Here is a 115343-nt window from a genome sequence, read left to right on the forward strand (position 1 = left end):
GGCAGCTCCTCCGCATGGGCAATGCCCCTTGCCTGCAAGCCGTAAATCGGATAATTCATGCCGAGATGCTTCATCAAACCTGCGTAGCACCAGCTTAATCCTCCTGCCGGATGCACGCAGAACAGCGGGGTTTGATCTCCATGCGACCGAAGCGGAAGCACGACCTGCAGCGCGCTGTTCCCGCCGCCCATCTCAAGCTTGTCGACTAGCCCCGCTACCGTCGGTGCTTTGAACAATGCTGCAATGCTCAATTCTTTGCCGAGCGCTTCGCGAACCCGGCTGATGAGCCGGACCGCCAATAAAGAGTGACCGCCGAGCTCGAAAAAGCTGTCATCGATGCCGACCCGCTTGGCGCCGAGGATTTCGGCAAACAGCTCGCATAACACTTCCTCCTGCGGAGTTCGCGGATTGCGCCCATCCGCATCCGGCGACATCTCGGGGGCGGGCAGCGCTTTGCGATCCAGCTTTCCGTTAGGCGTAAGCGGCAGCTTGTCCATCATGACGAAGGCCCATGGAACCATATAATCAGGAAGCAGCGAAGCGGCATAGCGGCGCAGCTCCGTACCCGAAGGCGATTCACCTGTATTGCCGACGACATAAGCCGCAAGCCGCTGGTCTCCGGGCTGATCCTCACGCACGATGACAGCCGCCTGCGAGAGTGCCTCATGACGCACGAGGACCGATTCGATTTCGCCAAGCTCGATCCGGAAGCCGCGTATTTTCACCTGATGGTCGGACCGTCCCAAATAATCCAGCGTGCCGTCGGCAAAACGTCTCGCCAAATCGCCGGTTCGGTACATTCTTGTCCCCGGCGGGCCGTATGGGTCCGCCACGAACCGGTCGGCGGTAAGGTCGGGACGTCCCCAGTACCCGCGCGCCAATCCTGCGCCGGCGACATACATTTCCCCGATGACGCCATACGGAACGGGCTGAAGCCTGTCATCGAGCACGTACACCCGCAGATCCGGGATCGCTTCGCCGATCAGGCTGCCGGCTCCCGGGAGCGCCAGGTTTCGGTTCAGCTCCATGTAGCTGACATGCACGGTTGTTTCCGTTATGCCGTACATGTTGATCAGACGCGGGGCATCGTCGGCATGGCGCCGATACCAATCCGTAAGCCGGCCAAGCTCCAAGGCTTCGCCTCCGAACACAACGTACCTTAGCGACAACTGCCGACCCGTCTCCGGCTGCTCCCGATCCGCCTGAATCAAAGGATAGAACGCCGACGGCGTCTGATTCAGCACGGTCACGCCTTCCCGGACCAGCAAGCCTATCATCTCTTCAGGCGAACGGCTGACCGTATGCGGAACCACGACCAGCCGGCCGCCGTACAAGAGCGGCCCCCATATTTCCCACACCGAGAAATCGAAGGCATACGAATGGAACAAGGTCCATACATCGGTTTCATTAAACTGGAACCAATGCCGGGTGGAATCGAATAGCCGGACGACATTCTGATGCGGCACCAGCACGCCCTTCGGTTTGCCTGTGGAACCGGAGGTATAAATGATATAAGCGGCATTCTGCGGCATAAGCCGTCCAAGACGCTCACGGTCGCTTGGATTCTCCTTGGAATAACCCTGCCATTGCATAGCCTCTTCAGGTCCATCGATGACAACGCGCAGCCATCGTCCGAAACTCGGCAGCTGATCCATCACGTGAACGCTCATCATGATGCATACCGGACAAGCATTCTCCAACATGTAAGCCAATCGATCCTCCGGATACTCCGGATCCAGAGGCAGGTAAGCGGCCCCCGCTTTAAGCACGGCTAGAATGCAGACGACCATATCCACCGAACGCGGCAGCGCGAGAGCTACGATCTGCTCCGTACCGACGCCGGAGGCAATCAAGAAATGGGCAAGCCGGTTGGCTCGCTCGTTCAGCTCCTCATAACTCATAGACTGGCCGTCATGGACAATCGCGACCGATTGAGGCGAGCGGCTGACCTGCGCTTCAAACCGCTCGGACAAAGTTGCCTGCTCGGTGACTGGCAGCGGCGCGCTCCATTGTCGACGAATCTCCTCCTGTTCATCAACGGTTAGAATATCCAGTTTGCTGATGGTTTTACTTGGTTCAACGACAGCACTTTCCAATACGCGCACGTATCGTTCCGCCATCGCTTCCGCCGTCCCGCGCTCAAACAAATCCGAGCTGAATTCAATGAAGCCGTCCACTCCGTCCGGCTCGCCGGTTTGATCCCGCCGCTCGGTCAGTTCGAAGGTTAAGTCGAACTTCGAAGTGCCCACGTTTTGCAGCTGCAGCTTCGAGCTGATTCCCGGAAGCTCAAGCGAAGTTTCCGGCGTGTTCTGCAGCACCAGCATCACTTGGAAGAGTGGATGTCTCGCCCGGGAACGCGGAGGATTCAGCGTCTCGACAAGCCGCTCGAACGGCACGTCCTGATGCTCGAAGGCTGCCAAGCTCTTTTCCCGCACCCGTCGCAGCAGCTCATCGAACGTCGGGTCGTTCGACGTATCCACGCGAAACACAAGGGTATTGATGAAGAAACCGATTAAATGATCCAGATTGTCGTCATTCCGACCCGATACGGGGCTACCGATCGGAATGTCCGTACCTGCACCAAGCTTCGTAAACAGCGCAGCCATCGCGGACTGAAATACCATGAATAAAGTCGCCCTGTTGCTGTGCGCGAGCCCATTCATCTGCTGATGCAGCTCACGGGATATCGAAAACGGCACGCTGCCGCCCTGATAGCTGGCCACGGCGGGCCGTGGAAAGTCGGTAGGCAGCTCCAATTGCTCCGGCAAGCCGGAAAGCGCTTCGGTCCAATATTCCAGCTGGCGGTCAATCAGGCTGTTCTCGTCGCCCGAGCGGCCAAACAGCTTCTGCTGCCACATGGCATAATCCGCATATTGTACCGGTAACGGAGTCCATGTCGGCTCTCTCCCCAGGCACCTTGCCGCATAGGCATCCGCTAGATCCCGCGTCAACGGGGTAAGCGACCAGCCGTCTCCGGCGATATGATGCAGCAGCAACAGCAGGACAAACTCTCGATCGCCCAGCTTGAACAGCTCTGCCCGAAGGGAAGTTTCGGCTGCAAGCTCGAAACGGTACCTGACGGCATCGGCCAATCGATCCGCAAGCTCCGCTTCGCGGATCTCGGTTACCATTAGCTCCGGCCGGGCCCTCTCGGCATCCAAAATGCGCTGAAACGAAGCCCCGTCGTGTTCAGGATACACCGTGCGCAGCGACTCATGCCGAGCCACTACATCCCCCAGTGCCATACGTAGCGATAACAGATCGAGGTCACCAGACAAACGGGCCACAAGAGGAATATTATAGGTCGGGCTCGGACCCTCCAACCGATATAAAAACCATAACCGCTGCTGCGCAAACGACAGCGGCAAGCGCCCGCATCTTGCCGCGGGACGCACGGCCTGTCTGGCTGCTTGCGCATGATCGAGCCGCTTGACGAGACTCGCGGCCGTTGACGCTTCGAACAGGCTGCCAATGCTTAGCTCTGCGCCGAATGCTTCCCGGATACGGACCATGACCCGGCCGGCTAACAGGGAATGACCGCCAAGCTCGAAGAAATCATCGTCGATGGTAACCCTCGGCAAGCCCAGCACCTCGCCAAAAATCGTGCAAAGCATCTCCTCTTGCGGCGTTCGCGGCATACGCCCGGCCGCCAGCCGGACATCAGGCACGGGAAGCGCTTTGCGATCCACCTTCTTGTTCGGCGTGAGCGGCAGCGCTTCAAGGGCTGCGATGACAGACGGCACCATATACTCCGCCAGTTTCTCTGCGGCATAACTCCGTAAATCTGCCGAATCGATGGGATGTGGCCAGTCTGACGACGGAACGATATAAGCCACAAGCCGGCGATCGCCGACCCGATCCTCGCGAACCATGACAAAAGCCTGCTCCACTGCCGGATGAGCCGCAAGCACGGACTCGATCTCGCCGGTCTCGATCCGGAAGCCGCGCAGCTTGATCTGATGGTCGGCGCGTCCCAAATAATCGATCCAGCCGTTCTCCTGCCAGCGGGCAAGGTCGCCTGTTCGATACATCCGGGAGCCCGGGGGGCCGTAAGGATCCGCGACAAACCGATCCGCCGTCAAGTCGGGTCTTCCCAAGTACCCCCGGCCAAGCCCCAAGCCCGCAATGTACAGCTCGCCCGTTACGCCTGGCGGAACCGGTGAGAGCGAAGAATCGAGCACATACAGTCTCGTATTCCACAGCGGTCCTCCGATGGATGGCTTTTCTGGGGCTTGATCGAGTTTTGCCGCCGTCGAATAAATCGTTGTCTCCGTCGGACCATATTGATTGTTCACTTCGCAGTTCAGGTCCTGAAGCGCAAGCTTAAGACCGACCGGCAGCGCCTCGCCCCCGGTAATGACTTTGAGCCGCTCGAATTTCCCTGGGCGGCAAGCGACAATCGACTGCCATAACGTCGGGGTCGCCTGCATGATGGTGGTTCCCGTCTCCCGAATTCGGCGTATGAGCGCCGCTGCGTCGAGAATGGTATCCCGCATCACGATGTCGAGCGTCGAACCGCATGCCAGGGGCAGCAGCATCTCCATGACCGAGATATCGAATGACATCGTGGTGACCGACAGCCAGCGGTCCCGCTCCCCGATGCCCAAACGCTCGCGCATATCCGACAGCAGATTGGCTAGGCCTTCGAACGTGAGCATGACCCCCTTGGGTCGGCCGGTTGATCCGGAAGTATAAATAACGTAGGACGGGTGAAGCGGCAGCAGCGGACGTACGCGATCAGCATCGACAGGATTATGAAAGGCCTGCTGCTCCAATCGCTGAAGGGTAGCCGCGGAATCCAACAGGATTACGTCCTTATCTTCCATGACAGCCGCGAAATGTTCAGACAGCTGCCGCGTCGTTATCAAGCATGCCGGGTTGGCATCGGCAAGCATATAAGCGATCCGATCATCCGGATAGTCCGGATCCAATGGCAAGTATGCCGCCCCGGCCTTATGAACGGCGAGGATGGCAACAAGCATATCCACCGACCGTGGCAGCGACAGGGCAACGATTCGCTCAGGCCCTATTTCCCGGGCAATCAGCAAACGGGCCAGGCGATTCGCCCGCCTGTTCAGCTCCTCGTAACAAAGGGATAACCCTTCGCATATGACCGCTTCCGCCTGCGGCGTACGCGCAGCCTGCTCCTCGAATAATTGCGGCACGCTGATCTGCGGCAAGGCGCGGGTCGTATCGTTCCACTGAACGAGCACCTTCTTGCGTTCATCCGGCAAAATATAGTCCAAGCCCCCGACGGGATCATTCGGCTCCGCTTCGGCAAGGCTGTCCAGCAGATACAAATAGCGTTGTAAATGGGACTCTAACTCATCTGCGCCGTAAATCTGCGGATTGGCATCCATGTCGATTCTCAGCCCGTGCCCGCCCAATCCGCCGTACACGTTCATCGTCAAATCATCCACGGGACCGGACGCAAGATTGCGGACGCTGCCTCGGAAACCGCCAACATTCAATTCTTCCGCAAAAGGCATCACATTCACGAGCGGTCCGAATAACCTGCGGTTGTCCGCAAGCAGCTTGAGATCACGCCGGATGTCTTGATGCCTGTAGCGCTGATGCCGCTTGATTTCGCGATTCTCCCGTGCGACCTGCCGCAGCAGATCGATCAGGGTCATATCGGGCCTGACGCTCACCCGGAGCGGCAGCAAATTCATGACCATGCCCGGAATGCGGATGGATGACGAGCCTAAGCGGCACATCACCGGCAATCCAAGCACAACCTCCTCGGCGCCTGTTATACGATGGACATATAGGGCCGCAGCAGCCGCAATCGCATCCGGCCAGCTTGTCCCTTGCAGCTTGCGCTGCCGCCTGCAAGCGTTGCATTGAAGATGCCGGGAGCTGCGCCGAACGGCGCAGGAAGCTCCGCGCCGAACGCTGCGCCTGTCCCCCTAAGCTGACCACCTCCGGCTCATCGGCAAAGCGCTGCAGCCAGAATTGGCGATCCGAGTCGAGCTGTTGCGACATGCGGTATGACGCATCTTCTTCCAGGATCGTCCGGAACCTGCCGAACGGGCCTATGCCGGATGTGTCCCCGCCCGTTAAGTCCGTGTAGACCTCGGAAACTTTTTGCAGCAGAAGCGATACGCCGAATCCGTCGATCGCGATATGATGGATGCGTTGGTACCAATAGTAGCGATCGGCGGCGAGCTTGAACAGCGCCTCCGTAAACAGCGGTCCTTGGCTTAGATCGATAGCTTGGGCAAGGTCATGCTCCATCCAGCTTTGGGCAGCAAGATGAGGATCCACCTTCCCGCTGACATCCATCACGTGCAGAGGCCAGTCAGGAGACGGATCGATCGACTGCCAAGGACCGTCCGCATCTTCGCCGAAGCGGGCAAACAGGGCATCGGCCTCCCCCACCACCTGGCGCAAGGCCTTCTCGAAGAGAACCGGATCTACAGGTCCTCGAATCTCAATGCATTCCGCCGTGTTGAATATCGGATTGTCGGGGTCCAGCTGCTGGGCATACCATATCCCCAGCTGCGCACCGGAGAGGGACCAGCGCTCCCTCTTTTGCTCAAGCATACGAATTCCCTCCTTTTACACCGTATAGTAATCATAATTGGGCGGTGACACCCGCACGTTCTGCTTGTCCGACAGCAATCCCCACCAGCCCGCCAGTGTCGGCTGCTCGGCCAACTCCACAAAGCTGATATCCAAGCCCTCGCGCCGGAAGCGCTCGGCCAAACTCATGATGCGAATGGAATCCAGTCCCCAGTATTCAATCAAATGGTCATCCTCGCCGATGCTCGACGGCCGTTCCTGCAGCAATTCCGCTACGTTCTCTCGCAGCGTCTGCAGCGTGAGCGGCGATAGCTCCTCCACAGCATCAGCGGGTCTTCCCTCTCCGGTTCGAGCTTCGGAACGACCCGAGACGGGGTGACGCGCCGGAGTCAGCGAAGCGATCAGTCGTTCCGTGGTCAGCGTAACGGCGCAGCGTTCCGCTGCATAAACAAGTGCCAGGCGGTGCTTCTCTAACGAGAAATCCGCAAGGGCATCCGCAATGAAGAACGGCTGTATGTCTTTCATGAAAGCTTCGCCGGCGGTCAACAGACAGCCGATGTGAGCATAGATCCCGCAGATCATCAGCTGGTCGCGGCCGAACCCGCGCATGATTTCATGCAGATCGGTCTTCTGGAAGGCGCTGTACCTCCATTTGGTCAACAGCATATCCCGTTCCGACGGCGCCACCGCATCCACGAACTTTTTCTGGTAGGGACCGTCGTTGATGCCGGATCCCCAGAAATCCTGCAGCAGGCCGCGCTGCTCCGGTGCCTGGCCCCCGGGCTGGGCCGAATAGATCACGGGAATGCCAAGCTCCGCGCAGCAGGAACGCAGCTTCTGAATATGGGCGATCAGTTCCACGACCGGCGATTGATCAGGCGTGAACGCGTCGATGAAATATTGCTGCATATCGTGGATGAGCAGCACGGCACGGTTCGGATCCGCCGTCCATGCTACCTTGTTCTTGGGCAGGTCGGTCTCCCCTGGCATGGGATAAGGTAAAATCTTAGGAAGTGCCATCCATATCTCCTCATTTCGATATTATTTGGAAAGTTTCAGCCGTGCGTCCTGATTCTGAGCCGCGAGCTCCCGCAGCTGCTTTTTGCTTACTTTGCCGACACCCGTGTGGGGGAAGGAATCCATAAATTCCACCCGATCCGGGATTTTGTACGCAGCGAGCCCTCTATTCCTGAGAAACGCCTTCAGCTCATTGCCGCTAACCGCGCCATGATGAACGATAACGAAGGCGCAGGTCCGCTCGCCCAGATACTCGTCCGGCATCGCGACCACGGCAGCATCGTGCACGCTGGGATGGGCAAGCAGATGGTTCTCCACCTCTTCGGCTGCAACCTTGTCCCCCCCTCGGTTAATTTGATCCTTGGAACGGCCTTGGATCACCAGGTAACCTGAAGGCGTCATGCTGGCAAGGTCACCCGTGCGATAGAAGCCGTCCGTGGTAAAAGCCTTTTCGTTATGCTTGTCCGCTTTATAGTAGCCGCGAATCGTATAAGGCCCCCGTGTCAGCAATTCCCCGACTTCGCCGGGGGCTACCTCGACATCATCCTCATCGACCAGCTTCACTTCATCGTAAGGGGACATGGGCCGCCCCTGCGTATGCACCGTTATGTCTTCGGGGTCATCCAGCCGGGTATAGTTCACCAAGCCTTCCGCCATCCCGTACACTTGCTGCAGCTTGCATCCCAGCACCGTTTGCACGCGTTTGGCCGCCTCCGCACTGAATTTGGCCCCGCCTACCTGCAGCACCTGCAGATTGGAGAGGTCTTCGGAACGGGATGGTGCCGCTTCAAGCCAAATCATGGCCAGGGGCGGAACGACCGCCGCTATCGTGACGCCCTCGGAAGCGATCAGCGGAAATGCCGCATCCGGACTCGCTGACCGGGCAAGAACAACCCTGCCTCCGGCATACAGCGTCCCCAGCACGCCCGGCGAGCTGAGCGGGAAATTATGCGCGACGGGAAGTACCGCCAAATAAACGCTATCCTTATCCAGCGAGCAGATTTCGGCGCTCATGCGCAAGCTGTAAATATAGTCGTCATGCGTGCGCGGTATGAGCTTCGGCAGTCCGGTCGTCCCGCCCGACAGCTGGAGAAACGCGACATCGCCGGGATCAGGGCCTTACGCGTCTGATCCGTACAAAGAGCGCTCCGAATCATCGAGGTACAAATCGTCCAGGGATGCGAACGCCCCCGGACCCGGGTCGCCGGCTACGATGACATGGCGGAGGGAAGGGACCGATGCCTGAACCTGAGCCGCCAGGTCGCGATAATCGAAGCCCGTTTCCATATCGGGAATGATATACGCGGCGGCTTCGCTAAAGCCGCACAGATATACGATTTCGTTCCGGCGATGAACGGGCAGAGCGAAGACGGGAAGCGCCCCGATCCGGAACAGCGCGAATATCGTATCGAAAAATGAAGCGATATTCGGCAGTTGAACGATAACCCGCTCCTGTGCCTTAATGCCGAGCTTAAGAAATCCCGCGGCCAATCGATCCACCCGGTTGTCCAGCTCGGCGTAGCTTATGTGCCGGTCGCCGCACACGACCGCAACCCGTTCCCCATGCGCTGCAGCCCGTTTACGCAAGAGCTCTCCAAAGGTTTCGCCCTGCCAGCAGCCTGCCTCCCGGTAGCGGGCGGCAAATTCCTCCGGCCAAGCCTTACAACCTGCCAACATTCCTCATTCCTCCTCCAACATCGTTGTTTGTTGCTCATTCAAACCCATCGCGGCCAGAATCGTGCGGAATTTGGCCGAAGTCTCGGCCAGCTCCGCCTCCGCTATGGAACCGGTCACGATTCCTGCACCTGCGAACACCCGCAATAAGGTTCCTTCCGTTTCTGCGCAGCGAATCGTCACCGCCCACTCGCCATCCCCGTTGGCATCCGACCAACCGACGGCTCCCGAGTAGAAGCCGCGATCGAACGGCTCGATCTCTTGTATGGCATCCCGGGCCGCATCGGTCGGCGTGCCGCAGATTGCCGGCGTCGGATGCATCGCCAGGGCAAGCTCCAATGACGTTACCGATTCCTCCTTCAGGACGCCATTGATTTCGGTGGATAGATGCCACATGGCTTGGGTCTGTACGAGCGAAGGTTCGGCGGGAACCTCCAGCTTGCTGCAATAAGGCTGCAAGGCCGATGCCACGGCATCGATTACGATGGCATGCTCATATCGGTCTTTGGCGGATGACAGCAGGGCTGCCGCCCGCCGCTGATCTTCAGCGGGATCGGCGCTTCGTGCCGCAGAGCCCGCCAATGGATTTCCTTTGATTCGCGAACCCTTCTTCGTAATTAAGAGCTCGGGGCTTGCGCCAAACAGCGTCCGGGTGGATGCAACGGCATCCGGGCTTGAAGTGTGGGACAATTCGGGTGCCAACGGTACGGCAAACGTGTAGCCATGGGAGTGGTGATAAGCTAAATGAGTCAATATCTGTGGAATGGACAGGGCATGAGGAAGCGTGATATCCAGCGTTCGGGAAAGCACCGCTTTATGGAGTTTCTTTTGAGAAATGAGGTCCAGCAGCCGGTTCACGCCTTCCTTGAACGCCGTCGGCTCCGGAACGGAAAGCACCTTGTAACTGGAAATTCGGGGCATTTCCGGATCCTCGCCTTCAGAGAATAGAAGGGAATCGTGCCACTGGGCCGAAAGCGGAATAAACAGACTGGCCGGTTTTTGAATGTCAAAAGGTATGGCGCCAACAACAACGGCATCCCGCCGTCCCGCTTGCTTCGCGAATTCCAGCAATTCACGGACGCGTTCCGGCAGCGTTCTGTGCCCGGTACCCGAGGAAACCTGCAATCTTGAATACTCTCCATGCGTTAACAGCGTCTTGCGAGGGGATGAGAAGAAGAAAGACGAACCGACCTGGTATTGTTCCATAAGTTGCGCAGCCTCCGCTGCGGTTGGAGCATCATAGCGTAACATTTCAGTCTCCTCTCTGCTTATGAGCCTACCTAGTATATTGAATTTAGAAAATCATCAAGCATGAAAACCCGTAAATGCTCAGCATCCCAACGTCGCGCCGCCATCCACGCATACGTCCTGCATCGTCATGTGCCCGGCCCGATCGGATACAAGGAAAATGACCGCATCCGCAATGTCCGAAGGGATTGCGATTTTGCCAAGCGGTATGCCGAGGCGGAAGGAGTCCGGCGCCCCCTCGATAATGGGCCTTGCACCATGTTCATCCTTCCATAACAAGCGCTGCATTTCGGTATCCGTAGAGCCCGGGGAAACCACGTTACAGCGGATATGGTGGCGGGCATATTCGAGCCCCAGGCATTTCGTAAACATCGTGGACGCCGCCTTGGAGGCGGCGTAGGCCGACATTTGGGACCGCGGAACCTTGGACGCATTCGAGCCTACCGTCACGATAGCTCCGGAATGACGGCTCGCCATGCGTCTCACGACGGAGCGCGAGGTGTAGAATACGCCGTGGGTATTGACGTTGAAGTGGGCCTGCCAATCCTCGTCGGTAAGCGACTCGACCCCGCCGACCCGCAGCACTCCCGCAACGTTGACGAGAATCTCGATCGGTCCGAGCTCATCCTCAACCCGTTCGACCATCGCTTCAACCTCGGCACTGCGGCTCACATCCGTCTTGTAAGCCGCGGCATGAACGCCTGATCCGGATAGGTCGGCCGCAAGGCGGAGCAGCTCGGCCTCCTTTCGGTCGCAGGCCGCTACAACGGCTCCTTGCCGGGCAAGGGCCCGTGCCACCGCTTCGCCTATTCCTTGGGCGGCACCGGTCACGAGCGCTACTTTCCCTCTAATGCCTGCGCTCTCCATGGTGATCATCTCCTTCATGTTCAGGGTGAAGGGCAAACCGTAATGCTCTGCTGATGAGGACTGGCAGCACGGATAGATGCCCTTCCCCCTCAAACTCCTTGAATTCGGTATGCATGCCATACTCGGACAGAACAGCCAGACGTTCGGCGAGCTCAGATGCGCGGATGCAATTGCCGGTGACATGGGGCCTTTCGAGCTCTCCTGCGCCAAGCAGCAGCCGGACAGGATAAGGTTGTTCCTTGACCTGATCGGCATAGCGCTGCTCCAGCTCGCATAAATACTCCGAATTCCAGTGAATAGAAGGGCTGCCGGCGATGTAACACGAGAACGCCTGCGGTTTGCTGAACATGGCATAGAGCGTGAACAGCCCGCCGAGGGAATGGCCGAATATCGTCTGGCGATGCCGGTCAATGTTGAACTCGCCCTCGATCTGCGGTTTCAGCTCCTCCTCGATGAACTGCAGAAACTCAGCCGCTCCCCCCTGCTCCGGCACGGAATCCCCGTCCAGCTTGTTCCTGAACTTCGTGTTTGGATAGGGCGTGTAATCATAGAACCGGTCCGAAGCATACTGCCCCTCCGTCTCGTAACCGATGCCTACAACGACAGCCGGCAATATCCCGGTTTTGTCCGGCCTGTGGCACTGCAGGCGCAGCGTCTCGACCATCGTGTGAAACACGCTGTTGCCGTCCAGTAAATAGATGACCGGATATCCGGACGGCGGGGCCGGTCCCGTCGGCTGTGCCGTTATGATTCGATAGTGGCGCCCGCCCCTCGAGCGCATCCCCCAATGCTCCGCACGGGTCAACACCACGCTGCGCCTCATCATGTCTACGGAAGTCGTATGATGGCTCATATGTTCCTCCTATTGACCCGTAATGGAGCGAACGACGTCATCCACGATTTTCTCGTAAGCGATCAGGCCGCTTCCCAGCCAGTATTCGTTATCGGCTTCATAGACCTGACCGTTCTTGACCGCGGGCATGCCTTTCCAGATCGGGCTTTCCGTCATTTCCTTCATGCGTTCCGTTCCTTGATCATAGGCGTTGATGACGAATATATAGTCCGCATCGAGCTGCGGGAGTATTTCCAGGGATAGGTTAGCTGCATTCTCGTTCTCGACCAGCTTGGACTTGCCCAGTCCCAGGTCCTGATGGATGACATATCCGCACAGGTAATTTCCGCCCATCAAACTGACTCCTCTGGGTGCGAAACGGATAATGGCCACGTTCTTGTCCCCCACCACGGAACTCAGCTTCGCCTTCGCTTCGCTTGCTTTTTGCTGATAATTTTTCAAGGCGGTCTCGGCCTCCGGCGCCTTCCCGAGCAGATCGCCCAGGGTGGTCAGCGATTTCTCGACATTCCCGGAAGCATTTTTGAATACGTACGTCGGCGCGATTTTGGCGTATTTTTCATAGGTGCCGTCCGCCGCGTAAGTCTCCGTGTGAAGCACGATAAGATCCGGTTCGTAGGACATCAGGGCCTCCGGCGAAGGCAAGCCTCCCGAAAAATCGATCAGGGGAATGCCGTCCAGCTCCTCCTGCAAATAAGAGTGTCCTTGCTTGCCGTTGGCCCATTGGGCAACGGGCTTCACGCCGAGCTTCAGCAAGGAATCTTCCATGTTCGGCGCAAACACCTTGTTCACCTCAGCCGGAATCCTCACTTCGTGCCCAAGCTCATCCGTTACCGTACGTTCCTCCTTCGTGGACGTCTCCTCACGGTTCGTCCCTGGTTCCTCCGTCGACGCTTGGCTGCTCCCTGCTTTGCCGGACGTCTCCACCGCTGCGGTCTTCACTGCCTCCTGATCGCCACCAGGCGCCTCGGTCTCCGCCTTATCCCCACAGCCTGACAGCAAGCCTATGATGACGGCACAACACGCAAGTGCCGCTATATTGATCCTCCAAATTCTCTTTCCACGATTGAAACGTTTTGCCACAATGTATCTCCTCCTGTGATAATGATTCTCAATTAAGACGAGTATATATTACGTAGCAAACGATTCACCATGGCTTTTATCCAGAACTCCGTTTGGACTATCTCCTGTAAACAGCAGCATCGCCTCGTCCAGCATTCTCGTCACGGCAAGCGCGGAGTATTCGAACCAAGGATCGGACGAGATCGTATAGACCCTTCCTTGAGCGACGGCTCGAAGCCTATGCCACTCGGCGGAATGCTGGAGCGCGAGCCAATAGCGCCGCGATGCGGCTTCCGGGCATACCGCGATCAGAATCCGGTCCGGATCGCACCGCAGCAAATCATCCATCGTTATCTGCTGATTCCGGCTGGCATCAGATCGGCAAGCTCCCTTGAGCTGCAAATCCTGAAACAGCACTTCCTCAAGCCCCCGGTTACCGTAGGAATAGAGATTTTGCCCATATATCCGCAGCGCGGCAACACGATCATTCCCCACCACTTCCTGCATTCGCGAGCGTGCCCGCGCCACTTTCCGCTCATACTGTCCGATCCAGAACTGTGCTTGTTCTTCCTTGTTCAGGAATGCCGCGATCAGCTCCAGCTGCTTCTTCCACCCTGCATGGGACGGAACAATGAAGGTGGGGGCGATAGGCTCCAGCTTGGCGATTTCCTCTTCACCCAGATGATCCATGCCGATAATGACGTCGGGTTTGGCGCGGAACAGCTGCTCGATATTCTCCTCAAAGCGGCTGTCCGGATAAGGGTTCGTCAATTTCAAGCGGGACTTGATCTCCGAATTGTAGGCATTGTAATAAAACGGGGTCCACTTCGCATCAAGCGGCGCGGCGGCTGGAATGACGTTCAGCGCCACCAGCTGCCCGATGATCGCAGAAGAACAGGCCGCGATCAGCTGCCTCGAATTTCGGGCATATTCCGACGGCGACATGCCCACCTTCTTCTTGAATATCCGGCTGAAATAGAACTCGTCCTTATAACCAACCTTCTGTGCGATATCCCGAAGCCGATCGTCCGATTCGGCCAAGTAACGCTTGGCGTGATTCATGCGAACATGCGTCAGGTAATCAATCGTGGTCTGGCCGAATGTCTTCTTGAACAGGTCTACGAAATACTTGGGACAGATATTAGCCATTCCGGCCAGTCTGCCAATGGTTAACGCCTCGTGATAATGGCTGTCGATGTACTCCTTGATCTCCACCAGGCTGGTTTTTCCGCTGCGATCCGAATCCGATGCGTTATCTATGATCTGCTCTTCTTCCGTATGCATGAGCTGCCTCCTTTTTTCGATAAAACGATATGCAGGCGTGGGGTTTCAGATTTTATAACTGATAATGATTATCATTTTCATTGATAAAAATAGCATGACGCTTCTATCGTGTCAATCCAAATCTGGAAGGATATGCTTGTCTTCATCTTCTTAGAGAATGCGGTTAACCGGCTCCCATTCACGCAAAAAAACCCGCCTTCGGGCACTTTTTCAAGTGTCCCATGGCGGGTTCTCGCTTCTGCAGTATTCAATTTTTACGACAAGCAGTATTTCACCAGCGCTTCGTGTACGCCGTCCTCGTTATTCGAAGCCGTTACCGCATTGGCGGCGGCCTTGACCTCTACCGGCGAATTATCCATCGCAATGCCCATGCCCGCGTAAGTGAGCATCGTAATATCGTTGAAGTAATTGCCGATGGCCAGCACTTCGTCCGGCCGATAGCCTCTTTTGGCTGCCAGCTGCTTCAGCGCATTTCCCTTGGATGCTTGGCTGTGCATCAGGTCGATAAAGAACTCGCCGCTTCGCAGCATGTTGAAGGGCAGGGTCCACTTGCTCCAATCCGCATAGACGCGGTCGATATCGGCGGATTCGCCGAATACCGTAAATTTCACGACCGGGTCCGACAGCTCCTCCCATGACGGCAGATTGCTTGGCAGCATCAAATAGTTTTCGTACATCGAACGTACCGGTCCGGCAAGCTCATCCACCTGGTCCACGTACATCTCGAAGGCGGTATTCACGTCAAAATGCACCCCGTGCTCACGGCAATATTTCATGAAGGGTTCCAGCTGACCCGGGTCCATGCCGAACTGATGCACGATGTGATGGGTCTCCACTTCGACCGTTGCCGCGCCGTTATGACTGATGACATAACCGCCGAGACCCATGCTTTTCATGAAAGGAATCGAATTCAGCGGCCCTCTGCCCGTGCACAGTACGATCTCTACCCCTTGTTTTGCGGCTTCCATCACGGTGTTCCTGGTCTTCTCCGTAATTTCGTGATGATCATTCAGCAGCGTTCCGTCTACGTCAAGCGCGACCAATTTGTATCCCATTCTCCATCCATCCTTTAAGTCTCTATTTCTCTATTCTGATCCGGCTCTTCCGATCAAAGCCAGTTCTTGCTCGGTCAGCTCCCGGTAAGTTCCGATCTCGAGATTTTCATCCAATCGAAGTTCGCCCATGCTGATTCTTTTGAGATACACGACTTTTTTGCCTACCGCCTCAAACATCCGCTTGACCTGATGAAATTTGCCTTCATGGATGGTCAGCGAGATGCGCGACAGCGAGACTCCGTCGTCCCGTTCCTCATGGGAATGGATCGCCAGCTCTCCGGGCAAGGTTACGTATCCGTCATCCAATGTGACTCCTGCGGCAAACCGACGCACATCCTCTTCGTCCACGCGGCCCTCTACGGTCGCTTCATAAGTCTTGGGAATATGCTTCCGGGGCGACAGCAGCTCATGGGCCAATTTGCCGTCATTCGTAAGCAGCAGCAGTCCTTCCGTGTCTTTATCCAGCCTGCCCACCGGAAACGGCTCAAAGACCCGATATTCCGCATCCAGCAGATCCAGCACCGTACGATCGCGCAGATCCTCGGTTGCCGAGACGACGCCCGGAGGTTTGTGCAGCATGAGATACACGTACTCCCGGTATTGAATGGTTTCCCCTTCAAACTCAATGATATCCGCGTAGGGATCCACATGTTTTCCCGGATCCTTCGTTACCGTTCCGTTGACGACGATGCTCCCCTGCTTCGCTTTTTTCTTTAATTCGGCCCGCGAGCCGAATCCCAGATTGGACAGCACCTTGTCCAGTCTTTGCGTAGTCCTGCCTTTGCCACTCATACCGATGTCCACCTCCACCCTGCCGGATACTCGTTCTTCAACATGCCTGACTGCCATTTGCCCCAGCCGGCCGAGTATCCGTCTATACACACTAACACATAACCCTTCGCTTCAGCACCCGGCCGGCACGTCACGCGTTCCTTCGGAATCGACAAGGTTTCCCCTTTCAAATACCGGACCGCTTCGCCGTCCTGGGAAGACAGGCTCACATGCCGGGCGGCCTCATCCGCTTGCAGCGCCGTGGCCAAAGGATGCCCCGGCACGAATCGTTCATTCTTCAGCTGTCCCATGTACCATCCGGGACGGATGGCCTTCAGCTGCTTCAGACGCTCCTCCGGCAGTGGCGATACGTACACATGGCTGCCGTAGACAACGGGATATCCCTGCAGCTTTACGTGCAGCTGCTCTTGGATAAAAGCCTGGAACGGGTCGAGCGAAATCGGATTGGACTGACGATCTCCCCCGTTTCGGCGGGATGCCTGCTGACGCGAAGCCCCGTTGCTGCCCCTCCCGGGTTTTCCCGGCCGCTCTTCCCGGAGAGCGGATTTCCCTTTACGCTCTCGGGATGAGTCGGCCCGCGGGGAGACAGCAAGCGAACCGTGGTTCAGGCTGCCTGTCTGGATCCAAGGAGCTTGGTCTTTCTCGGCCTCCCGGAGGCCCAGCTCGCCTTCCCGCTGAAGCACGGCCATGAAATGCCCTTCGCCTCCGACCTTATGCGGCCACAATCGGGCGGTACCGGCAAGCTGCCCCAGCACATCGTCCTTCACGTTCCCTTGGCCCGCCATCCAGTCCGTTTCTCCCGGCGAAAAGAATTCCGAATGATCCACCGGAACCACGCGAAAATCCGGATGTTCGCTCAGAAACTCCGCAATCATCCCTTCATTCTCTTCCGGCGAGAAGGTACAAGTGGAATACACGAGCCGGCCTCCCGGGCAGAGCATGGCTGCCGCCGATTTCAGGATGTCCCGCTGCATCTCCGCAAACTTGAGCGGAGACGATTCCTCCCAGTACTTCAGCATGGATTCGTCTTTGCGAAACATCCCTTCGCCGGAGCATGGAGCATCAATCAATATTTTCGTGAAAAATTCGGGAAAAGCTCCGGCAATCCGCTCCGGCTCCTCATTCAGCACCACGGCATTCCGCACGCCGTACATCTCCAAATTTTTGGCCAGCGCTTTGGTGCGGTCCGGATGCAAATCATTGCTGATCAGCACCCCCCGCCCCTTCAGCTTCGCCGCAATCTGCGTGGATTTGCCACCGGGAGCGGCGCACAAATCCAGTACCCGGTCGCCCGGCGTAACATCAAGCAGCTCGACGGGAGCCATTGCGCTCGGCTCCTGGATATAATAAAGCCCTGCATGATAGTAAGGGTGCCGCCCCGGGCGCTCCCCCTCCTGAATATAGTAACCGGTTGGACACCAGGGGATGGGCGCAAGGGCAAAGGGGGATATTTCCAAGAAATCGGACTTGCCGATCTTCAGCGTGTTCACCCGGATGCCGGCAAACGGGGGTTGTTCATAAGACTTCATAAAATTGTCATAGTTTTCGCCGAGCAGCGATTTCATCTTCGCCAGAAACGGCGAAGGCAGACGTAATGCCATACTAAGTACCTACCTGTTCTGTATCGTATCGGTTTGAAGTGTATGTTCGCACAGCCGAAGCGAACTTTCGCATGTTCCGCTGCGACTTTTAATATTGTATAATAAACTACATTAAAAAGGACAAGTCCTTGTTTATATTACTCATTAGGGGGTGGATCCATGAACCGCAAAAAAAAGAATAAATACACCGCGTTATACGCCTTCGGGGGAGTCTTCGTACTGTTGGTTGCCGCACTCGTTTTCTTGAACGGTCAAGGAGAAGCAAGCGATTTATACGGCGGCAAGAAGGTCTCCAGCCTGAACCCGGCTACACAGGAGCTCCTTAATGATCCGAATTACCAGCAAATCATTTTGCCGGATCAGCTGAAGAGCAAGGTCGACAACAAAGAGAACTTTTTCGTGTACTTCTTTGCTTCCGATTGTCCGCACTGCCGGGCGACGACCCCGGAATTGATGCCATTGGCCGATGACGCCGGCATTACGATGCACCAGTACAATCTCCGCGAGTATCAGGAGGGCTGGAGAGAATACAACATCGAGTTCACCCCGACGCTCGTATACTTCGAGAACGGCATAGAGAAGGAACGCATGGTCGGCGGATTGAAACCGGAAGGTTCCAGCGAAGGCTACTCCATCGACGACTTCAAGCAATTCCTGGATAAATACAAAGGGAGCGTGACGAAATGAACCGCACCCGCGCCATTCTCTTTACCTTCGTCATATCGGGCATGCTGCTGACCGCATGCGGCGGCAAAGAATCCGCTGCAAGCCATCAGCACGGCGCCGCTTCCGAACGATACGAGACCACGGCCAGCCTGACGGTGATGCCGGAGTTTCTGTCCAATTACACCGACAATACGCAAGCAACCTATGCCACGGTCGGAGAACTTGAGGACATTATCAAGGAAATCAAGTGCTACTGCGGCTGCATGGACGAGGAGACCGGCTATCATGATTCCCTTCACCGCTGCTTCATCGCCGAGAGCAAGGACGGCGAAGTCAAATGGACGGACCATGGTGCCCAGTGCGGCATCTGCCTGACCGAGCTGCAGGATGCCAAACGGCTCCATGACGAAGGAAAATCCGTCGAGGAAATCAAACAGTTCATCGATGACAAATATAAAGGCACCGAGTCCTGAGATTGCCCCACAAAGTGGAGCCTATGCTTCGATGCTTATTCCAATTACTTTGCGGGGGGCCCCAAGACATATAAATGCAAATCACAAATAAGAGCTGCCCACACGTAGATCCTTCTACAGACGGGCAGCTCTTTTTTTACTTATTCTCTCGGCGCTACTTGGCATGTGCCCGCTCCGGCTTGCGCCGCTGCGGAATGTTCGGCTTGATCCGCTCCGATGCCAACAAAACCGCCCGCTTCAGCTCCGTATCCCCAATTTCGATCGTCAGATCCCTATAGGGGAACGGATGAACGTCATACGATAACAGCTGCTTGGCGTAGTCCCGCACCTCGCCTACCAGCTTCCCCATCGAGATCCCGAGTTCATCACGGGGATAGCTTTCGAGCCGGGAGGCGGCGCTTGTGAACATCTTGTATGCTCCTCGTACGTTGTTGTTCCGGAAGTGAAAGAGCCCGACGGCCACTTGCAGCAGCCCCTTGTACCTGGGATCGCGATCCCGCTCCAGCCACAACTCCTCTAACACCTCATGGCATTCGAAGTAATCCCGGTCCCGGTTGAAATAGACGAGGTAAGCGACATATAGCGGCTCATAGCTCATCTTCATTTACTTTCTTCTTGGCTGCCGCCAACAGCTCCTTCACTTCGTCCAGAAGCACCTTCATCTCATCCATGTCATGATCCTGCCATATCGCATTAAAGCGGCTCTGGAATGCGATCGCTTCATTGACCAGATGGAAAAAGTACAGCTTGTGTATCGCGTTCAGCACCTGCGTCGTAATATTGGAATCGTCCTCGAACTGCCGCTGCGCCTCCAAAATATCCTCACGGATGCTCGACATTTCCGTATCCAGCGTATTGGCCGCTTCTCCGGCCTTCTTCAGCCGCGCCCGAATGTCATCCGGCAGGCTTTCACGGTACTTGTAGCTAAGGGAATGCTCAATCGTAGCCCAGAAGTTCATGGCCAGCGTGCGGATCTGAATTTCGGCAAGCACCTTCTTTTGCCCCAAAGCCGTTTGCACCGGATATTCAATGATCATATGAAAGCTCCGATAGCCGCTCTCTTTGAAATTGGTAATGTAATCCTTCTCGTATAGCACAGTCAGGTCTTTCCGCGCCCGGATATATTCGGCCACCCGCCGAATATCCTCCACGAATTGACACATAATGCGAATGCCTGCGATATCCTCAATCCCGGTTTCCAACTGGTCCATCGGCACATTGAGGCGTTTCGCCTTGTCCAGTATGCTCGAAATCCGTTTGACCCGACCCGTTACGAATTCGATGGGTGCGTATTCCTCCCTTTTTTTCAGTTCGGCACGCATCGTCTTGAATTTGACCTTCAATTCCTCAACGGTCTGCTCATACGGAAGCAAAAATGTCCCCCAGTCTCTAACGTCCATCGCCTTGCCTCCTGTCTTTACCCCTTTACCGATGATTAGCGCCGACGGCTTCGGAAATATGGCTGAAGCCATCCCGTGCAAGCAGCTCCCGGAGACCGGAATGAAGCTTGCGGTTCACCTCAGGCCCTTCATAGATAAGTGCTGTATAAATTTCCACCAGGCTTGCGCCTGCGCGTATTTTGTCATAAGCGTCCGTTGCCGTAAAAATCCCCCCGGATCCGATAATCGGAAGCGAACCGCCGGTTTGCTTGTAGATCCGCGACACGATCTCCGTCGAGCGGTTCCGCAGCGGCTTGCCGCTCAGGCCTCCGGTTTCCTTGGCGTTGCTGTGCGTCAGGCCGTCCCGCGAAAGCGTCGTATTCGTGGCGATAATGCCGGAAACGCCGCTGGCGCTGATCGTATCCACCATGAATTCCAGCTCCTCATCGCTCACGTCCGGCGCAATCTTCACCAGAACGGCCTTCTCGCCCCCATGGATCTTCGCCTGCCGCGACATTTCGCTCATGACGGCTTCCAGCAGGGATGACAATTCGCTTCCATGCTGAAGGCTGCGCAAATCCGGCGTGTTCGGCGAGCTGATGTTGACAACAAAAAAGTCGCCATGCGGAAATAAAGCTTGAATGCAAGCTTCATAATCATCGTTGGCTTTCTCGTTTGGCGTCGCCTTGTTCTTCCCGATGTTGACGGCAACCGGAATGCGGCGTTCCTTGAGTGCGGACAGCCTTTTGGCCATGGCCTCGGCCCCTTCGTTATTGAAGCCCATCCGGTTGATGAGCGCCTCATCCGGAGGAAGCCGGAACAATCGCGGCTGTTCATTGCCCGGTTGTCCCTTCGGGGTTACCGTGCCTACTTCCATAAATCCGAAGCCGATGGAGGAGAAGCCTTTGACGGCGTGAGCGTTTTTGTCCAATCCGGCGGCAAGTCCGACCGGCGTCGGGAAATGAAGCCCGAACAGGTCCACTGCCAAATCCGGCGTTTCGTTTACACCGTACATCCCCCGCATGACAGCGTCTGCGCCGACCACGCCGGAGGCACGTCCAAGGCCGCCAACCACAAGGTGGTGGGCTTTTTCGGGGTCCAGTCTAAAAAATATAGGTTTGCCTATGTTGCGGTACAGCACATCCACTCTTCCTCTCATCCAGTTATTTCTCTATCCTTCAGTTTATCCGTTTCTTCCTCAAAAGGAAAGTTCTTCGGCATAAACTGAGCGATCGTCCCGGCTTGAAAGCGATATGGCAATTTTAGGACAAACCCCTTACAATAAAGGAAGATTGCACAAATCATTTCACGATCATGAGAGAAAGAGGGGAAAGACATGTCAGCCAAACGTAAGCCTCCGACCTTGCAGCAGAAAAAAGAAGAGGTTAATAAGAAGGCCATACTATGGATCAGCTCCGGCATCGCTCTTCTGATTATCCTGATTATCGTTCTGATTGTGATCGCCCAGCCTTAATCCAGCCAGTGATACACCTTGCCCGGGTTGGTCTGACCCTGGGTATGCTTGAGCTTAAAACGCTCTTTCGGCGTCCACAGGTCCTCGGGCAGGACCCCTTCCCTTATTTTCACGACGGTTCCCATCGGAACCAGGTCAAACAGCTCCTCCACATCCTCAGTCAGCATACGGATACAGCCCTCGGATTCGTTCGCGCCGATGCTGTCCACGTCCAGCGTCCCGTGTATCGCGTACAGCGTATCGGAAAGCTGCATTCCCCGCGTGCCGTAGGGACCCTTCGTGGTTCCGTTCGGATTGACTACCTTATCGTTGATATGAAAATCACCCAGCGGCGTTTTCGCTCCGCCGAGCCCGACCGCATAATTACGCAGCAGGATGCCGCCGCTTACGACGGCCAGCCGATGCCGTTTCCGGTCAATGATGACCTGAAGCGGCTGTTCGAAAAAGGGATCTCCGTCCGGCGAAGTCCCCCAATATCCAGGTTCCTCCAAGCTGTTCCCCGGCTGCCCCGGTTGCCCTTGACCGCCATTTCCTTGGGATTGCTGCCGCATTAACGTTTCGAACATCTGCTCCATCGCTTTCGAGCGGCCGGACAGCCAATTGCTAGGGAACGGCTGCGTCAATTCATCCAAGCTTTTGGGCAGGCGGCCGTGCCGAGCCTTATACTGTTTGGCCGCTTCCTGCAGAACGGCCGTCTCAACCTGGAGATCGGCCCACTGCCCCGCGCTCCGCTTAAGCCTCGAACTGTCCGCAGGCTCGCAATCGCACTCTTCGGCTGCTCCCTCGTAAGGCTGAATAGCGATCGCGCCTTGATCATTCCGATGCAGACCGTATAACCGTTCCATGTCCCGGCTCCACAGCAGCCATTTGCCCGAACGCTTCATACCCAGCGCAACCGACCAATTCGGCAGCTGCTGCGGATGCTGAAGCAATGAGGACAGCGGACCCGCGGAGTCCTTGCCTTGGCCGGAAGCAACGGCTGTGTACAGCGGTTCCTTGCGCGAATCCGGCTTCTCTTTGTTGAGCGCATTGGCGGACGCCGGCTCATGCGGCGGGAACAAAACTTCCGCAACATTCCCTGTAGCGGAGCCCGGCGCCTGGGCGGGCGGAAGGAAAACCAGCAGGAGCAGCACCAGCGCCGCTAGCAAACGCCGGGTCCTCTTTCGCTTGCGCTCTTTGTCCTTCTCCATCTCCAATAAGCGCTGCTCGTAATTTTTCCATATGTCGGAAGGGACCTGACTCAGCTCAAAGGCTTCGTAGACCCCTTCGGCTTTGTTGTAGCAGTAGTTCGCCTTGCCCTGCTCGCCGGCCTGCTCATACTCCTTGCCCAGCAGGTACCAGGCCATTTTATTATCAGGATGCGTCTCCACATATCTTTTGAGGTACAGCGAATTGTTCATTCGAGAGCCTCCTATAATGACATTTTTACCTCTATTATCCTGTATATCGGAATAAACGCTCCGATTATGTATGAGTCCCCGGATATGAAAAAACGCCCCCTGCCTTAGTCGGGCAGAGGACGTCGGTATGAGTTCAAGATGGAATATCAGGGATCGAGCGGAATTTGTTATTCTGCGTTAAACGGCTCGTCTGCAATCCGAATTGAATCTGTTGGGCAGCCGTCGCAAGCATCCAGCATGTCGTCATGCATATCTTCCGGAATTTCCGTTACCCCGCGGTTGTTGTCCCCGTCGAAAATAACTTCTGCCAGGCCTTCGTCGTCGTAATCGTAAATGTCGGGTGCCGTTGCGCCGCATGCGCCGCATGCGATGCAGGTATCTTTATCTACCCAAGTAAACTTCGCCATAGTCTCTCTTCCTCCTGTATATCTATAAACATCTCTATAAACATAGTATAAGCTGACGGTTCTGCCGCCACCATCTACATATATTAATACAATTGTTTTAGGAATACAAATAAATTTCCTAACATTTTCCGACAAAAATCGGCTGTACTTGCAGGCCAATGAGCTGTTCTGTGACGAACAAAAAACGGCTAATCGCGATCTCGGTCCTGACGATCGGTATTTTTATTATCGTTCCCCAGTTCCCTTACAAAATCCATCTGTAAAGAAGTACCTCTCCGCTTATGATTGCGGATTAAGGACGATGGGTCATCGCCCAGCATGCCGGCGGTCAGTACCGCGCTCTCGCCGAATTTATTGCGCAGCTCGTCCATCACCCGGGTCAGCGACTCTTTCTTGGGCTGCTTCTCGTAGTCGAACAGGTCCAGCTGAATGGCGGATTCCTCCTTCGCCGTGAGCTGCTGCAGCGTGACGCCGAGCAGACGGAGCGGCTTGTCCTGCTTCCAATGCCGGTTATACAGCTCGCACGCTTCCCGGTAGATGTCCTCGGTATTTTCCGTCGGGATGGCAAGATGCCTCGACCTGGTGATCGTCTTCATGTCCGGCGTGCGCAGCGTAATTTGAATGCCGCTGGTCACCAAGCCCTGCCTGCGGAGGCGGCGCGCTACCTGATCGCTTAAGTTCAGCAGCACCCTTCTGGCCTCCTCAGCCGAGGTAACATCCTGCGGGAGCGTGGTCGTGTGTCCGATGGACTTGCTTTGTTCCCGCTCCGCGACGACCGGGGCATGATCGATGCCGCTGGCCGCTCGTTTCATCCATGACCCCATCACGCCAAAGGTCGAGGTCAGCAGGCTTTCGTCGGCGGCAGCCAGCTGCCCAATGGTCTGGATGTTCAGCTTGCGCAGCTTGTCGGCAGTCTTGCTCCCGATGCCGAACAGCTCCGCGCAGGGTTTGTTCCAAAGCACCTGCGGGACGTCCCGAATTCGCAGCACGGACAGCCCGTTGGGCTTTTTCATGTCCGAGGCCATCTTGGCCAGCAATTTATTGGGAGCAATGCCGACCGAGCACGGAAGCGACAGCTCCTCGCGGATGCGCTCCTGGATTTCCCGAGCGATATCCAGAGGGGTGCCGAACTGCTTCGAGCCGGTAATATCCAGGTAACATTCATCGATCGAAGTCGCTTCCAGCAGCGGCGTATAAGCATAAGCTATGTTCATGAATGCGTTGGAATACTTGCGGTACAGATGGAAATCCGGCTGGATGATCATCAGGTCAGGGTAGATTCGCAGCGCCTGCCTCACGTTCATGCCGGTGCGGATCCCCAGCGACCTCGCCGCGTAGGAGCAGGTGACGATGACGCCTTTGCGCAGCTCGATGCTGCCTGCGACGGCCGTGGCTTTGCCACGATAGAGCTCCGGCTCCTCCGCCTCATGCACGGAGCAGTAAAAAGCATTCATATCCACATGCAGGATAACGCGGCCGCTGGCCGGATAATAATCGTCGATAGGTCCCACGCAGCATTCCTTCTTTCTCGGTACGGTTCTTCATAATTTATAGGGAATAGGGCAGCCCCATTATTTAAGGTTCGGTCTGAATGATGGTTACGGTACTTGAGGCAAATGGTGCCTCTTCCATTATACCGTTTTTAGAGATCGATGCCTGCATGATCTTGTCCGCGAAGCAAATCATGTACGCACGGCTGGCCCCGATTTAACGCGTCCAGCATACCGTCCGCCTTCGCAAGGGTCATGGATGGGCCCCTTGCGGGAAAAGTTTGTTTTACTCTGTTACTTTCCCGCAAAGAAATGCTATAATACAAAATTATAAACAATGCGGTCCAATCCCGGACACCCAAAGGAGGACATCATGTCTAAGTCCATTTCCATCTTTGATACGACACTTCGCGACGGAACCCAGGGCGAAGGAATCAGCTTGTCAGCGGACGACAAGGTCAAAATCGCCAAGAAGCTCGATGCTCTTGGTGTTCATTATATTGAAGGCGGTATCCCGGGAAGCAACAGCAAGGACATCGAATTTTTCAAAAGAGTCCAGGATCTCGGCTTAACCTCAAAAGTAACCGCTTTTGGCAGCACCCGGCGCAAAGGTTCCATTGCCGACCAGGATGCCAATCTGCTTCGCATTCTGGAATCCGGCGTTTCTGCCGCTACCTTGGTCGGGAAGTCTTGGGACTTCCACGTCCATACGGCGCTTCAAACGACACTCGATGAGAATTTGGCCATGATTTATGATTCCATCGCTTTCCTGAAGCGGAAAGGCCTCGAGGTCATTTTTGATGCCGAGCACTTTTTTGACGGTTTCAAGAACAATCCGGAATATGCTGTTGCCGTATTGTCCAAGGCACGGGAAGCAGGCGCCGACTGGCTTGTCATGTGCGATACGAACGGCGGCAGTCTCCCCCACGAGATTTCGGACATTGTCACATCGCTGACGGGTCCATTGCCTGGCGCTCCGCTCGGCATTCATACCCACAACGACTGCGAGCTTGCCGTTGCCAACACCCTAAGCGCCGTGCAGGCCGGTGTCCTGCACGTGCAGGGAACGATGAACGGATACGGGGAACGATGCGGGAACGCCAACCTGTGCTCCATCATTCCGAATCTGCAGCTGAAGCTCGGGTATGAGTGCATCGGTGACGACAACCTCCGCACGCTGACGAATACCGCACGGTATATCAGCGAAATCGCCAACGTTAACATGCCGGTTAACCAGCCGTATGTCGGCAACGCCGCCTTCGCCCATAAGGGGGGCATCCACGTTTCGGCGATCCTGCGCGATTCCAGAACGTACGAGCATATCGAACCGGAGAAGGTCGGAAACAAACAGCGCGTGCTGGTCTCCGAGCTCGCGGGGCAGAGCAATATCGTATCGAAGGCGCAGGACATGGGGCTTGACTTTGATCCGGCAAGCGAGCAATCCAAGCATATTATCGGTAAGATCAAGGATCTCGAGCATGAAGGGTATCAATTCGAAGGCGCAGACGCTTCCCTGGAGCTGCTTCTTCGGGAAGCGAACGGAGAGCTCAAGGAGCTGTTTACCTTCGAATCCTTCAAGATGCTGGTCGAGAAGTCGGCCGGACAGCCGGTCGTCTCCGAAGCCTTCGTCAAAGTCAACGTCGCCGGCGAGAGCATTTATACCGCTGCGGAAGGCAACGGTCCGGTCAATGCCCTCGATAATGCGCTGCGTAAAGCGCTGGTCCAATACTTCCCGACGCTCAAGGAAATGCATCTTGCCGACTATAAGGTGCGGGTGCTGGATGACAAGGATGCAACGGCAGCCAAGGTCCGGGTTCTGATCGAATCCAAGAACTTCGAGAATGCCTGGAACACCGTCGGGGTATCCAGCAATGTCATCGAGGCCAGCTGGGAAGCGCTGGTGGACAGTATGCGTTATGCGCTGCTCGGCCAGATTTCCCCGGAGCAGGTGCATGAGTCTGCGGCAAGGCAAGGCTTGGTGAATCATTAGGTTATGTCCAATATAAAAAGCGCGTATCCACCATGTTCAGGACATGGCGGCCGCGCTTTTTTTTGGTTTTGTCAGCTGGCTAAGCAAACGATTAATTTACCAGCTTGGCCACCTTTTTACGAAGATCCTTGGGATCGGGAGCGCCCAGAATGATTTCCTGAATCACGCCGTTACGATCGATCAGCACGTTGGTCGGGAAAACCTGCCCTTTATACAGCTCCTCGAACACTTCTCCTTTCGTATCGAGAAGGATCGGGTATTGAAGGTTAAAATCCTGAACAAATTGACGCGCTTTCTTCGCATTGTCATACTTGGACACGTTCACGCCGTAGATTTCGAGCTCACTTGCATACTCTGCAGCCAACTTGTCGAGCTCCGGCGCCTCCTGCTTGCACGGCTCGCACCAGGATGCCCAGAAATTGACAAGCATTGCTTTATCGCGCGCTCCGCCGCCGGAATAGGACTTATCGTCCATCCCCTTCAAGGTAAAGGTCGGGGCAAGCAGGCCGGCTTTGGCCCCCGTCTCCGTCGGAAGAGGCTTCTCCTGCATGAAGACGGCCTGGATATCGTCGCCGGCTTGATTATAGACAACAGCGCCTGCTGCGATAAGAAGCAGGACGATAATGATGATGTTACGTTTCATAGGTATAGGTTCCTTTGCTAAACTTAGTTAAAGAGGTTGTTCAAAAAGTCCGCTTTTGAACACGCACTTATAGTCCCTATTGTACCCTGAAACCCCGATCTTTCAAACACGCGATCGACGCCATCATAAGATCGGACCAATTTTATGATCCAGGAGGATTATACATGAACCCGTCTCACGCGTCCCTAGAGCGGCTTCTGCTGCGCGAGGCCGTCAAAGAGCATATGTCGGACCATATGCATCATCGTTTGCCGGAGGAAGCTTGCGGCGTCCTTATCGGGCATGCCGATGAAGCAAGCCAGTCCATAACCGTTACGCAATTTATTCCCGTAAAAAATACAGCGGAATTTCCGCTGCATTCTTTTCATCTGGACCCCGTTCAGTGGACTCGCTTGGTATTGGCTGAAAAAGGCATCGTCGGTTTGTTTCACAGTCACCCGCATACCACGCCTGACCCCTCGGGCGAGGATCTGCTTCAGCTCCAATCCTTCGGCGGGTTGCTCCGGGTGTATGCGATTGCTTCTCCTGCAGTTCCCGGCGCCTCCGGCTTAAACGCATTGCAGCTCCATGCCTACAAAATTATCCGGAGTGAGGAAGAACGCGAATCCTTCAGCCAGCTGCCGCCAAGCTCCAAGTCGCTTCCGGGAAGGGCATTTTATTCCCTTGCCCCGGTCCCTTTTGCAATTCTAAGTGAATGACGAACTGGCGGACACCTCCAATCTCCAATCCCAATGCTACCCCTCGCTTAGATAGACGTATAAATCTCCTAGCGTGGTAGCCTGGCCGCGCGCCTGAATGTCTTTCATGTAATCGGCCCACAGCCGGGCGGTCATGCGCGCATCGGACAGAGCATGGTGCCTTCCCTCCACCGGAATGCCGCTGCTTTGCAGCAGCTCATCCAGACTGTAATCCTTCTGTTCGGGATATAACCTCTGCGCGAGCATCATCGTATCGAGCAGCCGATGCGTTAATCGAACCTTGGAGGTCTTCCACAAGGCGGCGTTCAAGAAACCCCGGTCATGCGCGGCGGCATGGGCAACAAGCACCCTCCCCCCTATAAAGGCCATGAAATCATGCAGCCCCTCCATTAAAGGCGGGGCTGCATCAACCATTTGCTGCGTGATACCCGTAAGCTCGGCAATGAATGGAGACACCGGGGCACCGCTGTTCACGATCATATGAAAGGTTTCATTCTCGATCACCTGCTCCCCGATGACCCGGATCGCACCGAAAGACAGTATTTCATCGCCGTGCTGATGGTTGAACCCCGTCGTTTCCAGATCGAACACGACAACCTCCAGCTCGTCCAGCGGGGTGCCCAGAACCTCCGGCCTCCGGTTATCCTTCATCTGGGATCGGATGAATGCCAATTGCTGGGCCGTCTGCGCCCCGCGCATGGAGGCGATGGCGGAATTGATGTTACCCGAACGAAGCGATCTCCAGAAACCGCCGTTCGATTGTACCGGTTCAGTCATGGGCTTCTCCTCTCCGCAAAACGATGCTCGCGCTGCAATGATCGGTGCACCCGTCTCACCACTCCAAGCGTATCACGAAGCTCGTACTGCATGGTTTTGTTCTTGAGCTGCTCCTGCGGGATATACCCGCTGCTCGTAATCAGCCCGTCCTCCACTCGAATGGGCGTATCGTTTCTCAACCGAAGCGCCGTCAAAAAAGCGCGCTGCACGCTTTCCAGCAGCAGATTCCCGCCTTCAAGCAGCATCACCTTTTCCATGCGTTTTTGCGTCGAGGTTTCGATGATGCCCCGCTGCAGCGCCATGGTGCGTATGCTGTTCACCAGCGGAATATAAACGCCATACTTCACGTCAAACTCGCCGGCATGCTCTCCAAACCGCTCCGTCACGATTCGCCCCATGACATTCAGCGTTGCCTTATGCTTGACCGTGTTTCGCAGCACGGCATGGCCGATGTCCGGATGCTGCTCGACGGAGCTGCGGAAATGGTCCACCCACGCCTCCGAAAGCTCGGTATCGCCCGATATATGGCGCAGGTCCGAAGCAATAATGAAGTTTCGTATCGGTTCCCACTGCCGGTCTCCGCACCATTCGCTGATCTGATTCTTCCAATCGCCAAGCCGCTTGCTCCATAATGGCTCGGAACACATCACTTTTCCGGAGCATTTCGGGTACCCGAGATATTCCAGCAGATTCGCCAGCCGAAGCCCAAATTCCCGAAAGAAGGGGAGCGCCTCCTCTTCCAGCTCATCGCCAATGATCAAACCGTTGTCCTGATCGCTCCACAGCGTAGCTTCCTGCCTTCCGCAGCTGCCAAAAGCTACGAACGCATAACGCGCAGGAGGCCGGCCAAAGCCAGCCTCCCACATGTCCTGCTCACAGATTGCCGCGGCACGCTGTCCAATCAGATCGTGCATCGTATTCACGGATGCGATCCACTCTCTCAGCTCCATGTTACTGCGCATCTCGATGAGCTGGTTCTGACAAGCGATCCGTTCATCTCGTAATTGCTGGGCTGTTGCTGCTTTCCGAATTTCCGACAATGCCGGAAACAGATTTACGGATTTCAGAGGTTTCATGCCGCGGCCTCCTTCTGACTTGTTTCATGAACAATGATAATGGTGAGCTTCTTATAAAGCCGTGTCGCTACCGGGAACCGCCTTGCTTCCGGAACGAAACTCTGGGGATTTCCCTTCCGCTTCCACCAAAAGTTTCATTTGCTCCGGATATCCGTAGGTTCCATGTTCACTGATATCAAGACCCATCAATTCCTCTTCCTCCGTTACGCGGATGCCCATCGTAACTTTCATGATATACAGAATGATGAACGAGATCACCAGAACGAATGCAAACGTGCCGATCAGACCCAGAAGCTGAACGCCGAGCTGGCCGAAGCCCCCGCCGTAGAACAAACCTTCCTTGCCTACGCCCGTGATTTCAACAAGCCTAGGAGCCGCGAACAATCCCGTGGACACGGCACCCCACATACCGGCAATGCCGTGTACGGAGAATGCATATACAGGATCATCGATACCTTTGCGGTCAAACCATTGCGCCGTAAAGAACGTAATCGTACCCGCTACGGCGCCGATCACAACGGCCGCCCAAGGCTCCACGAAAGCACAAGCGCCTGTGATGGCAACGAATGCAGCGAGAATACCGTTCAGCATGCTAGGAATATCCGCTTTGCCAAGAACCGCCCAAGAGATCAGCAATGCGGCCAGTGCGCCTGCCGCCGCCGCGATATTCGTATTCAATGCCACGAAACCGAAGAAACCGTCTGTGAGTGCCGAGATGGTGCTGCCCGGGTTAAACCCGAACCAGCCGATCCAGATGATGAATACGCCGAGTACGGATAAAACTTGGTTATGACCCGGTATGCTGTTAGGCTTCCCGTCTTTATTATATTTGCCAAGTCGAGGCTTCAGAAGAATGGTAGCCACCAGTGCTGCTGTTGCGCCTGTCAAGTGAACGACCGTCGATCCGGCAAAGTCCTGCATGCCCAGAGCGCCGAGCCAGCCGCCGCCCCATACCCAGTGAGCAACGATCGGGTAAATCACGATGGTGAACAGCAATCCAAACACGATATAAACGCTGAGCTTTGCCCGTTCTGCCATACCGCCGCAAGCGATCGCCAAGGATACGGCCGCAAAGGACAGATGGAACAGGAACATGATGGTCGTCGGCACATCGTATGCGGACAAGGAATCAAATGAGCCTGCTGCATTGTCTCCGCTTAAGAAAAAGCCTTCAAATCCGAAAAAGCTGTTGCCGTTACCGAAGGCTAGACCAAACCCTAGCGCCCAGAAGGCTACGATCGAAATGCCGAAGGTCAGAAAGGTCTTGCCTGCGACGTGTCCCGCATTTTTCATGCGAACCGAACCGGCCTCCAGCAGAGCGAACCCTGCTTGCATGAAAAATACGAGCAGCGCTGCCAAGAATACGAATACGGAGTTCAGACCAGCCGTCAATTCAACGTTCGTGGCTCCCCCATCAGCGGCGAACGCGCTCGCCGGGAATGCGAGTAGAGCGATTACTCCCGCCATTAAACCTAGCCATCTTTTTTTCATGTTTTACACTCCCCTTTGTGTTAACTAATATAACATAACCTTGAATTCTTATTGTCATTATAGGGGGGAGATTAAAAATCCGCAACGGTTTTTTTCAAAAAAAACTTCCTTTATGTAATATAATCTAACATTAAGTGCATACAGTGCAAATCGTTTAACATGATGCTCAGTCCAAAATAAACTAGGCTTCAAGGTTTTTTGTCACAACTATGACGTTTGACTGTATGGTTGAAGATCATGTATCATATTTCTATTAAAATGAAAATATAAATGCATTCATTAATGTCCAATTCAATGAAGGCTTGCGAGGTGATGAATGATGGGGATCACGAGCGGAAACCTTTTCCGGATCGGTGAGCTGGCCAAGGCTGCCGGAATCAGCGAAAGAACCATTGACTACTATACGAAGCTGGGTTTGATCTCCCCTGAAAAACGGACGTTAAAAAACTACCGGCTGTACAGTTCTGAAACCTTAAGCACTCTCGAACGTATTAATCAGTTGAAGCAAGAGAAATATACTCTCGATGAGATTAAGGAGAGACTGGATCGCTGGAAGTCGGTTGCCGATGATTCCGAAATGACGGAGAAGCTAACCAAACTCGAAATACAGATGAAACAGCTGGAACGGGATGTCAAGGAGCTCAACCCGCTTCTAAGCGAATTAAAACCCAGTCAAGCACGGGAGGTGCTCGCTAACATTCTTCCTAAGGGAGCTGCCTGTATCGAGTCGCTGCAAATTTTGCTGAACCAGTTCACTTCGATGTAATGATGCAACACCAAATTGACAACTTTGTATGGGGGTATGATAAATGTATTCTGACTGGATGTTTATACTCATTATTATTGCGTTTATATTCTCTCTCTGGGCTCAGTTCCGGGTCAAAGGCACGTTCAACAAATGGGCCAAGGTTGAAAACAGCACCGGTATGACCGGATACGATGCAGCGCGGCATATGCTGGATGCCAACGGACTCCATGACGTACCGATTGAACCGGTGCCAGGCACGCTCTCTGACCACTATGACCCGACCAAACGCGTAGTCCGGTTGTCGGAGCCTGTTTATTACGAACGTACCATCTCGGCCGTCTCCGTCGCTTGTCACGAGGTAGGCCATGCGATCCAGCATGCGGAGCACTATCCGATGCTCGTAGCCCGTCACAAGATGTTCCCGGTCGTTAACTTTGCATCCGGTATCGCTCCGTTTCTCTTGATTGCCGGATTCCTGTTCCAAGCCATGAACCTGGTCGGTCTCGGCATTATCTTCTTCTCTTGCGCCGTTGCCTTCCAGCTTGTCACGCTGCCGGTCGAGTTTAACGCAAGCAACCGTGCCCGTCAGCTGATGGTTCAAGAAGGCTATATTGCCAATGACGAAGAACGCGGAGTCGCTAAGGTATTGAACGCTGCGGCCCTGACCTACGTCGCTGCAGCTTTGATCTCGCTGCTCGAGCTGATCCGTTACATCATGATCTTTACGAGCAACCGCGAATAAACCCGTTTGACATGAAGAACAACGATAAAGGGCTTTCCTCTCTACCTTGATTGGCGGAGACGGAAAGCCCTCTTTTTTTATAATCACTTGATGATGTCCATCTTGAATTCTAGACTCTTAGAAGAAGAGAAGCGTCATTCCGCTTTCTCTTCCTTTTTCGGCGACGGATCAATGCCAAAATATTGAAGCAGAAACGCACGGAAGGCTTGCGCAACCGGTGGCAGCTTCTCGTCCGCGCGGTGAATCAGACCGATGGAACGCGTTACCTTCGGCTCCGAGATTCGGACGCGTGCCGGTTGAAGCGGATTCGTCTGGAACAGCGCCATTTCAGGTAGCAGGCTGACCCCCATGCCGGCAGCAACCAGCCCGCGGATCGTATCCGTCTCCTCGCCTTCAAAAGCAATTTTCGGCGTGAACCCGGCCTCCAGGCAGGCATGCCATACAATCGGGCGCAAGGAGTAGCCCTTGCTGAACAGCACAAAGCGTTCCTCCTTCAATTGCTCCAGCTTGATGGACTGCTCCCCCGCAAGCGGGTGATTCGGCGGCAGGATCGCAAACAGCTCCTCTGTCAACACGATATCTCCGTCCACTTGATCGTGGCGATCCGGAAACGGAGACACAAACGCCAAATCCACTTCAGCCCCGACGACGTCCCGGATCAAAGTCGGGAACATGCCCTGCTTAAACCGGAACTTCACGTTCGGGTACTTCTTCCGAAATTCAGCCACGATGGACGGAATCAAATGTATGCCCAGGCTGTGAGGGAAACCGATACGGATTTCCCCTTGCTCCGGGTCCAGGAATTCATGTATCTCGACGACCGCACGGTCCAAATCCTTCATAATGCTCTCCACCCGTTTGCAAAAAAGCTGGCCTACCGGGGTTAACTGCAGATTCCGGCCTTTTTGCATGAACAAATTAACACCCAGTTCTTCTTCCAACTGATGTATTTGACGGCTGACGGCCGACTGAGCCACATGAAGCTCTTCTGCCGCTTGGGTAACGTGTTCCTTTTGCGCAACCTTTACAAAGTATTGCAACTGTCGTAATTCCACGCCTTTTATCGCTCCATTCTTATTCCCTAGAAGACTTGAAGACTTTATCCAAATCATCCAATTCTATTATAACAGACCCTCTTAGGTCCGATTATGTTCGACGTTTGAATAATCGAATCATGAGACCGTAGAGGAAAAATCCGCCTACCAATCCGCCGACATGGGCTACAAGGCTGACCCCTGGGGTAAACGAGAACAAGATCCCCAATATAAGCAGGGTGAACAGCGTCTTGCGGGACGACTCATCAATGACATGCTGCTGGAACAAGGCGATGTACAGATAAGCGCCATAAGCTCCGTATATGGCTCCTGAGGCGCCTACAAGGAAGGTATAGTCCTCCATGCGCTCATAATAAGCCAATCCGATTACATTACCGAGAACACCGCTGAGCAGATATAGAATGGCAAATTTCCAGCTCCCCATGATTCTCTCCAGCGGGGGAACGAATACCAGCAGTGCGAAGCTGTTGAACAACAAATGGTCAAATCCGTTATGGAGGAACATCGCCGTAAAATATCTCCATGCCTGGTCGACGAACTGCGGCAAATCCGACAAAGCTCCATATTTCAGCAGCGTCATCGGATTCCTCGAACCGCCGTCAAAGGATGTGATTACAAACATCACCAGGTTGATCACAAGCAGCAGCGATGTAACGGGATAATAACGCAAATAACTTTTCCAATTCTCATAACGTACGAATATCATAGCATCCTCCTCATCCTAAACCAGGCCAGGGGTGCCCTTTAGTGGACATTCCCTTTTTAAAAAGATTATAATGTACCATGAACCTGATCACCAAACTTTGATATCCAAGGAGGAGATTTCTCATGGCTCAAGAACGTTCAGGAGCTGCCACTTTCAAGGGCAATCCTATTACACTCATCGGACCACAGCTCAAGGCTGGTGATGCCGCGCCGGATTTTACCGTGAGCAAGAACCTGCTCGAAGACGTATCTCTTAAAGATTATGCAGGTAAAATCAAGCTGATCAGCGTCGTTCCTTCCCTCGACACCGGGGTATGCGACGCACAGACGCGCCGTTTCAACGAAGAGGCCGCCGGACTTGGCGACGATGTCGTGATCCTTACGATCAGTGCCGACCTTCCGTTCGCCCAGGCCCGCTGGTGCGGAGCTGCAGGCGTTGACCGGGTCATTACGCTGTCCGACTATAAATCGCGTTCTTTCGGTGAAGCGTATGGCGTGCTCATCAAGGAGTTTCAGCTCGACATGCGTTCGATCTTCGTCGTGGATGCTAACGATACCATCACCTACGTAGAATACCTTGGCGAAATGACGGAGCACCCGAATTACGAAGCTGCCATCGATGCCGTGAAATCTCTGCGTTAACACGCCGAAGGCTACATATGCGGCACACCTTTAAAAAGCGGGAGAGCAGCTCTCCCGCTTTTTCTTATTCTACTAAGCATCCACTTTATACTTGCTCAGTTTTTTGTCCAGTACAGCGTACAGGTTCAAGATGACCCGGTAGTTCGCCCCCAGATCCCCAAGGGAACCGCGGGATGCCGAATACATGTCAACTGCGCTGCGAACCGGACTGATGCCGAGCACGGATACGGTAATGTCCAGTGTACGTCCAAAGGAGGTTCTTTTCTCTAACGTGATTTCTCCCACGGATTTTACCTCATGCAGAACTTTGTAACCCGGAATTTTTTTCAGTGTCGAGGAAACCTCTTCAAAACACTTTTCTTTTGAAAGATTGTAATAACGCGTCTTCAGCTTGGGATCTTTAGCACGGTCGCTTGTGCCGTCATAGCTGCGCACGATACCGATTAGAACTCGTTTTAATGACAAAGACCGTTCCTCCTTTATAAATGACCGTTCCTTTCCATACTCTAGTTTAACATTGTTTATGCTTTCAGCAAACCTTTATATACAGCAAAAAGGCACCTCTTTCACTTCGAATTCGAAATAAAAGAGGTGCCCATTCATTGGCTTGACGAAACCCGCCTATGCCGTCCGGTAAACATTGTCTTCGAACCTGCTATAGCAGGTGGGTGACCGCAGAACCGCTTATGAATTCCCCTTGTCATATAGACAGGGCATTTCAGCCACGATTACGTATAGATCTCCCTAGACATCGTCATTGGTTCAAAACAACGGAAAACCGAAACGAACATCGCAGGATGTAGTCTTATTATAGGGGGTTTTGCCGGAAAAGTAAACCTCTCGTTATTTAAGGTTTCGATCCGTTCTCTCCCTTTTTGGCAGAATCCATGCTTTCCAGAAGAGCTTGCTCGGTTTCCGACTCCTCTTCCTCGGCCTTCTTCATTTTTTCCTGCTGCTCCTGCATTTTGGTAAAGGTCGCATAGAAGTTAAAGAACGCGAACAAGGCCATCAGGCAGAACAGGAAGAACACGAAGAGCACCGGCATTTGCGTGCCGATATACGCCAAGACAGCGCTTCCGATCAAAGTCGAAAATACGCGGAACGGACGAATCAGAGTCAGCAGCACCGCATTTTTTAGGAGCTGGGTCGTTTTCATCTCATAATGAACGGTCATGGAGAAGAAATTAAACAGGGAGACAAACAGTACAATGAGCAGCACCAGCATCACGATGCCGACAAGCTGGAAGCCATCGAGCTGCGTCATATAAACCGTGTAATCCACGTACATAATCACGAACAGCAGCGTATAGAAAATACCGCCGATCATGCTCTGCTTGTAATTTTCCTTATAACCCTTAAAGAACGTTTTGAACACGGACACGTCCGGATTGCCCATTACCCATTTCCGCACAACGGTAAATAAAGCCGCCGTAGCCGGAAACAAAACAAACGGTGATAATATTCCCAGGATCCAGTTCGACAGCAGCTGCTCGTTATGCGCTTCCGGCGTCTGAACGGCCATTAGGAATTTGGTTAGAACGATAAACAGGAAAGGCGATGTACAAATAACCCACAAGATGTTCGAAAAAGCAATACGGGTAATCCACTCGGTGAGCTTATATAAGCCACCCATGGCTCCTTTCATTTCCAAATCCGTTTCCTCCTCACTCAAATCATGCATGTATCTATTAATATACCTTATTTTGTACATGCATTGCCAGAGCCTAATTTATACGAACCTGGGTGTATATCCAATCCAGTGGCCCTGTTTCTCCATACGATATCACGTAATCCATTCAACAAGCTTGAATTTCCAAATTTAAAGAGGAGGGATTATGTATGTCTTGTGAAGGCGGAGGTTACGGCTACGGAAATAACGTTGGTATTGTCCTGGTTCTGTTCATCCTGCTTGTAATTATTCTCAGCACATTCTATATCTAATGTCTCCTTAGTCATTATCGTGAAACAGATGGGCTGATCGTGGGTTTAAACTGCGCGGTTAAAGGGATGCACTCAGGGTGCATCTTCTTTAACCATGAACAAAAAAGAAGAAGCGCGGCTCCACTTGGCGTGGGCTGCTGCTTCGTCTTTTGGTGTTTTTGGCAGATTACTCCCGGTAAAGGAAGTTAGCCGTTATTATTCGTCCCCGCTCCGGTTAGGACGACGCTCGCCGCCGCTGTAGGAACGCGGTTTGCGGTCACCGCTGTTGTTGCGGTCACGGTTGTAACCACCGCCATCGCGGTCACGGTTATAACCACCACCGCCGTCTCGGTTGTATCCGCCTTTGGAGTAGCCGCCACGGTTACCACCGCCGCCGCTTCCGCCGTCACGGCGATATCCGCCGCTGTTGCCGCGTCCGCCATAACCGCCGCTAGGTTTGCGGCCATTACGGATATCCGGCTTCCGGCGTTTAGCGCGGATCGGATCCTCAGGGGTAAGGTGAATATCGGATGCTTCCTTCTTGTCGCCTGTCAGGATTTTCATTGCAGCTGCAAGCAATTGTACGGAATCGTACTGCTCCAGCAATTGAATGGCAAGACCTTTGTACTCGGTCAATTCCCCTTGCTCAATGATTTCAAGCACGCGCTCAGCGATGATGCGCTGTTTACCTTCGATCGCTTCGGCAATCGTTGGCAGCGGCTTGCGCGGAATACGGTGGCGCGTCACACGCTCGATGAAATACAGATGATCCATTTCACGCGGCGTGACGAAGGACCAGGCTGTACCTTCCTTGCCCGCACGGCCCGTACGTCCAATACGGTGTACATAGCTTTCCGGATCTTGCGGCAAGTCAAAGTTTACGACATGGGTAACGCCGGATACGTCGAGACCGCGCGCGGCCACGTCTGTCGCCACGAGCACATCGATGCTGCCGTCGCGGAATTTACGCATGACGGTATCACGTTGGTGCTGGGACAGGTCGCCATGGAGGCCATCTGCCGAATATCCGCGTTTTTGCAGGGCTTCTGCCAATTCGTCGACACGGCGCTTGGTACGTCCGAAGACAATCGCAAGCTCAGGCGACTCCATATCCAGAAGGCGGCTCAAGGCTTCGAATTTTTGACGTTCAGGAACTTCGATATATGCTTGGTCGATCAGTGGAGCACTAACGTGCTTAGGAATAACAGATACATGCTCAGGTTCGTTCAGGAACTGGGATGCCAGCTTCTGAATGTTAGGCGGCATAGTTGCGGAGAACAGCAAGGTTTGACGTTCTTCTGGAACCAGCTTGAGGATCGACTGGATGTCGTCCATGAAGCCCATGTCCAGCATTTCATCCGCTTCGTCCAGTACAACGGTTTGTACGTCATCAAGACGGATGGTTTTTCTGTTGATGTGGTCAAGTAATCGACCCGGTGTACCGATAATAATCTGAGGCTTTCTTTTCAAAGCGCGGATTTGACGCCCGATATCCTGTCCGCCGTAAATGGCCAAGGAACGGATTCCTTTGAAACGGGACAGCTTGCCGATTTCTTCTGCAACCTGAATGGCAAGTTCGCGGGTTGGGGTCATTACGAGAGCGACGATACGCTCTTCTTCTTTGGCGATTTTGTGGATAAGAGGTAGGCCGAATGCTGCTGTCTTACCTGTACCAGTCTGTGCTTGTCCAATCATGTCTTTTCCGGTGAGTGCAATCGGAATCGATTGGGATTGAATCGGTGTGGCTTCCTCGAAGCCAAGCTCAGTGATTGCTTGCAGCACGCGCGGCTCCAAGCCAAAATCTGCAAAATTTTTCAATAGGTTCATACTCCTTCTATCTGTGGACATCCACTTTCTTCTCTGTATTCTTAAGTAGTGGTAACGTTTATAGGCTTTCCCGGCCAGCAGGATTTTCTGCATGAGGTGAACCGGTATATTTCTCTTATCACCAGTATAAAAACTGGTTAATGTATAATCATCCTGATAAGCTTGCAAAGTTATCAATGTAACGGACTACTCAAGAATATCCAATACATTATATCACAAAACAATTCTGGAATACCAGCAAGCTTAAAGAAGTCATAATAACCGGGAGGTGATTCCTATGCTGAAGCGTCTATGGACCTATTTCTCAATCGTATTCGGGGGCATCGTTATCGCCGCCGGATTCAATCTGTTTCTGATTCCCCATCATCTGCTCAGCGGCGGCGTATCGGGCGTGGCCCTCGTGATCGGTTATTTCACGCCGCTTAATATCAGCATCATGTATTTTGTCCTCAACATTCCGATCCTGATCACCGGCTGGTTCAAGCTGGGCAAAAGGTTCGTCGGTCTCAGCATCCTCTCGGTTATCGTCACAACCTTGTTTCTGGAGCTGATCCCGGTGAACTCGGTCGCAACCGACATGCTGCTGTCCTCGGTTTTCGGCGGCGTGCTTGTCGGGTTCGGCACCGGCCTCTCCTTTCGGGTCGGCGGTTCGACCGGGGGCTTCGATATCATCGGCTCCCTGGTCACGAAATATCGGGACTTCCCCGTCGGCAGCGTGCTGGTGACGCTGAACGCCATCGTCATCATGGCTGTAGCTTATCTGGAGCAGGACTGGAACCTGGCCCTCGCTTCCATGGCCTCCATCTATGTTGCCGGTAAAATGGTGGATATGCTTCACATCAGCCACATCAAGGTGACCGTCTTTATCGTGACGAACCGGACGGAGGCCTTGCTGGAGAAGCTGCTCAAGCGCCCCCGCGGCATAACCAAGATCAAAACCCAGGGAGCTTTCAGCCATAAAGAGAAGGATATGCTCATGACCGTCACGACGCGATATGAGCTGGCTGAGCTGAAGCAAATCATTACGGAAACCGACCCCGAGGCTTTCGTCAATATCGTGGAAACGACGGCCGTCATGGGGCAATTCCGCAAGAACTAAATATTTACCAGGTGTGAGGGAGCGGTAAATTTGTGGTATAATATTAGTGCGCGGTTCCTACAATATTCATGAGATCTGATTCCCGGGCGAACGCTCAGGCCCAATTTTAATTGTTTTTCCGTTTTACAAAAGAACGTCCTGCCTAACCAATTCGGAAGGAAAGGGTGATTTTTATGGAAATGGAAACGGTAAAATTGTCACAAATCGTCATGAAGTGGTTCCCGGAAATGATACCGTTCTTCAGACAGAACGAATTGAATTCCATGATCGTTCTTAGGGACGGGCTGAGTATTCTGGAGCAGGAGGACGCTCTTGAGATCATTCAGTTCAGCATTTGCGAGCATCAGAATCAAACTCCGCTTCATTAATTTTAAAGCAACACGCGATCATTGCACGACAAATGCCGTTCTTCTCCGGTACAGGTAAAATCCACCGGTGAAAAACGGCATTTTTTTATGAGAAACTGTGAATTCTATAGGCACGTCATTACCCGTTAAGCAGCAAAAGGCCGCATGTAACCGCTATCTATCTTCTTTTTGTGTTTCTAATCCGACTTGTTACTCCCCATGTTCACACGTTGTTCACGGTAAACTTGCCGCTAATGTCGAACTTTAGCGTTTAAAACGCCCTTCACCCGTTTAATGAACTAGGTACGCTCGCCCACCGTTTCCAATTTATTGTCGTTTGTAACAATCCTGTTCTTTTTGAAGGCAACCGTTCCTTTATAATCATGATGTGAATGTACACAAGGGAGAGAGTAATTATGAGTATCATCTTGGCTTTATTCATCTTGGCATCCGCGGGTTTAGGCAGTTCCAGTCCGCAGGAAGGCAATCTTACCGCCAAACTTCAGGCCTCGTTAAACACCGCCATGATCCAAGGCATGCACCAAAACAACAGCCAAGGCCACGGCCAAACCGAGGGCAAAGGCCAGGGGCAAAGCGGCATCAAGCCGAATACGACGGCAATCGATCCGCAGGTCGACGCGCCTAAAGTCAAGGGCATTTATGTAACGGCTTATAGCGCAGGCGGCTCCAGAATGAATCAGCTGGTGGATCTTTTGGACAACACCGATCTCAATGCCATGGTCATTGACATCAAGGATGATGAAGGATACATAACGTACAAGACCGATAATCCTAAACTGAAGGAGCTCGGCAAATCCCAGCCGTTTATCAAAGACATCAAGCAGCTGATGAAGCGGTTGGAGAAACACGATATCTATCCGATCGCCAGGGTGGTAGTGTTCAAGGATACCATCCTCGCCAAGAAAAACCCGGAGCTTTCCTTCCGTAAAAGCGACGGCACCGTATGGACCAACGGCGGCGGCGACAGCTTCGTCAACCCGTACAGCAAAGAGGTATGGGATTACAACATCGAGATCGCCAAAGAAGCCGCCAAACTCGGATTCAAGGAAATCCAGTTCGATTATGTTCGTTTTCCGGAAGGTTTCGAGAAACGGGCCGATTCCCTGAAATATACCAAGACGGATCAATCTCGCGTGGACGTGGTATCCGATTTTGTGCAGTACGCCCGGGAAGAGCTCGCGCCGCTCGGCATCCGCGTCTCCGTTGACATCTTCGGCTATGCGGCCTCCGTGCCTGCGGCAGAAGGCATCGGGCAGGACTTCGTGAAAATCTCCAAAAACGTCGATATCATCAGCCCGATGGTATACCCAAGCCATTACACGGCGGGCTGGTTCGGCTCCCCCGTTCCGGACAAGGCTCCTTACCAGACGATCAAGGGATCCATGGAAGACACCCACAAGAAGCTCGATGAGCTGGGAGAGCAGAAGCCGATCATCCGGCCTTGGATTCAGGATTTTACCGCCAGCTGGCTCGGAAGCGGAAACTATGCCAAATACGGCAAAAAGGAAATCGAGGAGCAGATTCGCGCCCTCAAAGACACGAACGTCGATGAATACTTACTCTGGAATGCTTCCAACCGTTATACGGAAGGCGTCACTCATAAATAATCACTCATTCGTTTGGAAAGGGTCGGCCATCAATATGGCCGGCCCTTTCTTCCGTTTGAACGATGGTGAACCCCTCTCTTGACAGCCAATGCTATGATGAAGATTAGGGCCGGACTTCCGGCCCTGAACAAGCAAGCTGAAGCACCCCGATTCAAACGCTGGTTGAGTTACGGCTTGCCGCTCAATAAGCCGTGTACCCGTTCAGGGCAGGGTCCTACAATATAGGAACAGCGTCATAAAACTCCAACGAAAGAAAGGCAAATCATAATGCAACCGACCACTACAACACGGGGAAAGCTGAAACAATTCGCGATCATTCTCATCCCCATTCTCGTAACGCAGCTTGCTTTATCGGCCATTACTTTTTTTGACACCAATATGTCGGGAAAATTCAGCTCGGTCGACTTGGCAGGCGTAGCCATCGCTACAAGCATTTGGATTCCGGTCCAAACCGGACTCAGCGGAATTCTCATGGGGATCACCCCCATCGTTTCGCAGCTCGTCGGCGGACGACAGGAACAAAAAGTCGCCTATCAGGTCAACCAGGCGCTCTGGCTGTCCGTCTTACTGGCCATCGTCGTCCTTGCGATCGGGTATGCCGTCGTACCGAGCATTCTTGGTGCCATGAACCTGGAGCCTGAGGTTCGGCGGATTGCTTCCCATTTTCTTGCCGCCATCTCGATCGGCATCGTTCCGTTGTTTGCCTACACCGTGCTTCGCAGCTTCATCGATGCGCTCGGGCAAACGAAAATTTCGATGGTCATCACGCTGATCACCCTCCCGGTGAACGTAGGCTTGAATGCCCTGTTGATCTATGGTTACTGGGGCTTTCCGCGATTGGGAGGCGTAGGTGCCGGCCTGGCGTCCGCCATTACCTATTGGACGGTTCTGGCGATCGCCATCGTCATCATCCATAGAAATCACCCATTCTCTCCATTCGGTATCTTCAGGCAGCTTCGGGGAGTATCCCTGAGCGCTTGGAAGGGCCTGTTAAAAATAGGCTTGCCGATCGGGTTCTCGATTTTTCTCGAGACCGCGGTCTTCGCCGCGGTGACTTTGCTCATGAGCAGCTTTGACACGGCTACCATTGCCGCGCATCAGGCCGCCTTGAATTTCGCTACGACACTGTACATGCTGCCGTTAAGCATATGCATGAGCTTAACCATTCTTGTAGGCTTTGAAGCCGGCTCGGGCCGGATGAAGGATGCCTGGAAGTACGCCAAGCTCGGCATCGGCACGGCCGTCATCCTGTCGCTGATCACCGCTGTCGTCCTGTTTATGGCCGGCCGCCAGGTTGCCGGTTTATATTCCAACGAGCCTGAGGTCGTGGCGTTGATCCAGCATTTCCTGCTGTTCGCGATTTTCTTCCAGATCTCGGACGCGATCGCCACGCCGACCCAAGGAGCGCTGCGAGGCTACAAAGACGTTAACGTCGCTTTTATGCTCGCATTTCTATCGTTCTGGGTCATTGGCCTGCCTGTGGGATACGTGCTCGCCAACTATACCGATTGGCAAGCCTTCGGCTACTGGATCGGGTTGATCACGGGTCTTGGGGTAGGCGCGGCCCTGATGCTTATGCGCCTGGTCAAAGTCCAACGCAAGTTCGCTGGCCAGGCAAAGGCAACGTCCTTATCCGCATCATAAGACAACGGACCGCATTTCGCGGAAGTTGTTATCGCGACATCAGGATGGTCTAACATTTATACTAAAAAAGACCGTCTCCAAGCAGAATGGATTCTGCCATGGAGACGGTCTTTTATCGTTATCGCCAAAACGGACTTATTGGGACAATCGCAATGCCAGATCGTACAGATCCCGGTCAAATTCCTTCTTGGTGTTAACGACCTTGTCAATGTCCGTAAGGACCAGTTCGCCTTTGATGATGCCGCATCCTTTGTCGGATTGGCCATCAATCAGGCTGCGAACCGCAAAATCGCCGAGACGGCTTGCCAAATTGCGGTCAAACGGAGTCGGAGCTCCGCCGCGCTGGATATGACCAAGCACGGTTACGCGGGCATCGATTGACGCATGGCACTCTTTCAGATCGTGGACAACGTCCTCGCCGCGTCCGACGCCTTCCGCTACGATAATGATGCTGTGGCGCTTGCCTTTGGCAAAATTCTCGCGAAGACGCGTCGCCACTTCATCAAGATTGTACTCCACTTCCGGCACCAGGATGGTCTCCGCCCCGGAAGCCAGGCCCGCGTGAAGGGCGATGTCGCCGCAGTGGCGTCCCATAACTTCTACAACCGACGAGCGGGCATGGGAAGACATCGTATCGCGCAATTTGTTTACAGCGTCTACAACGACGCTGACCGCTGTATCAAAACCGATCGTATAGTCGGTAAAGGAAATATCATTATCAATCGTGCCCGGAAGACCCATCGTTTTGATTCCGAGCTTGCTCAGCTTGTTCGCACCTTGGTACGAGCCGTCTCCGCCGATGACGACCAAACCGTCGATGCCGTGCTGATTCAGAATGTCGGCGCCTTTCTGCTGCCCTTCCGCCGTCTTGAACTCCTCACAACGGGCGGAACGAAGAATCGTGCCTCCGCGCTGGATGATATCCCCTACGCTGCGAAGGTCCATTTTGATAATGTCGTTTTCGAGAAGTCCTTGGTAACCGCGTTGAATCCCGTATACCTCTAGTCCATAATACAAACCGCTCCGTACAACGGCGCGCAGCGCCGCGTTCATCCCTTGGGAATCGCCACCACTTGTAAGAACTGCAATTTTTTTAACCTCTGCCATGTCTCTTTTCCTCCTTCAATGTCACTCATGCTTATGCTTACGAATCCATCGGCTGTTGACGTAGAAAAAAATCCGGGTCATCGGGCTCTTCTTCATCAAACGTTTGGATACGGTGCGAACCAGTTGCTGCTCGCTGACTTTTGGATCGGATAAATATAACGCCAGTAACCCCTCAATGATCATACGATGAAAAGGGGTCGAGGGAATCGTTCTGACATCCTTCCGGGCCCACTCAACAATGGAAGCTATACGGTTCAGCATCGTATCGGCATCTTCGTAATAATTACAAAAGTTCAGATCGCCGCCCAGCCTGTCTTCGTCTTGATCAATAAGATAATCCAGCATAATGTGGAGACTGCATACATTCGGAAAATAAGACGCATGAATGGACGATGCATCCTCGTCATCCAGAAACGGATCGGTTGCAGCCAAGAACAGCATGAACACACCCAAGGTTGATCCCGTTGCAGCCGCAAACTCGTTCCACCGCAGATGCGGTGTCCGGTGTGCATGCCGGGACCACCATTCAAGCAATGCCGCTTCTCTCTTATCCGGATGGATGTGCTTGTATACCTGCAAATCGGCATAAAGCCCAGCCAAATCCCTTATGTAGGGCTTTGCCGCTTCATATCCTGATAATTGCCCGATGCAATCCCGGCATTTCTGCACAAGACGGAGAAGATAACCTCCGTCCTCCCTTTCGGACCGGAGCGCGTAATAATCAGCCGGCTCCATTTCAGGTGTAACGGCATCCAGCATCGACTGATGGAGCTGTCTGAAATCCGCCGGATCCAGCGAAGTACTGCGGTCACATAAATTATCGAGATAATCGCTAATTGTCTGGTAAGCTACAATCAATGGAATGAGAATGTGCTTTTCCGGCAGATTGGCTGCGGCATACACCGCACCGCCCTGGCAGTGAAATCTTTTGGTATCTATACTGGCCAGTGCCTGCTTTCGAAGCTCCTCATCCGGAATTTGCTCAGCCTCCCGGCGCCACTTCTCCAATTCGCTCCGCACTTCCGGGAGTATGAATTTGTACACCCGGCTCATCAGCCCGACCGGACTGCGCGGAACCTTACGGCTTAGCTCTTGATTATTCAATGAACTCTGCCTCCACATGGTTGTCTTTTTATACCTATCCAAATCAAACCTATTATAATATGATCGCCCATTTTGCACAAATAACACAGATCATTGACGGGGGGCGGCCGTTAACGCATTCTATTATCCATCTATCTCCAATCAGCGATATGTTATATACTAGTCGGAGTTGAACAACAGACCATGAACTTCGCGAATGCCGTTTCATCCACCGGTCCACGGGTTCATGAAAGAACGGAGATCCCCAGCATGAAACTTCCCGCTTCGTCCAGACCGGATCAGAATTGGCTCCGCGCCTTTATGTTTACGATATTCGGCACGACAGCCCTTGTCATTTCTTATTTTCCGCTTTATTACAAAGAGATCGGCTTCAGCAGCGCGCAGATCGGCTATCTGTATGCCATCGGCCCGTTGATATCCATGTTCTCCAACATGATTTGGAGCTACACAAGCGACAAATACCGGACCATCAAGCGCATCATGAACATTCTGATAATCGGGCAGCTTGTCACGATGCTTATCCTATGGCAGGTTGCAAGCTTCGGCGTTGTATTGATTACGATCAGCTTGTTTTATTTCTTCTACTACCCGGTCTATCCGTTGGCGGATACGATGGCCATCCAGACGGCGCAGCGGTACGGTCGCAGCTTTACCGTCATCCGCGTATTCGGCTCGCTCGGCTACGCGTTCTTCGCCCTTGGCATTGGATATGCCATCGGTGCAGCGGGCGCTTCGGCTGCGCTGTCGATCGGCATCGGGATCGGCGTGTTTACGCTCATATGCTCCTTTCTTATCCGCGATGGCGTCGCGGCCAAATCAGAGCCTGTGGAACTGGCAGCCCTGCTCAAAATATTGCGTTCGAAAGAAATATTGTGGTTTTTCGGCTGCACCTTCTGTCTTGCCATCGCCCACCGCATGAATGAAGCCTTTCTGACGCTCACCTTATCGGGGCTTGGTGCGGGCGAGGGTCTTATCGGGTGGTCCTTGATGATCTCGGCTGCCAGCGAGATCCCGATTTTTTTCCTGCTGAGCAAGTATGGAGACAAGATGAAGGAGCTGCCGCTGCTCGGCTTTGCAAGCCTGATGTTTGCGCTCCGATTCCTGCTCATGGCGCTGGCGTCCGATCCGTTGTCGGTGCTCGCCGTCCAGTCGCTTCACAGCATTACCTTCGGCGTGTTCTATGTAACCGCGGTCCGTTATATTACCAGGATCATTCCGTGGCAGTACCGGGCGACCGGGATGGCGCTCTTCATTATTTTCTGGTCCAGCGTCTCAGGGCTTCTCAGTGGAGCTTTCGGCGGTTTGCTGTTCGAAGCCGCGGGGAGATCGTCCTTCTACCTGCTTGCAGCCCTCCTGTCCTTCGCTGCCTGCCTCGGCTTTATCTACCGGCACCTCTTCGCCAAGCCGGAGGAGATGCATACCTCTGGATTCGGCGCCTAGAATACAGCGCGAAACGCTCCTGAGTATAAGATCAATAAAGGCAAGTACGGACCGGGTATCGATCCGAACCTGCCTTTGATTGATCCTGACTAGACCTGCTTGACCCAAAAGAATACAAAAAAGCACAGTTCTCGGTAGAGAACTGTGCTTCATGCCTTGGTAATTCTATAAGATCTCCGTATCGGGAGTTAGCTTACAGTTTTGTTACGTTGGCTGCTTGAGGACCACGGTTACCTTCTGTGATGTCGAACTCAACCGCTTGACCTTCTTCCAAACTCTTGAAGCCTTCTTCTTGAATTGCGGAGAAGTGTACGAATACATCCTCGCCACCTTCAACGGAAATGAAGCCGTAACCTTTTTCTGCGTTAAACCATTTAACTGTACCTTTCAAATGAACAACCTCCTAAAAATACCGCCATCTATGGCGAATATCCATATTATATCCCATGTTTTCTGACAATGCAATCCGTCAATTCACCCTAAGGGGCTTTTTTCGGCACACTATTTTAATCAGAAGATGATTTGCTTTTAAGCCCGCGAGTGCGTTATCATTTACCCAAAAGCCTAAGTAGCAAACGGAGATGCATATGATCAAAAAACATGAAATATACAAAAAAGACAAGTGGAACATGATGACGGTCGAAGTTCAGGGCCGATACATCGTTCTTCGCGAAATTTCCGACCAGTGGGGTGAAGAGACCCATACCTTCATGAGTCGGCCAGCCTTGATGCACTGGGCTCAAAACCGCTTTCCCAAAGAAGATTTCGAAGGCCGGGAAGATGAGTGGAGAGAAATGATGGCTGCCTTTAAGCAGGTGTAATGGATGGATTATACGAATATCGTCATCTTCATTATTCTGGCCTTCAGTCTGGGTGCCATCATGATCATGTACCGGGATCGGATACCCCAAAGACTGAGAAGGGGGATGGCCCTGATTGCCGTCGCCTTTATCTTGTTTGCCTTTTACCTTATTGTATACAGTTTCTTGAATCTGGGTTCCTCGTAAATTTATAGGATGAAAGTGGCGGGTACGCGGCATACTATCGCTCGGATGCTTCAATTCGAGGAGGTATTATGCCATGAGAGGCGCCAAGGTGCTCTGCATTACGCTTGCCATCTGCCTGCTAGCTCTATCCGCTGCCCGCTCCGAAGTCTTGTCTGAAGGAACCCGGACTCCAACTAATCCATATCATTCTAGGAGGATTTCCATGGAACAATTGTTGAAACGCGCTGATGTCCCTAAAGAGCATCAATGGAAACTCGAGGATTTATTTGCTGATCAAAAGGCTTGGGATGCAAGCTTTGCTGAGCTGAAGAATCTGCTGAAACGGACCGCCGATTACCAAGGCAAGTTAAACAACGCAGCTTCCATCAAGGAATGCTTCGAGCTCGAAGACGAAATTTCATACCATGCCGAACGCTTATACGTATACGCTCATATGCACCATGACGAAGATACGGCAAACCCTACATATCAGGCACTGACCGCCAAAGCCAAAAAACTGAACGTCGAAGCCGGAGAAGCCCTCTCTTTCATCACGCCTGAAATTCTGTCCCTGTCCGAGGCGGAACTGGATAAACTGATCGAGGACCCTACCCTGAAGGAATTCAAATTCACGCTGACGGAGATGAAACGGGAGAAAGCGCACGTGCTGTCCAAGACGGAAGAAGCGCTGCTGGCTCAAGTCGGCAACCTCTCCTCTGCACCGCAGACCATTTTCGGCATGCTCAACAATGCGGACATGAAATTCCCGAAAATCAAAAACGAGGACGGCAAGGACGTCGAGCTTACGCACGGCAATTATATTCAATTCCTGGAGAGCCCGAACCGCGAGGTTCGCGAGCGTGCCTTCAAAGCCGTCTACGAAACCTACGGCAAGCAGAAAAACACGATTGCGGCTACGCTGAACGCCAACGTTAACAAAAATATGTTCTACTCCCGCGTCCGCAAGTACCCTTCCGTTCTGGAAATGGCTCTCTATGGGGATAACATTCCGAAGGAAGTCTATACGAACCTGATCGACACCATTCACGAGAGCCTGCCGCTCCTTCACCGTTACATGGAGCTCCGCAAGAAGCTGCTGGGCGTGGATGAGCTTCATATGTACGATTTGTTCGCTCCGCTCGTAGAAGAGTACAAATGGGATATCACATACGAGGAAGCGAAACAAATGACCAAGGAAGGCCTTACGCCGCTTGGTGACGATTATCTCAGCAGCCTGCAGGAAGGCTATGACAACGGCTGGATCGACGTGTACGAGAATGAGAACAAACGGACCGGCGCATACAGCTGGGGCGCATACGGCACCCATCCATATGTTCTGCTGAACCATAAAGATAACCTGAACAGCATGTTTACCCTTGCCCACGAGATGGGCCATGCGCTTCACTCCTACTACTCCGACAACGCCTTGAAATACCGTGATGCGCAGTACACCATCTTCCTGGCGGAAGTGGCGTCCACCACAAACGAAGCGCTGCTGATGGATTACCTGCTGAAGAACGCCAAGGATCCGAAGCAGAAGATGTATCTGCTCACCTACTATGCCGATCAATTCCGGACGACGGTATTCCGTCAAACGATGTTTGCCGAGTTCGAGAAGATCGTGCATGAACGCGTGGAAAGCGGCGAATCCCTGACGCCACAGGATCTTTCCGACATCTACTACGAGCTGAACGTGAAATATCACGGCAAAGGCATGCAGGTTGATAAAGAGATCGGCATGGAATGGGCACGGATTCCTCATTTCTACAACAGCTTTTATGTGTACAAATACGCGACCGGCTTCTCGGCTGCGACCAGTTTCTCCAAGCAAATCCTGGAGGAAGGCCAGCCTGCCGTTGACCGTTATCTCGGCTTCCTGAAGAGCGGAGGCAGCGACTACTCCATCAACATCCTCAAGAAGGCCGGCGTGGATATGTCTTCTCCGGAGCCGATCCGTGAGGCGATGAGCGTGTTTGAAGACGTCATCAACCAGATGGAGCAGTTGACGAAATAAACAGCCCTGCTTTCGCGGGCTTAAGCGAATCTCAATTGACCGGTGGAATAAAATCCCTTGCCCTTTACGGGCGAGGGATTTTATACTGTTTGGAGGAAGGAGGTGTTCCCCATGAAAATTCAATGGTCGTTAATCGCAGCCTTATTGTTTGCCCTGATTACGGCTGTGTTCGCCGTCATCAATGTCAATCCGGTTGCCGTGAACCTGTTATTCGGCACCGTCAACGTACCGCTGATTCTGCTGATTATCGGATGCTCGCTGATCGGGGGACTGATCGTCGGCACGTTCGGGATTTACCGTCAATATCAAATGCAGAAGGAAATCCGTTCGTTAGCGGAGCAGCTCATACATATCCGTGAAGTAACGGGATACACCCCTGAAATACAAGCTGCGGAAGAGGAAAACAAGAAAGATCAGAAGGACGCTCCCGTTGAATAGGAAGGCTGTCCCATCGAACCAAGGAGGCATAACAACCCGTGTCGATACAACCGAATGAAACTTACGTGCTGGACCTGCTAAAAGAACTGCTGGATACGCCGAGCCCTACCGGATATACCCACGACATCATGAAGCGGATCGAGCAGGAAGCCGCTTCGCTTGGAGTTTCCCTGGAATGGAATGAGAAAGGCGGAGCCATCCTGTCCGTTCCCGGACAAGACGGCAGCCGAACCGTCGGCCTGAGCGCCCATGTGGACACGCTCGGCGCCATGGTTCGTGCCGTGAAATCGGAAGGTACGCTCCGGCTTACCTCCGTCGGCGGATACATGATGAACAGCATCGAGAATGAATACTGCATCATCCATACGCGCAGCGGCAAGAAATATACGGGCACGATCCTGTCCACGCATCCTTCCGTTCACGTGTACAGCGATGCCCGTGATTTCAAGCGCCAGGAAGCCCATATGGAGGTCCGGATCGACGAATGGGTGGAGTCTGCCGAAGATGTGAAGAAACTCGGAATCGGCGTTGGTGATTTTGTGTCCTTTGATGCGCGTGCGGTCATTACGCCGAGCGGTTACATCAAATCGCGCCATCTGGATGACAAAGCCAGCGTCGCCGCCCTCTTCGGCTTGCTCGAAAGCATGAAACGGGATAACTGGAAGCCTGCCTACAATGTGAAGCTTCTCATCTCGAACTATGAAGAGGTCGGACATGGCGCCGCCTACATTCCTGCCGACATCCATGAACTGATTGCGGTCGATATGGGCTGCATCGGCGATGACCTGAGCTGCAAGGAAACCGATGTATCCATCTGCGCAAAGGATTCTTCCGGTCCCTACGACTACGGCATGACCAGCCGTCTGATCCAGCTGGCTGAAAGCGAAGGCATTGCTTATGCGGTGGACGTGTACCCGCATTACGGCTCCGATGCATCCGCGGCGCTCTCCGCCGGCAGCAACATCAAGGCTGCGCTGATCGGTCCCGGCGTTCATGCATCCCATGCGATGGAAAGAACGCATAAACAGGCAATTCTTAACACCGTTAAGCTGCTGGCTGCCTACGTGAAATAAGTCATCTCCCTACAGAAAAAGGGGCGTCCCGCCAAGGCCATAAGCCTGGGGACGCCCCTTTATTATTGGTGTTACGCTTGCATATTCAAGATTTCTTGCTCTGCTCAATCTTCTCCGCAAGCTCGTTCAGATAGGTCCAGCGCTCCATCAAATGCTCCAGCTCGTCTTCCGTCTCCTCTTGGGACTTCATCAGCTCCTGAAGCCTGGCCGCATCGCTGCCGGCGGTCTCCATCTCCGATTGAATCGAAGCGAGCTTGTTCTCGGCGGCTTCGATAAGACCGTCAATCTGCTCGTACTCCCGCTGTTCTTTATAACTGAATTTCAAGCGCTCCCGCGGCGCTTCCTGAGCGGAACCGCTGCCTGAGCCTCCCGAAGCAGGCTTGGCACTGGATGCTTCCGCCTTGCCCCCGGCGGCTTCGCCGCCATGGCGCTGCATCCATTCGGCATATTCGCTGTAAGAGCCGACATGGACACGGATCTGTCCGTTGCCCTCAAACGCCATGATCTTGTCCACCGTTCGATCCAGGAAAAAGCGATCATGGGATACCACGATGCAGACGCCCGGGAATTCATCCAGGTACTGCTCCAGGACGGACAGCGTCTGAATGTCCAGATCATTGGTCGGTTCATCGAGAAGCAGCACGTTCGGAGCGCTCATCAGCACCCGCAGCAGGTACAGCCTGCGCTTTTCGCCCCCGGACAGCTTGGCGATCGGCGTCCACTGCAGCGCCGGCGGGAACAGGAAGCGTTCCAGCATCTGGGCCGCGGTAATGGCCGAGCCGTCCGCCGTGCGGACAACCTCCGCTTCATCCTTGATATACTCAATCACTCGCTGACTGCCGTCCATCTCCTGATGCTCCTGGGTGAAATAACCGAGCTTGACCGTGGGGCCAAGCACGACTTCCCCGGCATCCGGCTGAAGCCGCCCGGCAATCAGATTGAGCAGCGTGGATTTGCCGCTGCCGTTCGGGCCAACGATGCCGATCCGATCCTCGGGAACGGCAATGTAGGAAAGATCCTGAATGAGAACTTTGTCGTCGCTCTTCTTCCGCAGACCTTCAATCTCCAGAATTTTTCGTCCCAGCCGGGTAGAAGCGACCGAGACGTCCAGTTCGCCGGAGCTGTGTACCATCTCCTGATCCTTGAGCTTCTCGAATCGTTCGATCCTCGCCTTCTGCTTGGTCGTACGCGCCTTGGCTCCTCGGCGAATCCAGGCCAGTTCGTTCCGCAGCAAATTCTGGCGCTTCTGCTCGGAAGCAGCCTCACGCTCCTCGCGCTCCGCCTTCAGTTCCAGAAAGCGGCTGTAATTCGCCTCATATCGGAACAGCCGCCCGTGATCCAGCTCCAGCATGACATTGGCCACCCGGTCCAGAAAATACCGATCATGCGTAATCATGAGCAGCGCACCCCGGCGCTTCTGCAGATACTGTTCCAGCCAGGCCACGGATTCATTGTCGATATGGTTCGTCGGCTCATCCAAGATAAGCAAATCGGAAGGCTGAATCAAGGCCGCAGCCAATGCGACCCGCTTACGCTGACCGCCTGAAAGCGTCCCCATCTTCGCGTCATAATTCCGGATGCCCAGCTTGGACAGGATGGTTTTCGCATCGCTTTCCAGCTGCCACGCCTGCAGCGTATCCAGCGTCTGATTGAGCTTCAGCAGCTTCTGCTGCAGGTCTTCGCGATTCGGATGCAGCTCCAGCAGTTCCATCGTTTCGGTGTACTCCCGGACCGCCTTCATCTCTGGAAGATCGCCCTCAAATACCTGCTGCAGGACGGTATTGTCCGGATCAAACTCGGGGTTCTGGGCCAGATAACGCACCCGGATGCGATTGCCCATCGATATTTTACCGGCATCCGGCGGCTCAATCCCCGCGATAACGCGCATAAACGTGGATTTCCCCGTGCCGTTTACGCCGATGATCCCGATTTTATCCTGGTCCTCCATCCCGAAGGAAGCATCCTGAAACAGAATTTTGTCTCCATAGCTTTTCGTTACCTGTTCCACGGTCAATATATTCATAGTTATGATCCCTACTTACATTTATAGATTTCGTTGATCGTTCCTTCATCGGTAAGACGGATACATTATAACGCAATCCACGCCGCAATCCCATAAGCTGCCGCGCCGCCAAGCAATGAGCTGACCAGATTGACCGCATCGTTGGACATCCAGGCATGTCCGCGCATGCGCACCGTATCCCGGCCGCAATGTCGAGACACTTCCACCGATTTGCCGCACGCCGGGCAGCGATACATTACCTGCATGGTCGCACCGAGGTACGAATCGGCAAAAGCTCCGACCACGCCGCCCGCAAGGGCAGCCAGGACATACGGCAACAGATCCGCATTCATGCCGCTCCACTCGGCCAGCAGCCATCCGCCTGCCCCAATCAGCATGCTCCCTGCCGCCGCCGCCGCGGAGCCGACCCAGGACACGCCGCCGGATTCCCCGGCTGTCAGCACCCTTCCGTTCAGCACGGAACGCGGAGGCTTCCGGCTAAGGCTGCCCACCTCCGTGGCCCAGGTATCCGCCGTCACCGTAGCCATAACGCCTATAAACAGGTACACCCACAGATGGGACGGAATCCATACGTTCAACAGACACAGCACCATGCCGATGCCGCCATTGGCGAAGACCTGACCGGCATCCCGCCGGCCGGTCTTGGCATAGGATTTCTCCAGGTCCGCCTTCCGCTGCTTCCCATGCCGCGAGAGCAGCGTGGACGTTATGAAAAAAAGAAGCAGGGTTCCGAACCAAAACGCGTTCCCTGCTCCGTAATATATGGTACCCATCAGAATAGCGGCTAAGGCTCCGGATTCCGATAACGATCGTTTCCTGTAAGCGGCTCCTGCCACGATGACGGCACCCGCTGCCCCGATCAGCCAATCCATCCGCGATCCCTCCCATAATAAAGCTTGTCAGATTACCCGATTTCGCAGCGGCCCAGACGGACGTCTCCCCAGAACAGTTCGAACACGTCGCCGGATTCCGTGGGTCCCACGCCGGCCGGCGTGCCTGTGAAGATCAAATCCCCTTGACCTAGACCGTAATGCTCGCCGATGTAATCGATGATGCGCTGAAGAGAGAAAATCATATCCTTCACATTCCCCCGCTGGACCTGGGCGCCGTTCTTCCAGACGGTAAAATCCTTATCCTCAAGCTTGGCGGTTCCCGGGAAAGCGATGGATGGCGTAAGCGGTGCGGAAGATTTAAACGCCTTTGCCGCCGTCCACGGGTGTCCCTTCTCCTTAATGACCGTCTGTACGTCACGCAGCGTGAAATCGATGCCAAGGGCCATCGTTTTTACAAGCTCGTCCACGGTCTTGCCTGGCGCGTAATCCTCCGCAAGCTGAATAACAAGCTCGCCTTCAAAATGAAGGCTGCCCCTGTCCATCGGCAGCTTCAGCACGCTGCCGTCCAGCGGAACGACGGCATGCGAGGGTTTAAGAAAAATCATCGGCTCTTCCGGTACGGCATTGCCGAGCTCCGCCGCATGCAGTTGGTAATTACGTCCTACACAATAAACGTTATTCACTAGGGCACACATCAATTAAAACCTCCATTTTCTTCGCCAGAACGGAACTTTTGGTGCAATTTTATGAATAAAGATTTGGCCCCATGTATCGGGCCGGTTCGTACAGATCATGATGGCGGGATTCATTCGGGCGAGCGATCTCATGCTCTTCGCATCATCCACCGTCCAAGCCATGGGCGTAATGCCGTTCTTCACCAGATCCGACGCAAAAGCCGCATCCAGGTGGGAATAGCCGATGGATAAAAAGGAACATTTCATTTGCTTCAAGCGTGCCAGCAAATTGCGAGGATGCGCATCGATGATAAGTCCGGTTTTCACGTCGGGCTCCAATTCCTTTGCCTTCATCAAAGCTTTCGGTTCAAACGAAGTAAGCACCACGTCCGTCAGCATCCGGTGGGCTTGAATCCGCTCCAGGACAGCGGCTTCCAGGCCGGGATACATGTCCCCGCTCGTTTTGAGTTCGATGTTAAGTTTCAATCGGCCTTTGACCAGCTGCAGGACCTCATCCAGCGATGGAACCTGCTCTCCCCTGAACTGGCGTCCCTTCCATTCTCCGGCGTCCATCCTCCGGATTTGCTGCCAGGTCAGATCCTTCACCTTGCCCTTCCCGGTCGTCGTACGATCCACGCTGAAGTCATGGATCACGACAGGGACCCCGTCCTGAGTCAGCTGCACATCAATCTCCATCCAATGCACGAAGGGCTCATCCATCGCCATCTGAATGGCTGCGCGCGTATTTTCAGGCGCTTTACCGGAAAACCCCCGGTGAGCCACGCATAAATTGTTCATGGTGGGACCTCCTTGATGTAACGTTTAACGAATTAGTCTGCGGCCTTGCCTGCTATAACTTCACCATCAAGCGCTATTTTGACGCCGCCGACGGATCGCTCCTGGACCTCTTTCAGCAGGGCTTCAGCTTCTTTGCCTTCAAGCGGAATGACCTGTCCGATCTCCGTACGGTAAGGCGTCAGCTTCAGGTCGCAGTCTCCTTGCTTGCTGCATGAAGCCCGGAACACGGCTGTTTTCCACGTATCCGCATTCGACGATTTGGTAAAGATGAAATTGCCGGTGCTGTACGCAATCCACTTGCCCTTGTACTGCTCCAATCCCTTGCAGCACATGCGGGTGGCCGCCGATAATCAGATCGGCGCCGCCGTCAATGAATGCGCGTGACAGATTGATCTGATGGACATTCGGCGTCTTATGAAGCTCCTCCCCCCAATGGGCGATGACAACCACCAGATCGGCCTTGTTCCTTGCCTCCTGGATCGCTTCAACCGCCTTGGGCAGCACATGGTCATAAGCCCCGGCGACCCCCGGCCTGTTCTCCAGCGCATACCAGGTCGTCTCCGGCAGGACGCGGCTGAACCCAAGCAAGGCAACCGTCATGCCCTGAAGCTCGAAATATTCGGCCGCAAAGGCTTCTTCCTCATTCCGACCTGCTCCCACATAACGGATATCATGGTCCTTCAGGTGCTTCAAGGTATCCAATAGCCCCTCCTGCCCCTGATCCAGAATGTGATTGTTAGCCAGATTAACGGCTTCCACCCCGGCATCCCGGAGGGCGGGCAATACGTCCGGAGAGGACTTGAATACGAATTTCTTGTTGGCGGCGCCAACGCCTCCGGTCGTAACCGGGGTTTCCAGATTAAGCACGGTTAGGTCGTCCTCCAGAAATGCGGTACCCAGGTGCTTGTAGGGATAATCGTATCCATGCTTCTTCAGCTCAGCCTCCACCTTGCCCGAGAACAACGTGTCCCCTGCAAAATGCATGACCACCCGCGCTGCCATCTCGTCATCGGCAGGTTCATCCGCTGCGCTGCCATCAGGCCACGTTATCGCGGAATCGGGAGGTTCGCCGGGCTCCGTCGTCGTCGAAGGATCCGAATCCGTTCCCGCGCCTACATCCTGCTGCCCGGAGCCGGTGCTTCCCGCCTGCTCCCCTTCCATGCCAAAGTCCGGCATACCAGGGGGATAAGCCGTTTGCGGAACCGGATCTTCCTTGAATTTAAAATGATAAACAAGCAAAGCAGCGATCATAAAAATCAGGCATAGGTTCAGAATGAGCCAAACCTGTCCGGTTCGCTGCTTACGGGCCTTCTTCTCGGCCTTGCTTTTCTCTGATCGTGACAGATGCTGCATAGGTCACTCCTTTATTCACTCATGAGCTCGCGCAATAAGTCGCTTCCCCCATTATACCAGCTTCCCCATAAAGAATAGAACCCCCCGTCGCCGGGGAGTTCCATATCAAAGCATTCTGTTGAGAAATTCGAAATTCGGGTAATACGGCTTACAGTCCAATCAAGGTGATCACGGAGTCGCTCAGCGCCTCCATATAGAGCGGGTCGCTGTTCAAGGAGTCGATGCGCTCAAGCCGCATATCCATCTCCTTGGCAATGCTTTTGGCTTCGATATCCAAATCGTACAGCACCTCAAGATGGTCCGATACGAAACCGACCGGCGCGACCAGCACGTCCTCCACCTGTTCTTCTTTGTTCAGCGCCTGCAGCGTATCCAGAATGTCCGGGCCCAGCCAAGGCTCCGCCGTCCGGCCGGCGCTTTGCCACGTAAACTGCCACTGCTTCACGCCTGCCTTCTCGGCTACGGCCTTGGATGTCTCAAGCAGCTGATCCTGATAAGGATCTCCGACGGACAAAATGCGTTCCGGAAGGCTGTGGGCACTGAACAGCACCCTCACGCTGTCCCGAACAGCCCCCGCTTGCTCGAACTGGTTCAGCTTCGCCGACACCCGGTCTGCAAAAGCCTCGATCAGTTTCGGATGCATGTGATAGCTCTCCACGAACGAAATCTGAAGTCCCAGCTCATCGGCCTTCGCCTGGGCACGCTTCACGTAGGATCCGATGCTCATGGTGGAGTAGTGGGGAGCCAGCACGATGCCGACGGCTTCCTTGATGCCGTCCCGGACCATTTGCTCCACGCCGTCTTCGATATACGGAGCCGCGTGCTTCAAGCCTTGATAACACACGAACTCAAGATCGATGGCCCGGGGATCCGCATTTAATGTATCCTGCAGCGTGCGGACCTGCCGGTCCGTGTTCTCGCGGAGCGGAAACACGCCTCCCACAATCGCCTCATAGCGGTCCGTCAGCTCCTTGAGCTGCTCTTCCGACGGCTTATTTCCGCGGCGGATATGCGTATAATAACTTTCGATTCCTTCCATGCTCTCCGGCGTGCCGTAGGACATGACCAATACGCCAATCTTATTCTTCATACCATCTCACCTCTGGCTAATAAAATATTCAACGTTTAAGAGCGTTGTGCTCCTGCCTGCAATGCTTGAGCGGAGTATTCGTGAATATACGAGGTCAGCTCACGCAGCTTCTCCAGGGAAGCCTCCGGGAATAAACCGTGTCCTAGATTAAACACAAAGCCCGGCTCCTGAATCCCCTGATCGATAATTTCTTTGGCATACTGCTGAATGACCGGCATCGGCCCGGTCAGAACCGTCGGATCCAAATTGCCCTGAACGGCATATTTATGCTCCAAACGGCGGCGTCCTTCCGTAATGGACACTCGCCAGTCGAGACCGATGACATCCGTGCTGAGATCCGTAAGCGTAGGCAGCAGCTCTCCTGAGCTTACCCCCGGGAAATAGATCTTCGGAACGCTTAGGTCCTGAAGCTCGGCAAAGATACGCTGAATGGTTGGAAGGACAAACGTTTGGAAATCCTTTGGAGACAAAGCTCCAACCCAGCTGTCGAACAATTGAAACGCTTTCCCGCCGTTTGCCACGTGGGCGCGCAAATAAGCGATCACCATGTCGCCGAGCTTGTCCATCAGCGAAAACCATACCTTCGGCTCGCTGTACATAAGCTCTTTCGTGCGAAGATAATTTTTGGAAGGTCTGCCTTCGATGAGATAACTGGCAATCGTGAACGGAGCACCGGCAAACGTAATGAGCGGAACGTCGAGCTCCTTTTCCAGAATGCGAATCGTCTCCAAGACATGGCCGAGATCACCTTCCACGTCGATCGGGCGAAGCTTCTCTACATCCGCTGCGGATCGGATCGGATTGTCGATTACGGGACCGATATTTTTCACAATATCGAAGTCTACCCCGATCGAGGCAACGGGATTCATGATATCGGAATATAAAATAGCCGCGTCCACGCCGAGCTTCCGTACCGGCATCAGGGTCACTTCTGCCGCCAGCTCGGGTTGACTGCATATTTCCAGCAGGGAGTACTTTTCTTTAATCTTTCGATACTCCGGGTCGTAGCGTCCCGCTTGTCGCATGTACCATACAGGAACGTGGTCCACTTCCTGCTTGCGGCAAGCGCGGATGAATTGATCGTTATAGGTCATGATTAGGCCCCCATCAATGTGTATAAAGTTTCCTAAAGAACATTATGCCCTTTTTAAAAGTAAGTAACAACCGTCTTACATGGACATCCTATGAAAATCGCATGACAATCTTATGACATTGTTAGCATTTGGCACTTTTTAAATATGTTATACTGGAAGAACGGCTTTTTTTAGGGTAATTCCACATACGTCCGGTTCGCGCCGGACCCGACAGCTTAGAAAGGAAGTGAAAGGCACATTGACCAATTGGAAAATCAATCTCATTGTGCTTTGGTTCGGGCAGTTTTTGGTCAACTCCGGGATGACCATGATCACCCCGTTCCTGACGTTATATCTGGCGCAAGACCTGAATGTCGTGGGAGATCGGGAAATAGGACTATGGGCAGGATTAATATTCGCCGCCAACTTCCTGACATCATTCATTTTTCAACCGATCTGGGGAAAGGTCGCAGACAAATACGGACGCAAAATCATGCTGCTGCGCTCCGGCTTCGGCATGGCGCTGGTCATTGCGTGCATGGGCTTTGCTACTCATCCATGGCATCTGCTGGTTCTGCGTCTGCTGAACGGTACCATATCGGGATTTAACCCTGCGGCGATATCGCTCGTATCGGGCACGACCCCCAAGAATCGGATGGGATTTGCGATGGGCATCATGCAGTCCGGACAAGTTGCAGGCACCATTCTCGGTCCGTTGATCGGCGGACTCATGGCCAGCTGGGTCGGATTCCGGCCAATCTTCTATATCACGGGCGGATTGATTTTTGCCGCTTCGATGCTTGCCTTGTTCCTCGTCAAGGAAAATTTCAACCGCGAGCAGGCGGCCAAGGCGCCCCAGCCTTCGGTTATTGCCGGGCTCAAGGAGCTGAGCCACATTCCGCAGCTGCCGGCGTTATTCGCCGTCACGTTCCTGCTTCAATTCGCGATGATCAGCCCTATGGCGCTGCTCCCGCTGTATGTTCAGAAGCTTCATGGATCCGCGGTGGATATCGCGATATGGGCCGGATTCGTCGTGGCGGTCACGGGACTGTCGAACATGATCGCCTCCCCGATTCTCGGCAAGCTCAGCGACAAGGTCGGCGCGCACCGCATACTGACGTACGCCTTGATCGGTACGGGACTTACGTTGATCCCGCAAGCCTTCGTGCAATCCGTATGGCAGCTGATCATCGTGCGGTTCATGATGGGCGTGTTCATGGGCGGACTGCTGCCAAGCGTCAACGCGCTGATTCGTTCCTACACGCCGGACGGCATGGAAAGCCGCTCCTTCGGCTTCAACACAAGCTCGCTTGCGCTTGGCAACATGCTGGGCGCGGTAATCGGCGGATTCTTATCCGGATTCATCGGAATCGAAGGATTGTTCGTTACATCCGGCTGCCTGCTGATCATCAATATGTTATGGGTGAGACGGAAACTGTTCTCGCATAAGCCTTCGCCCAAATACCGTTGAGCCTGCCAGCAGAATAACAGCAACCGTCTTATCCAAAAAGGGGCTGTCCCGTGGTCTAACCGACCCGAGGACAGCCCCTTTGTGTTATCTGTTTCATCCCTTCACGCGCGCAAGGATCAGCCCGTCATAGGCGGGCAGCAGCGTGCTGATCAGCCTCTCGTCCGTCGCGATGATTTCATTAAAGCGGCGGACGGCCCGAACCGAAGGACCGTTCTTCTCCGAGTTCAGCGTCCGGCCCCGCAAAAAGCAATTGTCTCCGGCAATGAGGGCACCGGGATTGGCAAGCTCCATGGCATATTCCAAGTACAGAGGATAGTTCTCCTTATCCGCATCAATAAAGAAAAAATCGAATGTCCGCCCTTCCTGCTTCAACGCCTCCAGGCTATCCGCCGCCGGACCGATGCAGTACTCCACCTGATCCTTGAATCCGGCCTTCTCCAGATGACGTCCTGCGAGTGCCGCGTATTCTTCCTTCAGCTCTAAGGACGTGAGTTTGCCGTCGGCTGCAAGTCCGCGACACAGACAGATGCCGCTATAGCCGCCAAGGGCGCCGATTTCGAGAATATTCCTTGCGCCGGCAGCCTGTACCAGCATGGTCAGCAGCCGGCCGTATGCCGGTGCCACCGAAACCTCCGGCATCCCGTGCTCGCGGATGGCTTCTATTACAAGCCGAAGCTCTTCATCTTCAGGGTATAATTGGTTAACATAATCATCAGGGGTCGTAAGCAATGAAGCTGCCTCCTTTTTCTCATAACATGCCTTGACTCCGTTAAACCTAACGAGAACTATCATATGATAATTGTCTTAGTCAATGCAATCGCCTATACTATATAGATTGAACCGGCGGCGACTCTCGCCGTACACATGTTAAATGGAGTTGACATCGTTAATGCCTCGATTACAATTGATCGCGACGGCCCCGATGGGGCTGGAAGCCGTCGTTGCCCGCGAGTTGAAAGAGCTCGGGTATGCCGACATGGAAGTAGAGAATGGAAGAGTTACCTTTTCGGGTGACCTGATCGATATTTGCCGCTGCAATCTATGGCTCCGGACGTCGGACCGAATCCTCGTCAAGATGGGGGAATTTACGGCCCTGACCTTCGACGAGCTCTTTGAAGGAACCAAAGCGCTGCCGTGGGAGGAATGGATTCCGGCGGATGGCGAATTCCCCGTGGAAGGACGTTCCCATAAATCGCAGCTTAGCAGCGTTCCCGCCTGTCAGGGCATCGTGAAAAAAGCAATCGTGGAGAAGCTGAAGCTCTCGCACCGCACGGAATGGTTCCCCGAGGACGGTCCCCGTTATGTAGTCGAGGTATCTCTCTTGAAGGATCGAGCCATCCTGACGCTGGATACGACAGGGCCAGCCCTGCATAAACGAGGTTACCGCAAGCTGGTGACGGAAGCTCCGCTGAAAGAAACGATGGCTTCCGCCCTGCTGCAGTTAAGCCGCTGGGGCCCGCATCGCCCGCTGTATGACCCGTGCTGCGGTTCGGGCACGATCCTGATTGAAGCCGCCATGATGGCCTGGAACATTGCGCCTGGCCTGCGCCGGTCGTTCCCGTCCGAGCACTGGGATATCATCGGAGACAGCCTGTGGGAGGATGCGCGCGAGGAGGCGTTTGATGCGGTGAAGGACGATATTCCGCTCCATATCGCAGGAAGCGATATCGACCCGAAAGCCATCGAAGTAGCCAAAGCCGCTGCCAAAAGCGCGGGCCTTGCCGGCGAAATCGACTTCAGGGTCCTTCCAGCGGCCAAAGCCATCCCTGATGGCGAATTCGGCTGTATTATCACTAATCCGCCTTACGGCGAACGGTTAAGCGAGAAAGAGGAAGTTGAACGTTTGATCCGCCAATTCGGCTCCGTCATGCATTCGCTTCCGACCTGGTCCTTCTTCGCGATCAGCCCGACCAAGCAATTCGAGCATTACTTCGGCCGCAAGGCGGACAAGCGCCGCAAGCTGTTCAACGGCCGGATCGAGTGCCAGTATTATCAATATCTGGGGCCCTTGCCACCGCGTAACAAATCGGCGGAATAACGTCATGACGCCGCTTGAACCGCCGCCTTCGGGCGGCTTTTTTGTCTGCATCGCCGTTTGAATTCATGCCGGGCCAAGCTATAATTAGAAAAGCGTCTATCGACGTTCTTGCATAGAAATCAGACAACGTTTCGAGAATGTTATAGTTTTAGATAAAGGAGGATACCCTCGTGCTCTCATCGCCGTCATGGATCGATATCCGCAGCCGGGTCTCCAGAGGACTGCATTACCGCTACACCGCCTATCTGTTATTCCTTATCCTCATGATGTACAAGCTGATCATGCTGGATCATCAGCTTCATATTGCCAACATGAAGCTGGACCGGGCCGACTATGTGATCGCCGTCGGCTCGCTCCTGCTGATCTCCTTCTGGACCTTATGGCTCCCGGCAAGAGGCCGGCTTGCTTCATTAACCCTACTGAATCTGGTATGGACGGGGATCCTGTACGCCGATTTAATCTATTACCGGTACTTCGATGATTTCATAACGGTGCCGGTGCTCATGCAGGCCGGGCAAGTCGGCTCGCTCGGAGACAGCATCCGTTCCCTTATACACGGCGCCGACCTGTTCTTTTTTATCGATTGGGTTGTCATCGTCCCGTTTACGGCCGTGATGGTGTTCCGCAAACGGACATCGACCTCCGAAACGTACGGGTTCCCGGGTGAATTTCAGCGGCATCGGCGGAAACGGGTGTTTGGCCGGTTGGCAGCTGGTACGCTCGTTTTCATCCTTGGCATGGTGATGACTTTCGTCCCCATCAAGAAAGCGTCCGATACTTGGGCTGTCGGCCTCTTTGAAGGCAATTGGTGGAATATTACGCTATATAACGTGACGGGACTGATCGGTTTTCACGGATATGATCTGTACCGTTACGGCCGGGATCATCTCATCGGCCAGCCGAAGCTGGCAGATGAAGAGGTCAACCAGGTCAAGGCATGGTTTGATGCCAAGCATGGGAAAGCATCCGGAACCGGGGCTTTGTTCGGCAAGTATAAAGGCAGCAACGTCATCATGATCCAGACGGAGGCCTTCATGAATTTTGTCATTGGCCAGTCGATTGGGGGGCAGGAAATTACCCCCAACTTCAACCGTTTGATGAAGGACAGCATGTATTTCAGCAATTTCTACCATCAGACCGGGCAAGGACGAACGTCCGATGCGGACTTTGTCACGCACAGCTCCCTGCTTCCCCTGCCCACGGGTTCCGTGTTTACGCGATATGCCGACCGCGAGTACGATACTCTTCCGGAGATTCTGAAGGAGCAGGGTTATGCAGCAAACGTGTTCCATGCCTATGACAGCAGCTTCTGGAACCGGACGACGATGTATCGGGAAATGAACTATGACCGTTTTTACAGCAAGAAGGATTATGAAATGAACGATGTGCTCGGATGGTCGCTGAGCGACAAAGCATTCTTCGCGCAATCGCTGGATCGTATGAAAGGCATCGAGCAGCCCTTCTATTCCTTCCTGATTACGTTAACGAGCCATCATCCGTATTATGTCCCGAAGGATGCCCGCAAGCTGGATACTGGAGAGTTTGAAGGCACGATGTTCGGGGATTATCTGCAGTCGATCCATTATGTGGACGAAGCCTTCGGCCAGTTCGAGGAGCAGATGAAGCAGCAAGGGCTGTGGGATAATACCATACTGCTCATCTATGGCGATCACGATAATTCGATCAAGGAAATATCGGACTATGAGAAGTTTCTTGGACGGGATCTGAACGCACTCGACATGGAACTGATCATGAACCAGGTCCCCCTGCTCATTCGCCTGCCTGACGGCGGGAATGCCGGAGTATATCCCGAGGCCGCCGGCATGATGAACGTGACGCCGAGCATCCTTCATCTTCTCGGCGTATCGGAAGCGCCGTATTACTGGATCGGGGGCCATCTGTTTGATGATAAGCCGCGTCTGATTCCGCTGCGCAGCGGCGCTTTTTCCGAAGAGAAGGTGTTCTACCTGCCTTCTGAAACGGCCGGGCTGGAAGGTGGAACCTGTTATGATCTGACAACGCGTCAGCCAACCGATATCCAGGCCTGCCGTGACGGGTACGACGAAACCCGGAAGCAGCTGCAAATCTCGGACCAAGTCATCACGTACGATCTGTTGAAGTTATTTAAAGCACAGGGCAAGGGTGAAATGGAGTAACAGAACAGCTTCGATTTAGGTTCAACCCAAGACCCAGGCGCCCCGCTTAACCAAAAAAAACAGGTTGATCATGATGATCAGCCTGTTTTATAATGCGATTTTCGATAAGACCATGTCCCCTTACAAGAAGACCCTTATTCTTGCCGCCTGCTTCTTCCACCCTGCCCAATAGAACACTGACTCGAGTCGGTTTCCCATCTTGGCAAACGCTTCACCACATATCACCTGAGCTTCTTCTAGGATGGCCGCCCCAGCTTCATATAAGTTGACCAAAAAGCCCGTTCAAAGCTTGAAAGCTCTGGAACGGGCTTGCACAGGATGATTTACTTTTTAGCCGAACGAAGCTTGGACAGGCGTTCCTTCTCTTCACCTAACAACTCTTCCGCCAATTCCACGGCGTTTCGGTTCCCCTGCTCGATCACCTGAGCGACTGCTTGCTCTGTATGGGATAACGAATTCTCCGCTTGCTGAATTAACTGTTCCGTCGGATGGGACATGGCCGAGGATACGGCACGGTGCAGTTTCTCCACGGAATCTAACGCGCTGTTGCTTGGACTGTTGGAGTGAAGACTGGAATCGTGACTGTTCATGACGGATGCTCCCTTCTAAAGTCGTGTTCCTGTTGCCCTCTTAGCATGGATGGCTGAGCCAGGAACTATACCCGTAGAAATGGGAAATCCATGAATCTTCGATTGGGGGCCCGAACAGCCCGTTGGTTACTTCACAAACGGCAGCGCCTTTGCCAGCACCTCATCCTCTGTAGGTGCGCTGACATACCGGCCGTTGATATAAATGAATGCGCGTTTGCCGCAAGGACCGCAATAGGATTTGCAGCCGATCTTAATGTCGGCATCCGGCACCATTTTCTGAATCTTCGGGATGATTGTCTTCAATTTCGTATGCCTGCATTTCTCGCAGACGCGAATATCATTAGCCATTATTCATTACCTTCTTTGTTCTGAAGTATCCTAGTGGTCGCCGTGATTCCCTTGGGATGGATTCGTAATGACAAAGCCTTCCTCGGGAAAATAAAGATAGTCGATTTTGACGCCGTCCAGAAAAGGTTGTCCAGCCTCCAAAATGACGTCGATCTCTTTATCCGTCGATACGACGACATCGCTTTCCTTAGGTGTGTCCAGATCCAGTCCATAGTGGGCATGATCGCCATGCGCATGGGTAACCAGCACGCGAAGTTTTTTGTCCTTGTTTTCTTCCTTGTCCAGCTCTCGCTTTATCACTTTGGCCGCATTGCGGGTAATTTTACATTTCACGTATATTCATCTCCTCACGGATGTTTCATTCAATATGTTATTGTAGACCCCTGCCGACTTTTTCGCAAGGGTTCTGTCCGTATTGCCGCTGACTGAAGGCCGCTTACCTTGCGCGCTTGACCGTGCCTTGGTTCTCATCGAGCAAACCCGGATATTTCCGTTCGACGCGGGATACGAACCAGTTCATCAGCAGCATCGTGACTCCGATATCATCGATCGGCAGGAAAGGCATGAAATCCGGCAGTACCCAATACAGCGCAACCGGAACCAGGAATAACAGCTTGTCCCCTAAAGCAACCCGGGAAGAGGCCAAGTACCCGAATATCCGCTGGAATACGTGCGACCAGCGCCGAAGCGACCATAATCTTCTCCACTTCATGGTGCATACCTCCATTCCAATTGCATGAATATATATTACCCAATTCCTGAATCTCTAAGAAATCCCGGCCATTCCTATGCGGCCCGCAATCAATCATAGGGCGAAAAGAGGCCACTGCCTTGATCCATGACAAGCAGCGGCCGATTCTTCTATCTTTGTATACGTTTAGGAATGCTTCTCGTTTCATTATCAGGTTATTCCAAAGACATGAACGCCGACAGGATCGATCCCACCTCGACGCACAGGTCCTCGAAATCCTCGAGCGGCAGCGGATTAATCCCATAACCGATCTCCACCGTAAAGCCCGGTCTCCTGAAATGCTGAATGAACCAATCCTTGTAGCCCGCATCGCTCCCCTGAAGCTTCACCGGCCTGTAACCGCCCGCCTGACCCATTATTCTGGCCATGTTCTCGCTTTCCGGAGGTTCGTAGTCCCTGTAATTCCAATAAATTTCCCTGCCTTGGCTGTGAAGGGAAACGGCTCGTTCCGGAGAGATCGACAGGGTATGCTGATAGACGGTCTCGGCTTCCGGCTCGCTCAGCGGCTTAGCCCCCGCATAATCCTGCGGAGAAGGACGCGTTTTGCCCCTGCGAGCAACTTCCTCGTTCCAATGCGCCGGGAATTGGTCCCCCAAATCCACGCCGTTGATATTCGCCTTCCAGCGGCGAAAGTCCTCGCGACCGCCATTCCATTCCAGCAGACGTTCATAATAGGGATGAGAAGGTGTGATTCCTTCTTGTACGAGTTCTACCCCGTCCGGGTTTGCCATCGGGACAACCCACAGCGTATAGTCCTGGTACCAGGCCGTCGGTTCCTGATGATAAACCGTTGAATCTTGGACCAACGCCCTGCCGTACTCCTCCATGAATCGCATCAGACAAGGAGTGGTGATCCATTCATTGGCATGCAGCGCCGCATTCATGTGAAGATTCTTCGGGCCTTTGCCGATTTTGGCCGCATATATGGGTTTGCCTAGCACGCTCCGTCCGATGACGCTCCACTCGATGGCAGGGTAATGCAGCTGCATCTCTTGGATATCGCGCTCCAGATCCCCCGGTCCATACTCGCCGGATAACCGTATCAAATGCTTATGCGTCGGGCCCGGCAGAACGATCGTTTTTCCCTGGGGCAGCTGATTAGCCGATAAACCGGGATTCAATTCTTCCAAGGCTTCCTTGCGAAACCGGAACGCACTGGCAATACGATCAAACGTATCATGCTCCTGAATGACATACCGCCGGCGCAGCGATGCAGGAAGATAGAGCATTTGTCCCTGCTGGAGATACGGCTGCTGGGCGGCCCATGGATTTGCCGTAATCAGCTGTTCATACGCCAGACCATGTCTGGCAGCCACGCGTCTTAGTGTATCGCCTTTCTGTACGACATATTGCTGCATAATGGATTCCTTTCCGCGGCTAAGCCGCTTCAATTAGTGTCCAATCCATGTATATGAGCAGCCGCTTGTCCGACATGAGTGATGCAGCCGATCGAAACGGCGCCAAGCCCCTTCCTATCGTATGAAGGCGATCGTGAAACAAAAGAAAGGCAGGAAAGGGCCCCATCCCTTGTCCTGCCTGCCTCGCATTCTCGTATTCGCAATCATTCTAATAAGCTTTAAAGTATGAACCGTGAATTATAGCTTCGTAATCTGCCATACCACCGGCGTCCGCTTGATATGCTCACCAAGCCATTCGGTTGCAATGCTCTGAAAAATTTCCGGATCTCCTGTACAGAAAAATTGATGCACCGGCCCTTCCATGCTGCTCGCGAGCTGGCCTTTATCGTACAGAATCGTGCTGACTTCGCGTGCCGTTTCATCGGCGGAGCTGATCAGCTTCACATTCGGCCCCATGACGGTTTGAATCGTATTCATGAGAAACGGATAGTGGGTACAACCCAGGATCAGGCAATCAATGGAGGTATCCTTGATGCCTCGTAGCGATCGCTCCACCACCTGCAAGGGAATCCTTGGACCGGAACAATCCGTGTTCGACGAGCGGTACCAATTCGGGGCAGGCTTGACTCTCTACCCCGATATATGGTGACAGCTGTTTCAGAGCCGCTGTATACGCTCCGCTGCCAATGGTTCCGACCGTACCGATCACGCCGACGTGTCCGGTCTTCGTTGCGCTTATGGCGGCTCGTGCCCCTGGATGAATGACACCGATGACCGGCACGGGCACTTTGGACGAAATATAATCAAGCGCCGCCGCCGTTGCCGTATTACAGGCGATAACGATCATTTTGGGATCATATTGAATTAAATAATCTACGATTTGCTCCGTAAATAAACGGACTTCTTCCGGTGTACGGGGTCCGTAGGGTGCGCGGGCTGTATCTCCGAAATAAATAATCTTCTCTCTCGGGAGCTGTCTCATCACTTCTTTGGCGACAGTCAGCCCGCCCACACCCGAGTCTAGTATTGCGATTGCTTGCTGCACGAACCCACCGCTTCCTTCTTGTCAAATTCATGGTTTACAGTGATACCATATGTCATTTCGGATCGAAATGTACCTTAAATCTTACCCCAATTCCCCCCTCTCTTCAACAAGGGCGCCGTTGTGAAAAACCTTGGATGCAATGTTCAAGCAATTGTAGGACTCTTGCTCCAGATGCGGAGCTTAGGTAGTTTATACTATTAGTAAGCGCGCGTATAGAAAAGGAGAATCTCACGTGAATGACAGCATACATCGCACTGGCCTTTTTCAGGCTGCGGAGCAGTTTATCGGGCTCTGTTATGCAGAGTTAAACCGGACCGGGGAAGAAGTGCAGTCCCGGATCCGCGACATCCGCTCACAGATCGAGCGGACAGGTACTTATGAACATTCGCTAGAGGAACTGACGCACGGGGCCAAAATGGCCTGGCGAAACAGCAACCGCTGTATCGGGAGACTGTTTTGGGATCGCCTGAAGGTCATTGATGCCAGACACTTAACAGAGACCTCCGACATCTTTTCGGCGCTTCTCCACCATATCGAGAGTGCCACCAATGGCGGAAAGATCATACCTACGATTACCATTTTCAGAGCTGCGCGTCCCGGGGAAGCTCCCCTTATGATCAAAAACCATCAATTGATTCGGTATGCGGGTTACGAAACGCCGGACGGCACGATTGGCGACCCGGCTTCGATCGCCTTCACGAAGGAATGCATGGAGATGGGTTGGCAGGGTGACTTGACCGCCCATGATGTGCTGCCGCTGGTGGTGCAGCAGGGGAATGAGCCGCCCGAGTGGCTGCCGATACCGAAATCCTCCGTGCTGGAGGTCTGCCTGGAGCATCCTGATCTTCCGGAGCTTAAAGAGGAAGGGTTAAAATGGTACGGGGTGCCTCTCATCTCGGACATGCTGCTTGAGATCGGGGGCGTTACGTATACGGCCGCTCCGTTCAACGGATGGTATATGGGAACCGAAATCGGTGCCCGCAACCTCGCAGATGAGGCCCGTTACAACAAGCTTCCGCTCATCGCCAAGCTGATGGGGCTGGAGACTTCAAGCGAAGCCACCTTGTGGAGGGATCGTGCACTGGTCGAACTCAATGTGGCCGTGCTTTATTCCTACAAAAAGGCGGGCGTCAGCATCGTAGACCATCACTCGGCTGCAGCCCAGTTCGGTCTGTTCGAACGGCGTGAAGCGCAGGCCGGGCGCGAGCTTACCGGAGACTGGAGCTGGCTGATTCCTCCGGTTTCGCCGGCCACCACGCATATTTTTCATGCATCCTATCATAATGACATGCGTTCGCCGAATTTCCATTATAGGAACAAGGGACAATAATCCCGCCTGACCATGCTAAACACCTAAACGCAGCAAAGCCGGGGCGTTTGGCGCCGCCCCGGCTTTTCATGTATTTTGGCGTGATCCTTATTCCCGTAATCGATGTGCTGAAGACTGATGATCCTGGTTTTAATCGTTGATCTTCTCTTCCGAAACAGAGGGCACATACGCCTCTTCTTCAAAATCCTCATCAAACGAGGACACCTGTGCGATTTCCTCTTCTGCCAGCCAGCTCTCCTGCCGGTTCCGCCAGGACTGAATGTCGGAGATGACATTCTCGGCACGATCCGTCATGATGCCGATCAGATTAACGCCCTGCTCTCCTACCTTCTCCGCTGCCTCCTGCACCTTGGCACCGATTCCGCGTGCGCCGTCAGCAATGTCATCCCGAAGCTCTTTGCCGGATTTCGGAGCCAGAAGAAGTGCGGTAACAGAACCTGCAACACTGCCGATCAATACTCCCCAGAGGAGTCCTTTGCTCTTCTCTTTCATATCCCATCTCTCCTTCTATTTGGCTTGCCCTTCGCCGGACTTGGAGGCATATTTGTTCCAGGAATGCCAGAGCGTCATCCCGGCATCCACCCAACGGAACATCTCCCCGATCTGCCGTTCATTATCGAGGCGAGCACGTTCCAGATGCTCAATGGCCGTTATTGAAGCTTTTTTCCCAACAGCATGAACCGCATCGGCCGTCTTGGCTAAGGCTGTCGCTGCACTGGACATGGAAGCGGCAAAAGCTTCGCCGGCTGCCAGCTGACGCTGTATCATCTCCAAAGAGACGGAAGCCTGCTCAAGCACTTGCGAAGCCTCCTGTGCCAATCGGGCGCTGTCTTCTTCAAGCCGGCCCAGCATGGTCTCAGCCCGCCGCATCAGCTTTCTAATCGACAGCATCATGACCACCGCGGCAACCGCGATCAGCACGATGCCGGCGGCAGCGGCCAGCGCACTCCATTCTGTCATCGGGAACTCCTCCTTTCGTCCGACCGGGCGAATGCCTAGTCGCTTGATGCATTATAAGCAGGATGGGCTTGTCTTGACACAACATCGGCGATCTTTTTATTGCGGCCAGAGAACAACGAATATCCCCGCCCGCTCAAGGAACATGCCGGCAACGGTACGAATTCAACAAAAAACAGACCGTTCAGAGGATTTCCCTGAAGGTCTGTTCTTCCATGAGTCATATAGATGAGCGAGCCCATGCGGGCATGGGAGAAATCATTCAAGCTAAGCTAAGCAGCCATCAGTACAGTTCGTTCTTTAAATATTCGCGAACGTTTCCCGCAAACTGCTCCAGCACATCGGGAAGTACGGGCGTTAAAGAATGCAACGCCTGCCGGTCCCAATCATAGTAGTCCTGTACGAGCGGCTTACGTAAACGAACCAGCTCCATCAGAACCTTATGAACCTCTTGCGGAAACACCTTTTCCTCATGATTGATATCCATGATATCTTCGTAACTGCTGGCATCCCGCATAATAAATCCGTCGATCAGGTAGCTGCCCACATCCGTGACGACCTCGATCGCCAGATGAAGCGCACGCTCCTGAACCAGGCCCAGCACCAGGCCTCCGTCCCACGATTGCGCCGCGGCCCGCAAACCTTCCGCAATGTCCGGAATTGCGTTCAGCCGCCGTTCAATTTGCTCTTGATTCACATAATACACCGCAAATCTCCTCCAGCCTGTTGTTGTAAGTCTATCTATGCCTACACTTCAAAATCAACGCTAAGCGTATGATCTTTCACCGTATTGATGTATTGGATCACTTCCTGATGTACGGGGTGAACGGCATAAGCCTGCAAATCTTCAAGATTGTCCACTTCAACGATCAAAGCCAAATCATAAGAGCGCTCGGAGCGGATCACATCGGCACCCGCTTCAAGGGATCTCAGCATCGGAATTTTCCCGTCCATGTCGCGCAGCACCTGCACGGTTTTCTCAATATTCTCTGCGGTTGGATCCTTCAATTTGAAAAAAACAATATGTTTAATCATCGTCCGTTCCTCCATCTCTAGCATATATGTAAAACTAAAACTCTCGTATCTATCATACCCCGTTCGACCGGAAAAAGAAATCGCTCCCACGTACATGAGGAACATACAAGGCTCTCCAGTTATAACCAAACAGGAGCATCGACTGGACGGCGCCAGAACGTGCTCCTGAATGAACATCCTATTAAAAAAGCCGGTAATTTGGATTTATGCGCTAAATATGGTTCAGCATGTTCCGGGCAATCCAGACCCCGGCGGCTCCTGCCTGAGCAAGCCCTCGGGTAATTCCGGCGCCATCCCCGCCGCAATACAGCCCCTTGATCTCCGTCTCGAAGGAATCCGACAGCTTCGGCCTTGCGGAGTAAAACTTGGCCTCGACGCCATAGAACAACGTGTGCTCCGACGCGATCCCCGGCGTGACTTGATCAAGCGCTTCAACCATCTCGATCAGACTTTTCATCGTGTTGTAAGGCAGCACCAAGCCAAGATCGCCTGGAACGGCTTCCTTCAGCGTCGGCTCAAGAAACCCTTCGCGGATTCTGCCCTCGGTGGATCTCCGGCCGCGAAGCACGTCGCCGAATTTCTGCACGATGACCCCGCCGCTGGACAGATCATTCGCCCGCTTGCATATTTCGCGCGCGTATTCGTTAGGCTTATCAAACGGCTCAGTAAACTTATGGGATACCAGCAGCGCAAAGTTCGTATTGGCCGAGCCCAACGCCGGATCCTTGTAGGAATGGCCGTTGGCGGCCATGACGCCGCTGTGGTTTTCCACCACGACATGGCCGGAAGGATTACTGCAGAATGTCCGCACGCGGGTCCCGACCGAAGTGTTGAAGATGAATTTGCCTTCATACAAATGCTCGTTGATTTCACGCATGACCACATCCGAGGTTTCGACGCGCACGCCGACATCCACTTGGTTATTATGCATTTTCAATCTGCGTTTTTTAAGAATGCCGGTCAACCAGGCAGACCCGTCGCGGCCGGGGGCAACCATCACCAGATTCGCCTCATGGACCTCTCCGCCCTTCATCGCGATGCCGGTGACGCGGTGGGTGCCGTCCTCCTTGACGGTGACGATGTCCTCGACCTCCGCCCGGAATGCCATATCAATCCTTGTCTTTAAATATTCATAAATCGACTTCAGGATTTCCAAATTCTGCTCGGTTCCAAGATGCCTTACCTGTGCGCGAAGCAGCTTAAGGCCTGCTGCGTATCCTCGCTGTTCAATATCGCGGATCGCATGGGTCGTCGGATCTGTAATGGCAGGCGTCGCCCCATGCTCCAGGTTGATGGCGTCCACATATTGAATGAGCTCCATGACTTTGGATCCGGGCAAATAATCGGTCATCCAGCCGCCAAACTCTGTGGTTATGTTGAATTTGCCGTCACTGTATGCCCCGGCTCCACCAAATCCGGCCGTAATCGAGCAGGCCGGCAGGCAACCGGCGAATTCCTTCCGGCCTACCGCCGGAGGACACAGCTTAATCTTCTCCTCCAGAATCGGACAGCTTCTCCGGTAAATATCATGTCCCTTGTCAACCAGCAGCACCCTGCTGCCCGGTGATTTCAATGTCAGCTCATAACATGCAAAAATTCCCGCAGGACCGGCACCAACAACGATAACATCATATTTGCTCATCATATCCCCCTGTGTGTTTGACTGTCGTTTGCGCACACCGATTTCAGGCACAAAAAAATCCTGCTCCGAATAGGTATGCTTGCGCACCCTATTCGTAGTCAGGAATTTAAGGTCCCTTGTAGAAACCCCTGAACCTTATTTTCAGGGATATACGAATAAGCCTATTTTTCTCTTCAACAACCATAGTTAATATAAAACGGAATTACGAATGAGTCAATACGAATATTTGAAATTGTTCGTCTTTTGCGATAAATTTCGATTTATACAGGGGAATAATCGTTAATTTTTATATAAATACGAACAATGTTCCAACAAGACCAAATACACATTGTAGGTCTATCGAACCACTGCGCCGGCTCCATAAATCATGTAACAACGAAATGGAAACAAATGTTTAGTGATTGGCTATTGAAAAGCTAGTGTCGAATATTGTAGTATTGTGTTAAAAAAAATCGGAGGAATTATGCCTACACAACTGCAGCAAGAAAAACACTCCATTGAGGCGTGGTCCCTGATCAACCGTAAATATTTGGGGAAAGGCGTGCGAGTCAAGCGCTTTCGTCGGCCGACCCGCTGCCAAATTCGTAACCGCGTCCTGCTAGCCGTACTTATGGCCAACGATATCAAATTGTCGCAATTGGCCGAGGAACTGGGAGTATCCTCCCGTAGCGTCAGCGCCTGGGTATATGAGGGACGCGTTCCCGGAAAAAACAACCTGGAGAAAGCCTGCGACTACTTGGGTTATCCCCGCCACATTCTCTTCAGAGAAGAATTGCTGGACAAGTCGCCCTTGATCTGTCAGCCAGCGCCTTCCCGATTCATGAAACGCACCCTGACACGCTCTCCGGTCAGCAATCGGATTCTGACAGGCCTGTGCATGGTTCATGATTTGTCGGTGAGCGATGTCAGCCGCTGGATCGGCGTGCATCCCGGCACGTTCCGCAAATGGCTGCACCAAGGCACCGTACCTTCAGCAGCATTTCAGGAGAAAGCGGAACAGTTCTTTCGAATCCCTAAGTCTGTGTTATTCGCAGATTGCGCACTGAAGCAAGAGTCCCGATAAAACTAGCCGTTAAACCAATAACCATACTTATGATCTGACACAAATGCTCTGCTTGCCGGACTCCATTCGGCCAAGCCGGGCTTATTTTGTGTCATGGCATAGTTTGAGGTTTTCAGGGAATACAAGTAACATCGGGCATACGAAACATCCAGGAATGAGGTGACTGACCAATGAAGCTGCGTCAGAAGGAAATTGGCGCTTCACTGGGATTGCTGGCTGGAACGACCATGGGAAGCGGCATCGGATTCCTGCTCGGATGGCACTCCTACAATCTGATGGTCCTGGTTTCCCTCTTCGGTTTTTTCGGTATTGCAGCCGGTCTTTGGGCAGGCTCCCGAAGAATATTCAAAGAGCTCCCTTAAAAACCATGTGAGGCTCGTCGTTCTGCCTGATTCTTGCTGAACGTTCAGGCATAAGCTCAAAAAAAGCAGGCCGGTAATTTTCCGGTCTGCTTTGATATGATTAGTTATGGGTCTTCGTCTCGTTTATAACGTACCATTTCCCAGGCTTAACGCCATCGTTTTTGAAATGTTGAACGACTCCGTCAATGGCGGCTCTTTGGTCATGGCCTCGGGTGGTCGTATCCGGCATATCCTGAATGCTCCAGGTCTTGCCTCCGTCCTCGGTTTTGGCTTGACCGCTGAATCCCGTTTCGGGCGAGATAAAATGGAGAAAGCCGGCATTCGGCGTGCTTCCTATCCGGTTCCATGTTTCTCCGCCATCCGTTGTACGGTACAGATCGTTATTCTCCATCACGGTCCAGGCCTGCTTTCCGTTCAGCGCAAAGATTTGGCGTACTGTGCCCTTCAGTTGAGCTTGAACCTCCCATTCGGTGCCTCCGTCATCACTAAAAGCAATCCAGCCTTCTCCGCCGATCCAGCCTGAGTTATGATTAACGAGCCGGACTGCCGTCACATCCGATAAATCCACATCGGGTTCGGCCGCTGGATCTTCTTGCGTGTCTGCTGCGGAACCGTTTCCTGCGCTGCCATCCGTATGGCCTGAGGTTTCATCCGTGCCGGAAGGCGGCTTTGTCTCAGGAATATCTCCCTTGAGGGAGTTTCCCAATGCCTCAGTCGGCAAAGACCCGGCCCCATTCCCTTTATCCGATGGCTGACATCCGACAGCTACGCTGACTGCGATCAACATCATCAGCATAAAGCCCATCCTGTTTCGAGGTTTTATCATGCGATCACACCCCTTATGTTCTAAATACCAAAACGGCTATTTACGCTATTCGTCCCATTCCATCACCCTCATACGGAACGGTCCCTCTTATTCAGTATAACGCGATTTCCACATGAAGAGGAACGAAAAAAGCTGTTTTTCAAGTCGAATTCCACTTGAAAAACAGCTTTGCTTCATAGATGCGGTCGAGAGGACTCGAACCTCCACGGGGGTAAGCCCACACGGACCTGAACCGTGCGCGTCTGCCAATTCCGCCACGACCGCATATTATGTAAGTCGTGATCTTGTTGATCACCGTAATTAAGAGTATATTACGCCCCAAGCTAAAAAGCAAGCATTTTTTCAAAAAAAATGTCGAAACCATCATTTCATCATGGTTTCGACTAATCAGGCCAGTCTCAGATCGTCCATTGATCATGTATGATGCCGGACAATACCCAACGATCCTCATACCGCTCAAACACTAGCCGCAGGCTTTCCCAGTCCATGCCCGCATAATCAGGGTCAACTCCATCATAATAATACTCAACGATGCAGGCCTCTCTGTACTGGCTGCTGGCATTGTTCACCGTATTTCCTTCGCTCTTCGATTGGTTATATCCGATCCACGGCGCCTTCGCAAAGTCCAGCGAATAAATGAATTTCTTGTAATAGCCATCAAGAGTCATCGAAATCGGTTCTCCGCTGCCGTCAAACTCACCCCATCGGTAAACGGCGTCGTTGTTCAATCCCTGCCGCAGCTGCTGCTTGCTGAGCGTTACGTCCTTCTGCCGGTCGACGTAAGCATACGGAGAGAAGGTGATTCCGTCTGGATGAGCGAGTTCGGCCAGCTTCTCAAAATCCTTGTTTTTCAAAAATGCGATCGCTTCAGCACTGATTTTGGACAGGGCGGCTTCTGCTTCTTTCGGCGTGAGCAGCGGATAAATCATAGCTTCTTTAGCCTTGTTATCCCAGGATACCTTGCCTCCAAGCCCTTCAGCCGAGAAACGGAGCGGGATGTAAACCCGTCCCTCCCTGAGAAGAGGCGGAGCATCCAGGGTCACGACCTTGCCGTCCTTCACGGCACGGGTATGCCCAACGGTATAACTCGTCGTATGTTTGCCATTGCTCACGATCGCCGACCGATCGGCTTGATTCCAACGCACCTCGGCACCCATAGCTTCCGAAATGCCGCGGAATGGCACCATCACCCTCCCTTGATGAATAAAAGCAGGCGAATCCAGCAGCAATTTGCCGCCATTCACCCTAATTTCAATAGGTTTGTCTGAAGATGTACCCGAAGCCCAAACTTCTTCTCCTCCAAACAGGAAACCGGCGATCCCTATCGCTGCCGCCATCATACCGGCCAGCAGCTTTTTCACTCCTTGACGTTTCTTCATCACAAACTATCCCCTCCTTCTGCTCAGTTCACTATCTCTTTTTCCATTTCCATTATAAAATGTCTATAACCCATAGACCCATCCATAAAGCAATTGCCGATTACTCCGTGCAGCCACTGGATATGCACTCCCCTCACGCCCCAGGTTCGCTATGCCTAACCCCCTATTTATATTTACTCAACATACCTTTTATACAGTCAAGGATCAGGAAAGAGGAATTGAGTCGCTGAGGAAGAACTTGTCTAAGCATGAGATTATATTTCTACCGGGGGGATTCTTATTGAAACGATATCTGCTGCCATTATTCATCCTGATCATGAGTCTGCTTTACATTTTCTTCATTCCTTCCGAGCCCATGCTCGTCAAACTGCTGTTCAAGCTCATCCCCATGTGGCTCATCATCCTGTTTGCATATCGGCAATTCCCGCCCCGTGCCACGAAAGTTCACTATCTTCTGTTATCGGGACTGTTCTTCTGCATGATCGGTGACGGTACGCTGATCTGGTTTGTCGTCGGCCTTACCTTTTTTCTGATCGGTCACCTGTTCTATACGGCCGGCTTTCTGGGACAATGGCGATATTCGCTTCCCCGCCTCCTCAGCATCGTTCCGATTGCGGCCTATTCCGTCTGGATGGGCATTCAATTGGTAACCTCTCTCAACTCAAATGGGGAGCAGGCTTTGATATTTCCCGTCATCGCTTATATTGCGGTCATTTCGACCATGCTCTGGACCTCCGTCATGACCGGAAACCGGTTAGCCATGCTTGGAAGTCTGCTCTTTGTCATCTCGGACTCGATCCTGTCCTGGAACATGTTTGTTTCCGATATCCTTTATTCGAACGTATGGATCATGACCACGTATTATGCAGCCCAGTTTCTGATAGCCAGAAGCATCTCGGCTTTTAACCGGACGAAAGCGCGGAGCAGGGGCGACTCGTCGCTCAATGCTTCCACCATCCATTAGAAAACCAAAAAAAGCCGAGTCCGGGTTCCCCCCGGGCTCAGCTTTTACAGGACATTTCACCGCTTCATGTTCCATGATATGTCGGTCCATAACTCCCCTATCAAGCAACGAAGCAACGCCGAGTCCTCAATCACGCCAGTTCATGCGAACCTGCTTAATCCCCTCTACCTGCCACAACTGCTCGAACAATCCGTTAATTCCCTTGCTGTTGAACGAGTATACCCGGAATTCCATTGTGACCTTGGTCGAATCGTCTTCCGTCGTGTCATTGTTCACGATCATGCCTTCCACCGTCATATTGGCCTTTTGCAGCAATTCCGTAATCGTGCTCACATGTACCGGACGGTCACCCGCCTCGATGATAATCTTTAAGCTGCCGGACTTTTTGATAAAGAGAAACCTCGATTCCAATTTATTCAGCACCAGCGTGCTGACCAGAACGATCGCTGTCGTGATGATCGCAGGCCAGTAAAAACCGGAGCCCACGCTTAAACCGATAGCCGCTGCCACCCATAAAGTGGCGGCCGTGGTCAGACCTGAAATGATATGATTGGAACGCCGCAATATGGCTCCGGCACCAAGAAAACCGATACCGCTTACAACTTGTGCCGCCAGCCGGGCAGGATCAAACCTCGCATTGGGATGATTGATCAGTGCAGAATCAAACCCGTAGATGGAAGTCAGCATAATCAGCGTCGATCCGACGGCCACCAAGAGATGGGTTTTTAACCCGGCCTGCTTATTCCGGCGTTCCCGCTCCCAACCGATCAAACCGCCGAGCAATGCAGCGAACAGCAGCCGCATCAGCATGGTCTCCGTATCCAGTTGAAACACATCCATTCCTAATCTCCACCCATCTTCATCATGTAAGGCGGCTCTTCGTTATGCCATATGTTCATCCTGCCAGCGCCATAACTCTTTGCTGGAGGTGGATATGCCGATTACACCGCTCTTTAGAGCCGTATCAAAATCCTCCAAATCGATCATGAGCCCCCCAGCAATGACAGGCACGTCCACCTCTGCGCGAATACGTTCCATAATCCGCTGGCACACCATGCCCGGGAGCACTTCAATGGCATCGGGATTGGAGGCCTTAATCATCTTGATCCCGTTGTCCAGGGAGACGGAGTCAAATACGAACAGACGCTGAACCGTTAACAAGCCCAGCTTCTTTGCTTCCACAATCGCCGTGTTTTTTGTCGTGACAATCCCGTCGATGCCAACCTTCTCAGCCAAGTACTTAACTCCCGTCTTATCTTTGCCGATCCCTTCAATCAGATCAAAATGCACAAACGAAAGCTTGCCTGCCTCGCGAATCTCCTCGACGATCGATTCAATGATAAAAATATCGGTCTTGAGAATAAATACGATGTTCGATTCGGTCGCTAACACGGCAGGAAGTTCATCCGCATTCATTAATGAAGTAATAATGGGTTTACGCTTCAAGCAATACGAAATTCGTTGTGCACCTTCAACACTGGTTTTCATGTCTTCACCTCGTTCCGCCGCAACCTCTCCAATTCTCCCGTTGCCCCGGCATATTTTTGTAGATACTCGTCATTGCGCTTCGTTTGCCTGCTGCAAGGCAGTACCGCTGAGATAAATATCGTGAACCGAATTCAGCACATAGGTGGGCTTCACGCTGCTGTCCATCAGATCCTCCTTGGTCGACACCCCGGTCAGCACCAAAGCCGTGCTCATTCCCGCCTGATTGCCCATCTTGATATCCGTCTCCAGCCGATCCCCCGACATCAGGCAATCTTCGGCCTTCACTCCCAAAATATCAAGAGCCGTCAATGCCGTCAAGACGGAGGGTTTGCCCATGACCGTCGTAATGGTAATGCCGGCAGTGCCTTCGATGGCACCAATCATGCCGCCGCAATCCGGAACATCGCCGCCAGGCATCGGACATGTTCGATCCGGGTGGGTAGCAATAACCTCCGCGCCCCCCTTGATCGCCTGATATGCAAAATCCAGATGACGGTAGTGAAAATCCCGATCCCACGATACGACCACGACGTCGGTTTCCTCCGGGGATGAGGCGAATCGTATCCCATTGTCCAGCAGCTCATCCTTCAATATATCCTCGCCAATGACGTACACTTTTGCGTCCGGATGATGCTTCTGAAGATAATGAATCGTAACAAGCGCGGGATTCAGAATATGATTCAATTCAACCTGAATGCCAAGCTTCGCTAATTTCTTCAAATAATTCTCCCTAGAGTCTATCGTTTTGTTGGTCAAAAACAACAGCCTCTTATCCAATCCCTGCAAGTAATGAATGGTCTCCACCGCACCGTCGATGGCCTCGGCCCCAAGATAAATCGTACCGTCCAAATCAAAAATATACCCTGCAAAATGATCCATACTTCGTTCTCCTCTGCATGTTCAATCTGTAATTTCGCCTGCAAACGTCATGGGACAGGTCCGGTCAAATATCCCTGTTATATCTCCAGCCCTTGTCCGTAAGGTATACATATGACAGCGCCATGTCCTTTAGTCCCTGGACCGGCGGTCCCTTGCGGATACAAAAAAATGAGAAGCGCTTTGCATGGAAGAAACCTTCATTCATGACAAATGAAAGATTCTCGTTATGCAAAGGGCTTCTCATCATCTCTGCCCGCTCTATAACTTTATATGGTTATACTACATCCACATTTTACATTTGACAAGATCATCATGATGATAAACCTTATCGGTTCATCGCCGACACGGCCGATGGATGCCCGGCTTCTTCTTTGGAGACCGCATCATTGACGTGTTCCCGATCCGTCGGAGCTGCAGTCAGCTCCATTCTGCTGCCTTCCGCTACTCCCCATGCCGCCTGCAATTGGTCCTGCAGCAGCTCCCATTGCCTGTCGACTTCCTCAGAATCCCACTCTAAGTATTCTCCCATCAAGCTCATGACCGAAGCAATGACTCGCTCGGTTTTGGGCCGGTCGAATAACATCCAGCCTGTTCTTCTTAACAGAAAATCCACGGCACTCATCGTCATTTCGCATTCGATGGAATACTCGATTTCGGCACGCAGCAATCTAAATCCGACAGCTTCTGTTTTGTCGGAAGCAGCCTTGATCCGTTTAAACAGTTCAAGGGTATCGGTACCATACCTGGTCATAAGGCGCCTCACGTCATCGTGCCTGATGCCGAGGGATTCGCCCTGTTTAATAAGCTTCTCCTGAGCTTCCGCATAGGTGAGTCCGTTCAAGTCTCCTCCGTTTATCGGAACCCGATCCGTAGTACAAGGAGGATAGATAGTGCCATCGGCGTCCTGAAGCTGTCTGGCAGCAAGGTTAACGACCTTTTCGGCCATTCTCCGGAATCCGGTCAGCTTTCCGCCTGCAATCGTGATCAAACCGGAATCGGATATAAACAACTCATCTTTTCGTGATATCTCCGAAGGACCTTTTCCTTCCTCGCGAACGAGCGGCCGCAGTCCCGCCCATCCGGATTCGATATCGCTTGGCTTCAGCCCTGCTTCCGGAAACGCATGATTGACCGCATCGATGAGATAGCGCCGGTCTTCCTCGGTAATGCCGGGCGTCTCAATCGACCCTTTATAGACGGTATCAGTCGTTCCGATATACGTCTTGCCCTCCCGCGGAATGGCAAAAATCATACGGCCGCCCGGCACATCAAAATAAGCGGCCTGTCGTACGGGAAGCTTGGCATGATCCACCACCAGGTGAACGCCCTTTGTTAAGAGCAGCTGCTTGCCCTTGAGCGAATGATCCTTCAGCCTGACCTGATCCACCCATGGACCAGCGGCGTTTATGATTTTTTTGGCGTATATCGCATAGGTCTCCCCGCTCAATTGGTCTTCCACCTGTGCTCCTGCTACTTTTCCTCCTCGATAAATGAATTCACGAACCTTGGCGTAATTCGCGATGTGCGCTCCCTTAGCCCTTGCAGACTTTACCACTTCGACCGTCAAACGAGCATCATCGGTGCGGTATTCGTAATAATAACCGGAACCTTTCAATCCCTCCTTCCGAAAGAGCGGTTCAAGGGCCAGGGTGCTCTCCCTCCGAAACATCTTCCGCCGTTCGCTGCGTTTGACACCCGCCAGCCAGTCATACAGATACAACCCGACGCAGCTGGCAAAATAACCATAGGTGCCTTTTTTATAAATAGGGAGCAGCATGGGGATCGGCTCCACCAGGTGCGGAGCGCTGCGGTGAAGCAGCGCCCGTTCGGAGCCCACCTCCCGTACCAGGCCGATTTCCCCTTGCTTCAAATACCGGAGTCCCCCGTGGATCAGCTTCGTTGATCTGCCGCTCGTTCCCGAAGCAAAATCATTCATCTCCACCAAGCCCACGCTCATCCCTCTGCAGCTGGCGTCCCAAGCAATGCCCGCCCCCGTGATACCGCCGCCAATCACCAGCACATCCAGCTTTTTTGCCGACATGTCCTGTAAATAACGGGTCCGCATCTTGGCGGATAAGCTTGTGTCCACCTGACATTCTCCTCTCTCAACATATAATAAGAAAAACATCTATCGACGTACCTTCACAGAAGACAGACCGCATTTAGTGGACGTTTTTCTTGCGATTATCGAATGGGTTCAGCTTCGCTGAAAACTTTTACATTCATAATCTAAAAAAAAGAACCGCTTCTGCTCGGAATGCATACCAAATACGGTATGCATGTAAGCAAAAGGGTTCTCCGTCGTCTCCGCCGCTTTATGCAATCAATATGATTACTCATTATATGTCGCTTTTATATTTATGTCTATATGGAACCTGATAGAACCGCAAAACCCCGGGATCACTTTTTCCGCAAAGCCGATGGAGCCATCCGCTTATATTTCTTGAAGGTCCGGCTGAAATAATAAATATCGTTGAATCCGGTAGCAGCCGCGATTTCCGATACCGTAAGCGGGCTTTCGCGGAGCAGGTAATCCGCCCGGTTGAGCCTGGTTTCATTCACGTACTCCGTTACGGTTCGGCCGCTGATTTCCTTGAACAACCGGCTGAAATGAAAACGGCTGAGGCCGGCCATGCCGGATAACTGCTCCACCGACAGATCCTCCCGGTAATGCTCCTCGATATACTTGAATATCGGTGCAAACCGCTCGACGTTCTTCATCCGCTCGACGTATTCATCCTGCGTCAGAACCGTTGCGACATAACCTCGAAGCAGGAGCGTAAGCAATCGGTACAGCTCCGATTTGATAGCCAGCTCATAACCGAATTCCTGCCGTTCCAGCTCCTTGATAATGGATAGCATGGGCGCCAGCGCATCATCCCCGCTGATTCGGTTCTCGAAGATCAGCCGGTTCTGGGTGATCGGCGTGATGAATTTCATCTCGGGCGCATCCAGGGAATGGCTCTGCAGCAGCGAGAAATCTGCGATTAACGCATAATAAAACAAATGGTCCGACTGGCTGAGGCCATAATGCAGTTCATTCCGGTTAATGACGATCATATCGCCTTCCTTGGCGGTAAAGGTGGTCGAGCCGCATTCCAGCGTCGCTTCCCCCGAAACAAAATATAATATTTCAAGATGCTCATGCCAGTGATGATTAAATAATACCTGTCCCCGGCCATCAAACTCGCAACGATGAACCTTGATCGGAAACTGAGGATCCGGCATCGTCATCGGTTCTCGCAGTGTTTTGTCCAATGCTCTGATCTCCTTCCAGTAAGACAGCACAATTGTACAAACAAACAGCACGGTTTATCATGGTGTCTTCCTCTAAAAGCATTATAATACGAAAGTGTAATGCAGTAAATTCAGAGGAGTGAACTCATGAAATCTATTAATGTTGGCGTCATTGGCACTGGATCAATCTCTGCTATGCATTTGCAATCCTATCAAAAACATGCGAACGCGAATTTGCTCGCCGTGTGCGATTTAAACGAAGAAAGAGCACAGCGCGCAGCTGAAAAATACGGCGCTACCAAAGTCTACACGGACTATAAAGAACTTCTGGCCGATCCGGAAATCGATGCGGTAAGCATCTGTACCTGGAACAATACGCATGCCGAAATCAGCATTGCGGCACTGAATGCCGGCAAACACGTTCTGGTTGAGAAACCGCTTTGCCGCACCGTTGAGGAAGCGCTTCAAGTACAGGAGGCCGTGAAATCCTCCGGCAAGATGCTCCAGGTCGGTTTCGTAAGACGCTATGACCCTAACGCTCAAATGCTCCGCGAGTTTGCAGACAAGGGTGAATTCGGGGAGATCTACTTCGCGAAGGCTTCCTCCATTCGCCGCCTCGGCAATCCGGGCGGCTGGTTCTCCGACATCGAACGTTCCGGCGGCGGACCGCTCATCGATATCGGCGTGCACGTCATCGATCTGTGCTGGTACATGATGGGCCGTCCGAAGCCGGTTGCCGTCAGTGCCAATACATACCGGAAGCTGGGCAATCGCTCAAACGTGCGCAACCTGTCCTTCTATAAAGCAGCTGATTATGATGCTGAGAAGAACACCGTCGAGGATATGGCGAATGCAATGATCCGTTTTGAAAACGGCGCCTCTTTGTTGGTGGACGTAAGCTTCACGCTGCACTCGAAGGAAAATCTGCAATCCGTTAAATTGTATGGAGACAAGGGCGGATTCGAGATCGACCCTGAGGTTTCCATCGTAACCGAGAAGCACGATACCATCATCAACATCCAGCCGCAAACCGACAACAAGGGATTCGACTTCGATGCTGCTTTCCAAAGCGAGGTCAATCACTTCATTTCCTGTATCGAGAATGGCACAACACCGCTCAGCCCGGTTGAAGACGGCGTTGAGATCATGAAGATTCTGTGCGGCATCTATGAATCCGCCGAGAAAGGGGCTGAAGTTCTCCTATGAAACTCGGAATAAGCTCGTACAGCCTGTACCAGGCCATGAACAAAGGCGAAATGACCATTACCGACGTCATCGACTACGTTGCGGAGATCGGCGGAGAGCATATCGAGATCGTTCCGCTCGGCTTTAACCTCAAGGAAACGCCGGAGCTGATCGATACGATCAAATCCCGTGCCGCCTCCAAAGGGCTTGAAATCTCCAACTACGCCATCGGCGCCAATTTTGCGGAATTGGATGACGCTGCTTATGAAGCGGAGATTGAACGAGTTAAAGGCGAAGTGGACATTGCGGCTGCGCTTGGCGTCAAGCTGATGCGCCATGACGTAGGCTCTTCCAAGGACTTGTCCATCACGCATTTCCTGGAGGAACTTCCGCGGCTGGCCAATGCATGCCGCATCATTGCCGATTACGCGGCAGAACGCGGCATTACCACCAGCGTGGAGAACCATGGTTACTTCATTCAGCATAGCGACCGCGTCAAAGCTCTGGTTCAGACCGTGAACCACCCTAATTTCAAAACAACCCTGGACATCGGAAACTTCCTCTGTGCAGACGAGGTATCCACCGTGGCTGTCGCGAACAACATCGGCCTCGCGTCCATGGTTCACTTCAAGGACTTCTACTATCGTCCGGCTAACCGCGCGCCCGGATCCGGCTGGTTTAACACCTCCAGCGGCAACTGGCTGCGTGGCGCGATTGTCGGCCAAGGCGATATCGATATGCCGGAAGTCGTTCGCATCGTGAAGGAATCCGGTTACGACGGCTATATCTCGATTGAATTCGAAGGGATGGAAGATTGCCGCACGGGTGCTAAATTTGGTTTGGAATATGTCCGTAAAGCCTGGAACGAAGCTTAAGGCAGAAGGCTTATGGATCACATAAGGATGATATAAGGGGGATATTAGGATGTCGAAGCCTATCATGCCTAACAAAATTGGCGTTATCGTTGACAGCTTTCGGGTTGGCGTAAGAGAAGGTCTTGTCAAAGCACGGGAGGTCGGGGCGGACGGCGTACAGATTTATGCCGTTCACGGCGAAATGGATCCAGCCAACCTCTCCGCTTCCGCTCGAAAAGAATTGAAGGATTATATCGATTCCCTGGGACTTGAAATTTCCGCCCTCGTCGGTGACCTTGGCGGACACGGCTTTCAGGATCCTGCCGAAAATGCGGCCAAAATCGAAAAATCCAAGCGGATCATGGAGCTCGGTTTGGAGCTTGGAACCAATATCATTACGACCCATATCGGTATCGTGCCGCAGGATCACAACGGCCGCGTATACGAAACGATGCATAAGGCCTGCGTAGAGCTCAGCACCTTCGCAAACTCGATGAACGCGTTTTTTGCCATCGAGACGGGGCCGGAGCCTTCGGCTCACTTGAAATCATTCCTGGACGGCCTGGGCTCCAACGGCGTATCCGTTAACTTTGACCCGGCCAACATGGTCATGGTCACCGGGGACGATCCAGTACAGGGCGTATACAACCTGAAGGATTATATCGTTCATACGCACGCGAAGGACGGAATCAAGCTGGCAGACTACATCGATCCTCGTGACGTATACGGCGATTTCGGATATGAAGCACCCGCGCTTGACCATGACAAAATTGCCGATATGGCGGAATCCGGCGAGAAGTTCCGTGAGGTTCCGCTTGGCGAAGGCGGCGTTAACTGGAATGCTTACCTGCAAGCCCTTAAAGATATCGGCTATACCGGGTATTTGACAATCGAACGCGAAGTGAAGACCAATCCGGAAGCGGACATCAAGCTTGCCGTGGACTTCTTGAAAACGTTCAGAGCATAAACCGACGCAAGCTTTGAGACCGTTCCAAGCAAACCGCAACGTTCGCTTGGAACGGACTTGATAAACACAAACAACAGGCCGATCAGGAAATTTCCTGATCGGCCTGTTCATTGTCGCACCATGATGTATGTTGGAACTTGAAACTTGTATACCTTAAGATACCGCTTGTTTCCCCGTCACGGTCTCCAAAGCCCCGTTCGCTCTCGCTGAACGGATCTCGGCTTCGATAATTTCCAGCGATCCTGCCGCGCTGTCTGGCGTACATACCGTTACCGGCTTTCCTTGCGCAACATGCTCGATGAAATACTGAAGCTCGCGGTAGTAGCCGGAATCTTCGGACAGTTCGGCTGTAAAGCCCGGTGCGTCTTCAGGATACACCTTCAATTCATTATTCTCGAACACCAGGGTAGACTCCTCGAAATTTACCCGGTATCCCATATGGAAGCCATGTTCGCCGTGCAGCGTCCAATCCGCATGGGCGTTAATCACTTTCCCGTCAGGGTAAGTGTAATGGGTGGATACGATATCGTACGAGCTTCCTTCAATGATCGTTTTGGCGAATGTGGACACCCGCTCCGGTTTGCCCATCAGCCAGTGGATCATGTCCGCGTCATGCACATGCATGTCCGTGATGCAGCCTCCGCTTTTCTCCCCTTCCAGGAACCAGCCCTTAGGAGGCTCCGATCCCCGGAAGAATTCGCCCGCAACGATGCTGCCGTAGCGGCCGTCCTCCACGCATTCTTTCAAATATTCATAAGCCGGCCAGAAACGCAGGCATTGTCCGATCATCAGCGTTTTGCCCGTGCGTTCCGCTGTTTTCACCATGCGCCAGGCTTCTTCCGAGCTGCCCGCAACGGGTTTCTCGCACAGGACGTGAATGCCGCGCTCCAGCAGCATGCAGGACATATCCGCATGCAAATACGTTGGCAGGCACACATCCACGATATCCAGATCTTCATGCTCGAGCATTTTGTCCACATGGTCGTAAAGACGATAGGGCTCCAGGTCGTAGACATCCCGCTCGGTCGCCATATTCCCGTTGGCTTTGCTGTCTTTAAGCTCATCGATGAGGAGATCGCAAATCGCCACCAGCTCGATGTCCGCGCCTTCTTGAGCCAAACGAAGATAATTGTCGAAATGCATGCGGCCCATGAAACCAAAACCCAATATTCCGATCTTAAGCATTCTCATTCCCTCCGTATCCCTTATGATTATGATTGTCCTTGATGCTGCCGCGCGTCCGGCTTACGCAAAGACGGCGTCCGTCCAAGAATCGCATCCATCGCATTGGATGTGTTAAATATGATCTGCTCCGAATAATGGGTGTAGGCCGGGATCATCTCTGCCGTGACATAGTTGTCGTAGCCGATCAGGCGCAGAGCTTCCACCACTGCGGGATAATTGACGTCTCCTGCCAGCAGGTCGACAAAACCGTGCAATCCGCCTGCCTGCCTGCGGTAATCCTTGAAATGGACTTTCTTGATCCGCTCGCCCAAAATCCGAATCCAATGCTCCGGATAACCGTTGTGCACGACGTTGCCTACATCAAAATATGAGCCGACATAGTCGGAACCGATCTCGTCAATGAAGGTCCGCAATTCCAGCGGGGACAACAGGAATTTGTTCCATACATTCTCGAGCGCGATCGAAACGCCGGCGCTTTCCGCGTACGGAACCAGCTTGCGAATGGATTCTTGAGCCCGCTCGTAAGCATATTCGTAATCGATGACTGCGGAACCGGGAACAAAATCGACGCCGACCGCCCCTGGTATCACAAGAATGGCATCCACACCGAATGCAGCCGCGAGCTCCAGCTGCTTTTTGCAAACGTCCATGGCCTTTTCACGGATGGCCGGGTCGTCGCTGGTCATCGGATAGTCCCAATACAAGCCTGTCGCCAATCCTGCAATATCGAGGTCTGCGTCCTTCAGCTGTGCCGTTATGTTCTGCACTTCCTTATCGCCTGCCTGGAGCCCGAGCTCACCCGTTTGGTTCAGCGACAATTCGATGCCGTCAAAGCCCGCTTCTTTTGCCAATCGGATACAGTCTGAGATGGAAGCCTCTCCCGGGAACGACCAGATATTAATCCCTTTTTTCATCGCAAATCCCTCCTAAAATTCATAGGTTGATGATGTTACAAATGTTTTCTGAAACGCATCATTTGACTTTTTCCGTCAAGTTGTAAATAAACCAATTGGATGTAATAATACTTATATAATAAATAAACATTCCAAGAAATGATTTAGAAAGAAAAGCGATTATTTGGACAATTCCGTTCTATTCTCTTAATAACATTCGGGAGTGAATCTACGATGGCCGACATGGACCCCGATTATCCGGTAAAACGCGAAGCGCCTTTCCGCGAATGGTCGCCCAGCATTCATTATGCACAGTTTCAACGCATGGCGACGGGAGCTCTCCCGCAGCGCAGGTTATATGATTTCGAACTGCTCTATGTATGCCATGGGGAAGCCGTTACCACGATGTACGGGAACCGGCATGTCGTCGAAGCAGGCCAGCTGATCTTTCTGCCGTCCGGCGTTTACCACCAAAATGAGGTGGTTTCCCATCCCGACGCGCGTTTTCTGGGTATCCATTTTGATTTTTTCGATGAGTTGGACATCCAGACGGAAGCCGATATGATCGTGAACGAAGCCGTGGTGGATAAGGATAAGTTCGCGCATGAAGCCGTGTCATCCGCCTTCCCTCCCCTTTCTTCCCGGATTATCTATACGCCTCCCCTGCCATGCGTACAGATGATGGAACGCATCGTAGAGGAATTTACCCTGCGTCCCGCCGGCTACGAGCTTGCCTGCAAGGGACTGATGCTGGATGTGCTGGTTCAACTGTTTCGGACGCACCCCTCCCGGGCATTGACGGAAACGTCGCCGCACGAGGCCAAGCTGATCGAGCTGATGGCTCAAATCGAAAAAGCTCCAGCCAAAGACTGGAGCAACAAAGTCATCGCGGAGCATTTGATGTTAAGCGCGGATCATACCGCCAAATTGTTTAAGCGCCTTGCCGGGATGCCGCCGAGCGAATTCGTGCAATCCGTTCGTCACCGGGAAGCCCGCCGGCTGCTTCGGGAATCCGACATCTCGATCGAGATGGTTGGCGAAGGCGTCGGATACCCGGACATTCATTATTTCAGCCGCATCTTCCGGAGGCTGGAGGGGATTACCGCTACCGATTACCGGAAGCTGTCAAGAATTCTGTAAGGCATGAAGACCTTCGGCACGTACATGCGTTTGAAGCCAGCGTTCCATTCGTTCGAGCGCTTCGCAGAGTCGAGCGGACGAAGCGGCATACGAGCAGCGAATGAAGCCTTCGCCCCCGGCACCGAATACATGGCCCGGCACAACGGCTACTTTGGCCTCCCGAAGCAATCGCTCCGCGAACTGCTGCGAGCCGAGGCCGGTTCCGGTTATGCTGGGGAATGCATAGAAGGCTCCCTGAGGATCGCGGCAGATCAGGCCGATATCGCTCAGTCCCTGCACAAACATTTGTCGGCGCTCATCGTAAGCCTGCCTCATCACGTCCCGATCCCCGAGCCCGTTCTTTAAACATTCGATGGCCGCAATCTGTCCCATGATGGGCGCGCAGAGCGCGGTATACTGATGGATCTTGACCATAGCGCCCACCAGCCCGGCATCGCCGCAGAGGTAGCCGACCCGCCAGCCCGTCATGGCGAAGGCTTTGGAGAATCCGCCGATGATGACGGTCCGCTCCCGCATCCCCGGCAGGGAAGCGACGCTCGTATGCGTGCCGCTATAAGTAAGCTCGGCATACATCTCGTCTGAAATCACCACCAAATTGTGCTCGACCGCAAGGCGCGCGATCGGAAGCCAATCCTCATGGGTCATGACGGCTCCTGTCGGATTGCTCGGAAAGTTAACAACGATCGCTTTCGTCCGGGGCGTGATCGCCTGCTGCAGGGCATCCGCCGTCAACTTGAAGCCATGCTCGGCGGATAGCTCCAGCTCGACGACGGTGCCGCCGTTCAATTGCACAAGAGGAGCATAGGCGACATATCCCGGTACGGGAATGATAATTTCATCGCCCGGCGAGATGAGCGCCCGCAGCGCAAGATCAATCGCTTCGCTGCCGCCGACCGTGACCAGGACCTCCCTCGACGGCTCGTATTGCAGCTGGAAGCCGGCATGCAGATAGTCTGCAATTCCTTCCCTCAGCTCCATCAGCCCTTCATTCGGCGTGTACATCGTGCGCCCGTGCTCCAGCGCCTGTTTGCATGCATCGATCGCACACTGGGGCGTCACGAAATCCGGTTCGCCCACGCCGAGCGAAATGACCTCGTCATCCGCTTCCGCAGCATTAAAAAATTGCCGGATGCCGGATGGCGGCATGACTTGCACCCTCGATGTTAGAAAGCTGCTCGTTGTCTTCATATCCTTCTACTCCTTGCCTTCGCTTTTTCGTTCCGATAATGAGGTTTCAATCAAGGCATCCAAAAGTCCGCTGAACGAATATCCCGCCGCTTCCGCGCTTCTTGGCAGCAGACTGGTCTTCGTTAAACCCGGAAGCGTGTTGACCTCCAAAATATAAGGAATCTTTCCCTTCAGGATGATATCGATCCGGGCATATACACTGCACTTCATCGCCTTATAGCATCGAAGCGCGGCTGTGCGCACCTGCTCCTGAAATTCTGCGGGAAGCTCGATCACCTGCTCATCCGCTTCGCCTTCTTCGTATTTGGATGCATAATCGAAAAACTCCGAGTTCGGCTTGATCGACACAATCGGAAGCATGTCGCCGTTCAGGACCGGGCAGGTGATTTCTTCTCCCTCGATCCATTGCTCGATCATGACGAAGCGGTCCCACCGCAGCGCCTCTTCGACGGCGGATGCAAGGTCAGCCGAGTCGCGCACGATCCGGGTACCGATGCTGGATCCGCCCGCATTCGGCTTCACCACAACGGGAAAACCGAGCCCCTCCACGTCGGCGGCCGCCAACTCTTCCATGCAGCTGACCATGATCCAGTCAGCCGTATGCAATCCTTCGTAACGCAGCAGCTTCTTGCTCAAATCTTTATCCATGCAGAGACTGCTGGCCAGAACGCCGCTGCCGGTATACGGAATCCCCAGCGTATCAAGGGTGCCCTGGACCGTTCCGTCTTCTCCGAACGTGCCGTGCAGGGCGAGCAGCGCAATATCGATGCCTTCGGTTTTGCTGATCAGCTCCCGTTTATCGTGAATCTCGATCGGATAAACCTCGTAGCGGCTTTCATCCAAATGAGCGATCATCTCTTTGCCGGTCATGAGCGAAACTTCCCTCTCGGATGATACGCCTCCCATGATGACGCCAACCTTCATGATGTAGACCTCCTAAATAATTTCTTCAAGCCGATTGCCTGTACAACACTCCGCATGCGGATTATTCCTCCGATCTCTGTTGCCCTCAGATTTCCACTGATTTTGAATTTTCGTTGTTGAAATCTGACGGCAAAGGAGAACGCTTCGCTTCTCCAAAATAATTCCGCCTTCTCCGTTGCAGCCCATGATTTCTCGGAGAAGTATTCTTTGTATGTTAATCGACACTCCGCATGCGGATTATTCCTCCGATCTCTGTTGCACCCCGATCACACCAGCTTCCTCGCCGCCTCGCCGATAATGCGAATCCCCTTCTCGATGTTCTCGTCGGAGACGCGGGAGAATCCAAGACGCATGGTGTGCTGGCCGCCGCCATCGGTATAGAAAATATCGCCCGGCGTAAACACCACGCCCTGGGCGGAACAAGCCTCCAGCAGCTCCCGCGTCCGGAAGTCCGGACCGAATTCAACGAACAGGTGAAGCCCGCCATCGCCGGACAGCCGTTCCATCGGAATCCACTCCTCGCAGCAGCGGATCGCAAGCTCATATTTTCGCTTGTACTCGGCCTTCGCTCTCTTTAAATACTTCTCGAAGTTGCCATTGTACAGATATTGAAAGAGCAAGGACTGATCCAGAGTCGACGTATGAATGCTGCGGGCCCGCTTCACGCTTTCCAGATAATGAATCAGGGTCTTGTCGGCCAGCACCCATCCGACTCGCAGGCCGGGAAACAGAATCTTGGAGAAGCTGCCCAGGTAAATCACGCTGTTGTTCTCCCCCCCTGCACATGCAACGAGAGGCGCGATGTGGGAGCCCGAATAACGCAGCTCCTCGTTGAAGCCGTCTTCGATCACGGGAATCTCATGCTCGTTCAGCAGCCGCAGCGCTTCCAGCCGCTTCTGGTGGGACATCACGATTCCGGTAGGATTATGATAGGAAGGCACAAGGTACGCCATGTCGTACGACCGCTCCGACAGCTCGCGTGCGAGCCCTGTCAGGCTGATGCCGTCTTGCTCCATCTCGACGCCGGTAATGGCGTACCCGTGCATTTTAAAATTTTTAATGGCGGTATGATGGGTGGGATTCTCGCAGAGAATGCGGCCATGCCCTTGGTTCAAGGCGGATAGCACCAGACTTAAGCCTTCCGTAAAACCGCTGGTGATCAGCATATCTTTGCCCTGAACATTCACCCCTTTGTTCTCCATGTAACGGAGAAGGTAATCAATAAGCGGTTTATAGCCTTTGGCGTAACCGTAATTTAGTAGGATATCGCCTTCAAGCGACATCCGGTCCAGGAATGCACGCTTGACATTGGGCAGGTCGAACAGCTTCTCGTCGGGAGCGATGCTTGTAAACGATATGGAGCCCTTGTCAGCACGGATCCCGTGCTTCATCAGATCGTTCGCTTCCGCAAGCCTGGCATACTCGTTCAGGCGAGGAGCCCAGTCCAGCCGCTTGCCTTCCGGCTGTGCGGATGCCCCGCTGATCGAAGGGGAAACAAAGTGTCCTTGCCCTTTAACCGCGTAGATATAGCCTTCATCCTCCAAATCGGAGTATGCGCTCAGCACCGTATTGCGGCCCACTCGAAACAGCGCGCTTAGCTCACGCGTGGAGGGAAGCTTCTGATCGGCTTGCAGCGCCCCGGTTGTCATCAAGCGCTTCATGTAATCCTTGACTTGAATATACGCCGGGCGGTCATTCGCCAACTTGAAATCCAAATACATCGTTCATTTCCCCCTTGCTCTTATGATGGCATAATTTCGGCGGCACCACTAGAACCACAGCAGGCCTCTTTCGCCACGGGCGTGGTTTGCCGATATCGTTGGCAGAATCCCGGCCATCTCATCCCTAGGATTGGACTGCCCTTTGCGCCGGTATACCTTGATGACATGCACGTTCTCTATATCATGGAACCATACGGGATCATGCACAAGCAAGAATGAAACATTCTTGGTACCCATCTGGCGAAAAAACAGATCGGAAAATCAAAAACTGCCCCACCTTCTCAAAGGAAGATGGGGCAGTATTACGCCGTATTCGTTCGGCCTATACGGCCCTGATTCGTCTAAATAAGCCGTACTCCCGGCCCGCTTACTTCACAGCCAAGCTTTCCCTGATCTTATCATTGATCCACTGCCGCTTCGACAGCAGCCATTCCGGATCCCTTGGGTACGTCTTGAAAGTGATCGGCTCTTCAAGCCCTTCTTCCAGCGCCTGCAGAACTGCCTCCCTGCCGATCTGGGTTTCCAGCAGTTGAAGCGCTCTCAAATCCTGAAGAGCTTCCTGGAATACCTTCAGCCGAATGGATTCGATCGGCCCTTCTTCACCGGGATATACCACAAAAGCATCTCCGGAAGGAAAACCGCAATCCGCATCCGTCACCTTGAACGGATCAATGGCGCGTTTCGAGTATTGCGAATTCCAAAAGTTATATCCCCAATGGAGAAATCCCTCAATGTTAAACTTATACAGCTGAATCCCGATGATCCGGTTTCTCGCCGAAGGCAGATTGAAGAATCGGTTGGACACTTCCTTGTATTGGGAACAGCAATAATAGGTCCACAGCGGGGTTACCTGCTGATCCAGGAAAGGCTCGATGTGGTTGCTGCCCGGAATCGGACGCTTCACCAGCCCCTGCTCATAGAACGAAATATCGGAGAGCGCGTCGATGATCGGGTAATCCGGCAGCAGCTCGTTCATCAACCGGCTTGCATGCCCGTAAGCCTCCAGATGGGACTCGGACGGCTCATCGGATACATGGAAATAACAGCGCTGCTCAAGTCCCCGGCTTTCGATCCAACCGGTCAAAGCATGAATGAATTGTCTGATGAAGGCATGATACGCTTCTCCAGTCGCATCCGTCTCCCAACCGAACAGCTTCTCCGGCTGTCCGTTCACGTTAGCCATAATCTTCGGCGCATGCCGGGCTCCCCACTGCGTGAAGAGGTGCGAGAATTCCAGATACTGAATGCCATTGGAATCGCACAGGTCAGCCCAGCGGTCGAGTTTGTCAAACCCAAACGCATATTTTCCATCTTCGCTCACATCGACATCGACCAGCTGTACCGTCGGCCGCTCTCCGCCCACTTCCGTATCCAGCGGAGGCGTAAACACCGGAGTCAGGATCATATTGATCCCATGCTGTGCCGCGGTCTGCATAAATTGATCGATCAACGTCCAGTGCCGCTCGCTAAAAATCCCCACCTCATAGTAGTTTGCCAGGCAATCGGCATGGAACCATTCCGTATGAATGAGCTTCTGCGCAGGTAAGGCTGCCGGAATCACTTCCAGCGTAAATACCTCTTCCCCAAGCGTATCTCCCGATTCCGCTTCAAAACGGATCCGGATTTCATATGTACCTCCCTGGATCGCTTCCTCAGGCTGTACCGTGATCCAGAGGCTTCTCCACTGGCCCGGGCATCCGGTTATAACAGGATCTGATGCCAGAGGCAGCAGCGGGTCCGGATATAGCCCGGGCGTAGCTCTTAAGATAAACTCGTCATGGTCATGATACGTAGGCAGCTCCGACGGAACCAGGCCTACGGAGCGGACGGTAACCCGTTCGCTTAACTCGGATTGCAGAATAACCCGGATGTTTTTCAACAAGCGATTGGAACGGTAGGCAACTTGAAACGAGAATGTCTCATTGCTAAACGCTGCCCCTGCGTCGTACGAGGCTGGGGACAGTTCTTCATCGGCGAATACTTTGGACAGAGAGCTTAACAGCCGGGTTTCAAACGTTATGGAATGACTCATGCAGATTGCATCCTCTCTACAATGGAATGAGGTACTTTCACGTACATCTTACACTAATCTGGATGGAACGGAAGGTAAATTTTGCGTTTTCGAAAAAAAGGAGCCACCGCTCTTTTGCGATGGCCGCCTTATTACTGCCAATCCTTAGGGGAGGCTGCAGATCTGCAGTCCTCCCATCAATCCCTCGAGCTCCGGTAAACTTCCATGCCGGACAGGCGCGGACACCATCTCGATTCCAAAATGGTAAGGCGGATATATTGACTGCGTACGGCGGGAAAGCGGCAGATGCGTTTGCGCCCGATTACCGTCCCGGATTGGATCGTGTGCCAGTTCCCGTTTTCCATATATTCAAGCTCGAAGCGCTCGATCCGCTGCCCGTACCGGTATTCGGCCAATACGATATGATCGAAATCGATCGCCCGCCCGAGGTCCAGCTCAATCACGGCGTATTCCGTACCCTCCTCGGGGCTCCAATACGTATCCTTGTTACCATCGACCATATTTCGAGCATCCGATCCGGCTTTCGTTTCGGAAGCCGTAATATCCGCGCCGGCTGCCAAATCGGTATCAAACGTTGTTCGGATGGCGTCCCCGAGTTCCTGCAGACGCCGCAGATCGTTCTCATGAACGAGTCCGCGGGTATCCGGCGGAATATTGAGCAGAAAGGTGGCATTGCCGCCAACCGAGCCGTAATAAATATGCAGCAATTCTTCCAGCGATCGAACCTTATCGTCTTCGGACGCATGGTAGAACCAGCCGGGACGGATCGAGGTATTCACTTCGGCCGGATACCATACCAGCTCCTTCTCGCCTTGAATGACGCTCCGGCTGCCGAGATCCTCTTCGCTGGATTCATAGCGGCGCGCGAACTCCCGGTCATCCGTTTGCTGCGACTTTTCCTGGATCGCTTCATTTTGGCGCAGCGACGCCGGAACGACGCTCCACTCCGACTCCCTGCAATGCCCCGCTTCATTCCCGCACCAGCGAATATCCGGCCCGCAAACCGAGATGGCGGCATTCGGCTGCAGTTCCCGAATCAGGGCGTAATACGCATCCCAATCGTATTCCTGGCGCTTGCCGTTCGGCCCTTCGCCGCAGGCTCCGTCAAACCAGACGCTGAAAATCTCGCCGTAGCCGGTCAGGAGCTCTCTTAGCTGATTCAGGAAAAATTGATTGTACCGCGTCGAATCCCCATACGACGGTTCATGCCGGTCCCATGGGGACAAGTAGATGCCGAATTTGATCCCCTTTCTCCTACAGGCATCGGCAACCTCCTTCACCGCATCCCCATGTCCGTTTCGCCAAGGGCTGCTCTTCACGGAATGCTCCGTATACTGACTCGGCCATAAACAGAAGCCGTCATGATGCTTGCAGGTCAGGATCAGGCCGCGCATCCCGGCGCTGACACAAGCGCTGACCCATTGATCCGCATCCAGCTGCGCCGGATTGAACAGCGCCGGGTCTTCCTTTCCCGTGCCCCATTCCATATCCGTGAACGTATTGATGGTAAAATGAAAGAAGGCGTAAAACTCCATCTCCTGTACGGCTAATTGACGTTCCGAGGGCTCGATGTTGGCAGCGTATTCAATGAAATTGTGCAAGCGATAAACCTCCCATACCTCATCCTTGATTGTCTAATGCTTTCTGATGAATCTCCAGATACTTATCCAGCTGAAGCCCCTTAAATCCGCTGACATAGGCATCCCAATCCTTCTCGATGTCTTTGCTGCCGGTTACGAACTGGGCCAGGTTCGATTTCACGTAATCCTGAATCGTCTTCTGAATCTGCGCGATAAAGGTTGCGTCTTTCGGATCGATGAACACATCGGTCGGGTACACTAACTCCGGTTTGGCAAAAGGCTCATATTTCTTGGCAGCCAGCCATAAACGATACTCGTAGGCTCCGTTGCCGAGCGGATCTTCAGGAGCAACAAAGGATTCGCGGAGGGAATTCACCATCAGCATCGTGCCGAGCTGCCACCAGGTTACGTCAAGGGATCCCTCGGGCACATCCCGCTTCAACGCTTCGTATGCGGCCGGCTCGCCGTTGTAATCAAGCGCACCGGACTCCGCCTTTCGCCATCCGTCTCCCTCGAACCCCCAGGAAGTCATCACGGTGCCTTCTTCGGAGAACAAGTAATCCGCCAGCTTGATCGCTGCGATCCGCTGCTCCTCCGTCGCTTTGTTCGTAATGACAAACGATCCGTCCCCTGCTCCGACGCTATAACCTGCTAGCTGTACGCCATTCGGTCCTTTCAGCGGGGGAACGACATCGTATTCCTTATGGCGGGGCTTGGCGTCGGTCGGCTCCAGCACGCTGCTGATCAGCGCATAACCGACGGTGCCGACCACATTCTCCGCTTTGTTGCCAAGCTGCTTGACGGCATCGCCGTTTTGCGTAAAGGCTCCTTTATCGATCAGTCCTTCGCTGTAAAGCTTACGCAGATATTTCAGCCCTTCCCTCCATTCGGGCTCAGCCGCCGACAAAATCACCTTGTCATCCTTCACGCTTAGATAAGTCGTGCCATTGTTGTATATAAAAGCATTCATCAAAAAGGCGTCAACTCCTCCTCCCCATACATCGAGCGAAGTGGTCATCGGAATTTCGTCAGCCTTTCCGTTGCCGTTCGGGTCCTGCTCCTTAAAGGCTTTCAGCACTTCATAGAACTCGTCGGTGGTCGTTGGCATTTCAAGCCCTAACTTCTCGAGCCAGGTCGTATTGATCCACATCCGCTGGCCATACGTGCAGTGCAGGCACTCGTTCACCTTCGGAAGCGCGTATATATTGCCGTCCGGGGCCGTCATGGCGGATTTCAAATAGGAAACTTCCTCCAATGCCTTCTTGATGTTCGGCGCATGCTGGTCGATTAAATCATTCAAAGGGATAAAGGCCCCCTGCATTCCGTACTTGATCTGATCCGCCTTGGATATGCCGGCATTCATAATAAGCGCCGGATAATCCCCGCTGGCCAGCATCAGCAGTTTCTTGTCGTTGAATACCGCGTCGGGCGTCGTATTCCATTTGAACGTAATCCCCAGCTTCTCTTCGATATGCTTGGAGAATGGATTGACATCGAGGCTCTCGATGCCGGCGGACTGAGGAGCGAATACCGATAGTTCAACGGGTGCCCCCGACTCCGGAGGGCTTGCCGGATTTCCAGTTCCTGTTTCGCTCGATTTGCCGCAAGCGGATAAAACCAGCACTGCCGCGAGAATCAGACTTAAACCTAATCCAGTGAACCTATTCAAATCAATTCCTCCCTAATATGGAATGTCTGCCCGTACTTCATAAACGAAACCTAATTTTGCATATACCCCCTATGTGTCCGATCATCGGAATTACCCATTCTATACTGCCGGCCTCACCTCCTTCACAATAAGCAGGAATCACCCTTTCAAGGACCCGATCATCACGCCTTTGACAAAATACTTCTGCACGAACGGGTAAATGACCAGTACCGGGGCGCTTGCCACCACGATCAGCGAATACTTCAGCAGATCCTTCAGCCCTTCGCGGACCAGCAGCTCATTCACGTTGGTCACCATCTCGGCGCTGACGGAATTCAGGATCAGAATATCCCTCAGGAAGATTTGCAGCGGAAACAGGCTGCTGTCCTTTAAATAAATCAGGGCGTTGAAATAGGAGTTCCAATGGCCGACGGCGTACATCAGCGCGAGCACGGCCAGGATCGGCTTGGATAACGGAAGGACGATTTTCAGAAAAAAGGTAATGTCGCTGCTGCCGTCCATTTCGGCCGCTTCGGCGAGCTCCTCCGGGATCGTGGTTTGAAAAAAGGTTCTGGCGATGATGACCTGAAACACGGCTAACGCACCCGGTATGATCATGGCCCAGCGCGTGTCGAGCATGCCGAGCGACTTCACGAGCAGATAGTTCGGAATGAGCCCGCCGTCAAAAAACATCGTGAACACCAGCAGCATCATGATGAGGTTGCGAACGTAAAACGTCTTTCGGGCTAACGGATATGCAAGCATCACCGTGAATGCGACGTTGACAAGCGTGCCGACAACGGCATAGAACAACGAGTTGCCAAACCCGATCAGAATATTGGAATTCTGGAATACCGCTTTGTAGCCGATCAGGGTCACGTCCACCGGCCACAGCCACACCTTGCCCGACGACACCGCGCCCGGGGAGCTGAAGGATGCGCTTACAATATGCAGCAACGGAAACAGGATGACAATCAGGACGACGGATAGAAACAAATACACGATACCAAGGAAAATCCGGTCTGCAGCGGACTCCCGTACGGTTGATCTGCTCATGCGATTCCTCCTACCATAGACTTGTGGATGAGACTTTTCTGGATACGTAATTGACGATGACCAAGAGAATGAAATTGATAACGGAATTGAACAGGCCGATGGCGGCGGAGAAGCTGAAGTTCGCTCCGAGCAGGCCGACCTTGTACACGTAGGTGGAGATGACCTCGGACGTGTTCTGATTCAGCGGGTTTTGCATGAGATAGATTTTCTCGAAGCCCAGGCTCATCAGATTGCCCAGATTCAATATGAGCAAAATGACGATGACCGGAAACAAGCTGGGAATATCGATATTGATGATTTTTTGAAACCGGGTCGCCCCGTCCACTCGGGCCGCCTCGTACAAATCGGGATTGACTCCCGCCAAGGCCGCAATATAGATGATGGCGCCGTAACCGGTGAACTGCCATACATCGGACCAGACATAGATCGATTTAAACAGCTCCGGCACGCCGAGAAAATCAACGGTTTCCAGTCCCAGCGCCCGGAACAGGTTGCTCATCAGCCCCGTGTTGGGCGAGAGGTTCACGATCAGAATCGAGACGATGACAACCGTTGAAATAAAGTACGGCGCGTAGGTCACCATCTGGACGGTTTTCTTGAAGCGGCCGTTCCTGATCTCATTCAGGGCCAGCGCCAACAGAATGGGTGCAGGGAATCCGACCAGCAGGCCGTACAGGGAAATCTCGAGCGTGTTGCGGACATACTGCCAGAAGAACGGTGCGTCGAATAATTGCCGGAAATAATCGAACCCTACCCAGGGACTGCCGAAGATCCCCTGTACGACGTTGTATTCCTTGAATGCAATCAATACGCCGAACATCGGAACGTATTTGAAGAGGATGATGTAGACTAACGGGAAGAACACGAGCAGGTAGAACTGCCAGTGCTTCATCAGCTTCTTCCTCGTTCGGTTCATGGGCTTGTTCGATGGTAAATTCGTTGGTGCCTGTGCATCTGCAGGTACTGGGATTGCGCTGCTCATACGAGCCAATGGGGTCACCCTCCTTCGCTTTGTGTTGGTCCCAAGTTTAGAGCGGACGGTTCCATCCGATCAATATACAAGATTCTCCGAATCAACGTATTTCCGCGAGCAGGGGAAAATTTCAGAGCCGGCAGGCCGTGAGAGCGATAAACCTTTTTCCGCCGCTAAACCTCTCTCCGTTGACGGCAAAAAAGCCCGCCGGACAGCATCGTCCGCAGGGCTCTATACTGGGTTCGAGTATGCATGGAAGGGACTCCGAAGGACTCGTTAATTCCCGAATTTCTGCTGCTTGATAGCAGCTTGCTCACGATAATCCCCCGGCGACATTCCCATCAGCTTTTTTAAACATCCGGCCAAACGAGATGGCATTGGAATACCCGACTTCGGTGGCGATATCCTGTACGGGCAGCAGGGTTTCTTCCAGCAGTCTTCGGGCATGGTTCATCCGCAGCTCGATCAAATAATCCACGAATTTCTGGCCGGTCTCCTCCCGGAACAGCTTGCTCAGCGTTTTCCAGTTCATGCCGAAGCGTTCGCTTAAATAATTGAGGGACAGGTCCGGGTTGCTCGAGTTCTGCTCCATAAACAAGCGTACCTTCTGAATCGTGTCCGCATGATTTCGGCCCTCCATGAGAGCGAGGATGCTGTCGTACAGAGCGGATAAAGCCTCCCCGAGTTCCTGTTCCAGCTCCTCCAGCGTATCGGACGACTGAAGCGCGTTCCGTAAGGCAGGCTGCCCCTCCGTAAGCCATAATTCCTGAAATTCCTTCGCCATGCAGGACATTTCGCGTCCCAGCGAGTACATCATGTAATCCGCCAGGTTCACCACGCCGTCCCGGTCCAGCATGTTCTGCTCGATGTTATGGATAAGGGTGATGTATTTTTCCTGCCAATCCTTGTTGACGAGCCGGAAGGACTGCGCCATCGAGCGGATCAGGTTCAGAAAATCGAATGCATTCCCCCGGTCCTCACCGGATACTTCGGCGTAATGAATGATTCGGTTGTCGCCGAGGATCATTTTGTATTTCAATGCGGCGCGTGCCTGCTCATAGGATTCCGGGATATCCGTATACCGCTCCGCTTTCTCCCCGATGCCAACGGTTATGGTCAGCTTCAGGTGCTCCTCCACCCACTGGCGGGCTTGCTCCAGCAGCGTGGCCACATGCCGATTCGGATCCTGATCTTCCGCTGCCGCGAGAACTCCCAGCTTCGAGGCTGAAATCCATTCCGTCCAAAGCATCGTTTCCCGCCCGGCCGCAATTTCTTGAACGACGCTTTTTAAGGCAAACTTGATCAGATACTGGTCCTGCTGGGGATACTGTTCGCAAAACAGCGGGTATTTATCGATTTCAATGACATTGACGATCTGTGGTTGGGACAGGTCCGGCAGCCCCATGGCTTCACGCTGCTCGTTCCACTGCTCCAGATGAGAAGGATACTGTCCCTCCATCAGCTGTTGAAACAGGTACGCTTTGCGCAGGAGCAAATCTTCACGGTGCTGCTGCTGAAAGCTGCTCGCCTGTTCCAGCAGGCTCTCCAGCGCCGATTCGATAAAAGCAAACTCATCCTGTTTGCCGCCATGGAGCAGAACGCTCGTTTTGGTCTGCGAATATTTCGAAATCCGGGACACGATAGCTTCGATCGGCTTATAGTTCCGGCGCGTGACGAATACGATCCAGACCACGCCGGCCATGCACATCAGAAGGCCGACGATAAACCAGACATTGTACAATTGGCTGACGATACCCACCACCCTGCCTTGGGTAAGCCCCCCTTCGTAAACCCATCCGGTGTAAGGGGATACCGCTTGGGACACAAGTTCCCCGTGCTCGGCGCCCGAGGTGCCGGCGATCAAGGAACGGCCCCCGGTGTCCATCACATGAATGAAACTAACTTCGGGATTAACCATGCCCTGAATCATGTTATGTATGGCGTCTACCTTGATATTGACGGCAATCACGCCTTTGCCATGGGTAACGAAGGGGGCATCCCGTACCAGGGTGACCACCTGCTGCGTGCTGTTAAAGCTGAATTCCCGGAAACTCCGCAGGGCACTCCATTTTGCTTCGCTATTGACCTGGCTCAGATAAGGCTGGAGAAAGTCATAATCCGCATAATCCTGCAAACGGAAAGTGGACGAAGAGCTTAGGACGAATTCATCCTGGGTTCGAACGAGGACCATGGAATCCACAAGCGGGTTGGAAACCTTGAACTGCTTCATGGCCTTCACGGCCTGCATGTTCAAATAGACGTTGTCCTGATCCTCTTGATTGAAAAATCCCGACATATCAGGGTTGAACAGCAATTCCTGCACCAGCATCTGATCGATGGCCTTCAGCGAATTGTCGACCGAACGCATCGCCTGCTGAATCATCGTCTCATTAGCCTGGATCGCGCCCTGCCGCGACTGTTCCCCGAGCATTTGGAAAAAGACAAAAAACACAAAGGAAATCACGATAAAGAAGACCGGCATATACGATAAAAGCTGACGGTAAAACCACGCTTTCCTTCCCATAGGCATCCCCCTGAGCGATTAATTCCTTATCTCGTCATCGATTGAAAGTAATTTCATCATAGAAGAACGGACGGGGTTTACCAACACTTTTTTGAACCTCGGAAGAAAAACGCGTCTAAAGCATCATTACTTCCATAGCATTGACTTGGTCTTGATCCTATGGTAATCATACTTATCTTTAGCTGAGGGAAACGCAGAGGAACCGTCGCCGAAAATCTATAAGGGTCTAGGGATTGGGAGGAGTCGGCACAGCGGGTTCACCCTCGCGGCCAAGCCGACGGCTTGCCGTTTCCCTGCGGCCTGTCGCGGATACATGGGCTCCGGCTTTGGCCAAACCGAAGCGCGGCATGTTGTTGTACAGGCATTCATACTGGCCTTCCTGGACCAGATAGGTTTCGTGAAAAATCCCCACGTCCCCTCCCGTTCCGACCTTGCGGTTGAAATCCCGCCATGCCGTCAGGTGGTTGGCTCCGTGGCGGGCATAGCGCTCGAGGTGTTCGAAGCTTCTCCAATATTGGATGAGGGTAAGCCCGCGCCCCGAAAAATGATAAGTACCGTCCATGAAGCCGAGCTCCTCCTTGTTCCGGTATAGCTCCTGCAGCATCGGGGACATGGCGCTCATGACCGGCAGCCACTTATGTACCGCCCACCATTTGTTAATTCGAAACCCGATGACGAATACAACGAAAGAACCGTCCATGTGGGCGGTATATCGACCTGGAATTACTTTGCTCATGCTTGCTCACTCCCCTTCCTTGATTTCGAGCAGACCTAGGTGCGTTTCGTAAAAGCAGCCGATTTCCGTGGAATTGTACAACTGAGCCGTCAGAAACGCCCCGTAAAAAACGGTGAAACAAATCTGTACGGCTTGCTCCAAGGTTAAGGCTTTATTCAGCCTGCCGGCTTGAGCTTCCTCCTTCATGAACCGCTCGAATAGAGCATGCATGTTGGGCGATTCGCTTCCCGCTTCCTCGTGATCGGGAAAGAGCAGCGATACTTCCGCCCGGCTCAGCTCCGGCATGCAGGGCTGCATGTTCTGCTCCGCGAGAAAAGAGATCAAACTCGGCATCATGCCCGGCCTTACTTGATGCTCCTTAGCGACCTCGGACAGCAGATGGCGGAATGCCTGAAACCCTTTTTTCCCTTCCTGGTCGATCTCGATCATCCGATCGGTCAGCCAAACCCGCATAAAATAAATCAGCAAATCCTCTTTGCGTTGATAGAACTTGAAAAAAGTGACCTTGGATATTTCGGCGCTCCTGCAGATGTCCTCCAGCATGACCTGGCTGAACATCCGATCCTTCATCAAAGATAATCCCGCTTCGTACAGCGCGATTTTGTTCTTGGCTTTTTTTAACTCCCTTAATGGGATATCCGGATGTTGCAAGGGAATACACCACCTTTTATTAACTCTTGTAAATAAATTAACACAGGTTAATTTATTTTGTCAAAGTAAAGCGCATCGCGCCCACGGTGCGTAGTCCGGGCTTGCTTGGTTGGCTGTCGATCATAGTGTGTTTATTGAGATTGGATACACGGGGGAATGACTTGGAAGGGAAAGAAAGCTCAGAAATGCCCCTCTTTTTTATGAATAGAGACATGGGGGAAAATGCGAAAATGCGGTAACTGGTAACGGTACTTTGAGAAATGTGCGAAATAAGGTACAGAGAGAATAGCTGGGAACAGGAACGAAGATGACCCACACTGCCGGGAGTTTGCTTTTCAGGAGGGTAAAACAAAAAGGCAAGTTTCAGGTTACATTCCTGATCTCGCCTCTGTTCATAATGGGTATGCAAAAAACGGTGATGCACTGTCAGACAAATCGATAACTAACTACTTAAAGGAGCATAGGCGGCAAAGGAAACTAGCGTTTGTCGGTCCACACTCGGCTTTGGTGATTCTGCCTAGATTGAAGCTACGGCGACGGGGGACAAGAACACCCGCCGAACGCCCACGCCCGTAGCTAACGGACATCAGATACGTTTTTTCCCAGACAAGAGGCCTCGTATCGCGCTAACGGACAGCAGATCCGTTATTTTCCAGGTATGAGGTCCATTAATCGTACTAACGGACACCAGATCCGTTATTTACTCCGCAAACAGCCAAAATACCGCTCTTTTCAGAGAATAACGGATTCCCTGTCCGATAATTTCGCTCAAACCTCTATTTTCTACGAAATAAGGTCTCCTGTGTCCGCTAAACACCGCGTGTACACTGGGCAGATTACCAAGGCATGGCAGGACGGCAATTACCATTGTTCCGCAAGGCCAGGCTTAGCCGCCACACGGCCAAGCGGCTTTGCCAGGGCTTTGACCGCACCACAAGACCAGCGGCATTGACGGTCTTTGGCCGCGCAACACGCCAAAGCCGCATTGCCGGACTTTAACCGCTCCACACGACCGAGCCGCATTCCCGGTCTTTGACCGCGCCTCACGCCCAAGCGGCTTTGCCAGGCTTTCGCCGCGCAACACGGCAAAGCAGCATTGCCGGACTTTAACCGCGCCACACGGCCGAGCCGCATTCCCGGTCTTTGGCCGCGTCACACGGCCAAGCGGCTTTTCCAGGACTTTAACCGCGCCACACGCCCATGCCGCATTGACGGTCTTTGGACGCTCCACACGACCAAAGCTCATTGCCGGACTTTAGCCGCACCACAAGACCAGCGGCATTGCCAGGCTTTGACCACGCCACACGCCCATGCCGCATTGCCGGACTTTAACCGATCCACACGACCGAGCGGCTTTGCCGGACTTTAGCCGCGCAACACGCCAAGCGGCTTTGTCAAGCTTTCGCCGCACCACAAGACCAGCGGCATTGCCGGTCTTTGGCCGCGCCACACGGCCAAGCGGCTCCAGGGCTTTGACCGTTCCACGCTGGCAAGCACCCTGAAGGTATCGCTCCATCGCAATGCCCGATACACCTGTATAAGCATCCCCGTCACACCGCCATACAACTCAACTCACAGCAGTTTAACTCGTAAACGGTCGCTAGAGTACCACGATCACTGGCCCGCCAACACGAAGGTTTTCATCCCCTGGCTGCGGCATCCGCGTAGAAAATAATCGTGTAAAATTTCGTCGTTTCGTTACCAGGGTTGACGTACCGATGAGGCCGGTTAGCCGAGAAATGGACGGAGCTTCCGGCAGGCACGGTATAGCTTTCATCTTCGCGCCAAAGCTCAAGCTCTCCCTGATGCACAAAAATATACTCCTCCACGCCGTCATTATGAGCTTCGGACCCGTGATCGCAGCCCGGATCCATGATGACCATATAAGACTCGAATTTAGTACGCAGGTTGTAGGAGAACAAAGGGTGCACCCGGTACGCGCCTTCTGCCTCGTGAAAAGGCTCCACGTCATCCGGAGAGACCACGGTCACTTCGGTTTCCGCCTCCTCGATGAGCGTGGTGAATGAAATGCCGAGGCCGCTGACGATGCGCCACAATACCGAGATCGTCGGGTTGGAATCCCCACGCTCGATCTGTCCCAGCATGGCTTTGCTGACACCGGTCAACTCGGCTACGTTATCGAGGCTGAGGCCTCGTGATTTACGGATGGCTTGCAGATTTCTCCCTACCTTTTTATGAATGGGTTCCAAGTGTAACCATATCCTCCTTCTGAAACTAAGCCGTTAACTGATCTTGCTCTGATCAGTCCGCCGCTTCTCCATAAGCTTTGACACCATATCATCGGTCATATGGTTCAAATCATATTGTACATCAAATCCCCATTCTTCGCGTGCCGCAGTTGCGTCAATCGAGTCCGGCCATTCGCTTGCAATCGCTTGACGGACCGGATCCACGTCATAGTCAAGGCTGAAATCCGGAATATGCCGGCGAATGCTGGCCGCAATTCCTTCAGGATCGACGCTCATTGCCGTAACATTGAAAGCATTGCGATGCTTCAGCTTAGCCGGATCCGCCTCCATCAATGCAATGATGGCGGAGATCGCATCCGGCATATACATCATATCAAGGTAAGTCCCTTTATCAATAAAAGAAGTATAGCTTCCGCTGCGGATCGCGGCCACATACATCTCAACCGCATAATCCGTCGTTCCCCCACCCGGAGGCGCGGAATGAGAGATCAGTCCCGGAAAGCGTAATCCGCGGGTATCCACTCCGTATTTATGGTAATAATAGTCGCACAACAGCTCCCCGGAGACCTTGCTGACTCCATACATGGTTAGCGGACGCTGCAGCGTGTCTTGCGGCGTTGCGTTTTTGGGGGTGTCCGCCCCGAATGCCGCGATGGAGCTCGGCGTAAAGAACTGGCAGGACAAGGCCCGCGCCGTCTCCAGCGCACTTAACAGACCACCCATATTCAGATTCCAGGCCAGTGCCGGATTGGATTCTGCCTTGGCCGACAACAGAGCCGCTAGATGAATGATCGTATCTGCCCGAAACTCTTTAGCCGCTTCGTGAAATGTATGGTGATCGGTTACGTCCAGTGTTTTGAACGGTCCCGATAGGACCGTTTCATGATGGATTTGGCGAATGTCCGTTGCAAGAACGGCTTCTTCGCCGTAAATCTGGCGCAATTTCGCCACCAGGTCTGAGCCGATCTGACCGAGTGCACCGGTTACCATAATTCGTTTCATAAACTCGTGCCCCCTTATTAGATCAGACCCAGCTCGCGTCCGATGGTTTCATATGCGGAAAGTGCGCGATCCAGCATCTCCTTCGTATGCATGGCGGTTGGCATATTCCGAACTCTTCCCGTACCTTTTGGTACCGTCGGGAACACGATCGATTTGGCATACACGCCTTCTTCGTACAATCTCGTGCTGAATGTCTGGGTCGTTGCTTCATCTCCGATGATGCAAGGCGTAATCGGAGTTTCCGTGCGGCCGACGGAATAACCAAGGCGCTTAAGGCCTTCCTGCAGATAACGGGTGTTCTCCCACAGCTTCGTTTGCAGGTCTTTGCTGTTCTGCAGGATGTCGATAGCGGTAATGCAAGCGGCTACGGTACCTGGAGGCAGCGCAGTCGAGAACAAGAACGGACGGCTGCGAACCTTGAGCCAATCCACCAGGTCGTGCGATCCGGCAACATAACCGCCGACAACGCCAACCGCTTTGGACAGGGTTCCGATCTGGATATCCACCCGATCCGACAACCCGAAATGCTTCACGGTGCCTGCACCGCCGCCAAGCACGCCCGATCCATGCGCGTCATCCACGTAAGTGATCAGATCATAGGTCTCGGCGATCTCCACGATTTCGGGGAGTTTTGCAATGTCGCCATCCATCGAGAACACGCCATCGGTAATCACCATGATCTTGCCGTATAAACCGGATTCTCTCGCTTCTTTTGCTTTCGAACGCAAATCGTCCATGTCCGAATGGTTAAACCGAATAACCTTCGCCTTGGTCAACCGGCAGCCGTCAATAATGGACGCATGGTTCAGCTCATCCGACAAAATGGCATCCCCGGCACCCATCACCGCCGAGATCGCCGCCATATTGCAATTGAAACCGGACTGATACGTCAGCACCGCTTCAGTTCCCTTGAACTGCGCAAGCTTCTCCTCAAGCTCTACATGAAGTGAAAGCGTTCCGTTAATGGAGCGAACGGCGCCGCTTCCTGTTCCGAAATCGGTCGTAGCCCGGATGGCTGCTTCTTTCAGTCGCTCATCATTTGCCAGTCCGAGATAGTTGTTGGAAGATAAATTCACGAATTCACGACCCTGAATGGTAATGAGCGGACCGTTCGGACTTTCAAGAGGCTGGATGGTATTATAGAGCCCTTGCTGCTTGAGTTCCGTTAGATTATCCTGTAAGAAAGCGCTTAACGATTGACTGGACATATGAAATTCCTCCCGTGGATCCGAAGTATCTTAACGTACATATCATTTACCATTCCATTGTATGCAAAAAGTCACACGCATGCAATATCCTGTACATAAATATGTTATATTAGATTTTCTAGCAAAAAAAATCCCCTCAGCATTCATGGTAGGCTGCCTGCCAGCCTGCCGTTATGAGTACTAAAGGGTGAATGAATAATTACGAGGCCCAAATTTCGTACACGAAATCTTTAATGAACCTCAGTTTCTCCAACTGCTGTTCTCCCGTTTGGGCGAGTAAGAAAGGTATCCATCATGCTGCTGTTATAAGTAAGTCTAATAAACTATAGCCAGCTATAGTATGAAGCTATCCCATCAAAATCAGGTGGCAATCGCTTCATGCAGCGCCTCGACATAAGCTGCGGCAAGCTTGGACAGGGTCGCGTTTTTATGGCTGATCCATCCGACGTTGATCGTCTCATCGCAGGCGAGCGGAACCGGAATAATCTCGTTCCCGTTCAGGTCGGCGCTCAGCACCCCGGTCGAAATGGTATACCCGTTCAGACCGATCAACAGATTGAACAGGGTTGCACGGTCATTGACCCGGATGCTTTTTTTGTGAGACAGCGTGCTGAGGATTTCCTCCGAGAAGTGGAACGAATTGTATTCCCCCTGCTCGAAGGATAAATACGGATAATTCTGAAGCTCGTCAATGGTCACGATCGACTGCTTGGCCAGCGGATTTTTGATGCTGATAAAAATATGCGGCCTGGCCGTAAACAAGCTGGTAAACTGAAGCCCTGCATCCTTCAGCAGCTTGTTGATCACCTTGGCATTGAATTCGTTCAGGTAGAGAATGCCGATCTCGCTGCGCAGGGTTTTGACGTCCTGGATGATTTCGTAGGTCTTCGTTTCTCTCAGCGCCAATTCGTACTCATCCTGCCCGTATTCCTGGACCAGCTTCACGAAGGCATTGACCGCAAAGGCGTAGTGCTGCGTGGATACCGAAAAATGCTGCGGGGAAGGTTTTGCGTTCAGATAACGCCCTTCCAGAAGCTCTGCCTGCTCCACCACCTGCCGCGCATAGCCGAGGAACTCCGCGCCTTCTTTGGACAAGGATATTCCTTTGTTCGTCCGCTCGAATATCGTAATGCGAAGCTCTTCCTCCAGATCCTTGATCGCGTTGGAAAGGCTGGGCTGGGAAATAAATAATCGTTTGGCCGCCTCGTTCATGGAACCACGGTTGGCAACCTCGATGGCATACTTTAATTGTTGTAAGGTCAAAGTGATTCCCCCTTTTTATACTTCATTTTCAAAAACACTCGTACATCATATCTGCTGCTATTCATGCTACAGAGGCAGAAATACAGAAACACCGCCCCTGCCAGGTCCGCTTTGTACTTGGATGGATCACCGTGAGCAGATGGAATCCGGCTAGCAATCGAAAGCACCAATCGGTTTGGAGACTGCTGCATCAACTTTAGAACCATTATAACCCGTTTCCATCATAAGAAGTGATCTGGTGGAACATCTATATCAGATCCAAAAAACGCGGCCGGGATGTCGATGCATCTCATGTATGAGGGGGTTTACACGCCTTACGAAATCGGGAGTGCCACCGTAAATAAACACGAATGAACAAAAAAACAAGCGCCGATCACCAGGCTTCCGGAGCCAGCGGTAATCGAGCGCTTGTTTGCAATTGTTAATACTAGCTAAGCCTCTAAATATTCACCTTATACCCTAAAGCCAGTTCATCCCCGGGAAGCCCACGGATTCCCCAGTTGTGCTGCGGCGTTTCGAAAATCGTAATCTCCACGTCCTGGGAAGAGACATGCAGCGTATGCTGAATCCGCTCGAACAATAATCGAATCAGCTGTTTCTTAGCCTCCACCGTCCGGCCTTCAAATATGCTGATCTCGATCACCGTGTAACGATCCGTTCTCCCGTCAGGGAAGTAGAAATCCTCCCGACTCATGGGAAAAAAACGATGAAATTTCTTATCCGCCGGAAGTTCAAATGCGTCTACCACGCACGAATGTATCACTTCCGACAGCTGCTCCTTCACCGGGTTCAGCCGCTCCCGGACGCCGTAAATTTTGATCTGTGCCATGCTCTGCTCATCTCCTCTAATCTCATCTAAACTAAAGGCTATGTCACCTTGTCGTTATATTCGTTTCAGGCAGTAAATAATCCTTCCTGCCCCGTCCCTATTCCCCCGTCTGGAACTGCTTCTTTGCCCACTCGACATAGGACGGATGGCTTCGGATCAATTCTTCATGCGTGCCGCTTCCCGTAATATGACCCTTCTCAAGCACAATAATCTGGTCCGCCTCGACGACGGTCGATAACCGATGGGCAATGACCACGGTCGTTCGTTCCACCATCAGATTGTTCAGCGCCTTCTGCACTTCGTGCTCGGAGTCGCTGTCCAGGCTTGCCGTCGCTTCATCCAGCAGCAGGATGTCCGGCTTCCGCAGCAAAGCCCTTGCAATCGCGACCCGTTGGCGCTGACCTCCGGATAACTGGATGCCCCGCTCGCCAACCTCCGTGTCGTACCCTCTCGGCAAGGCCTCGATAAACCCTTCCGCGTACGCGAGCCGCGCTGCTTCCGCAATCTCCTCGTCGGAGACCGTCTCCTCTCGCCCATAGACGATATTGTCCCGAATCGTTCCGGTCATGAGCGGGCTGTCCTGGGACACATATCCGAGCTTTCGTCGCCAGGACTCCAGCGTATAATCGCGGATTGCTTCCGAACCGAAGCAAATCTCCCCGCCGGATGGCGCATAGAAACGCTCGATCAAGGAAAAAACCGTGGTTTTGCCGCTGCCGCTGGGCCCGACCAGGGCAGTGACCTTCTTGGCTGGAATGGAAAAGGTTACGTCGGACAGAATGGTTTCACCTTCATGGTAAGCAAACATAACCTTTTTGAATTCAACGTCCCGATGACCTTCCGGTGCCGGCCGCACCGCACGATGATCGCTCTCCGGTTCGAATTCAAGGATAAGCCGCAATCTCTCGGTTGCCGCCATCACCTTCTGGAGCTGGGAGTAAAACGTGGCGAACTGGCTGAAAGGAAACATGATTTGGAAGAGCAGCAGGATAAACGATACCAGCTCGCCGGCGCTGAGCGCACCGGAAGAAACGCGAACGCCGCCGTATCCGATGATGACCACCAGCAGAACGACCATGACCATCGACATCAACGGAATCAGAACCGAGTTAATCTTGGCTTCCTTCATGCCGAAACGGTACAGGCTGTCCATATCCTCATACCCGCTTTTCTCCTCCCTCCGCTCTGCATTGGAGGCTTTCACCAGCCTGATCTCGCCGATCACCTGGGTCAGCATGGCGGACAGCTGGGCCAGCTGTCCATACATGCTGATGGAGATTTTGTACATTTTTCCGCCGATGGGCATCAAAATGCCGAACCCGACCGGAACGGCAATCAGGATGATGAGGGTCATCCGCCAATCCAGGTAAAACAGGATCGCAACAGCCCCCAAAACGGTCAGCAGATTCGAGCAAAAAGCGATCAGATGATCCGTGATCAGCGTCTTTACTTCATTCGTATCGTTGGTCACACGGCTCATCGTCTCGGCCGAGCGATGCTTGTCGAAGAACGGAACCGGCAGGGCCAGCACCTTCGTCCAGAGCCGTTTCCGAATTTTGTTCACCGTCTGGTTCCCGACATAGGCAAGCATATAATACGAAAGACCGCTGGCCACGGCTTCCAGCAGGAAGAGGACGGCCAGAAAGCCGACCATGCGAATATTAAACGCATCTGCGGCGAAATTATCGATGAGCTGGCCGGTGATGAGCGGGACGATAAGTCCCGTCACCGCCCCGACCAAACTTAATACGATCGCCAGAAACAGCACCAGCTTCGGAATGCCCGAAGAACGCAGCAGCTTGATAAAATATCGAACCGTGGTTTTTGTTACCTTGCCTTTCTCATCTACGGTTTGCTCCTTTCCAACTTCCTCCCTTCTCGTTCAACCCGTCACATATAGATTTCTTTGATAAAGCGGCCGGTAAACGAGGCTTCCACTGCAGCCACTTCTTCGGGTGTTCCTGTCGCCACCAGCGATCCGCCGGCTGCTCCCCCGCCAGGCCCGATATCGATGATCCAATCGGAATTCCAGATCAGGTCCAGATTGTGCTCAACCAAAATCACGGTGTTCCCCGCATCCACCAAACGGTTTAACAGGACGAGAAGCTGCCGGACATCGCCCGGGTGAAGTCCGGTCGAGGGTTCGTCCAGCAAATAGAGCGTGTGGTTTTTCGTTTTTTTACTCAGTTCCTTTGCTAATTTGATCCGCTGTCCCTCGCCGCCCGACAGGGTGCTCACCGATTGTCCCCACTTCAAATATCCAAGTCCGACATCGCAGAGCAGCCGGGTCAATTCCATGATCTTTGGCTTCACTTCCAGCAGGGCAAGACTTTCCTCAATCGTCATATCCAGA

General features: G+C 53.2%; 104 protein-coding genes, 1 tRNA gene, 1 other RNA gene, 4 pseudogenes and 1 riboswitch (2 of these 111 cut by a window edge). Of the genes and pseudogenes, 30 read left to right on the forward strand and 80 right to left on the reverse strand.

The window, feature by feature from the left end; all coding sequences use genetic code 11:
- From P0X86_RS23380 to P0X86_RS23430, 11 genes and pseudogenes are all read right to left on the reverse strand, one after another.
- Positions 1 to 6546 (reverse strand): annotated as a pseudogene (locus P0X86_RS23380) (amino acid adenylation domain-containing protein) (it extends 685 nt beyond the left edge of the window).
- Positions 6547 to 6561: 15 nt separating this feature from the next.
- Positions 6562 to 7545, reverse strand: coding sequence for an isochorismatase family protein (locus P0X86_RS23385; protein WP_277746602.1), 984 nt, complete (start codon positions 7543 to 7545; stop codon positions 6562 to 6564).
- Between the two features lie 21 nt (positions 7546 to 7566).
- Positions 7567 to 9219 (reverse strand): annotated as a pseudogene (locus tag P0X86_RS23390) ((2,3-dihydroxybenzoyl)adenylate synthase).
- 3 nt (positions 9220 to 9222) lie between these two features.
- Positions 9223 to 10467 (reverse strand): isochorismate synthase DhbC, encoded by a 1245-nt coding sequence (gene dhbC, locus P0X86_RS23395; RefSeq protein ID WP_277746603.1) that lies wholly within the window; start codon positions 10465 to 10467, stop codon positions 9223 to 9225.
- Between the two features lie 78 nt (positions 10468 to 10545).
- Positions 10546 to 11331 carry a 2,3-dihydro-2,3-dihydroxybenzoate dehydrogenase gene (locus P0X86_RS23400; RefSeq protein WP_192571039.1) on the reverse strand — a complete coding sequence of 262 codons (786 nt, stop codon included), beginning with the start codon at positions 11329 to 11331 and terminating at the stop codon, positions 10546 to 10548.
- Positions 11312 to 12184: an alpha/beta hydrolase gene (locus P0X86_RS23405; protein WP_277746604.1), complete on the reverse strand. Its 873-nt coding sequence runs from the start codon at positions 12182 to 12184 to the stop codon at positions 11312 to 11314. The genes P0X86_RS23400 and P0X86_RS23405 overlap by 20 nt, the downstream gene beginning before the upstream one ends.
- Before the next feature lie 9 nt (positions 12185 to 12193).
- On the reverse strand, positions 12194 to 13264 hold the full coding sequence (locus P0X86_RS23410; RefSeq protein WP_277746605.1) for an ABC transporter substrate-binding protein: 1071 nt from the start codon (positions 13262 to 13264) through the stop codon (positions 12194 to 12196).
- A gap of 48 nt (positions 13265 to 13312) precedes the next feature.
- The gene (locus tag P0X86_RS23415) at positions 13313 to 14527 is read right to left on the reverse strand and encodes an ABC transporter substrate-binding protein (protein ID WP_192571036.1); all 1215 of its coding nucleotides are present in this window, start codon (positions 14525 to 14527) and stop codon (positions 13313 to 13315) included.
- 254 nt (positions 14528 to 14781) lie between these two features.
- Positions 14782 to 15582: a Cof-type HAD-IIB family hydrolase gene (locus P0X86_RS23420; RefSeq protein WP_015736678.1), complete on the reverse strand. Its 801-nt coding sequence runs from the start codon at positions 15580 to 15582 to the stop codon at positions 14782 to 14784.
- Between the two features lie 30 nt (positions 15583 to 15612).
- The gene (locus P0X86_RS23425) at positions 15613 to 16374 is read right to left on the reverse strand and encodes a pseudouridine synthase (RefSeq protein ID WP_096776043.1); all 762 of its coding nucleotides are present in this window, start codon (positions 16372 to 16374) and stop codon (positions 15613 to 15615) included.
- Positions 16371 to 17975 carry an RsmB/NOP family class I SAM-dependent RNA methyltransferase gene (locus tag P0X86_RS23430; protein ID WP_277746606.1) on the reverse strand — a complete coding sequence of 535 codons (1605 nt, stop codon included), beginning with the start codon at positions 17973 to 17975 and terminating at the stop codon, positions 16371 to 16373. Before P0X86_RS23430 ends, P0X86_RS23425 begins: the two co-directional genes overlap by 4 nt.
- Positions 17976 to 18134: 159 nt before the next feature.
- Here P0X86_RS23430 and P0X86_RS23435 point away from each other — a divergent pair, with 159 nt between their 5' ends.
- Both P0X86_RS23435 and P0X86_RS23440 read left to right on the forward strand, forming a co-directional pair.
- Positions 18135 to 18662 carry a thioredoxin family protein gene (locus P0X86_RS23435; protein ID WP_096776045.1) on the forward strand — a complete coding sequence of 176 codons (528 nt, stop codon included), beginning with the start codon at positions 18135 to 18137 and terminating at the stop codon, positions 18660 to 18662.
- Positions 18659 to 19114 carry a PCYCGC motif-containing (lipo)protein gene (locus tag P0X86_RS23440; protein WP_090909435.1) on the forward strand — a complete coding sequence of 152 codons (456 nt, stop codon included), beginning with the start codon at positions 18659 to 18661 and terminating at the stop codon, positions 19112 to 19114. Before P0X86_RS23435 ends, P0X86_RS23440 begins: the two co-directional genes overlap by 4 nt.
- Positions 19115 to 19268: 154 nt before the next feature.
- On the opposite strand, the gene P0X86_RS23445 is transcribed toward P0X86_RS23440, so the two are convergent.
- Genes P0X86_RS23445 through P0X86_RS23455 form a run of 3 tightly spaced genes read right to left on the reverse strand, consistent with a single transcriptional unit; the run spans position 19269 to position 21634 of the window.
- Positions 19269 to 19712: a DUF309 domain-containing protein gene (locus P0X86_RS23445; RefSeq protein ID WP_090909553.1), complete on the reverse strand. Its 444-nt coding sequence runs from the start codon at positions 19710 to 19712 to the stop codon at positions 19269 to 19271.
- Entirely contained in the window at positions 19702 to 20514 is an 813-nt protein-coding gene (yjbM, locus tag P0X86_RS23450; protein ID WP_096776046.1) for a GTP diphosphokinase, read from the reverse strand. The genes P0X86_RS23445 and yjbM overlap by 11 nt, the downstream gene beginning before the upstream one ends.
- Positions 20515 to 20539: 25 nt before the next feature.
- Positions 20540 to 21634 carry a quinone-dependent dihydroorotate dehydrogenase gene (locus tag P0X86_RS23455; protein ID WP_277749083.1) on the reverse strand — a complete coding sequence of 365 codons (1095 nt, stop codon included), beginning with the start codon at positions 21632 to 21634 and terminating at the stop codon, positions 20540 to 20542.
- A gap of 195 nt (positions 21635 to 21829) precedes the next feature.
- Here P0X86_RS23455 and P0X86_RS23460 point away from each other — a divergent pair, with 195 nt between their 5' ends.
- Positions 21830 to 21967 (forward strand): hypothetical protein, encoded by a 138-nt coding sequence (locus tag P0X86_RS23460; protein ID WP_015736685.1) that lies wholly within the window; start codon positions 21830 to 21832, stop codon positions 21965 to 21967.
- Here the strand turns inward: P0X86_RS23460 and P0X86_RS23465 are convergent.
- The 3 genes from P0X86_RS23465 to P0X86_RS23475 form a co-directional block, all read right to left on the reverse strand.
- On the reverse strand, positions 21964 to 23367 hold the full coding sequence (locus P0X86_RS23465; RefSeq protein WP_096776049.1) for a L,D-transpeptidase: 1404 nt from the start codon (positions 23365 to 23367) through the stop codon (positions 21964 to 21966). The two genes, P0X86_RS23460 and P0X86_RS23465, sit on opposite strands and share 4 nt — an antisense overlap.
- 167 nt (positions 23368 to 23534) lie before the next feature.
- Positions 23535 to 23774 carry a ferredoxin gene (locus P0X86_RS23470; RefSeq protein ID WP_009594795.1) on the reverse strand — a complete coding sequence of 80 codons (240 nt, stop codon included), beginning with the start codon at positions 23772 to 23774 and terminating at the stop codon, positions 23535 to 23537.
- Positions 23775 to 23962: 188 nt separating this feature from the next.
- Positions 23963 to 25285 (reverse strand): DNA polymerase IV, encoded by a 1323-nt coding sequence (locus P0X86_RS23475; protein WP_096776050.1) that lies wholly within the window; start codon positions 25283 to 25285, stop codon positions 23963 to 23965.
- A gap of 352 nt (positions 25286 to 25637) precedes the next feature.
- Between P0X86_RS23475 and cimA the strand changes: the two genes are divergently transcribed.
- Positions 25638 to 27254: a citramalate synthase gene (gene cimA / locus P0X86_RS23480; RefSeq protein ID WP_277746607.1), complete on the forward strand. Its 1617-nt coding sequence runs from the start codon at positions 25638 to 25640 to the stop codon at positions 27252 to 27254.
- Positions 27255 to 27345: 91 nt separating this feature from the next.
- Here the strand turns inward: cimA and P0X86_RS23485 are convergent, their stop codons facing one another.
- A complete protein-coding gene (locus P0X86_RS23485; protein WP_277746608.1) occupies positions 27346 to 27897 on the reverse strand; it encodes a TlpA family protein disulfide reductase in 552 nt (183 codons plus the stop codon).
- A gap of 164 nt (positions 27898 to 28061) precedes the next feature.
- Here P0X86_RS23485 and P0X86_RS23490 point away from each other — a divergent pair, with 164 nt between their 5' ends.
- Entirely contained in the window at positions 28062 to 28595 is a 534-nt protein-coding gene (locus tag P0X86_RS23490) for a M67 family metallopeptidase (RefSeq protein ID WP_277746609.1), read from the forward strand.
- Positions 28596 to 28631: 36 nt separating this feature from the next.
- Here P0X86_RS23490 and P0X86_RS23495 read toward each other — a convergent pair whose 3' ends face one another.
- From P0X86_RS23495 to P0X86_RS23505, 3 genes are read right to left on the reverse strand one after another with little or no spacing between them, the layout of a single operon-like run.
- The gene (locus P0X86_RS23495; RefSeq protein ID WP_277746610.1) at positions 28632 to 29372 is read right to left on the reverse strand and encodes a 3'-5' exonuclease; all 741 of its coding nucleotides are present in this window, start codon (positions 29370 to 29372) and stop codon (positions 28632 to 28634) included.
- A complete protein-coding gene (locus tag P0X86_RS23500) occupies positions 29369 to 30448 on the reverse strand; it encodes a DUF294 nucleotidyltransferase-like domain-containing protein (protein WP_096776052.1) in 1080 nt (359 codons plus the stop codon). The genes P0X86_RS23495 and P0X86_RS23500 overlap by 4 nt, the downstream gene beginning before the upstream one ends.
- A gap of 51 nt (positions 30449 to 30499) precedes the next feature.
- Positions 30500 to 31939: an ammonium transporter gene (locus P0X86_RS23505; protein WP_277746611.1), complete on the reverse strand. Its 1440-nt coding sequence runs from the start codon at positions 31937 to 31939 to the stop codon at positions 30500 to 30502.
- 316 nt (positions 31940 to 32255) lie between these two features.
- Between P0X86_RS23505 and P0X86_RS23510 the strand changes: the two genes are divergently transcribed.
- Both P0X86_RS23510 and P0X86_RS23515 read left to right on the forward strand, forming a co-directional pair.
- On the forward strand, positions 32256 to 32705 hold the full coding sequence (locus P0X86_RS23510) for a MerR family transcriptional regulator (RefSeq protein ID WP_009594823.1): 450 nt from the start codon (positions 32256 to 32258) through the stop codon (positions 32703 to 32705).
- 43 nt (positions 32706 to 32748) lie between these two features.
- Positions 32749 to 33429: a zinc metallopeptidase gene (locus P0X86_RS23515; RefSeq protein ID WP_009594846.1), complete on the forward strand. Its 681-nt coding sequence runs from the start codon at positions 32749 to 32751 to the stop codon at positions 33427 to 33429.
- Between the two features lie 134 nt (positions 33430 to 33563).
- Here the strand turns inward: P0X86_RS23515 and gltC are convergent, their stop codons facing one another.
- Both gltC and P0X86_RS23525 read right to left on the reverse strand, forming a co-directional pair.
- Positions 33564 to 34484 (reverse strand): glutamate biosynthesis transcriptional regulator GltC, encoded by a 921-nt coding sequence (gene gltC / locus P0X86_RS23520; RefSeq protein ID WP_009594790.1) that lies wholly within the window; start codon positions 34482 to 34484, stop codon positions 33564 to 33566.
- Between the two features lie 91 nt (positions 34485 to 34575).
- The gene (locus P0X86_RS23525) at positions 34576 to 35190 is read right to left on the reverse strand and encodes a rhomboid family intramembrane serine protease (protein WP_096776054.1); all 615 of its coding nucleotides are present in this window, start codon (positions 35188 to 35190) and stop codon (positions 34576 to 34578) included.
- Between the two features lie 122 nt (positions 35191 to 35312).
- On the opposite strand from P0X86_RS23525, the gene tpx reads away from it, so the two are divergent.
- Positions 35313 to 35831, forward strand: a complete 519-nt coding sequence (gene tpx, locus P0X86_RS23530) for a thiol peroxidase (RefSeq protein ID WP_009594784.1) — start codon at positions 35313 to 35315, stop codon at positions 35829 to 35831.
- 72 nt (positions 35832 to 35903) lie between these two features.
- Here the strand turns inward: tpx and P0X86_RS23535 are convergent, their stop codons facing one another.
- The 3 genes from P0X86_RS23535 to P0X86_RS23545 form a co-directional block, all read right to left on the reverse strand.
- The gene (locus tag P0X86_RS23535) at positions 35904 to 36296 is read right to left on the reverse strand and encodes a DUF1499 domain-containing protein (RefSeq protein ID WP_006211699.1); all 393 of its coding nucleotides are present in this window, start codon (positions 36294 to 36296) and stop codon (positions 35904 to 35906) included.
- Positions 36297 to 36441: 145 nt separating this feature from the next.
- Positions 36442 to 36633, reverse strand: a non-coding RNA gene (ssrS, locus tag P0X86_RS23540) — 6S RNA.
- A gap of 45 nt (positions 36634 to 36678) precedes the next feature.
- The gene (locus P0X86_RS23545) at positions 36679 to 37482 is read right to left on the reverse strand and encodes a YesL family protein (protein WP_015736695.1); all 804 of its coding nucleotides are present in this window, start codon (positions 37480 to 37482) and stop codon (positions 36679 to 36681) included.
- 188 nt (positions 37483 to 37670) lie between these two features.
- Between P0X86_RS23545 and P0X86_RS23550 the strand changes: the two genes are divergently transcribed.
- Positions 37671 to 37772, forward strand: a complete 102-nt coding sequence (locus P0X86_RS23550) for a hypothetical protein (protein WP_015736696.1) — start codon at positions 37671 to 37673, stop codon at positions 37770 to 37772.
- A 195-nt stretch (positions 37773 to 37967) separates the two neighbouring features.
- Here the strand turns inward: P0X86_RS23550 and cshA are convergent, their stop codons facing one another.
- A complete protein-coding gene (gene cshA / locus P0X86_RS23555) occupies positions 37968 to 39569 on the reverse strand; it encodes a degradosome RNA helicase CshA (protein WP_277746612.1) in 1602 nt (533 codons plus the stop codon).
- A 286-nt stretch (positions 39570 to 39855) separates the two neighbouring features.
- On the opposite strand from cshA, the gene P0X86_RS23560 reads away from it, so the two are divergent.
- The 4 genes from P0X86_RS23560 (at position 39856) to P0X86_RS23575 (ending at position 44296) form a co-directional block, all read left to right on the forward strand.
- Positions 39856 to 40677 carry a YitT family protein gene (locus P0X86_RS23560; protein WP_192571030.1) on the forward strand — a complete coding sequence of 274 codons (822 nt, stop codon included), beginning with the start codon at positions 39856 to 39858 and terminating at the stop codon, positions 40675 to 40677.
- 173 nt (positions 40678 to 40850) lie between these two features.
- The gene (locus P0X86_RS23565; protein WP_006211704.1) at positions 40851 to 41045 is read left to right on the forward strand and encodes a hypothetical protein; all 195 of its coding nucleotides are present in this window, start codon (positions 40851 to 40853) and stop codon (positions 41043 to 41045) included.
- A 395-nt stretch (positions 41046 to 41440) separates the two neighbouring features.
- Positions 41441 to 42652 carry a putative glycoside hydrolase gene (locus P0X86_RS23570; protein WP_277746613.1) on the forward strand — a complete coding sequence of 404 codons (1212 nt, stop codon included), beginning with the start codon at positions 41441 to 41443 and terminating at the stop codon, positions 42650 to 42652.
- Positions 42653 to 42919: 267 nt separating this feature from the next.
- Entirely contained in the window at positions 42920 to 44296 is a 1377-nt protein-coding gene (locus P0X86_RS23575) for an MATE family efflux transporter (RefSeq protein ID WP_277746614.1), read from the forward strand.
- Between the two features lie 135 nt (positions 44297 to 44431).
- Here the strand turns inward: P0X86_RS23575 and pfkA are convergent, their stop codons facing one another.
- Both pfkA and P0X86_RS23585 read right to left on the reverse strand, forming a co-directional pair.
- On the reverse strand, positions 44432 to 45403 hold the full coding sequence (pfkA, locus tag P0X86_RS23580; RefSeq protein ID WP_009594803.1) for a 6-phosphofructokinase: 972 nt from the start codon (positions 45401 to 45403) through the stop codon (positions 44432 to 44434).
- Between the two features lie 21 nt (positions 45404 to 45424).
- A complete protein-coding gene (locus tag P0X86_RS23585) occupies positions 45425 to 46507 on the reverse strand; it encodes a tetraprenyl-beta-curcumene synthase family protein (RefSeq protein WP_096776059.1) in 1083 nt (360 codons plus the stop codon).
- A 249-nt stretch (positions 46508 to 46756) separates the two neighbouring features.
- Here P0X86_RS23585 and P0X86_RS23590 point away from each other — a divergent pair, with 249 nt between their 5' ends.
- Positions 46757 to 47947 (forward strand): MFS transporter, encoded by a 1191-nt coding sequence (locus P0X86_RS23590; RefSeq protein WP_015736701.1) that lies wholly within the window; start codon positions 46757 to 46759, stop codon positions 47945 to 47947.
- Between the two features lie 193 nt (positions 47948 to 48140).
- Here P0X86_RS23590 and P0X86_RS23595 read toward each other — a convergent pair whose 3' ends face one another.
- Entirely contained in the window at positions 48141 to 48338 is a 198-nt protein-coding gene (locus P0X86_RS23595) for a cold shock domain-containing protein (RefSeq protein ID WP_006211711.1), read from the reverse strand.
- Between the two features lie 196 nt (positions 48339 to 48534).
- Here P0X86_RS23595 and P0X86_RS23600 point away from each other — a divergent pair, with 196 nt between their 5' ends.
- The 5 genes from P0X86_RS23600 (at position 48535) to P0X86_RS23620 (ending at position 52458) form a co-directional block, all read left to right on the forward strand.
- On the forward strand, positions 48535 to 48768 hold the full coding sequence (locus P0X86_RS23600; protein ID WP_009594800.1) for a hypothetical protein: 234 nt from the start codon (positions 48535 to 48537) through the stop codon (positions 48766 to 48768).
- A 3-nt stretch (positions 48769 to 48771) separates the two neighbouring features.
- Positions 48772 to 48954 (forward strand): hypothetical protein, encoded by a 183-nt coding sequence (locus tag P0X86_RS23605; RefSeq protein WP_015736702.1) that lies wholly within the window; start codon positions 48772 to 48774, stop codon positions 48952 to 48954.
- Positions 48955 to 49156: 202 nt separating this feature from the next.
- Entirely contained in the window at positions 49157 to 50947 is a 1791-nt protein-coding gene (gene pepF, locus P0X86_RS23610; protein ID WP_015736703.1) for an oligoendopeptidase F, read from the forward strand.
- Positions 50948 to 51058: 111 nt separating this feature from the next.
- On the forward strand, positions 51059 to 51385 hold the full coding sequence (locus P0X86_RS23615) for a LapA family protein (protein ID WP_009594827.1): 327 nt from the start codon (positions 51059 to 51061) through the stop codon (positions 51383 to 51385).
- 38 nt (positions 51386 to 51423) lie between these two features.
- A complete protein-coding gene (locus P0X86_RS23620) occupies positions 51424 to 52458 on the forward strand; it encodes a M42 family metallopeptidase (protein ID WP_096776061.1) in 1035 nt (344 codons plus the stop codon).
- Positions 52459 to 52543: 85 nt separating this feature from the next.
- Here the strand turns inward: P0X86_RS23620 and taeA are convergent, their stop codons facing one another.
- The 7 genes and pseudogenes from taeA to hemE form a co-directional block, all read right to left on the reverse strand.
- Positions 52544 to 54481: an ABC-F type ribosomal protection protein TaeA gene (gene taeA, locus P0X86_RS23625; RefSeq protein ID WP_277746615.1), complete on the reverse strand. Its 1938-nt coding sequence runs from the start codon at positions 54479 to 54481 to the stop codon at positions 52544 to 52546.
- Between the two features lie 65 nt (positions 54482 to 54546).
- The gene (locus P0X86_RS23630; protein ID WP_277746616.1) at positions 54547 to 55353 is read right to left on the reverse strand and encodes a DUF92 domain-containing protein; all 807 of its coding nucleotides are present in this window, start codon (positions 55351 to 55353) and stop codon (positions 54547 to 54549) included.
- A gap of 32 nt (positions 55354 to 55385) precedes the next feature.
- On the reverse strand, positions 55386 to 56009 hold the full coding sequence (locus P0X86_RS23635; RefSeq protein WP_015736707.1) for a fumarylacetoacetate hydrolase family protein: 624 nt from the start codon (positions 56007 to 56009) through the stop codon (positions 55386 to 55388).
- A 3-nt stretch (positions 56010 to 56012) separates the two neighbouring features.
- Complete coding sequence (locus P0X86_RS23640; RefSeq protein ID WP_277746617.1) at positions 56013 to 56786, reverse strand: glycerophosphodiester phosphodiesterase; 774 nt, start codon at positions 56784 to 56786, stop codon at positions 56013 to 56015.
- A 32-nt stretch (positions 56787 to 56818) separates the two neighbouring features.
- A pseudogene (locus P0X86_RS23645) lies at positions 56819 to 58139 on the reverse strand (CapA family protein).
- Between the two features lie 148 nt (positions 58140 to 58287).
- Positions 58288 to 59229, reverse strand: a complete 942-nt coding sequence (hemH, locus tag P0X86_RS23650) for a ferrochelatase (protein WP_096776066.1) — start codon at positions 59227 to 59229, stop codon at positions 58288 to 58290.
- A 35-nt stretch (positions 59230 to 59264) separates the two neighbouring features.
- Positions 59265 to 60323 carry a uroporphyrinogen decarboxylase gene (gene hemE / locus P0X86_RS23655; protein ID WP_277746618.1) on the reverse strand — a complete coding sequence of 353 codons (1059 nt, stop codon included), beginning with the start codon at positions 60321 to 60323 and terminating at the stop codon, positions 59265 to 59267.
- A 238-nt stretch (positions 60324 to 60561) separates the two neighbouring features.
- Here hemE and P0X86_RS23660 point away from each other — a divergent pair, with 238 nt between their 5' ends.
- Complete coding sequence (locus P0X86_RS23660; RefSeq protein ID WP_277746619.1) at positions 60562 to 61773, forward strand: MFS transporter; 1212 nt, start codon at positions 60562 to 60564, stop codon at positions 61771 to 61773.
- 93 nt (positions 61774 to 61866) lie between these two features.
- Here P0X86_RS23660 and P0X86_RS23665 read toward each other — a convergent pair whose 3' ends face one another.
- Positions 61867 to 62502: an O-methyltransferase gene (locus P0X86_RS23665; protein ID WP_277746620.1), complete on the reverse strand. Its 636-nt coding sequence runs from the start codon at positions 62500 to 62502 to the stop codon at positions 61867 to 61869.
- Positions 62503 to 62662: 160 nt separating this feature from the next.
- Between P0X86_RS23665 and P0X86_RS23670 the strand changes: the two genes are divergently transcribed.
- Positions 62663 to 63811: a THUMP domain-containing class I SAM-dependent RNA methyltransferase gene (locus tag P0X86_RS23670; RefSeq protein WP_192571022.1), complete on the forward strand. Its 1149-nt coding sequence runs from the start codon at positions 62663 to 62665 to the stop codon at positions 63809 to 63811.
- A 170-nt stretch (positions 63812 to 63981) separates the two neighbouring features.
- Positions 63982 to 65967, forward strand: a complete 1986-nt coding sequence (locus P0X86_RS23675; RefSeq protein ID WP_277746621.1) for an LTA synthase family protein — start codon at positions 63982 to 63984, stop codon at positions 65965 to 65967.
- Positions 65968 to 66290: 323 nt separating this feature from the next.
- Here P0X86_RS23675 and P0X86_RS23680 read toward each other — a convergent pair whose 3' ends face one another.
- From P0X86_RS23680 to racE, 6 genes and pseudogenes are all read right to left on the reverse strand, one after another.
- On the reverse strand, positions 66291 to 66557 hold the full coding sequence (locus P0X86_RS23680; RefSeq protein WP_009593780.1) for a hypothetical protein: 267 nt from the start codon (positions 66555 to 66557) through the stop codon (positions 66291 to 66293).
- 126 nt (positions 66558 to 66683) lie between these two features.
- Entirely contained in the window at positions 66684 to 66905 is a 222-nt protein-coding gene (locus P0X86_RS23685; protein WP_015736716.1) for a YuzB family protein, read from the reverse strand.
- 30 nt (positions 66906 to 66935) lie between these two features.
- Positions 66936 to 67238 carry a HesB/IscA family protein gene (locus P0X86_RS23690; protein WP_009593786.1) on the reverse strand — a complete coding sequence of 101 codons (303 nt, stop codon included), beginning with the start codon at positions 67236 to 67238 and terminating at the stop codon, positions 66936 to 66938.
- Between the two features lie 103 nt (positions 67239 to 67341).
- Positions 67342 to 67617, reverse strand: a complete 276-nt coding sequence (locus P0X86_RS23695; RefSeq protein ID WP_192571020.1) for a hypothetical protein — start codon at positions 67615 to 67617, stop codon at positions 67342 to 67344.
- Between the two features lie 194 nt (positions 67618 to 67811).
- Complete coding sequence (locus P0X86_RS23700; protein ID WP_277749084.1) at positions 67812 to 69014, reverse strand: M14 family metallopeptidase; 1203 nt, start codon at positions 69012 to 69014, stop codon at positions 67812 to 67814.
- A gap of 237 nt (positions 69015 to 69251) precedes the next feature.
- Positions 69252 to 70059 (reverse strand): annotated as a pseudogene (gene racE, locus P0X86_RS23705) (glutamate racemase).
- Between the two features lie 232 nt (positions 70060 to 70291).
- On the opposite strand from racE, the gene P0X86_RS23710 reads away from it, so the two are divergent.
- Positions 70292 to 71389, forward strand: coding sequence for a nitric oxide synthase oxygenase (locus P0X86_RS23710; protein WP_277746622.1), 1098 nt, complete (start codon positions 70292 to 70294; stop codon positions 71387 to 71389).
- 129 nt (positions 71390 to 71518) lie between these two features.
- On the opposite strand, the gene P0X86_RS23715 is transcribed toward P0X86_RS23710, so the two are convergent.
- The 5 genes from P0X86_RS23715 to P0X86_RS23735 all read right to left on the reverse strand — a co-directional run bounded on the left by P0X86_RS23715 (position 71519) and on the right by P0X86_RS23735 (position 75023).
- A complete protein-coding gene (locus P0X86_RS23715; RefSeq protein ID WP_009593785.1) occupies positions 71519 to 71881 on the reverse strand; it encodes a YtxH domain-containing protein in 363 nt (120 codons plus the stop codon).
- A gap of 15 nt (positions 71882 to 71896) precedes the next feature.
- Positions 71897 to 72349 carry a DUF948 domain-containing protein gene (locus P0X86_RS23720; protein ID WP_096776074.1) on the reverse strand — a complete coding sequence of 151 codons (453 nt, stop codon included), beginning with the start codon at positions 72347 to 72349 and terminating at the stop codon, positions 71897 to 71899.
- A 280-nt stretch (positions 72350 to 72629) separates the two neighbouring features.
- Positions 72630 to 73052 carry a DUF86 domain-containing protein gene (locus P0X86_RS23725; protein ID WP_009593787.1) on the reverse strand — a complete coding sequence of 141 codons (423 nt, stop codon included), beginning with the start codon at positions 73050 to 73052 and terminating at the stop codon, positions 72630 to 72632.
- A gap of 41 nt (positions 73053 to 73093) precedes the next feature.
- A complete protein-coding gene (locus P0X86_RS23730) occupies positions 73094 to 73381 on the reverse strand; it encodes a Dabb family protein (protein WP_015736721.1) in 288 nt (95 codons plus the stop codon).
- Between the two features lie 211 nt (positions 73382 to 73592).
- A complete protein-coding gene (locus tag P0X86_RS23735; protein ID WP_096776075.1) occupies positions 73593 to 75023 on the reverse strand; it encodes an NAD(P)/FAD-dependent oxidoreductase in 1431 nt (476 codons plus the stop codon).
- Positions 75024 to 75098: 75 nt separating this feature from the next.
- Positions 75099 to 75198: riboswitch (purine riboswitch) on the reverse strand.
- A 288-nt stretch (positions 75199 to 75486) separates the two neighbouring features.
- Here P0X86_RS23735 and P0X86_RS23740 point away from each other — a divergent pair.
- Positions 75487 to 76086 carry a helix-turn-helix domain-containing protein gene (locus tag P0X86_RS23740; protein WP_009593788.1) on the forward strand — a complete coding sequence of 200 codons (600 nt, stop codon included), beginning with the start codon at positions 75487 to 75489 and terminating at the stop codon, positions 76084 to 76086.
- Positions 76087 to 76256: 170 nt separating this feature from the next.
- Positions 76257 to 76448, forward strand: a complete 192-nt coding sequence (locus P0X86_RS23745) for a hypothetical protein (protein ID WP_090909398.1) — start codon at positions 76257 to 76259, stop codon at positions 76446 to 76448.
- A 100-nt stretch (positions 76449 to 76548) separates the two neighbouring features.
- Here P0X86_RS23745 and P0X86_RS23750 read toward each other — a convergent pair whose 3' ends face one another.
- The 3 genes from P0X86_RS23750 to P0X86_RS23760 all read right to left on the reverse strand — a co-directional run bounded on the left by P0X86_RS23750 (position 76549) and on the right by P0X86_RS23760 (position 78653).
- Entirely contained in the window at positions 76549 to 77274 is a 726-nt protein-coding gene (locus tag P0X86_RS23750; RefSeq protein ID WP_249732768.1) for a WD40/YVTN/BNR-like repeat-containing protein, read from the reverse strand.
- Positions 77275 to 77454: 180 nt separating this feature from the next.
- Positions 77455 to 77538, reverse strand: a tRNA-Leu gene (locus P0X86_RS23755).
- Between the two features lie 134 nt (positions 77539 to 77672).
- On the reverse strand, positions 77673 to 78653 hold the full coding sequence (locus P0X86_RS23760; RefSeq protein ID WP_277746623.1) for a copper amine oxidase N-terminal domain-containing protein: 981 nt from the start codon (positions 78651 to 78653) through the stop codon (positions 77673 to 77675).
- A 280-nt stretch (positions 78654 to 78933) separates the two neighbouring features.
- Here P0X86_RS23760 and P0X86_RS23765 point away from each other — a divergent pair, with 280 nt between their 5' ends.
- Positions 78934 to 79617, forward strand: a complete 684-nt coding sequence (locus P0X86_RS23765) for a lysoplasmalogenase (RefSeq protein ID WP_277746624.1) — start codon at positions 78934 to 78936, stop codon at positions 79615 to 79617.
- A gap of 126 nt (positions 79618 to 79743) precedes the next feature.
- On the opposite strand, the gene P0X86_RS23770 is transcribed toward P0X86_RS23765, so the two are convergent.
- From P0X86_RS23770 to P0X86_RS23790, 5 genes are all read right to left on the reverse strand, one after another.
- Complete coding sequence (locus P0X86_RS23770) at positions 79744 to 80457, reverse strand: MgtC/SapB family protein (protein WP_009593619.1); 714 nt, start codon at positions 80455 to 80457, stop codon at positions 79744 to 79746.
- 42 nt (positions 80458 to 80499) lie between these two features.
- Positions 80500 to 81105, reverse strand: a complete 606-nt coding sequence (locus P0X86_RS23775; RefSeq protein WP_009593577.1) for a glycerol-3-phosphate responsive antiterminator — start codon at positions 81103 to 81105, stop codon at positions 80500 to 80502.
- 69 nt (positions 81106 to 81174) lie between these two features.
- Positions 81175 to 81984 carry an HAD-IIA family hydrolase gene (locus P0X86_RS23780; protein ID WP_015736729.1) on the reverse strand — a complete coding sequence of 270 codons (810 nt, stop codon included), beginning with the start codon at positions 81982 to 81984 and terminating at the stop codon, positions 81175 to 81177.
- 325 nt (positions 81985 to 82309) lie between these two features.
- Complete coding sequence (locus P0X86_RS23785) at positions 82310 to 84073, reverse strand: glycerol-3-phosphate dehydrogenase/oxidase (protein ID WP_277746625.1); 1764 nt, start codon at positions 84071 to 84073, stop codon at positions 82310 to 82312.
- 311 nt (positions 84074 to 84384) lie between these two features.
- Positions 84385 to 85242 (reverse strand): AraC family transcriptional regulator, encoded by an 858-nt coding sequence (locus P0X86_RS23790; protein ID WP_096776080.1) that lies wholly within the window; start codon positions 85240 to 85242, stop codon positions 84385 to 84387.
- A gap of 126 nt (positions 85243 to 85368) precedes the next feature.
- Here P0X86_RS23790 and P0X86_RS23795 point away from each other — a divergent pair, with 126 nt between their 5' ends.
- The 3 genes from P0X86_RS23795 to P0X86_RS23805 are packed head-to-tail and all read left to right on the forward strand — an operon-like array spanning position 85369 to position 88227.
- Positions 85369 to 86427, forward strand: coding sequence for a Gfo/Idh/MocA family protein (locus tag P0X86_RS23795; RefSeq protein WP_015736732.1), 1059 nt, complete (start codon positions 85369 to 85371; stop codon positions 86425 to 86427).
- Entirely contained in the window at positions 86424 to 87281 is an 858-nt protein-coding gene (locus P0X86_RS23800) for a sugar phosphate isomerase/epimerase family protein (RefSeq protein ID WP_015736733.1), read from the forward strand. Before P0X86_RS23795 ends, P0X86_RS23800 begins: the two co-directional genes overlap by 4 nt.
- A gap of 49 nt (positions 87282 to 87330) precedes the next feature.
- The gene (locus P0X86_RS23805) at positions 87331 to 88227 is read left to right on the forward strand and encodes a sugar phosphate isomerase/epimerase family protein (RefSeq protein ID WP_145037202.1); all 897 of its coding nucleotides are present in this window, start codon (positions 87331 to 87333) and stop codon (positions 88225 to 88227) included.
- Between the two features lie 153 nt (positions 88228 to 88380).
- Here P0X86_RS23805 and P0X86_RS23810 read toward each other — a convergent pair whose 3' ends face one another.
- Together P0X86_RS23810 and P0X86_RS23815 are read right to left on the reverse strand one after the other, a co-directional pair.
- Positions 88381 to 89412 carry a Gfo/Idh/MocA family protein gene (locus tag P0X86_RS23810; protein WP_277746626.1) on the reverse strand — a complete coding sequence of 344 codons (1032 nt, stop codon included), beginning with the start codon at positions 89410 to 89412 and terminating at the stop codon, positions 88381 to 88383.
- Between the two features lie 26 nt (positions 89413 to 89438).
- Positions 89439 to 90326 carry a sugar phosphate isomerase/epimerase family protein gene (locus tag P0X86_RS23815; protein ID WP_036660164.1) on the reverse strand — a complete coding sequence of 296 codons (888 nt, stop codon included), beginning with the start codon at positions 90324 to 90326 and terminating at the stop codon, positions 89439 to 89441.
- A 213-nt stretch (positions 90327 to 90539) separates the two neighbouring features.
- Between P0X86_RS23815 and P0X86_RS23820 the strand changes: the two genes are divergently transcribed.
- Positions 90540 to 91445, forward strand: a complete 906-nt coding sequence (locus P0X86_RS23820; protein ID WP_277746627.1) for a helix-turn-helix transcriptional regulator — start codon at positions 90540 to 90542, stop codon at positions 91443 to 91445.
- On the opposite strand, the gene P0X86_RS23825 is transcribed toward P0X86_RS23820, so the two are convergent.
- From P0X86_RS23825 to uvrA, 21 genes are all read right to left on the reverse strand, one after another.
- Positions 91431 to 92633: an aminotransferase class I/II-fold pyridoxal phosphate-dependent enzyme gene (locus P0X86_RS23825; protein WP_277746628.1), complete on the reverse strand. Its 1203-nt coding sequence runs from the start codon at positions 92631 to 92633 to the stop codon at positions 91431 to 91433. The genes P0X86_RS23820 and P0X86_RS23825 overlap by 15 nt on opposite strands.
- Before the next feature lie 6 nt (positions 92634 to 92639).
- Positions 92640 to 93557 carry a D-alanine--D-alanine ligase gene (locus tag P0X86_RS23830; protein ID WP_277746629.1) on the reverse strand — a complete coding sequence of 306 codons (918 nt, stop codon included), beginning with the start codon at positions 93555 to 93557 and terminating at the stop codon, positions 92640 to 92642.
- 266 nt (positions 93558 to 93823) lie between these two features.
- Positions 93824 to 95278, reverse strand: coding sequence for an aminotransferase-like domain-containing protein (locus P0X86_RS23835; RefSeq protein ID WP_277746630.1), 1455 nt, complete (start codon positions 95276 to 95278; stop codon positions 93824 to 93826).
- Between the two features lie 48 nt (positions 95279 to 95326).
- Positions 95327 to 95491: a hypothetical protein gene (locus tag P0X86_RS23840; RefSeq protein ID WP_162939100.1), complete on the reverse strand. Its 165-nt coding sequence runs from the start codon at positions 95489 to 95491 to the stop codon at positions 95327 to 95329.
- 154 nt (positions 95492 to 95645) lie between these two features.
- A complete protein-coding gene (locus P0X86_RS23845; protein ID WP_096776086.1) occupies positions 95646 to 97310 on the reverse strand; it encodes a DUF4091 domain-containing protein in 1665 nt (554 codons plus the stop codon).
- Between the two features lie 176 nt (positions 97311 to 97486).
- Entirely contained in the window at positions 97487 to 98911 is a 1425-nt protein-coding gene (locus P0X86_RS23850; RefSeq protein WP_277746631.1) for an alpha-L-fucosidase, read from the reverse strand.
- Between the two features lie 19 nt (positions 98912 to 98930).
- A complete protein-coding gene (locus P0X86_RS23855; protein ID WP_277746632.1) occupies positions 98931 to 100559 on the reverse strand; it encodes an ABC transporter substrate-binding protein in 1629 nt (542 codons plus the stop codon).
- A 138-nt stretch (positions 100560 to 100697) separates the two neighbouring features.
- Complete coding sequence (locus P0X86_RS23860) at positions 100698 to 101594, reverse strand: carbohydrate ABC transporter permease (protein ID WP_096776089.1); 897 nt, start codon at positions 101592 to 101594, stop codon at positions 100698 to 100700.
- Positions 101595 to 101604: 10 nt separating this feature from the next.
- Complete coding sequence (locus tag P0X86_RS23865; protein WP_015736745.1) at positions 101605 to 102576, reverse strand: ABC transporter permease; 972 nt, start codon at positions 102574 to 102576, stop codon at positions 101605 to 101607.
- Between the two features lie 304 nt (positions 102577 to 102880).
- The gene (locus P0X86_RS23870) at positions 102881 to 105091 is read right to left on the reverse strand and encodes a helix-turn-helix domain-containing protein (RefSeq protein ID WP_277746633.1); all 2211 of its coding nucleotides are present in this window, start codon (positions 105089 to 105091) and stop codon (positions 102881 to 102883) included.
- 226 nt (positions 105092 to 105317) lie between these two features.
- Complete coding sequence (locus tag P0X86_RS23875) at positions 105318 to 105827, reverse strand: DUF4188 domain-containing protein (protein WP_277746634.1); 510 nt, start codon at positions 105825 to 105827, stop codon at positions 105318 to 105320.
- Positions 105828 to 105833: 6 nt separating this feature from the next.
- Entirely contained in the window at positions 105834 to 106478 is a 645-nt protein-coding gene (locus P0X86_RS23880) for a TetR/AcrR family transcriptional regulator (RefSeq protein ID WP_192571003.1), read from the reverse strand.
- 861 nt (positions 106479 to 107339) lie between these two features.
- Positions 107340 to 107597: a hypothetical protein gene (locus P0X86_RS23885; protein ID WP_277746635.1), complete on the reverse strand. Its 258-nt coding sequence runs from the start codon at positions 107595 to 107597 to the stop codon at positions 107340 to 107342.
- A gap of 246 nt (positions 107598 to 107843) precedes the next feature.
- Positions 107844 to 108023: a hypothetical protein gene (locus tag P0X86_RS23890; RefSeq protein ID WP_277746636.1), complete on the reverse strand. Its 180-nt coding sequence runs from the start codon at positions 108021 to 108023 to the stop codon at positions 107844 to 107846.
- A 95-nt stretch (positions 108024 to 108118) separates the two neighbouring features.
- Positions 108119 to 108688, reverse strand: a complete 570-nt coding sequence (locus P0X86_RS23895; RefSeq protein WP_090909377.1) for a helix-turn-helix domain-containing protein — start codon at positions 108686 to 108688, stop codon at positions 108119 to 108121.
- Between the two features lie 33 nt (positions 108689 to 108721).
- Positions 108722 to 109690, reverse strand: a complete 969-nt coding sequence (locus P0X86_RS23900; protein WP_277746637.1) for an NAD-dependent epimerase/dehydratase family protein — start codon at positions 109688 to 109690, stop codon at positions 108722 to 108724.
- Positions 109691 to 109707: 17 nt separating this feature from the next.
- Positions 109708 to 110898, reverse strand: a complete 1191-nt coding sequence (locus P0X86_RS23905) for a glycine C-acetyltransferase (protein WP_277746638.1) — start codon at positions 110896 to 110898, stop codon at positions 109708 to 109710.
- Between the two features lie 360 nt (positions 110899 to 111258).
- A complete protein-coding gene (locus tag P0X86_RS23910; RefSeq protein ID WP_009593611.1) occupies positions 111259 to 112161 on the reverse strand; it encodes a LysR family transcriptional regulator in 903 nt (300 codons plus the stop codon).
- 439 nt (positions 112162 to 112600) lie between these two features.
- A complete protein-coding gene (locus P0X86_RS23915) occupies positions 112601 to 112990 on the reverse strand; it encodes a tautomerase family protein (protein WP_096776105.1) in 390 nt (129 codons plus the stop codon).
- Positions 112991 to 113087: 97 nt separating this feature from the next.
- Positions 113088 to 114794 (reverse strand): ABC transporter ATP-binding protein, encoded by a 1707-nt coding sequence (locus P0X86_RS23920; protein WP_277749085.1) that lies wholly within the window; start codon positions 114792 to 114794, stop codon positions 113088 to 113090.
- A gap of 86 nt (positions 114795 to 114880) precedes the next feature.
- Positions 114881 to 115343, reverse strand: the final stretch of a protein-coding gene (gene uvrA / locus P0X86_RS23925) for an excinuclease ABC subunit UvrA (protein WP_277746639.1). The gene runs 2039 nt beyond the window's last position; only the last 463 of its 2502 coding nucleotides appear in the window; its start codon lies beyond the right edge, outside the window — the gene reads right to left on this strand; its stop codon occupies positions 114881 to 114883.

The sequence above is a fragment of the Paenibacillus sp. BR1-192 genome, from assembly GCF_029542445.1.
GTDB classification, from domain to species: domain Bacteria; phylum Bacillota; class Bacilli; order Paenibacillales; family Paenibacillaceae; genus Paenibacillus_AQ; species Paenibacillus_AQ lautus_A.

Bases quoted from the DNA above. Each gene is read 5' to 3' on its own strand.
- P0X86_RS23385 (WP_277746602.1), bottom strand. From the start codon at position 7,545: ATGGCACTTCCTAAGATTTTACCTTATCCCATGCCAGGGGAGACCGAC.
- dhbC (WP_277746603.1), bottom strand. From the start codon at position 10,467: ATGTTACGCTATGATGCTCCAACCGCAGCGGAGGCTGCGCAACTTATG.
- P0X86_RS23400 (WP_192571039.1), bottom strand. From the start codon at position 11,331: ATGGAGAGCGCAGGCATTAGAGGGAAAGTAGCGCTCGTGACCGGTGCC.
- P0X86_RS23405 (WP_277746604.1), bottom strand. From the start codon at position 12,184: ATGAGCCATCATACGACTTCCGTAGACATGATGAGGCGCAGCGTGGTG.
- P0X86_RS23415 (WP_192571036.1), bottom strand. From the start codon at position 14,527: ATGCATACGGAAGAAGAGCAGATCATAGATAACGCATCGGATTCGGAT.
- P0X86_RS23420 (WP_015736678.1), bottom strand. From the start codon at position 15,582: ATGGGATACAAATTGGTCGCGCTTGACGTAGACGGAACGCTGCTGAAT.
- P0X86_RS23425 (WP_096776043.1), bottom strand. From the start codon at position 16,374: ATGAGTGGCAAAGGCAGGACTACGCAAAGACTGGACAAGGTGCTGTCC.
- P0X86_RS23430 (WP_277746606.1), bottom strand. From the start codon at position 17,975: ATGGCATTACGTCTGCCTTCGCCGTTTCTGGCGAAGATGAAATCGCTG.
- P0X86_RS23435 (WP_096776045.1), top strand. From the start codon at position 18,135: ATGAACCGCAAAAAAAAGAATAAATACACCGCGTTATACGCCTTCGGG.
- P0X86_RS23440 (WP_090909435.1), top strand. From the start codon at position 18,659: ATGAACCGCACCCGCGCCATTCTCTTTACCTTCGTCATATCGGGCATG.
- P0X86_RS23445 (WP_090909553.1), bottom strand. From the start codon at position 19,712: ATGAGCTATGAGCCGCTATATGTCGCTTACCTCGTCTATTTCAACCGG.
- yjbM (WP_096776046.1), bottom strand. From the start codon at position 20,514: ATGGACGTTAGAGACTGGGGGACATTTTTGCTTCCGTATGAGCAGACC.
- P0X86_RS23460 (WP_015736685.1), top strand. From the start codon at position 21,830: ATGTCAGCCAAACGTAAGCCTCCGACCTTGCAGCAGAAAAAAGAAGAG.
- P0X86_RS23465 (WP_096776049.1), bottom strand. From the start codon at position 23,367: ATGAACAATTCGCTGTACCTCAAAAGATATGTGGAGACGCATCCTGAT.
- P0X86_RS23470 (WP_009594795.1), bottom strand. From the start codon at position 23,774: ATGGCGAAGTTTACTTGGGTAGATAAAGATACCTGCATCGCATGCGGC.
- cimA (WP_277746607.1), top strand. From the start codon at position 25,638: ATGTCTAAGTCCATTTCCATCTTTGATACGACACTTCGCGACGGAACC.
- P0X86_RS23485 (WP_277746608.1), bottom strand. From the start codon at position 27,897: ATGAAACGTAACATCATCATTATCGTCCTGCTTCTTATCGCAGCAGGC.
- P0X86_RS23490 (WP_277746609.1), top strand. From the start codon at position 28,062: ATGAACCCGTCTCACGCGTCCCTAGAGCGGCTTCTGCTGCGCGAGGCC.
- P0X86_RS23495 (WP_277746610.1), bottom strand. From the start codon at position 29,372: ATGACTGAACCGGTACAATCGAACGGCGGTTTCTGGAGATCGCTTCGT.
- P0X86_RS23500 (WP_096776052.1), bottom strand. From the start codon at position 30,448: ATGAAACCTCTGAAATCCGTAAATCTGTTTCCGGCATTGTCGGAAATT.
- P0X86_RS23505 (WP_277746611.1), bottom strand. From the start codon at position 31,939: ATGAAAAAAAGATGGCTAGGTTTAATGGCGGGAGTAATCGCTCTACTC.
- P0X86_RS23510 (WP_009594823.1), top strand. From the start codon at position 32,256: ATGATGGGGATCACGAGCGGAAACCTTTTCCGGATCGGTGAGCTGGCC.
- P0X86_RS23515 (WP_009594846.1), top strand. From the start codon at position 32,749: ATGTATTCTGACTGGATGTTTATACTCATTATTATTGCGTTTATATTC.
- P0X86_RS23525 (WP_096776054.1), bottom strand. From the start codon at position 35,190: ATGATATTCGTACGTTATGAGAATTGGAAAAGTTATTTGCGTTATTAT.
- tpx (WP_009594784.1), top strand. From the start codon at position 35,313: ATGGCTCAAGAACGTTCAGGAGCTGCCACTTTCAAGGGCAATCCTATT.
- P0X86_RS23550 (WP_015736696.1), top strand. From the start codon at position 37,671: ATGTCTTGTGAAGGCGGAGGTTACGGCTACGGAAATAACGTTGGTATT.
- P0X86_RS23560 (WP_192571030.1), top strand. From the start codon at position 39,856: ATGCTGAAGCGTCTATGGACCTATTTCTCAATCGTATTCGGGGGCATC.
- P0X86_RS23565 (WP_006211704.1), top strand. From the start codon at position 40,851: ATGGAAATGGAAACGGTAAAATTGTCACAAATCGTCATGAAGTGGTTC.
- P0X86_RS23570 (WP_277746613.1), top strand. From the start codon at position 41,441: ATGAGTATCATCTTGGCTTTATTCATCTTGGCATCCGCGGGTTTAGGC.
- P0X86_RS23575 (WP_277746614.1), top strand. From the start codon at position 42,920: ATGCAACCGACCACTACAACACGGGGAAAGCTGAAACAATTCGCGATC.
- pfkA (WP_009594803.1), bottom strand. From the start codon at position 45,403: ATGGCAGAGGTTAAAAAAATTGCAGTTCTTACAAGTGGTGGCGATTCC.
- P0X86_RS23590 (WP_015736701.1), top strand. From the start codon at position 46,757: ATGAAACTTCCCGCTTCGTCCAGACCGGATCAGAATTGGCTCCGCGCC.
- P0X86_RS23600 (WP_009594800.1), top strand. From the start codon at position 48,535: ATGATCAAAAAACATGAAATATACAAAAAAGACAAGTGGAACATGATG.
- P0X86_RS23605 (WP_015736702.1), top strand. From the start codon at position 48,772: ATGGATTATACGAATATCGTCATCTTCATTATTCTGGCCTTCAGTCTG.
- pepF (WP_015736703.1), top strand. From the start codon at position 49,157: ATGGAACAATTGTTGAAACGCGCTGATGTCCCTAAAGAGCATCAATGG.
- P0X86_RS23615 (WP_009594827.1), top strand. From the start codon at position 51,059: ATGAAAATTCAATGGTCGTTAATCGCAGCCTTATTGTTTGCCCTGATT.
- taeA (WP_277746615.1), bottom strand. From the start codon at position 54,481: ATGAATATATTGACCGTGGAACAGGTAACGAAAAGCTATGGAGACAAA.
- P0X86_RS23630 (WP_277746616.1), bottom strand. From the start codon at position 55,353: ATGGATTGGCTGATCGGGGCAGCGGGTGCCGTCATCGTGGCAGGAGCC.
- P0X86_RS23635 (WP_015736707.1), bottom strand. From the start codon at position 56,009: ATGTGTGCCCTAGTGAATAACGTTTATTGTGTAGGACGTAATTACCAA.
- P0X86_RS23640 (WP_277746617.1), bottom strand. From the start codon at position 56,786: ATGAACAATTTATGCGTGGCTCACCGGGGGTTTTCCGGTAAAGCGCCT.
- hemH (WP_096776066.1), bottom strand. From the start codon at position 59,229: ATGAAGAATAAGATTGGCGTATTGGTCATGTCCTACGGCACGCCGGAG.
- hemE (WP_277746618.1), bottom strand. From the start codon at position 60,323: ATGACCTATAACGATCAATTCATCCGCGCTTGCCGCAAGCAGGAAGTG.
- P0X86_RS23670 (WP_192571022.1), top strand. From the start codon at position 62,663: ATGCCTCGATTACAATTGATCGCGACGGCCCCGATGGGGCTGGAAGCC.
- P0X86_RS23680 (WP_009593780.1), bottom strand. From the start codon at position 66,557: ATGAACAGTCACGATTCCAGTCTTCACTCCAACAGTCCAAGCAACAGC.
- P0X86_RS23685 (WP_015736716.1), bottom strand. From the start codon at position 66,905: ATGGCTAATGATATTCGCGTCTGCGAGAAATGCAGGCATACGAAATTG.
- P0X86_RS23695 (WP_192571020.1), bottom strand. From the start codon at position 67,617: ATGAAGTGGAGAAGATTATGGTCGCTTCGGCGCTGGTCGCACGTATTC.
- P0X86_RS23700 (WP_277749084.1), bottom strand. From the start codon at position 69,014: ATGCAGCAATATGTCGTACAGAAAGGCGATACACTAAGACGCGTGGCT.
- P0X86_RS23715 (WP_009593785.1), bottom strand. From the start codon at position 71,881: ATGAAAGAGAAGAGCAAAGGACTCCTCTGGGGAGTATTGATCGGCAGT.
- P0X86_RS23720 (WP_096776074.1), bottom strand. From the start codon at position 72,349: ATGACAGAATGGAGTGCGCTGGCCGCTGCCGCCGGCATCGTGCTGATC.
- P0X86_RS23730 (WP_015736721.1), bottom strand. From the start codon at position 73,381: ATGATTAAACATATTGTTTTTTTCAAATTGAAGGATCCAACCGCAGAG.
- P0X86_RS23735 (WP_096776075.1), bottom strand. From the start codon at position 75,023: ATGAGCAAATATGATGTTATCGTTGTTGGTGCCGGTCCTGCGGGAATT.
- P0X86_RS23740 (WP_009593788.1), top strand. From the start codon at position 75,487: ATGCCTACACAACTGCAGCAAGAAAAACACTCCATTGAGGCGTGGTCC.
- P0X86_RS23745 (WP_090909398.1), top strand. From the start codon at position 76,257: ATGAAGCTGCGTCAGAAGGAAATTGGCGCTTCACTGGGATTGCTGGCT.
- P0X86_RS23750 (WP_249732768.1), bottom strand. From the start codon at position 77,274: ATGATAAAACCTCGAAACAGGATGGGCTTTATGCTGATGATGTTGATC.
- P0X86_RS23760 (WP_277746623.1), bottom strand. From the start codon at position 78,653: ATGAAGAAACGTCAAGGAGTGAAAAAGCTGCTGGCCGGTATGATGGCG.
- P0X86_RS23770 (WP_009593619.1), bottom strand. From the start codon at position 80,457: ATGGATGTGTTTCAACTGGATACGGAGACCATGCTGATGCGGCTGCTG.
- P0X86_RS23775 (WP_009593577.1), bottom strand. From the start codon at position 81,105: ATGAAAACCAGTGTTGAAGGTGCACAACGAATTTCGTATTGCTTGAAG.
- P0X86_RS23780 (WP_015736729.1), bottom strand. From the start codon at position 81,984: ATGGATCATTTTGCAGGGTATATTTTTGATTTGGACGGTACGATTTAT.
- P0X86_RS23795 (WP_015736732.1), top strand. From the start codon at position 85,369: ATGAAATCTATTAATGTTGGCGTCATTGGCACTGGATCAATCTCTGCT.
- P0X86_RS23800 (WP_015736733.1), top strand. From the start codon at position 86,424: ATGAAACTCGGAATAAGCTCGTACAGCCTGTACCAGGCCATGAACAAA.
- P0X86_RS23805 (WP_145037202.1), top strand. From the start codon at position 87,331: ATGTCGAAGCCTATCATGCCTAACAAAATTGGCGTTATCGTTGACAGC.
- P0X86_RS23810 (WP_277746626.1), bottom strand. From the start codon at position 89,412: ATGCTTAAGATCGGAATATTGGGTTTTGGTTTCATGGGCCGCATGCAT.
- P0X86_RS23815 (WP_036660164.1), bottom strand. From the start codon at position 90,326: ATGAAAAAAGGGATTAATATCTGGTCGTTCCCGGGAGAGGCTTCCATC.
- P0X86_RS23820 (WP_277746627.1), top strand. From the start codon at position 90,540: ATGGCCGACATGGACCCCGATTATCCGGTAAAACGCGAAGCGCCTTTC.
- P0X86_RS23825 (WP_277746628.1), bottom strand. From the start codon at position 92,633: ATGAAGACAACGAGCAGCTTTCTAACATCGAGGGTGCAAGTCATGCCG.
- P0X86_RS23830 (WP_277746629.1), bottom strand. From the start codon at position 93,557: ATGAAGGTTGGCGTCATCATGGGAGGCGTATCATCCGAGAGGGAAGTT.
- P0X86_RS23835 (WP_277746630.1), bottom strand. From the start codon at position 95,278: ATGTATTTGGATTTCAAGTTGGCGAATGACCGCCCGGCGTATATTCAA.
- P0X86_RS23845 (WP_096776086.1), bottom strand. From the start codon at position 97,310: ATGAGTCATTCCATAACGTTTGAAACCCGGCTGTTAAGCTCTCTGTCC.
- P0X86_RS23860 (WP_096776089.1), bottom strand. From the start codon at position 101,594: ATGAGCAGATCAACCGTACGGGAGTCCGCTGCAGACCGGATTTTCCTT.
- P0X86_RS23865 (WP_015736745.1), bottom strand. From the start codon at position 102,576: ATGAGCAGCGCAATCCCAGTACCTGCAGATGCACAGGCACCAACGAAT.
- P0X86_RS23870 (WP_277746633.1), bottom strand. From the start codon at position 105,091: ATGGGAAGGAAAGCGTGGTTTTACCGTCAGCTTTTATCGTATATGCCG.
- P0X86_RS23875 (WP_277746634.1), bottom strand. From the start codon at position 105,827: ATGAGCAAAGTAATTCCAGGTCGATATACCGCCCACATGGACGGTTCT.
- P0X86_RS23890 (WP_277746636.1), bottom strand. From the start codon at position 108,023: ATGCTTATACAGGTGTATCGGGCATTGCGATGGAGCGATACCTTCAGG.
- P0X86_RS23900 (WP_277746637.1), bottom strand. From the start codon at position 109,690: ATGAAACGAATTATGGTAACCGGTGCACTCGGTCAGATCGGCTCAGAC.
- P0X86_RS23905 (WP_277746638.1), bottom strand. From the start codon at position 110,898: ATGTCCAGTCAATCGTTAAGCGCTTTCTTACAGGATAATCTAACGGAA.
- P0X86_RS23915 (WP_096776105.1), bottom strand. From the start codon at position 112,990: ATGGCACAGATCAAAATTTACGGCGTCCGGGAGCGGCTGAACCCGGTG.